This is a genomic window from Rhodanobacter lindaniclasticus, assembly GCF_004799035.1.
Taxonomy (GTDB): domain Bacteria; phylum Pseudomonadota; class Gammaproteobacteria; order Xanthomonadales; family Rhodanobacteraceae; genus Rhodanobacter; species Rhodanobacter lindaniclasticus.
In genome coordinates this window covers 112,771-213,915 of the sequence record NZ_MWIO01000030.1, presented here as the reverse complement: position 1 = coordinate 213,915, position 101,145 = coordinate 112,771, and the positions used below count along the sequence as shown (strand labels likewise).

Here is a 101,145-nt window from a genome sequence, read left to right as displayed (position 1 = left end):
CGACTCGGCGATGCCGGCGGCGGGCGAGGGGCGTGTGGCGGGCGGGGTGCCCGCGATCGCTTCCAGGGCGTGTTCACCAGCCATCAGCAGGCGATCGAGGCGGCTCAGGTGACGGATGCTCATGGTCTTCCAGGCGGCGGGCAGGGGCGGGACTTCTCAAGCCCGCCGGCGTTCATGCTATCATTGCCGACTCACAGCTCGCCGGCCGGTGGGCTTGCGCCCTGGATGACAGCTCCGCTATCATCTTGCGCCTTTGTTCCACCGAAGCATGCTTCCCATCATGGGTACCGCCTCCCGGCGGTCGACAGGTATTTGAAATGAAAACGTTCAGCGCCAATGCCGACAACGTCAAGCGCGACTGGTTCGTGGTCGATGCCACGGACAAGACGCTCGGTCGCCTGTCGACCGAGATCGCCCGTCGTCTGCGCGGCAAGCACAAGCCGGAATACACCCCGCATTGCGACACCGGCGATTATATCGTCGTGGTCAATGCCCAGAAGGTGCATGTCACCGGCGCCAAGCTGGACGACAAGATGTACCACCGCTTCACCGGCTACGTCGGCAACCTGAAGACCATGAGCCTGAAGGACCTGCTGGCGACCCACCCGGAGCGCGTGATCGAGATCGCCGTCAAGGGCATGCTGCCGAAGAACCCGCTGGGCCGCGAGATGTACCGCAAGCTCAAGGTGTACGGCGGCGCCGAACATCCGCATACCGCACAGCAGCCGCAGGCGCTGGAGATCTAAGGAAATGAGCATGACGACCCAGCAGAATTACGGCACTGGCCGCCGCAAGACCTCCGCCGCCCGCGTGTTCCTGCGCAAGGGCAGCGGCGCCATCGAAGTCAACGGCAAGTCGCTCGAGCAGTTCTTCGGCCGCGAGACCTCCTGCATGATCGTGCGCCAGCCGCTGGAACTGACCGAGAGCACCGGCAAGTTCGACATCAAGGTGACGGTCGCCGGTGGCGGCATCACCGGGCAGGCCGGCGCGATCCGCCTGGGCATTGCCCGCGCGCTGGTCGAGTACGACGAAAGCCTGAAGTCGCCGCTGCGCAAGGCCGGTTTCGTGACCCGCGATGCCCGCGAGGTCGAGCGCAAGAAGATCGGCCTGCACAAGGCCCGTCGTGCGACCCAGTTCTCCAAGCGCTAAACTGAGCTTTACAGCCCCGTCGCCAAGCGGTAAGGCACCTGACTCTGACTCAGGCATTCGGTGGTTCGAATCCATCCGGGGCTGCCAAATCCATCGAAAGGCCCGCCGCCAGGCGGGCTTTTTCGTGTGCGCGATTGGCTTGCCGCGTCGGTGGCGGATCGCGCGCCGGTCGGCGTATCGGACCTTTTCCGCGAAGCCACCTTGCGGGTGCAAATTCGCAGAAAATTACGTGATCTGGCGCGGCCTTACCCTTTTTTTCTGCACTGCAGCAGCGTAAAATTTCCGCTTTCCACGCGGTGAAACCTCGATGACGCCAGCTACTGACGATCCTGTCGGGCACGCCGACGTGCGCACGGTCGGCAGCACCGACGCACTGCCGATCGCCCCCGCCCTGGGACTGTCGCTGGATGCGGCGCGGATGCCGCGCAAGTCCACCCTGGTCACCCACCGCATCCTGCTGATCAGCGTGCTGGCGGTGATCCTGGGCGTGGCCTCGGCCTACGTGGCGCAGTTGTTGATGCTGCTGATCAACCTCATCACCGACTTGTGCTACTACGGCCGCATCTCCGACGTGATCGGGCCGGACGCGAGGCCGGGCTCGTTCGTGCTGTCGCCGGCCGGCACGTCCATCGGCGCCTGGGTGATCCTGATGCCGGCCATCGGCGGCCTGGCCGCCGGCATCATGGCGCGCTGGGGCTCGCGCGCGATCCAGGGCCACGGTATCCCCGAGGCGATGGAGCAGATCCTCACCAACGAATCGAACATCCCGGCGCGGATGACCTGGCTCAAGCCGGTATCCTCCGCCTTCGCCATCGGCACCGGCGGCCCGTTCGGCGCCGAAGGCCCGATCATCTCCACCGGTGGTGCGCTGGGTTCGCTGATCGGTCAGTTGCTGCGCGTCACCGCCAACGAACGCAAGGTGCTGCTGGCCGCCGGCGCGGCGGCGGGCATGGCGGCGGTGTTCGGCGCGCCGGTGGCCTCGCTGGTGCTGGCGGTGGAGCTCCTGCTGTTCGAGCTGCGCCCGCGTTCGCTGATCCCGGTGGCGCTGGCCACGGTGACCGCGGTGGGCGTGCGCTACGCCAGCTACGGCGCGGCGCCGGTATTCCCGATGCCCGACGTGCCCGAACCCGGCAGCCTGGCGCTGGCCGGTTTCGTGCTGATCGGCGGCGTGGTCGGCTACGCGTCGATCTGGGTGACCCGCGCGGTGTACGGCGTCGAGGACCTGTTCGAGAAACTGCCGATCCACTGGATGTGGTGGCCGTTGATCGGCGCGCTGGTGGCCGGCCTGGTGGGCTGGATCGACCCGCGCACGCTGGGCGTGGGTTACGACAACATCGACGCGCTGGTGCAGGGGCATTTCGGCCTCACCGTGCTGCTCGGTTTCGGCGCGCTGAAGTTCATCTCCTGGGTGATCTCGCTGGGCAGCGGCACCTCCGGCGGCACGCTGGCGCCGCTGTTCATGATCGGCGGTTCGCTCGGCGCGGCGCTGGCCATCGGCTTAAATTACGCGGCGCCGGGTTTCCACATCGACCTGCGCATCGCGGCGCTGGTGGGCATGGCGGCGATCTTCGCCGGTTCCTCGCGTGCGCTGCTCACCGCCGTGGTGTTCGCCTTCGAGACCACCCGCCAGCCGGCGGCGCTGCTGCCGCTGCTGGGCGGCTGCACGGCGGCCTACCTGATCTCGGCGCTGATCATGCGCAACACCATCATGACCGAGAAGATCGCCCGCCGCGGCGTGCGCGTGCCATCGGAATACGCCGCCGACTACCTGGAGCAGGTCAGCGTGGGCACGGCGTGCTCGCGCGAGGTGGCCACACTGCGCACCACGCAGGCGCTGGCCGAAGTACGCCGCTGGCTCAACGATGGCGAGCCGCATTCGCAGCACCAGGGCTTTCCGGTGGTCGATGAACGTGGTCGCGTGCAGGGCGTGCTGACCCGGCGCAGCCTGCTCGACCCGCAGTGGCATTACACGCTGACCCTGGGCGAGCTGATCACGCGTCCGCCGATCGCCGTCAACGAGAACCACTCGCTGCGCGAAGCGGCCGACCACATGGTGGCCGAGAGCGTGGGCCGGGTGGTGGTGGTGAGCAAGGACGACCCGCACAAGATGGTCGGCATCCTCACTCGAGGCGACATCCTGGCCGCGCACGGCAAGCGCCTGCGCGAGGCGCGCCATGCCGGGCGCCACATCAAGCTCGGCAAGTCACACAAGCCAAGCCCCGCCGCGTAGGGCGGGCACTGCCCGCCGCCAATAGCGGCGCGCAGTGGGGTGTCGCCCCGATCTACATCTCGCGGTCGCCGATCAGCACCACGTCGGCCGGGCGGCGTGCGAACAGGCCGACGGTGACGATGCCGGGCAACTGGTTCAGCTTTTCCTCCAGACCCACCGGGTCGGTGATCTGCCAGCCGTGCACGTCGATGATCCAGTTGCCGTTGTCGGTGACCACGCCGTCGCGCCACACCGGGTTGCCGCCCAGCTTGACGATCTCGCGGCCGATCAGGCTGCGAGCCATCGGGATCACCTCGATCGGCACCGGGAATCTGCCGAGCAGCTCGACCCGCTTGCTGGAGTCGATGATGCAGACGAATTTCTCGCTGGCCGCGGCGACGATCTTCTCGCGCGTGAGCGCCGCGCCGCCGCCCTTGATCAGCCGCTTGTGCCCGTCGCATTCGTCGGCGCCGTCGATGTAGATGGTCAGCGGTCCGGTCGCGTTGAGGTCGAGCACCGGAATGCCGAGCTTCTTCAATTGCGCGGTGGATTGCTCGGAGCTGGATACGGCGCCCTGGATGCGGTCCTTCAGATCGGCCAGCGCGTCGATGAAGTACGCCACGGTGGAGCCGGTGCCCACGCCGACGATGGCGCCATCCTCGACGTAGCGGATCGCGGCTTCGCCGGCCTGCTTCTTCTCGTTTGCGTTGCTCATGGCACCACCTGATCCGGAAAGGTCGCCATGATCGTCGATTTGTGCGCGTGCCGCCATTTCTGGCGCGGTCCGGGCAAGCCGATGGTCTCTCAAACGGCGTCCACGCATGCGCCACGGACCGTCCGACGTGGTCTCTAATGCACTGATGCGCCCTGCATCATTTCGTGCGGGTTCGTTTGCGCCGGCTGCGGTTGGAACGGTGCCGCCTGGCAAGCGCGCTGCTGATCGACGGCCTGCATCTGTTGCAGGGATTGCTGCATGGTCGGCGGCGGCTGGGTCAGGTCTGCCTGTGCCATCTCCCACGGGCGCGACGACGAGGCGAAGCTCATGGCTTTTCCGTCGATGTGGATGCGCTGCAGGTTGTCTGCCGTGATGCCGTGCGCATGGCAGGCAGCCGTAGCCTGCGCCAGCCTTGCCGCCGAGGTGCAGGACGGCATGGTGTCCGCCAGCGTGGCGTGAAGCGCGTGCTGCGGGTGAGCCGGGTCGCCGAGATGGCGCAAGACGTTGGCATTGTGCTGCGCCGGGGTGTCGTTGTGAGCTTCGGGGTTCAGCGCGCGCTCCGGATGCCGCAGGACGTCGTGGAGCCGGCCGGCCGCGTGTTCGGCCGCCTCGATGCCGCGCGTCACGATTTGCCGGGTGGTATCGACGGTGTGGCTGAGGTCTCCATACACATCGAGGACGTGGTCGGTGGCACGTGCGAGCGCAGACTCCTGGGTGTGCACCACCTGCGTGGCCGCCCGGGCGGTGAGCTGCGCGCCCGTCTCCACGGCGTGCCGCGCCGTCTCGAACTGACCGGCGACAAACTCGCTGCCGGCGCGGGCGGCGGTTCCGGCCAACTGGCTCGCTCCCGCGTAGCCGTCGGCCGTGGTGTGGGCGACGTGGCCGACGATTTCCGCGCCCATGGCCGCGCCCCCGACGGCCAGCGGCGCCACCGGCATGAATGCCGTCGCGTCGCGCGCGAGTTCATCGGCTTGCCGCTGCATGGTTTGCCCGGCGGCATGCAGGCGGTCCGCCACCTGCGCGGCGGCCTGTTGTGCCTGCGGGCCGCCGGCCAGCATGGCGTCGTGATACTAGGCCAATCCCTCCTCGATGCCGGCGACTGCACGGTTGTGTTCCACCGTCGCATGGATCGGCGCATCGACCAGGTGCGCGTGATATTCAGCCAGTTGGTCCTGCACGCGCGGTAGCAGGTTGGCCCAAGTGGCTTTCATCCCTGGTGCGAGCGCCGCGGCGAGCGCGGCGCGATCGGTGGCGACGTCGCCGCGGAAGCGATCGAAGGCTTCCCGGTGCGAGGCGTAACGTGCCTCGGCCTGGGCCAGGTCGCCGGCGCTCAGCGGGTCGGCGTGGTCCGGCGTGGGCAGGAAGTTGGCGTTGCCGTGGTCGCCCAGGCGCATCGCCAGCAGCGGATTGGGAGGCGGCGCTCCCGGCGCAGCGTCCAGGTAACGCCCGGCACGCAGGCTGGTGATGTCCTCTTCGGAGGCCAGCGTGATCGTGCGGCCATAATGCTGGCTGGCCGCGCTGACCACGTCGCCCGCCATCACGTAGTTGGTCATCGAGTCGCCACCCGCGGGGACGCCGTAACCCAGGTCCGCTGCGCCATAGGCGTTGAACGTCATCCCGCGCAGGCCGAACCGGAACGCTTCGATCTGGGCCAGCGCGCCGCCGAGGGAGTGGCCGGCAACGGTGACGTGATCACGCGAAATGCCCAAGGCCTGCGCCTTGTCCAGCACTTCCCCGGTAAACGCGCGTGCTGCGGCTTCCTGCGGGTTGACCTGGTCCTTCACCATGGTGAAATCGGTGGCGGCATCCTGGATCGTGGTGCGCGTGTGGTGCTTGATGTCCGGGTCGGTGCCGCGGTAGGCGATGATGATGTTGAACGGCTCAGCCGCCCCTATGTAGGCCGTGGCATGGAAGCCAGTCGCGGGGTCCGCCCTGTAGGCGAAAACTCTGTATTTCCGTCCACCGAAATGGACAAGCATGCCCTTGCCATCTACGTCGCTTTGAAGTCGATTCTTATACGAATCGCTGGCGGCGGCCGCTAACTCCTGAGCGGTCGGACTCATTGCACCGCTTCCCTGATCGCGACCGTGATTGGAAAGAACGCCTCGGTGTTTCGGATAACGGCTGGGTCGAGTATCGTTCCGTACCCTCCAATCTTGGAAGAGCGATCCAGAAACTCACTTTTCTTGAAGTACTCCGTTTCCGAGCCCTTTTGCAGTAGACCGTCCAGTGTGTCGCCAGAACCGAAGCTCATGCCGTGCACGACGAATACGCCCCCCACGCTGGTGGGATCCCAGTGGCACGTCCCCAAGCCGTAATAGTCCTCGTCCTGCAGGTAATCCCGGTAGAAATATCCCTTCCAGGTCTTCTCATCGACGCGGGTCATACCGATGTGCAGCCCAACCTCCCGCGGCATGATGTGCACCCCCAGGAACTTGTTTTCGGGCGTGCATGCGGGATTGACGACCTCGTAGGTCAGGTACCCCTTCACCGAATCCCACGGCCCCGGGGCTTCCGCGATGGCGATGATTTCGTAGCGCTGGACGGGGTGGGGATTCCTGTCGGGGTGGTCGGGGTCACCGTGGGACATGGGAGAACATCCTGTCGTCAGGGCCATGGCGAGGAACGAGGCGGCAACCAGCTGTCGGGGCGTCATCCGGCGAGTCTATGGGGCACGCGCGCGTGCCGGCAACGACGGTTGCACGCTTTTGGCGTTCCGTCGCGTCGCGCCGTCGTGTCGGAATCCGCCCACAGGTTTGTCGGTGCGCTCGAGGCATGGAACTGCCGCGGCCGAGTCGTTGGCCCTGCCGTACCAAAGGCGTGCGAAATCGCTTGGGAGGTTTGCTCCGCCGCGAGGGTCAGCGGCAATCGAAGGCCATCACTCCAGCGTGAGGATGTGCCGCCAGTGCGCCGCCTCCACCGGCATCACCGACAGCCGGTTGCCCTTGCGCAGCAGGGCCATGCCGTCCAGCGCGGGATCGCTCTTCAGCTCGTCCAGGCTGATCGTGCGCTTGAGCTTCTTCACGAACTTCACGTCGACCAGCATCCAGCGCGGATTGTCGCGCGAGCTGCCGGGGTCGAAGTACTTGCTTTTCGGGTCGAACTGGCTGGGGTCGGGGTAGGCGTCGGTGGCGACTTCCGCGATGCCGACGATGCCGGGCACGGCGCAGTTGGAGTGGTAGAAGAACACCTGGTCGCCGGGGCGCATGCCGTCGCGCATGAAGTTGCGCGCCTGGTAGTTGCGCACGCCGTCCCAGGCTTCGCGCTTCTTGCGCCTGAGATCGTCGATCGAGAAGGCGTCCGGTTCGGACTTCATCAGCCAGTGGTTCATGCGGCGTGCTCCGGCGTGTCGGGATGGTCGGGACCGGTGCGGCTGCAGTCGATCAGTTCGCGTTCGGTGGCGATGAAATCCAGCGGCACGTCCCAGTCCTGCTCGTCGACCTCGGGCAGTTCCTGGAACGCATAGGCGATGCCGACCAGCAGCGGTTCGGTGGGGCGCACCTGTTCGTTGAGGAAGGCGAAGCTGCGGTCGTAGTAGCCGCCGCCGTGACCGAGCCGGTTGCCGCGGCGGTCGAAGCCGAGCAGCGGCACCAGCACCAGGTCGAGCTGGAACGGTTCGAGCAGCTCGCCCGGCTGCGCCGGTTCGGGGATGCCGTAGCGGTTGGCCTCCACCGCGTCGCCCGGCGTCCAGGGGGCGAAGCGCAACTGTCGGCCCAGGCCGGTCACCGGCAACAGGAACTGCTGGCCGCGCGCGGCCAGCGGCGGGATCACCAGGTTCAGCGGCAGCTCGCCATGACTGGCCCAGTAGCCGGCCACACGATGGTCGGTGAAGTACTCGGGCAGTTGTTCCAGGCTGCGGCGCAGGCCCTGCGCGGCCGTGATGCGTTCGGTGGGGGGCAGTGCGCGGCGCTGTTCGGCCAGGCGTTGGCGAAGCTCGCGGCGTTGGGCGGGGGCGTCCACGTGTCGCTCGGCTCCGTCATGGGTGCGCCCTGTTCGTCATCCGGGCAATCCGGGTGACGAACAGGGCGGGAATCAAGTGGCGTAAACCGCAATGCCGCTGCCCACCAAACGACCTTGATCCACGATGGATCAGGTGGGAGGGCAACATGGCCTCGAGGCTTTCCGCACGCGGCGGACATGCACAACAGCCGATGTAGAGCCGACCCGGGGCCGTATTTAGGAACAAGGCAAATGTAAGAGTGTGCTGGCGAACACCGCAGAAAACGCCGAGGTCAATTCTAGGCGCTTGCCCGGAAATGTCCACCGTTCGGCGCGGCGCCGCGCACGCCGTTCAGGACTTGGCCGGGTCGCCTTCGAGCGCCGCGCTGAGCTTGTCGCGCAGGCTGGCCAGTCCGTCGCTGAGGCGCTGGTTCTGCCCCTCGTGCTGCTTGCGCAGGATGATGAACTCGTGCGCCACGCTGATCGCCGCGAGCACTGCCAGGCGTTCGAAACCCGGCGCCTTGGCGTGGGCGCGCAGCTCGCGCATCTTGCGGTCGAGGTAGCCGGCTGCTTCCAGCAGGCCTTCGCGTTCTTCCGGCGCGCAGGCGATCAGGAATTCGCGGTCGATGAGTCGCAGCGCGACCGGTTCAGTACTGGACATGGGTTCGGTCAACCGTTGCTCTCGAGCGATTTCAGCCGCTGGATCATCGCCTCGACGCGGCTGCGTGCCTGCTCGTTGCGTGCCAGCAGGCCGGCGCGTTCGCCGGAGAGTTGCTCCTGGCTCTGGCGCAGGCTGCGGTTCTCCTCGCTGAGCCGGCGCACGGTATCGAGCAGACGATCCATCTGCTGGCCCAGGGCGGCCAACTCTTGCTGGACAGGGTCAACATGGTCTGGCGTGCTCATGCCCGAAACTATAGCAGGACGCCGGCGGATTTCCGCCTCGTGGCGCACGCTGCCGGCAGCGTGCCGCGGCTGCATTAAACTGGGCTCATTTGCCGCAGGACAAGCGCCGTGACCGATACCGACGAGATGGACCACGATGAGCTGCAGGCACTGGTCGTGCGGCTGCGCCTGGGCACCAGCGCCAGCGAATTGCATGGCTCGCTGACCGGCTATCTGGCCGGCGGCGGCGCGGTGGGCGGCGATGCGCTGCTCGGCGTGCTGGAGCTGGATGGCGAGGCGACCGAACCCACCGTGGCGGATCGTGCCGAACTTGACGCGCTGGCGCGGCAGAGCCAGGCGGCGCTGGCCGACGCCGAGCTGGGCTTCGAGCCGCTGCTGCCGGCGGACGACCGTCCGCTGCACGAGCGCGCCGACGCCGTGGTGGAGTGGTGCCGCGGCTTTCTCGGCGGCTTCGGCCTGGCCGGCGCCGCCGTGCAGGCATCGCTGTCGGGTGAGGCGCAGGAGGTGCTGCGCGACCTCGGCACGATCGCCGGCTCCTCGTTCGATTTCGGCAACGAGAGCGAGGACGAAGACGCGCTGATCGAGGTGCACGAGTTCGTGCGCATGGCGGCGATGCTGCTGTTCGCCGAGTGCGGCGCGCGCGACGGTGGCGGGAACACCTTGCATTGAGTACGCCGGCGATCAACCTGGCGGGGCTGGCGATTGCGCCCGAGGAGTTTGCCCGCCGGCGTCGCCAACTGATGAAGATGGCCGGCCCCGACGCGGTGCTGCTGGTGGCCGCCGCGCCCGAGCGCATGCGCAACGCCGATGCGGCCTGGCCGTACCGGCAGAATTCGGATTTTCACTACCTCGCCGGCTTCCCCGAGCCCGATGCCGTGCTCGCGCTGCTGCCCGGCCGCGCGCATGGCGAGGCGGTGCTGTTCTGTCGCGAGCGCGACCCGGAGCACGAGCGCTGGCATGGCCCCAGCGTCGGTACCGAGCAGGCGGTGGCGGCCTGGGGCATGGACGATGCGTTCCCGATCGACGACATCGACGACATCCTGCCCGGCATGATCGAGGGCCGCGCGCGGGTGTACTGCCACTTCGGCCATGAGCCCGCGTTCGACGCGCAGCTGCTGGGCTGGATGCGCCGCCTGCGCCAGCTGCGCGGCGGCGGCGTGGTGCCGAAGGAGTTCGTCGCGCTGGGCCACCTGCTGCACGACCTGCGCCTGTTCAAGTCGCGCGCCGAACTGAAACTGATGCGCGCCTCGGCGGCGATCGCGGTGGAGGCGCAACTGGCCGCGCTACGGCTGGCGCGGCCGGGCCGACACGAGTACGAAGTGGAAGCCGAACTGCTGGGCACGATCCGCCGCCACGGCGCGGTGCCCGCCTTCGCGCCTACCGTGGCCGGCGGCGCCAACGCCTGCGTGATGCACTACCAGGGCAACCGCGCGCCGCTGCGCGATGGCGAGCTGCTGCTGATCGACGCCGGTGCGGAGCTTGATTGCTACGCTTCGGACATCAGCCGCACGTTTCCACCCAACGGTCGCTACAGCCGCGAACAGCGTGCGTTGTACGAGGTGGTGCTGGCCGCGCAGCTGGCGGCAATCGACCAGGTGCGGCCCGGCCTGCCGTTCGATGCCTCGCATGGAGCGGCGGTGCGGGTGCTGAGCGAAGGCCTGTGTGCGTTGGGCCTTCTCGACGGCGATGCCGACGCGGCGGTCGCCAGCGGCAGCTACCGACGTTTCTTCGCCGCCAAGACCGGCCACTGGCTGGGGCTGGACGTGCACGACGTGGGCGACTACCGCATCGACGGCGAATCGCGCCTGCTCGAACCGGGCATGGTGCTGACGGTGGAACCGGGCCTGTACGTGGCGCCGGACGACCGCTCGGTGGCCGAGCGCTGGCGGGGTATCGGCATCCGCATCGAGGACGACGTGGCGGTGACCCGCGAGGGTAACGAGGTGCTCTCCGCCGCGATGCCGAAAGAGGCCGAGGCGATCGAGGCGCTGCTGGCCGGGCGCTAGGGGCGTCCTGGCCCGTTCAGGGCATCCCCAGGTTCACGCGTCCGGCAGTTCGGCATCCTTGCGCCGGCGGTTCGCCTCGTCGGTGGCGTGCACCTCATACCACATCGCGTTGAGGATCGCGAAGGCGCAGGCCAGGCCCAGCCCGAGTATCCACGAGAAATACCACATCGCTCCGCCCTCCTTTCAATAACCGCCGTGCGCCTTGCGCACCTGCTCCAGCGTGACCCGTCCGCGCATCACCCGGTACACCCAGCCGGTGTAGAGGATCACCACCGGCAGCAGTACCAGGGTGACCACCAGCATCAGCTGCAGCGTGCCGCGGCTCGACGAGGCGTCCCACACGGTGAGGCTGGAGCGCGGATCGAGGCTGGACGGCAGCAGAAACGGAAACAGCGCGAAGCCGGCCGAGGCGATCGTGCCGCCGACCATCAGGCTGCTGGCGACGAAGCCGGCCACCCCGCGCCGGCCGGCCAGCACCTGCACGCCGACCGCCGCGGCCAGCGCCAGTGCCGGCGCGACCCAGAACCACGGGTATTGCAGGTAGCCGGCGAACCAGCTGCCGCCGAACGCGACCTGCTTGTACAGCGGATTGGAAACACCTGCGGTCGCCGCCGGGCCGGCGATCGCGTAGCCGGGAATGCCCCAGGCCAGCCATACGCCGGCCAGCACGTACAGCGCGGCGAAAGCCAGCGTGGTCCAGCGCGCGATCGCCACCGCGCGCTCGGCGATCGCGTGGTCGGCCTTCAGCGCGGCGAAGCACGCGCCGTGCGCCAGCAGCATGGCGAGCGAGACCAGCCCGCACAGCAGCGCGAACGGGTGCAGCAGGTCGAGCAGGCCGCCTTGCCAGCTCATGCGCAGGTCGTCGTCGAAGCGGAACGGCAGGCCGAGGAACAGGTTGCCGAACGCGACGCCGGCCAGCAGCATCACCGCCAGCCCGGAACCGGTCAGCACCCAGTCCCACAGCGAGGCCCAGCGCGGGTCGTGGACCTTGCCGCGGAAGTTGAAGCCGACCGGGCGCAGGATGAAGGCCAGCAGCACCAGCGCGATGGCGAAATACATGCCGGAAAACGACACCGCGTACAGCGTCGGCCACGCCGCGAAGGTGGCGCCGCCGGCGAGGATGAACCACACCTGGTTGCCTTCCCATGTCGGCTCGATGCCTTCCAGCAGCACCTGCCGCTCCTCGTTGTCGCGGCCGAGCACCTTCAGCAGGCCGGCGACGCCGAAGTCGAAGCCGTCCATGATCGCGAAGCCGATCAGCAGCGTGCCCAGCAGGGCCCACCAGATCACCCGCAGCGTGGCGTAGTCGAGCATGGCGGTCTCCTCAGGGCCGGTCGGAGGAAAGGGCGGCGGTCGCCGGCGGCCAGAGACCCAGCCCGTCCGGCCCCTTGCGCGCGAACTTCAGCATCAGCACCACGTCGACCACCGCCAGCGCGGTGTAGAACAGCAGGAAGCCGCCGAGTGAGGTGAGGACCTGGCCTGCACTCACCGTCGACACGCCCAGCGCGGTCGGCAGCACGCCCTCGATCGCCCACGGCTGGCGGCCGTACTCGGCCACGATCCAGCCCAGCTCGACGGCGATCCACGGCAGCGGCAGGCTCCACAGCGCCAGCCGCAGGTACCAGCGCTGGCTCTGCAGCGTGCGCTTGCTGGCCTTCCAGAACGAGAACGCGAACAGCGCGATGAAATAGAAACCGCAGGCGACCATGATGCGGAACGACCAGAACAGCACCGGCACGTTCGGGATGGTGCTGTCGGCGGCCTGCTGGATGTCCGCCGGCGTGGCCCGGCGCGGGTCGTCGACGTACTTCTTCAGCAGCAAGGCGTAGCCAAGGTCCTGGTCGTGCGCGGCCAGCGTGGCCTTGGCCTGGGCGTCGTCCTTGTCCTGGCGCAGCATCAGCATCGCGTCGTAGGCCTGGATGCCGTTGCCGATCCGCCCCTTCGCGTCATCCACCAGTTCGTTGATGCCCGGCATCGTCTGGTCGAGCGAACGGGTGCCGATCAGGCCCATCACCCACGGGATCTTCAGCGCGTAATGGGTGGTGCGCTGCTCCACGTCGGGCAGGCCGAACAGGGTGAACGGGGCCGGCGCCGGCTCGGTCTCCCACATCGCCTCGATCGAGGCCATCTTCATCTTCTGGTTCAGCGACACGCTGTAGCCGGACTCGTCGCCCAGCACCACCACCGACAGCGCCGCCGCCAGCCCGAAGCTGGCCGCCACCGTCATCGAGCGCTTGGCGAAATCCAGGTTGCGCCCGCGCAGCAGGTACCACGCGCTGATCGACAGCACGAACATCGCGCCCAGCACGTAGCCGGCGCTCACCGTGTGCACGAACTTGTCCTGCGCCACCGGGTTGAACAGCACCGCGGAGAACGAGGTCACCTCCATGCGCATCGTTTCGGGGTTGAATGCGGCGCCGACCGGGTTCTGCATCCACGCGTTCGCCACCAGGATCCACAGCGCCGACAGGCTGGTGCCCAGCGCCAGGAACCAGGTCACCAGCAGGTGCTTGATCCGCGAGATGCGCTCCCAGCCCATGAAGAACACGCCGACCAGGGTGGCTTCGAGGAAGAACGCCATCAGCCCCTCGATCGCCAGCGGCGCGCCGAAGATGTCGCCGACGTAGTGCGAGTAGTACGCCCAGTTCATGCCGAACTGGAACTCCATGGTCACCCCGGTGGCCACGCCCATCGCGAAATTGATGCCGAACAGCACGCCCCAGAACTGCACCATGCGCTTCCATACCTCGCGCCCGGTCATCACGTAGACGCTTTCCATGATGGCCAGGATCCACACCAGGCCCAGCGTCAGCGGCACGAACAGGAAGTGGTACAGCGCGGTCAGCGCGAACTGCAGGCGCGACAGCGTGACGACGTCGGTGTCGATCAGGATCATGGCTGGGCTTCCGGAGGCGCGGGGGCGGAAGGCGCCAGCCGCTGCGCGATCGCATCGGGACTGGCGTCGGGTTTCGGTTGCGGCGCGAGCACCACCCACCAGATCAGCGCGAGCGCCGCGATCTTCAGCACGACGATGCCGAACAACTCGAACGTCAGCCGCCGCAGCGGGCGCGGCGGCGTGTGCGGATCTTCAGGTGGAACGCTGGAAATCGCGGGACGGGACATGCGACGAATCCGTGCACTGCCTGCCGCGCAGCATACGCCGCACGGATGTTGTCGCGGTGTGGACGAATGTCGCAGCGGCGACTGCTCCGGTGCGTACGGTTCCCCGCAGCGAAAAGGCGCTCGCCCTCACTGCGGGGGCCGAAGGCCGTTTCGCCGCGGAAGGAGACAAATCAACCAGTGTGGGACTGGTTCGACTCAGGCCGAAGCGAACGCGTCGCGGGTGAGGTTTTCCGGGGCGCCGTCGGTGCACGCCACGTCGTCCTCGATGCGGATGCCGCCGTACTGCTTGAATGCCTCGACCTTGTTCCAGTCGATGTCCTTCGACACCGGCTTGCCGCGCAACTCGGCCAGCAGCATCTCGATGAAATACAGGCCGGGCTCGATCGTCACCACCATGCCCGGTTCCAGCGTGCGGGTCATGCGCAGGTACGGATGGCCGTCCGGGCGCGGCACGGTGTCGCCGCGGTCGTTCCTGGCGAAGCCGCCCACGTCGTGCACCTGCAGGCCGATCGAATGGCCCAGGCCGTGCGGGAAGAAGGCGCGGGTGACGCCGCTTTCGAGCGCCGATTCGGCCTCCATGCGAATGAAGCCGTGGTCCTTCAGCAGCGCGGCCAGTTGCCGGTGCGCGTGCAGGTGCAGCTCGGCGTAGGGGCGACCGCTGCGCACCATCGCGGCCTGGCTTTGCTGGTTCGCGTCCATCGCGTCGATCAGCGCCTGGAACTCGCCCGCGTCGGCGGCCGCATGGGTGCGCGTGATGTCGCTGGCGTAGCCCGAGGCGCTGGCGCCGGCGTCGATCAGCAGCGAGCGCGGGCGCGCGGGCGGCTGCCGGGTGAAATCCATGTAGTGCAGCACGGCGCCGTGCTCGTTCAGCGCCACGATGCTGGAGTAGGGCAGTTCGGCGTCGATCTGGCCGGCGGCCGCCAGGTAGGCCTGGTGGATGCCCAGCTCGCTGGCACCGGCACGGAACGCCTGCTCGGCCGCGCGATGCGCGCGCGTGCCGATGCGGCTGGCCGCGCGCATCAGTTCCAGTTCGTACGGTGTCTTGTACGCGCGGTGGTAGTGCAGGTAATCCAGCACCGCGGGCGGGTTGTTGAACTCGATGCCGGCGACGGCGGCGTTCGCTTCGCCGATGCTGGCGCAGCGACCTTGCGGCAGTTCGGCCACCGCTTCCTCAGCGCTGCGCACCACGACGATCTCGAAGCCGTCCACCCAGTAGCCGGCCGGCGCGTCCGGCACCACGTGCCAGTAGTCGCGTGGCTGCAGGAAGATCAGCTTCGGCTTGTGGCCCGGCGTGTACGCGATCCAGCTGCCGGGCGCGTTGGTCAACGGCAGCCAGTGCTTGAATGGCGGGCTGACCGCGTACGGGTAGTGGTTGTCGTCGAGAAACTTGACGCCGGGCATGCCGGCGGCGATCAGCAGGTGGTCAAAGCCGCCGCGGGCAAGCGCCTGCTCGGCGTGGTGTTGCACCGTGGCCAGATGCGCGGGGTAAAGCGTGGCGAGTCGATCATGCATGGAGAGCTCCCGGCAGACGCACGGGAAAGGCCCGGCGAATCAGCAAAGACGAATCGCCATGATGACGCCCGCCGGTCGGCAGTTCCAGTGGAGCTGATGCGGCCGACCGCGACTACGCCTGAGCCAGCCAGCTTTCCAGTCGCGCGGCGTCGATGTCGGTGATCGCGATGATCCGGTAGCCGGCCCAGATCTGCCCGGAGCTGGCGGCGTGCTCGTGCCACTGCTCCTGGATGCCCACCTCGATCGGCTGCGACTGCACCAGCGCGCGGCCGGTGGCGGGCAGGTCGATGCGCACCTGGTACAGCGCCTCGCTGCGTGGTGCGTGCGAGGTGATCAGCAGCATGCCGGTGCTGGACAGGTTGCCGAGGTGGCCGATCGGCTCGCCGCGGATCACGTCGGTGACGATCGCATTGCCGGGGGCACGCTTGCGCGGCGCGCGGCGCTGGTTGACGGGGACGTTGGGTGGATTCATCGGGGGCGAGCCTCCGCCGGTTTGCCGCCGCGCCCGCTTGCCGCCGCCTGGCGCAGGCTGCCGGTGAGGCCGCGCCACGCGCGATCGAGCAGGCTCTCCGGTTCGGCGGGCACTTCGCAGACGCGGCCGCGGGCGACTTCGTGGGCGAGCTGGGCCATGGTCATCTCCTCGCCGCGCTGGCCGCGCCGGCTGACCAGCAGGCAGCGCCCCGACATCGGCGAATACCAGGCCAGCTTGCGTCGCGCGATCTGCCCGCTGGCCGGGTCGACGAATTCGAACCAACTGCCGAACGGCAACTTGCGCAGATGCTGTTCGATGCGCAACTCGCGCGGATCGACCGCCGGAGGTTTGACCGCTGTCGGTTCTGCAGCTGCGGCTTTTGCCGGCGCCGGCTTGACGATCGGGCTGGCGACCGGCGGTTCATGACTGGCTTGCTGCTCGCCCAGGCGCTGGTGCTGCTTCAGGCGCAGCGCGAGATCCGTGGCGCTGGGCAGTTCGGTGGCCGGATCGGGCGTGCCGGCGCCGAGCAGGCGTTGCGCCACCTGCACCGATTCTTCCGCGTGCATGCCGATCTGCTGCAGCCCGCTTTCCACTTCCTGCTGCAGTTGCCGTGGGTCGGGCACCGGCAGACGGCCGAGCAACTGGTCGGTGATCGCCAGTTGCGCCTTGAACGCGGGGCTGTCCTCGCCATGGCGCAGCAGGGTCAGCGCCAGCACGTCGGACCAGGCGCGGTCGAGCAGGGCGCGCAGCAGGCCGCGTGGCGGCGACTGCGCGAAGCGGTCCGCCATCAGCTCGCCCGCGCGGTGGCGCGCCTGGTCCAGCCGCTCGCGACCCTGCGCCGCCTCGACGTGGCGCCGTTCGGCAGCCTGCGCCTTGCGCGTGAGCAACGCCAGGTGGTGTTCGATGTCCGCCAGCAGGGTGGTGTAGAGGCCGGCGCTGGGCGGCTCCTGGTTGGCGCGGCTGACCAGTTGTTCCAGCTTGCTGGCCAGCGGCCGGTTGCTCTCGTCGTCGCTGCCGTCCAGCCAGTCATTGGCGGCGGCGGCGACGGTGTCCAGCAGCCTGCGGGCGGGGTGGTCGCGCTGTTCGAAGAAGTCGTGGTCGGCCACCGCCACGCGCAACACCGGCAACTGCAGGTTGCCGAGCAGTCCGCGGGCGTTGCTGCCCTGCTGCAACTGCTGGCCGAGTTGCTCGAACAGCTCGGCGACCAGTTCCACCGTGTCGCCCTGTTCGCTGGTGAGCTGGGTGCGCGGCGCACCGGGCGGCTTGCCCAGGTTGAGCTGGGCCAGCAGTTCCTCGCGCAGGCGTGCGGCGCTGCGCAGTTCACGGCTGGCGTGGTCGGTCACCTTGGCCAGGTGCTGCTGCAGCGCGCCCAGCGCCGATTGCAGTTCCTCCTCGCTGGCGGCCGGCCCGGCGACCTCGCCGGTACCGGCATCCTGGCCGGACCGCCGCTGCGCCAGCAGGTCGCGCAGGGATTCCAGCACGTGGATCGAATCCTCGGGGGCGCCAGCGGCTTGCGGCTTGGCGGCTGCTTCCGCGGGGGCCACGGCGGCCTCGCTGGAGGCACCGACCTCGCCCGTTCCCTGGCGTTGGCGCTTGTTGACGTGACGCGGCGCCGGCACGCTGCGCAGTTGCGGCAGGATGCCGTCGGACTGCCAGCGCAGGTTGATGGTGGCGTACAGGGTGCCCAGCGCGGGCACCACGCTCCGGTCGAAGTGCTGCAGCAACAGCAACTGGTGCTTGAGTGGCAGCTCCAGGGCAGTGCTGGCCTGGTGGAATGCCTTGGCCAGCGCGTGCGGGCCCAGCGGCAGCGCGGCGCCCTCCAGCGGCGGCGCGCCGATCAGCACCGCCAGCCGATAGCCCAGTTCGTACAGCGCGCGACCGTGGCGCGCGTCGCCGCGTGCGCCGAGCTGGTCCAGCGCCATCGACATCTCCTGCACGCTGGGGTCGAGCAGCTCCAGGGTCTGCCACGGATTGGTGGCGACTTCTGCTTCCGCCTCGGTGGGCCGCCGTGCGCCGCGATCGAGCTCGTTGATCGCCTTGCCCATCTCCTCCATGAAGGACTGCACCAGGGCGTTCTGCCCCTGCAGCACCCGTTGCCGGCTGGCGAAGCACTCATGCTGTTCGTCGGAGCGGTGCGCGTGGTCGGCCAGCGCGAAAAGCTGCTTCTCGAATTCGGCGATGCAATGGCGCACGGGCTCGTACAGGCCCTCCACGCACAAGGTGTAGCCGGTTTCGATCAACTGCTGGGCACGCGCTGGCCACCGCCCCTGGTTGAATTGGGCCGTGCTGCGCGATGCCGACATGCGTCGCCGGTCTTCTCCGACGTCCATGCAAAACCTGTGATTTCCCCGGGTTGGCCAAGTCTATGCTGCTTGCGTGGCCTATGCCATCGCCTCGAACGCGTCAGCCCAGAAAGCTCGCAATAACGTCATTCAGGAAACGCTGGCCGGTGGCGCTGGTGCGCAGCAGCCGTGGATCGTCGAGCAACCAGCCGCGGGCGCGGGCCGTGGCCAGCGCCGGGGCGATGGTTTTCGGCGCCAGCCCGGTGCGGGCGGGGAAATCGGCCATCGGCACGCCGTCGATCAGGCGCAATGCGTTGAGCATGTACTCGAACGGCAGCTCGGCGGCGGCGACCACGTTGTGGCCGCCGAGCCGGCCGGCGCCGCCGGGTTCGGCCATGTAGGCACGCGGGCTGCGCGTCTTCCAGCGGCGATGGATACGGCCACTGATGGCATCGCTGAGCTTGCCGTGGGCGCCGGCGCCGATGCCGAGGTAGTCGCCGAACTGCCAGTAGTTGAGGTTGTGCACGCAGCGCCGGCCCGGCTGCGCGTAGGCGGAAATCTCGTACTGGCCGTAGCCGGCCTCGGCCAGGCGCGCCTCGCAGGCTTCCTGCATCGCCCAGGCGTGGTCGTCGTCGGGCAGCGGCGGCGGGTTGGCGGCGAACACCGTGTTCGGCTCCAGCGTGAGCTGGTAGTGCGAGATGTGGGTGGGCGCGAGCGCCACGGCGCTTTCCACGTCGGCCAGCGCACCGTCCAGTTCCTGCTTCGGCAGTGCGTACATCAGGTCGAGGTTGATGTTCGTGTAGCCGGCGTCCTGTGCCGATTTCACTGCCGTCTCGGCCTCGCTGGCCGAGTGGATGCGACCCAGCCGCCGCAGCTTGTCGTCGTCGAAGCTCTGCACGCCGAACGAGATGCGGTTGATGCCCGCGGCCAGATAGCCGTCGAAGCGGCCGTGCTCGACCGTGCCGGGATTGGTCTCCAGGGTGATCTCGGTGTCGTCGGCCAGCGGCAGCCGCTCGCGCACGCCGTCGAGCATGCGCGCGATCAGCTCCGGCGCGAACAGGCTGGGCGTGCCGCCGCCGAAGAACACGCTGATGACGGGCCGGCCTTCCAGCGCGGCGGCAAAATCCGCGCGGTCGGCATCGAGGTCGGCCAGCAGGTGGTCGATGTAGTCGGCATACGGCGGCGGCTCGCTGCGCAGGCCGTGCGAGTTGAAGTCGCAGTACGGGCACTTCTTCACGCACCACGGCATGTGCACGTACAGCGACAGCGGCGGGGCGATCAGGCTCATGCGCGGCGCTCGGCCAGCCTTGCGTGCAGTTGCGCCAGCGCCTGGCCGCGGTGGCTGATACGGTTCTTCAGCGCCGGCTCGAGTTCGGCGGCGCTGAGCGTCTGGCCGTGCGGCAGGAACAGCGGGTCGTAGCCGAAACCCTGCTCGCCGCGCGGCGCGTCGAGCACGCGGCCGTGCCAGCGGCCTTCGGCGATCAGCGGGGCGGGGTCGTCGGCGTGTTGCAGCAGCGCCAGCGCGCAGATGAAGAAGGCGTCACGCTGCGCCGCCGGCACGCCGTGCAGCGCGCGCAGCAACTTCGCGTTGTTCGCCGCGCTGTCGCCATGGCTGCCGGCATAGCGCGCCGAATACAGGCCGGGAGCGCCGCGCAGGTGCGCCACGCACAGGCCGGAGTCGTCGGCCAGTGCGGGCAGGCCGCTGGCGCGGGCGGCGTGGCGCGCCTTGAGCAGCGCGTTCTCGACGAAGCTCGCGCCGGTTTCCTCGGCGTCCGCGATGCCCAGACTCGATTGCGCAACCACCTCGAAGCCGCTGTCGGCGAGCAACGCGTTGAACTCCGCGAGCTTGCCGCGGTTGCTGCTGGCCAGTACCACCCGTTGCATCATCTGCCGATTCCCGATTCCCGGCTTATAGCGCCAGCGCCGCGCGCTGCGCCGCGACCAGTTCGCCGATACCCTGCTCGGCCAGCGCCAGCATCGTGTCCATCTCGCCGCGACGGAAGGCGTGGCCTTCGGCGGTGCCCTGCACCTCGATGAAGCCGCCGCCGTCGTTCATCACCACGTTCATGTCGGTGTCGCAGTCCGAATCCTCGGCGTAGTCGAGGTCGAGCACCGGCACGCCCTTGTAGATGCCCACCGAGACCGCGGCGACCGCGCCGACGATCGGGTTGCGCTTGAGGTTCTCGCGTTTCATCAGCAGGTTCACCGCGTCGACCAGGGCCACGTAGGCGCCGGTGATCGCCGCGGTGCGGGTGCCGCCGTCGGCCTGCAGCACGTCGCAGTCCAGCGTGATCACGCGCTCGCCCAGTGCCTGCCGGTTGACGCAGGCGCGCAGGCTGCGACCGATCAGCCGCTGGATTTCCATGGTGCGCCCGCCTTGGCCGCCGCGCGCCGCTTCGCGCTGGGTGCGGGTGTTGGTGGCGCGCGGCAGCATGCCGTATTCGGCGGTGACCCAGCCCTCGCCCTTGCCGCGCAGCCAGGCCGGCGCGCGGTCCTCGATGCTAGCGGTGCACAGCACGCGGGTGTCGCCGAAGCTGACCAGCACCGAGCCTTCGGCGTGGCGGGTGTAGTGGCGTTCGAGGGTGACGGTGCGCAGCTGGTCGCTGGCGCGGCCACTGGGGCGGCTGGGATTCATGACGAGTGGCCGGATTGGGCAAGGGGGACCGGAGAGTTTACCATTGCATCCTTTCCCCATCTGTCCGGAAGGCGCCGATGATCCGCAGCATGACGGCCTACGCCAGCGCCGAAACCACCGGCCCCGCGGGCACGCTCAGCTGCGAGCTGCGCACGGTCAACCATCGCTACCTGGAGTTGAGCCCGCGCTTGCCGGATGACTTGCGCGCGTTCGAATCGCAGCTGCGCGAGCGGGTGGCGGCGAAGTTGTCGCGCGGCAAGCTGGACCTCACCGTGCGTCGCGCGGGCGAGGGGCGCGGCGAGGCGTTGCAGGTGAACGGCGCGCTGCTCGCGCGGCTGTCCGAGCTGAACCTGGACATGGCCGCGCTGTTCCCCGGCCTGCAGGTGCAGTTCACCGAGCTGCTGCGCTTTCCCGGCGTGATGCAGCAGGCCGAGGTCGATCCCGAAGCGCAGCAAACCGCGCTGTTCGACGTACTCGACCGCGCGCTGGATGCACTCGCCGCCACCCGCGAACGCGAGGGTGAAAAGCTTGGCGCGATCCTGCACGAGCGGCTCGATGCGATCGAGCGCGTGGTCACCGAGGTGCGCGGCTGGATGCCCGAGATCCGCGCCGCGCTGCGCACCCGCCTGGAAACCCGCCTGGCCGACCTGAAGCAGCCGGTCGAGCCGGGTCGGCTGGAACAGGAGTTGGTGTTGCAGATCACCCGCACCGACGTCGACGAGGAACTCGATCGCCTCAGCACCCACATCGCCGAGACGCGCCGCGTGCTGGGCCTGGCCGAGCCGGTCGGGCGCCGGCTGGATTTCCTGATGCAGGAGTTCAACCGCGAAGCGAACACGCTGGGTTCCAAGTCGGTCGATGCGCGCAGCACCAACGCCGCGGTCGAGCTGAAGGTGCTGATCGAACAGATGCGCGAACAGGTGCAGAACATTGAATGAGCGCATCCGGCAAGCCCTGGCCCCTCACCCCAACCCTCTCCCCGGCGGGGAGAGGGGGCAAATGCGCTACGCGGCTGTATGAGTATTGAAGCAGGCACCCTGTTCGTGGTCGCCGCGCCCTCGGGCGCCGGCAAGTCCACCCTGGTCAACGCGCTGCTGGAGCGCGAGCCGGGGATCTCGCTGTCGATCTCGCACACCACGCGGCCGCCGCGGCCGGGCGAGACGTACGGGCGGCACTACTACTTCGTCGAGCGCGCCGAGTTCAAGCGGCAGATCGCCGAAGGCATCTTCCTGGAACATGCCGAGGTGCACGGCAACCTCTACGGCACCTCGCGCACCACGGTGCAGCAACTGCTGGGGCAGGGGCGCGACGTCCTGCTGGAGATCGACTGGCAGGGCGCGCAGCAGATCCGCGCGAGCAAACCCGACTGCGTCAGCGTGTTCATCCTGCCGCCGTCGCGGGCGGAACTCGAACGGCGCCTGCGCGGTCGTGGTTCGGACAGTGCCGAGGTGATCGAGCGCCGGTTGCACAATTCGCGCGGCGAGATCGCGCACGCGCACGAGTTCGATTTCATCCTGGTCAACGACGCCTTCGACGAAGCGTTGGCCGACCTGCAGGCGATCGTGCGCACTGTACGCCTGCGCAGCACCTTGCAATGGCAGCGGCACGAGGCCTTGATCGCCGAACTGCTTGCCCCGTAAGGACCGGTCTGCGAACCCACGCGAAGCCCGCGGGTGCGTGGCGTTGCCGGCGCGGTTCCATTACCTTGTTCTTTTCCGTGGTCGCCACCTTCATGACTCCATCCGCCCGCCCGCCATCCGATGACGCCGCCCTGGTGCGCATCCGCGGCCTGACCACGGTACTCAACGGCAAGACCATCTTCGACGCGCTGGATCTGGACATTCGGCGCGGGAAGATCACCTCGATCATGGGCCCCAGCGGCACCGGCAAGACCACCCTGCTCAAGCACATCACCGGGCAGATGCGCGCCGACGCCGGCAGCATCCATGTCGACGGGCACAATGTCGCCGAGCTGTCGCGCGAAGAGCTGTACAAGCTGCGCGAAGGCGTGGGCTACCTGTTCCAGAACTCCGCGTTGCTGACCGATTTCGACGTGTTCGAGAACGTGGCGTTCCCGCTGCGCCAGCACACCAAGCTGCCCGAGGTGCTGATCCGCAACCTGGTGCTGATGAAGCTGCAGGCGGTGGGCCTGCGCGGCGCGGCGCGGCTGATGCCGAACGAGCTGTCCGGCGGCATGGCGCGGCGGGTGGCGCTGGCGCGGGCGATCGTGTTCGACCCGCAGTTGATCCTGTACGACGAGCCATTCGTGGGGCTCGACCCGGTGGCGCTGAACCAGGTGCTGAAGCTGATCCAGACGCTGAACCAGACCTTGGGCATCACCAGCGTGCTGGTCTCGCACGAACTGCCCGCGGTGCAGCGCATCGCCCATCACGTGGCGCTGCTTTCCAACGGCAAGGTGGTGGCGCAGGGCGATCCGGCGACGATCGCCGACGACGGCTCGCCGTGGACACGGCAGTTCTTCGGCGGCGAGGCGGACGGCCCGATCCCGTTCCGCTATCCGGCCGGCGATTACGCCACCGAACTGGGCTTTGCCGGAGCGGCGAAATGAACGCACGTGCCCCGCAGTCCCGCAACGTGGTGACCCAGTCGCTGGCGCAGATCGGCGCTTGCGGCCTGTTCCTGCTGACGCTGCTGGCGGCGGTGCCGCGCAGCTTCCGCTACCTGCGCGAAACCACGCGCCAGCTGTGGTTCGTCGGCGCCATGAGCCTGACCATCATCATGGTCTGCGGCCTGTTCGTGGGCATGGTGCTGATGCTGCAGCTGTACCACGTGCTGTCGATCTTCGGCGGCACCTCGGCCAGCGGCATGGTGGTGGCGCTGTCGGTGTACCGCGAGCTGGGCCCGGTGGTCACCGCGCTGCTGTTCGCCGGTCGCGCCGGCACCGCGGTCACCGCCGAGATCGGCCTGATGCGCGCCACCGACCAGATCTCGGCGATGGAGATGATGGCGGTGGACCCGGTCGCTTACGTGGCCACGCCGCGTTTCCTGGCCGGGCTGATCGCGATGCCGCTGCTGTGCTGCGTGTTCTGCGCCATGGCCATCTTCGGCGGCCACCTGGTCGGCGTGACCTGGCTGGGCATCGACAACGGCACGTTCTGGTCGAACATGACCGCCCAGGTCGACGTGCACACCGACATCGTCAACGGCGTGCTGCTGAAGAGCCTGGCGTTCGGCGCGGTGGTGTCGCTGATCGCGGTGTTCCAGGGCTTCACCACGCCGCCGACCAGCGAGGGCGTGGCCTACGCCACCACCCGCACCGTGGTCGCCTCGTCGATCGCCATCCTCGCGCTGGACTTCGTCCTTACCGCGTTCCTGATGTGACTGCCATGACTTGTCGTTTTCCGAGGATTCTGCCGTGAGCCAACCGAGAAGTTCCTACGCCGTCGGCACCGGCCTGTTCATCGTGCTGGGCTTCGCCGCGCTGGCCTACCTGGCGACGCAGACCAGTTCGGTCGCCAACAACGTGCGCCAGGGCGACAGCTACGACGTCAGCGCGCAGTTCACCAACATCGGCCAGCTCAAGGAGCGCGCGCCGGTGAAGATCGCCGGTGTGCGCGTGGGCCAGGTGCAGTCGATCACGCTGGCGCCGGGGCGCGATGCAGCCGAAGTGAAGCTGTCCATCGACAAGCGCTACGACCACATCCCGCAGGATTCGGTGGCCACGATCTTCACCAGCGGCCTGCTCGGCGACCAGTACGTGGGCATCGACTACGGCAGCGCGAAACAGATGGTGGCCGCCGGCGGCACGCTGGCGCGGACCAAGTCGTCGCAGCCCCTGGAGGAGATGCTCGGCAAGTTCTTCGGCGCCGGCGGCGTGGTCGACAACATCGGCGGCAGCTACACGGTCAAGGCCGATTTCACCAACGTGGGCGCCTTGTCGGCGGGCGCGCCGGTGAAGATGGCCGGCGTGGTGATCGGCAGCGTGCAATCGGTGCGCGCCGACCCGACCAAGCTCAATGCCGAGGTCATCCTGGCGATCGACAAGCGCTACGACCAGATTCCCGACGATTCGGCCGCCGCGGTGTTCACCAGCGGTTTGATCGGCAGCCAGTATGTTGCGATCCAGCCGGGCGGCTCGCCCGATGTGCTCAAGAACGGCGACGAGATGATCCTGACCCAGTCCGCGATGCAGCTGGAGGATCTGATCGGCAAGTTCCTGGTCAATGGTTCGCCCAGTGACAAGAAGGACGCCGGCAGCGGCAAGCAGTAGAACCCCCATCGAATCCCCGTCGGCGGCCTCTGCCGCCGTCCATGCCCCAAGGAGTAATTTCATGCTGCGCAGACTGGCCCTTGCCACCGCCCTTGCGTTTGCCACCGTGGTCGGCGCCCCGGCGTTTGCCCAGGATGCCGCCGCGGCCGCCGCGCCGGCGGCCGTCCAGCAGGCCCCGGTGCAGATCGTGCAGAGCATCGCCGATCAGCTGGCCACCGCGATCGAGGGCCACCGCGACGAGCTCAAGCGCGACAAGGAAAAACTGATCGCCATCATCGACGACGTGTTCCTGCCGCACTTCGACATCGACTACGCCTCGATCCTGGTGCTCGGCCGGCATGCTCGCGAGGCCACCCCTGCACAGCGGGACCGCTTCGCCAAGGCGTTCTACAACTCGATCACCCATCGCTATGCCGAGGGCCTGCTCAACTACACCCGCGGCAAGGTCAAGGTGCTGCCGTTCAACGGCGACCTCAACGACAAGCGCACCGTGGTGCGCACCCAGGTGGTGCTGGATGACGGCAAGCTGGTGTCGATCGACTACGCATTCCGCAAGAGCCGCAGCGGCGACTGGAAGGCGTACGACGTGATCATCGAAGGCATCTCCTACGTGACCAATTACCGCAATCAGGTGGACGCCGAGATCCGCAAGGTCGGCATCGAGCAGTTGATCACCAACCTGGAAACCCAGGGCGAGAAGGCGCTGGAGACCATGGACAAGGACGGCAAGGACAGCCAGTGAACACGTCCACCGGTTTTCGCCTGGAGACCGTGACGCCATCCACCCTGGCGGTGCATGGCGTGCTGGATTTCGACACCGCCGCCGCGGCGCTGGCGGCGCTGCGCGCGGCACTCGATGACGGGGTGGCGGAGCTGGACCTGGCAGGTGTCAGCCACAGCGACAGTGCCGGCTTGGCCTGCGTGCTGGCCGCCGTCGCCGAGGCGAACGGGCACGGCCGAACGCTGCGGGTGGTCGGCATGCCGGCCGGCATGCGGGCGCTGGCCCAGGTCTGCGAGGTCGATACGCTGCTGGCGTGAGCCGGGCGCCGCGGCCGGGACTCAGTCCTGGCTACCCTGCTTGGCGTGGCCCTTTTCCCAGTCGTGCTGCTGCTCCAGCAGCTCGTCCGGGTCGAAGCCCGGCGTATCCAGTCCCTGCATCCGTTCGATCAGCGCTGCCGGCGGGTTGCCGTCGTAAAGCTTGTACAGGCGCTGTTGCCGGTAGGCGTCGCGGATGAACACGTACGGGTCGTAGGCCGATTGCAGGAAACTCTCCGCGTCGATCGCGCGCGAGCGCAGCGTGATCAGGTACATCGCCTGCGGCGCGTACTGCAGGCCGTTGTAGTGATGGTTGGCGGCGTACAGGCTCAACGGGTCGAAGAAATAGCTGTCCACCGGCATCCGCCACATGTCGCGCGCGGTGCTGGGACCGAACAGCGGCAGCATCAGGAAATCGCCTTCCGGCGCGCCCCAGCGCGCCAGCGTGATGCCGAAGTCGTTGTCCTCGATCGGCAGCCCCAACTGGCTGGCCGGGTCGAAGAAACCGCCGATGCCCAGGGTGAGATTGACCAGGAAACGGGCGGTGCTCTGCAGGGCCTGCTTGGGCCGCGCCTGCAACAAGTCGTTGGCGACCGTGACCGGTGTGCGGATGTTGGTGAAAAAGTCGCTGAACGAACGCCGCACCGGCGGATTGGTGACCTTGCGGTAGACCAGCGCCACCGGCCGTATGGCCACTTCGTCCACCGCGGTGTTGAACTGGTACGCCCCGCGATTGAACTTCTCCAGCGGGTCGTCGGTGCGCGGCTTGGCGATGGCGCAACCTGCCAGCAAGGCGAGTGCGGCCACGGTCAACCAGCGACTCATGGCGAGGGATCGAGGCAATAAGGGCATCGGGGGCTAGGGATTCGCGTCGGGGACAGTATAAGTGTACTGTCTGGTTTTATATCTTGCACGGCTTTCGGGTCGCTTTCGCGGATACGCCCGTCCGCGGCCAGCCCGCCATGATACGCGCCGGCCGCATTGCCAGCAAAGCGCCTGCTGGCTACACTGATCGACCGTATAAGTCACTATTCTCCGAAGGATTTCACATGGCACGCATTACCGTGGAGGACTGCCTCGAGGTGGTCGACAACCGTTTCGAGCTGGTTCTGATGGCGACCAAGCGCGCGCGACAGCTCGAGAAGGGTGCCGAACCGGCGGTCAACCCCGACCATGACAAGCCCACCGTGCTCGCGCTGCGCGAGATTGCCGCCCGTCGCATCGACCAGGCCACGATCGACCAGATCGACAAGGCCGAGCGCGAGCGTGCCGAACGCGAGGCGCTGGAATGGGCCGCCGCGGAAGTCGACGATGATCTCTCCAAGGGTGGCGACGACTGATGAGCGATGACTGCCGGCGCTGCCGCGATCATGCCTGCCAAGGCATGAGCATGCGCGCGCGCCCGGCAATCTCGGGGCACCTCGTTTCCGGGGTGGGCGCCTGACCCGGCGCCAGGCACCGATGCCGGCGACCGCTCCCCCGGCCCCGGTCGATCCGGCCGCCTGGCCACCCTATGTGCTGGCGCTGAAAGAGCGCATCGCCTACCTGCCTCCGGCGCAGGTCACCCAGGTGTTGCGTGCGTACGCCGTCGGCGCGCAGGCGCATGCCGGGCAGGAACGCAAGAGCGGCGAACCGTACATCACCCATCCGGTGGCGGTGGCCAGCATCCTGGCCGAGCTGGGGCTGGACGCCGAGACGATCATCGCGGCGATCCTGCACGACACGCTTGAGGACACCGAACTGAGCCGCGAGGCGCTGGCCGGCGAGTTCGGTGAAGTGGTGGCCGAGCTGGTGGACGGCGTCACCAAGCTGGACAAGATGCGCTTCGGCACGCGCCAGGAAGCCGATGCGGAAAGCTTCCGCAAGATGCTGCTGGCGATGGCGCGCGACATCCGCGTGATCCTGATCAAGCTGGCCGACCGGCTGCACAACATGCGCACGCTGGGCGCCAAGGATCAGGGCTCGCGCCGCCGCATCGCGCGCGAGACGCTGGAGATCTTCGCCCCGATCGCGCAGCGCCTGGGCATGAACAAGTTCAAGGCGGAGCTGCAGGACCTGGGCTTCCGCGCGCTGTACCCCGATCGCTACCGGGTCATCAGCGAGCGCATCCGCGCCGCGCTGGGCAATCGCCGCGAGGTGATGAGCAAGATCGAGGCCGCGCTCACCACGCAGCTGGCGTCCGAACACCTGAGCGCCCACGTGGTCGGCCGGATCAAGTCACCGTGGAGCATCTATTCGAAGATGCGCAACGAGCACAAGACGTTCGCGCAGTTGATGGACGTGTACGGTTTCCGCGTGGTGGTCGACAGCGCCACCAGTTGCTATGTCGCGCTGGGTGCGGTGCACGCGCTGTACAAGCCGGTGGACCGCCGCTTCAAGGATTTCATCGCGATCCCCAAGGCGAACGGCTACCAGTCGCTGCACACGGTGCTGCTCGGGCCGTTCGGCGCGCCGATCGAGGTGCAGATCCGCACCGCGGAAATGGATTCCGTGGCCGAACGCGGCGTGGCGGCGCACTGGGCCTACAAGACCGATTCGGGCCCGGCCAACAGTGCCCAGGTGCGCGCCCGCGAATGGCTGGCGTCGATGGTCGACAGCTCGGCGAACACGGTGTCCTCCTCGGAGTTCATCGAGAACGTCAAGATCGACCTGTTCCCCGACGAGGTCTATTTGTTCACCCCCCGCGGCGACATCCTCTCGCTGCCGCGCCATGCCACCGCGCTGGATTTCGCCTATGCGGTGCATACCGACGTGGGCGACCATGCAGTAGCCGCGCGCGTCGACAAGAAGCTCACCCCGCTGCGCAGCCGGCTCGAATCGGGCCAGTTGGTGGAAATCATCACCGCGCCCTCGGCGGCGCCCAATCCGGCGTGGCTGGAGGTGGTGGTCACCGGCAAGGCGCGCACCGCGATCCGCCAGTACCTGAAACACCTGCAGCACGAGGATGCCGTGGATTTCGGCCACCGCATGCTCGATCGCGCACTGGATGCGCTGGGCAGCAGTCTCGATGCGATCGCACCGACCACGCTGGACCGCTTCCTGAAGACCTCCAAGCTGAAGCGGCTGGAGGAGCTGCTGTCCGATATCGCGCTGGGCAACCGCATGCCCGACGTGGTCGCGCGCCAGTTGCTGGGCTCGCGCTGGAAGAAGGCCGCCGGCTCGAAGGCGGGCGTGGCGCTGGCGCAGGAGAAGATCCGCATCAGCGGCGGCGAGCGTGGCGTGCTCAGTTTCGCCAACTGCTGCCATCCGCTGCCGGGCGACGACATCATCGGCTACCTGTCTTCCGGCAAGGGCATCGTGGTGCACCGCGTGGAGTGCCCCAACGTGGCCGAGCTGCGCCGCTCGCCGGAACGCCTGGTGGCGATCGAGTGGGATCGCGACGTCAAGGGCGACTACCGCGCGCAGTTGCACATCGAGGTGATCAACCGGCCGGGCGTGCTTGCCACCGTGGCCGCGGCGATCGCCGCGGCCGATTCCAACATCGAGAACGTAGAGTACGTCGAACGCGACGCCTCGGCGGCCACGCTGCTGTTCTCGATGGAAGTGAAGAGCCGCAAGCACCTGGCCGACGTGATCCGCCGCGTGCGTCGCACCGGTGTGGTCAGCGCGGTGCGGCGGTATCCCCTGTAGGGCCGGTGAGGGGCTCCGACAGGAACGATGGTTGCTTTCCTCCGGCCCGGCGATAGTCTTGCCGGATCCCGACTCACGAATCCGAGAAGCATCCATGTCCCGCAGCATCATCGCCACCGAGCAGGCTCCCGCCGCCATCGGCCCGTATTCGCAGGCCGTGCGCGCCGGCAGCACCGTCTATTTCTCCGGCCAGATTCCGCTGGATCCGGCCACCGGCAACCTGGTCGACGGCGACATCAGCGCGCAGACGCGCCGCGTGTTCGACAACCTCGCCGCCGTGGCGCAGGCCGCCGGCGGCTCGCTGACGCAGATCGTGCGCGTGGGCATCTACGTCACCGACCTGGCCAACTTCGCCGCGGTCAACGCGGTGATGGCCGAATACTTCAAGCAGCCGTATCCGGCGCGCTCGACCATCGAGGTGTCCGCGTTGCCGAAGGCGGCGCAGGTGGAAGTCGACGCGATCATGGTGCTCGACTGATGCGCGCCGCGGCCGCGGCCGACAACGCGCGCCGGCACCGTCCTCGCGACTGACGGGAATGCTCGGTTAGGCTTGGGCCTCATGGCCACGCGCAACGCTCGTTCCGCTCCACCCACCATTGCCGACCCCGGCACCGCGCCGGTCACCACGCTGCCCGGTGTGGGGCCGGCACTGGCCGCGTCGCTGGGCAGGCTTGGCCTCACGCGGGTGCAGGATCTGTGGTTCCACCTGCCGTTGCGCTACGAGGACAAGACGCGCATCACCGCGATCGCGGACCTGCGCGCCGGCGAACGCGCACAGGTCGAAGGCGTGGTCGAGGCGGTCGAGCGCGGCTTCCGCTATCGGCCGCAACTGAAGGTGGCGATCGGCGACGCCAGCGCGCAGACCCTGTTGCTGCGCTTCTTCCATTTCAATCGCGCGCAGGCCGAACAACTGGTGCCGGGCACGCGGCTGCTCTGCTACGGCGAGGTGCGCCATGCCGCGCAGGGGCTGGAGATGGTGCACCCGAGCTACCAGCGTCTGGGCGGCGGCGAGGCCTCGGTGGTCGATGAGCAACTCAGCCCGGTGTACCCCACCACCGAAGGCCTGGGCCAGAAGCGCCTGGCTGCGGTGATCGGCAAGGCACTGGCCCTGCTGCCGCCGGCCGCGCAGCTGGAGCTGATCCCGCCGGCCTTGTGCAGTGCGCACGGCCTGACCTCGCTGCGCGACGCGCTGCTCTACGTGCACCGGCCACCGCCGGACGCGCACCTGGGCCAGTTGTTGCTGGGCCGGCACCCGGCCCAGCAGCGGCTGGCCTTCGAGGAATTGCTGACCCAGCACCTGAGCCTCAGGCGCCTGCGCGCCGTGGTACGGCAACGCCGCGCGCCGATGCTGGGTGCGCCGCGGCAGTTGCATCGGCGCCTGCTGCGCACCTTGCCGTTCCGCCTGACCGCCGCCCAGCAGCGCGTGAGCGAGGAAGTGGCGCACGACTTGGCACAGGCCCAACCGATGTTGCGCCTGGTGCAGGGCGATGTCGGCAGTGGCAAGACCGTGGTGGCGGCGCTGGCGGCGTTGGCGGCGGTGCAGGCGGGCTACCAGACCGCGCTGATGGCACCGACCGAATTGCTCGCCGAACAGCACCTGCGCAATTTCCGCCAGTGGCTGGAACCGCTCGGCATCGAGGTGGCGTGGCTGGCCGGCAAGGTCACCGGCAAGGCACGCCGGGAGGCGCTGGCCCGCGTGGCCGATGGCGCGGCGGTGGTGATCGGCACGCATGCGCTGATGCAGGAGGGCGTGGCGTTCGCGCGGCTGGGCCTGGTGATCGTCGACGAGCAGCATCGCTTTGGCGTGCAGCAGCGGCTGGCGCTGCACGAGAAGGGACACCAGGATCGCCTGGTGCCGCATCAGCTGGTGCTCACCGCCACGCCGATCCCGCGCACGCTGGCGATGAGCGCGTATGCCGATCTCGATGTCTCCTCGATCGACGAGCTGCCGCCCGGGCGCACGCCGGTGCAGACCATCGCGGTGTCCAACGCGCGGCGGGCCGAAGTGATCGAGCGCATCCGCGCGGCCTGCGCCGAAGGGCGACAGGTGTACTGGGTGTGCACCCTGATCGAGGAGTCCGAGCAGCTGCGCGCGCAGGCCGCCGAGGTTGCCCATGCCGAGCTGTCCGCGGCGCTCGCTGGCGCCGTGGTGGGCCTGATCCATGGCCGCATGAAGGCGAAGGACAAGCAGGCGGCGATGGACGCGTTCAAGGCCGGCGAGCTGGCCGTGCTGGTGGCCACCACGGTGATCGAGGTCGGCGTGGACGTGCCCAACGCCAGCCTGATGGTGATCGAGAACAGCGAGCGGCTCGGGCTGGCGCAGTTGCACCAGTTGCGCGGTCGCGTGGGCCGCGGCGCGGTGGCCTCCAACTGCGTGCTGCTGTATCAGCCGCCGCTGGGCCAGCTCGCGCGTGAGCGGCTGCAGGTCATGCGCGAGACCAGCGACGGCTTCCGCATCGCCGAGAAGGACCTCGAACTGCGCGGCCCCGGCGAGGTGCTGGGCACCCGCCAGACCGGGCAGCTGGCCTTCCGCATCGCCGACCTTGCCCGCGATGCCCATCTGCTGCCCGCGGTGCAGGCGGTCGGTGAACGGATGCTGGCGGAGTTCCCGGACCGGACTGGCCGGCTGATCGAACGCTGGATCGGCGGCGCCGCGCGGTTCGCGGACGCGTGAGCGGCGCTCGGGAGTCGATCCTCGCTGCCGCATCCCATAAACTGTGCGGCTGCACAGGAATCCCTCGCACATGACCAAGCCGCAACTCCTGATCGACACCGACCCCGGCGTCGACGACGCCCTCGCCATCCTGATGGCGGCCGCGCATGCCGACATCGCCGGCCTGAGCATTGCCGCCGGCAACGTGGGCCTGCACCACACCGTGCGTAACGCGCGCACCTTGGTCGACCTGCTCGGCCTAGGCACGCCGGTGTTCGCCGGTTGCGCCATGCCGCTGGTGCGTGCGCCGGAGGAAGATGCCGCGTTCGTGCACGGGCGCGACGGTTTCGGCGACATCGGCTTTGCCGAGCCTGCCGCCAAGGTCGCCGCCGAGTCCGCCGCGCTGGCGCTGCTGCGGCTGACCCGCGAGCGTCCCGGCGAGCTGACCCTGGTGGCGCTGGCGCCGCTGACCAATCTGGCGCTGGCATTGCGGCTCGATCCGGATCTGCCGCAGCGGGTCAAGCGACTGGTGGTCATGGGCGGCGCGGTGACCGGCCACGGCAATACCGGCAAGGTGCCGGCCGAGTTCAACATCGGGTTCGACCCCGAGGCAGCGCACGTCGTGTTCGAGGCGTTTCCCTCGTTCGACCTGGTGGATTGGGAGGCGACCCTGCGCCACGCCTTCGACAACGCGGAATTCGATCGCTGGCTGGCCGCCGGCGACCAGCATGCGGCGTTCTTCGCCAGGATCGCGTCCACCGCGCGCCGTTACAATGCCGAGCACGAGCGCGGCGGGTTGGTGGCGGCTGATGCATTGGCCATGGCGGTCGCGCTCGATCCGGCCATCGTCACCCGCAGCGAACGTCGCGCCGTGGCGGTGGAGCTGGACGGCCGCCTGACCCGCGGTGCCACCGTGGTCGACTGGGCGGCGCGGCTGGGGCGGCCGGCACAGGCGAACATCGTGCTGGAGGTCGACCACGTCCGCTTTGCCGCGATGGTGCGACGCGCGCTGGGTGTGCCCGGCTGAATCGCCGGCACCCTTGCACGTTCCAAGCGTTCCCCGTTACAATACCGCTCTTTTCACCACCGCATTCAGAGTCTGTCATGAAAGCCGATACCCATCCGAACTACGCCCCGGTGGTGTTCCAGGATCTGTCGTCCGACTTCGCGTTCCTGACCCGGTCGACCATGTCCAGCAAGGAAACCGTCAAGTGGGAAGACGGCAATGAGTACCCGCTGATCAAGGTGGATATCTCCAGCCATTCGCACCCGTTCTACACGGGCAAGCAGAAGACCCTGGACGTGGGTGGCCGCGTGGACAAGTTCCGCCGCCGCTACGCGGGTTCCGTCAAGGAATAATTCCTTTCGCCCCCGCACCCCCCGGGTTGCGGGCGGTTCGAGGCACGGGGCAGGCGCAGGCCTGCCCCGTGTTTTTTCGTGCCCGGCATTCGACCATGCGCCATCGAATGCCGGGACATCGTTGTGCGATAATGAGCGGTGGCCCGATGCCCGCAGTCGAGTGGAGCAAGTCGTTGCGGAGGTTGCTCCAGCCGGTTTCCGGCATCGGTTGCGTCGCGCGCTTTCCCCGGCTGCCGACATCCGCCCATTCCCTTGCCGCGCGATGACGCCCCCACCGTTGTCGCCGGCGACGAACCACATGCAAGGAGGTTTCCGTGTCCGACCCCAAGACCGTCAAGCTGGTCGATGAATCGAGTCACAAGAGCAGCGAACTGCCGCTGGTTTCCGGCACGCTCGGTGCCGCGTGCATCGACATCGGCACGCTGTACAAGGACACCGGCCATTTCACCTATGACCCGGGTTTCGGCAGCACCGCCAGCACCAAGAGCGCCATTACCTACATCGACGGCGACCAGGGCGTGCTGCTGTATCGCGGCTATCCGATCGAGCAGCTGGCGGAGCATTCGAGCTTCCTCGAGGTGGCCTACCTGCTGCTCAACGGCGAGCTGCCGAAGCCGACCGAGTTCGCCACCTTCGAGCACGACGTCGCGCACCACACGATGCTGCATGAGTCGCTGAAGAACTTCTTCCAGGGCTTCCACCACGACGCGCATCCGATGGCGATGCTGGCCGCCGCGGTGGCCTCGCTGTCGGCGTTCTACCACGACGACCTCAACGTCGACGACCCGGCCGACCGCAAGCTCGCCGCGATTCGCCTGATCGCCAAGATGCCGACCATCGCCGCCGCCTGCTATCGCTATTCGATCGGCTGGCCGATGCGCTACCCGCGCAACAACCTGGAGTACGTGGATCGCTTCCTGCACATGATGTTCGAGGTGCCGAGCGAGCCGCTGCAGATGAGCCCGGTCGCGGCCAAGGCGCTGGATCTCCTGTTCATCCTGCACGCCGACCACGAGCAGAACGCTTCCACCTCGACCGTGCGCCTGGTCGGCTCCACCGGCGCGAATCCCTACGCGTCGATCGCCGCCGGCATCACCGCGCTGTGGGGGCCCGCGCACGGCGGCGCCAACGAGGCGGTGCTCAAGCAGCTGCAGGAGATCGGCACGCCGGACAACGTCGAGTCGGCAGTGCTGCGCGCGAAGGACAAGAACGACAGCTTCCGCCTGATGGGCTTCGGCCATCGCGTGTACAAGAACTTCGACCCGCGCGCGAAGATCATCCGAGAGATGTGCCACAAGGTGCTGGCCGAGCTCGGCGTCAACGACCCGCTGCTGGACGTGGCGATGAAGCTGGAAGAGGCGGCGCTGAAGGACGAGTACTTCGTCGAGCGCAAGCTGTACCCGAACGTCGACTTCTACTCCGGCATCATCTACAAGGCGTTGGGCATCCCGACCGAAATGTTCACCGTGATGTTCGCCATCGCGCGCACTGCCGGCTGGATCGCACACTGGATCGAGCAGCACGAAACGCCCGGATCGCGCATCGGCCGCCCGCGTCAGGTCTATACCGGCGCCGACGTGCGCGATTACCTGCCGGCCGGCAAGCGCTGATTCACCGCTTCGGCTGACCGGCTTGCCACGCGAAACGCCCTGGCTCCGGCCGGGGCGTTCTGCATCTGGCGTCCGGTGGTTTCAGCGCAGCGCGGCGCGCAGACGCTGCTCGAAGCCGCCATCGGCATCGTTCTCGGCCAGCAGCATTTCCACCTGGGGCAGGGCGGCGCGGCGCATCGGCCGGTCGTCGGTGCGATCGAGCGGAGCCTGGCGCAATGCGTTGCGCGGCAGCACGGTGAGATCGAACGGCACCGTGTCGGCGGCGAACAGCAGCACCGGGTACTCGGGCTGTTCGTTGCGGCTGTAGCGCAGCCGCCGCACCTGCATCTCCAGCGGCACGCCGTGCTCGCGCAGGAAACGCACCACGTCTTCGGCATCGTCGCTGTACACGTGCAGGCAGACCGCTGAATGCATGTCGGCGGTGCCGTCGAGCACGGCGCCGACCAGGCGCGGTTCGAACGGGGCGAGGAAGGTCATCGCCTCGACCGCCGCCTCGCGTCGCTGGCGCAACAACTGCGGATGGCTGTCGCCGAGGAACAGGCGCTGGTGTTCGCGCAACGCCTGCTCGATCTCCAGGTTGCGCGGCAACGCCTGGCTGTCGACGATGCCCAGCCGCTCGGCGGCCTTGAGCTTGGCGTGATGGAAGTTGCGGATGCCGTGCTCGCTCATCAGGCGGGCCGCTTCCTGGGCCACGCGCAGGCGGTTGCGTTGCAACCGGTCATGCGCGTGGATGCGATGGTGTTCGCCTCGGGACATGACGCACTCCTCGACATTGGATGGCGGCGTCCGGGGACGGGCTCGTGCCCCGGCTCAGAAGATCTCGTAGGCGTGCTGTTTTTCCTGCTCCTTCTGCTGGGCGGCCTGGCTGCGCAGGCGGTCGACGTCTTCCACCTTGAACATCTCGTTCATGCCGTTGGGGTCGTCAGCCGCCGCGGGCAGGCCGCTGTCGCGGTCGATCCATACCGTACTGATTCCGGGCGGCATCGGCAACGTGCTGGGGGGCAGGCCCTTCAGCGCCGCGCCCATGTACTGCATCCACACCGGCAGCGCCGCCTTGGCGCCAAACTCGCCGCGGCCGAGCGAACTGTAGTCGTCGAAGCCCACCCACACGGCGGTGGACAACTCGCCGTCGAAGCCTACGAACCAGGCATCACGATGGTCATTGGTGGAGCCGGTCTTGCCGGCCAGGTCCGGGCGCTCCAGCGCGCGCGCGGCCGAGCCGGTGCCGCGCAGGATCACGTCTTTCATCAGCGAGGTGATCAGGTAGTCGTTGCGCGGGCCGATCACCCGCGGGGCGAGCACCGGCGCATGCTGAGCGCCGTCGTGGATGTCGGCCGGCAGCACCGCGTCGCCGACGCCGTCGACGCTCTCCGATTCGGCGGGCGCGGTCGTGCTGCCGGCGGTCGCCAGGCGGTTGGCCGGTGGCCGGGTCATGTCCGGCGGCGGCGGGCCGGGTGGGCGCGTGTCGAGCAGGCGCTCCTGGCAGTTGCGGCAGGCGCGGGCGGGGTTGGCCAGGTACACCGGCTTGCCGTCGCGATCGTCGATCTCGTGGATGAAGTACGGCGTAACCAGGTAACCGCCGTTGGCGAACACGGAGTAGCCGCGTGCCATGCCCATCGGCGAGACCGAGGCGGTGCCAAGCGCCATCGACAGGTTGGCGGGGATCGCATCCTGCGAGAAGCCGAAGCGGGTGGCGTACTCGCGCATATAGCCCACTCCGATGGCATCCAGCAGGCGCACCGAGACCAGGTTTTTCGACTGCACCAGCGCCTCGCGCAGGCGCATTGGCCCGGCGAACTTGCCGTCGTCGTTGGACGGCGTCCAGATGCCGTTGGGGCGCGAAGGGTCGGGCAGCGCCAGCGGCGCATCGTTGACGATCGAGGCCGGGGTGAAGCCGCGATCGAACGCGGCGGAATAGAGGTACGGCTTGAAGCTCGAGCCCGGCTGGCGCGCGGCCATCACGGCGCGGTTGAACTTGCTGCGGTTGAAGTTGAAGCCGCCCACCAGCGCTTCGATCGCACCGTCCTCCGGATTGAGCGAGACCAGCCCGCCCTGCACGGCGGGTATCTGCGCCAGCTGCCAGTTGCCCTTTTCATCGCGAGCCAGACGGACGATGTCGCCGCGCTTGAGCACGGTATCCACCCGAGCAGGCGTGGCGCCGACGCGGCTGTCGCTGATGTGCGGCCGCGCCCATTTCACCGCGTCGAGGTCGAGCCGGGCGCTCTCGTGGCTGGACAGGTACACGCTGGCATGGCCGGCGTCGCTGCCGGTGACCAGACCCGGCTGCATGCCCGAGACGCTGCCGTAACTGGCCAGCACCTGGTCGAAATCCGCCTCGCCGGCACCCTCGGGCAGTTCGTTGTGCGCTTCCGGCCCACGCCAGCCGTGGCGGTGGTCGTAGGCGACCAGGCCGGCGCGCAGGGAGTCCACCGCTTCCTGCTGGCGCAGGCTCTGCACCGTGGTGCGGACCACGTAGCCCTCGGTCAGCGCGTCATTGCCGAGGCGGTCGAGCACCTGGCGGCGCACCATCTCGGCGAGATAGGGTGCGTCGACCTCGATCGGCTGCTCGTGCGCAAAGGCGCGGTTCGGCTCGGCCACTGCCTGTTCGTACACCGCCTGGGTGATGTAGTTGTGCCGCCGCATCTCGCCGAGCACCCAGTTGCGCCGCGCCATCTCGCGCTTGGGGCTGTTGATCGGATTGACCGCCGAGGGCAGCTGGAAGGTGGAGGCGATTGCCGCGCACTCGGCCACGGTGAGCTGGTCCAGCGTCTTGCCGTAGTAGTACTCCGCCGCCGCCGCCACGCCGTAGGAGCGATGGCCGAGGAACATCTTGTTGAGGTAGAGCTCCAGGATCTGGTCCTTGGTCAGCTCGTGCTCGATGCGCAGCGCGATGAAGATCTCGGTGAGCTTGCGCGAATAGAGCTTCTCGGGGCTCAGGAAGAAATTGCGCGCCACCTGCTGGGTGATGGTGGAACCGCCGGGGCCCTTGTCGCCGCCGGTGATGATCACGTGCCAGCCGGCCCGGGCGATGCCGCGCCAGTCCACGCCGGGGTGGTGATAGAAGTCGGCATCCTCCGCCGACAGCACGGCGTGCTTGAGCCGGTCGGGCACCTCGGCGATGTCCACCGGGATGCGGCGGGTTTCGCCGAACGTCGCGATCAGCTTGCCGTCGGCGCTTAGCACGCGCAGCGGCACCTGCATGTGGTAGTCCTTGAGCACCGCCACCGAGGGCAGTCGGGGAGCTATCAACCAGTACGCCACGCCTGTCGCGAGCACTGCCAGAAGCAAACCGGAAAAGGCCAGGATCAGTGCCCAGCGCAACAAACGCTTGAAAATTCGCATGGTGTGGAGATAGCGAGACCTGAGTCAAAGCATGACAGAGTATAGATGTAGCAACATGCGCGTCAGGCAACCGGGCACAGGTCCGCAAAGCAAGGGGCGCGCCAGCGGAGCAAGCACCACAATTGTGGTGGACATCACGCCAATTACTTGAGAAAGTTCCTGTAGACCGTTGCCATTGCGTTAATTTTTAGATTTAATGCCACTGCGCATCCCGCCAGAACTCTGGACAGGGCGTCAGCGGCAAGGGGGACACACCGTGGGGCTCTTTACACCGAAGAAGCCGGCGCTGATCGGCGTCGACATCAGTTCGACTGCCGTCAAGCTGCTGCAGCTGAGTCAGGCGGGCGGGCGCTATCGCGTGGAGCACTACGCGGTGGAGCCACTCCCGCCCAATGCGGTGGTCGAGAAGAACATCGTCGAGGTCGAGGCGGTCGGCGATGCGATCCGTCGCGCCCTGGCGCGCTCGGGTTCCAAACTCAAGCACGCGGCCGCCGCGGTGGCCGGGTCGGCGGTGATCACCCGCATCATCCCGATGGCCAGCGAGCTTTCCGACGATGACCTCGAAGGCCAGATCCAGGTCGAGGCCAACCAGTACATCCCGTATCCGATCGACGAAGTCAGCCTCGATTTCGAGGTGATCGGCCCGGTACGCGACAACCCGGACATGAACAACGTGCTGCTGGCGGCGTCGCGTACCGAGAACGTCGACATGCGCGTGGCGGCGCTGGACCTGGGCGGCCTCACCGCCGGCGTCATCGATGTGGAGGCCTTCGCGATGGAGAATGCCTTCGCGATGGTCGCCGACCAGCTCAACGTCGGCCGCGACGCCCTGGTGGCGGTGGTCGACATCGGCGCCACCATGACCACGCTGTCGGTGCTGCGCAACCAGCGCACCATCTATTCGCGCGAACAGGTGTTCGGCGGCAAGCAGCTCACCGACGAGATCATGCGCCGCTTCGGGCTCTCCTATGAGGAAGCCGGCCGTGCCAAGCGCAAGGGCGGGCTGCCGGAATCCTACGAGACCGAGGCGCTGGAGCCGTTCAAGGAGTCGCTGATCCAGCAGATCAGCCGCCTGCTGCAGTTCTTCTTCGCCGGCAGCGAGTACAGCAAGGTTGACCAGGTAGTGCTGGCCGGCGGTTGTGCCTCGATCGAGGGTTTGGGCCCGATGCTGGAGGAGCAGCTCGGCGTGCCCTGCGTGGTCGCCAATCCTCTGGCCCGCATGTCGCTGTCGCCGCGGGTGCAGGCCCAGGCGCTGGCGCAGGATGCCCCGGCGCTGATGATTGCGGTCGGCCTCGCCCTGAGGAGTTTCGACTGATGGCACATGTGAACCTACTTCCGTGGCGCGCGGAACGGCGCAAGCAGCGCGAGCGCGAGTTTTACATGCAGCTGGGTGCCGCCTTCGTGGTTGCGGTGCTGCTGTTGCTGCTGTGGATCTTCTGGATGGACCAGCGCATCGACAACCAGAACGACCGCAACGCCTACCTGCAGACCGAGATCAAGCAGCTGGACGTGCGCATCGCCAAGATCAAGGACCTGGAAAAGGTGCGCGAGCACCTGCTGGCGCGCAAGCAGATCATCGAGCAGTTGCAGGCCGACCGCTCGCAGATGGTCCACCTGTTCGACGAGTTGGTGAAGACGATCCCGACCAGCGCGCGGTTGACCGCGCTCAAGCAGCACGGCCAGGCGATGTCGCTCGACGGCGTGGCGCAATCCAATGCCAGCGTCGCCGAGTACATGCGCAATATCGAGTCCTCGCCGTGGATGGGCCACGCGGACTTGCGCAAGACCGAAAACACCCATGATGCGACCCGCATGCCCTACCAGTTCGGCCTCGACGTGACGCTGAGCCGGCCGAAGACCGACGAGATCGACCCGGCCAAGGCGCCGGTGGAACCGGCTGTCGCCGCATCCACGGCCACGCCGGCGGTGCCCGCGGCACTGGGTGCAGCCGCCACGGCGGTTGCCGCGCCGCCGGCCAGCGCGACCTCCGCAGTGGCCAAGCCCACGCCGGAAGCCACGCCCACCCCTGCCGTTGCTGCCAAGGGAGGTACCGGGTCATGAGTTTCTTCAGCGATCTGCAGAACCTCGACCGGAACAACGTCGGCGGCTGGCCGCAGTCGGTCAAGATCTTCTTCACCGTCCTGGTGCTCGTGGTGGTCTTGCTGCTTGGCTGGTACTTCCACGTCAGCGACCAGCAGGACAGCCTCAACACGCTTGCCAACAAGGAGAACAGCCTCAAGCAGGAGTTCTCCACCAAGCAGGCCAAATCGGTCAACCTCGAAGCCCTCGAACAGCAGCTCAACGAGATGCAGGACATGCTGCGCCAGCTGCTGCGCCAGCTGCCCAGCAAGACCGAAATGCCCGAGCTGCTGACTGACATCTCGCAGACTGCGCAGGCGGCGGGTCTGGAGCCCGACCTGTTCCAGCCCGGCCCGGAAACACCGAAGGACTTCTACGCGGAGAAGCCGATCACCTTGAAGTTCACCGGGACCTATCACCAGTTCGGCACTTTCATCAGCGGCGTGGCATCGCTGCCGCGCGTGGTCATCCTCACCCTGCACGACGTCACGCTGACGCCGAAGGCGCCGACCAAGGCCGGCACCGCCGGCAGCGGCCAGCTGGTGCTGCAGGGCACGGTCAAGACCTACCGCTATCTCGATGACGACGAAAGCGCTGCCGCGGCAAACAAGGCGGGGGCGAAGAAATGATGAACAAGTCGATTGCCCGCAAGTCTGCCCTCGTGACGCGATTGTTCGTGACCCTGCTGGCCGCGCTGGTCCTGGCCGGCTGCACCCGCGGCATGTCCGATCTGCGCGCCTGGGTCGCGCAGGAGAAGGTCAAGAAGGGCGCGCCGATCCCGCCTCTGCCCGTGATCAAGACCTTCGAGACCTTCAAGTACGAAGATCAGGACAAGCGTGATCCGTTCAGCCCGAGCACGACCGAGCTGCAGAACAACACTTCCACCAGCGGGCCGCGTCCGGACGCCAACCGGGCCAAGGAGCCGCTGGAGATGTTCGCCCTCGACAGCCTCAAGATGGTCGGCACGGTCGGTGTCGGCTCGAAGATGGAGGTCCTGATCAAGGATCCGGGTGGTGTCATCCATCGTGTCCATGTGGGGGAATACATGGGACAGAACTACGGACATATCACCGCCATCAGCGAAGATCATGTCGATCTGGTCGAGTTGGTATCCAACGGCAATGGTGGCTGGATGGAACGTCCCGCCAGCGTCGCACTCGGCGAGCAATAGGTAGACAGGGGCAGATGCAATGACCAACCAATTCCAATCCGTGCGGGGCCGAGTCATGCGCCATGCGAGCCGTTACTTCCTGATGGGCCTGCTGATCGTCGGTGCCACCTGGGCCAGCGCCGCCATCGCGGCGACCACCACGCTGAAGAACATCAGCTATGACGCACTGCCAGGCGGCAGCGTCCAGCTGCACCTGAACTTCGGCGACGGCCCGGTGCCGGAGCCGAAGATCTTCACCACGGACAATCCGCCGCGCATCGCGGTCGACCTGCCCGATACCACCAATGCCGCTGGCCGGCACATGGACATCGGCAAGGGTTCGACCTCCGGCGTCTCGGCGGTAGCCGCCGGCGGGCGTACCCGCGTAGTGGTCGAGCTGATGCGTGCGTCGAGCTACCGCGCCAGCGTCGATGGCAACAGCCTGGTGTTGACGATCAACAACGGCACCGCCAATCAGTCGGTCACCACTGCTTCCACGATCGATCCGACCAAGCGGCTGCCGTCCTCTTCCGAAGGTCCGGCGATCTCCAACATCGACTTCCGGCGTGGCCCGAACGGTGAAGGCCGCGTGCTGGTCAGCTTCAGCGGCAGCGGCGCGCAGCCGGAAATGACCCACCAGGGCGACAAGGTGGTGGTCACCATCGACCACGCCAACCTGCCGGCCAACCTCGCGCAGCGCCTGGATACGCTGGACTTCGCCACCCCGGTGCAGTCGATCACCAGCCGCGTCGGCAACGGTGGCGGCGCGCGCATCGAGATCGACACCAAGGGCAATGTCGACACCTCGGCCTACCAGACCCCCGACCAGTACGTGGTCGAGGTGGCTCCGAGGAAGGCTCCTGCCAAGGACGAACGCCTGGCCAAGCTGGACACCCAGCCCAGCTACAACGGCAAGCGCGTCACCTTCAACTTCCAGGACATCCCGGTGCGCTCGGCGCTGCAGCTGATCGCCGACATCTCCGGGCTCAACCTGGTGGCTTCCGACAGCGTCGGTGGCAGCGTCACCCTGCGCCTGGTCAACGTGCCGTGGGATCAGGCGCTGGACGTGATTCTGCGCGCCAAGAGCCTGGACAAGCGCCGCAACGGCAACGTGGTGTGGGTCGCGCCGCAGGCTGAGCTGGCCAAGTACGAGCAGGACCTGGCCGACGCCAAGCTGAAGGCGCAGGACACCGCCGAGCTGGTCACCGACTACGTGCCGATCAGCTACGGCAAGGCTTCGGACATCGCCAAGCTGCTGACCACCGGCAGCATGCAGGGCGGTGGTGGTGGCGGCGGTGCCAACACCCAGCGTGGTTTTCTCTCGCCGCGCGGCAGCGTGTCGTTCGACCAGCGCACCAACACCCTGCTGCTCAATGACACTCCGGAGAAGATCAAGCAGTTGCGTGAACTGATCGCCGTACTGGACAAGCCGGTGCAGCAGGTGCTGATCGAATCGCGCATCGTGGTGGCCACCGACGACTTCACCCGCGAGCTGGGCGTGAAGTGGGGCGTGTCCGGCAACCAGACCAACAACAACAACATCATTACCACCGCACCGACCGGCGATGGCGCACTGAACTATGGCGTCGGGGTGCACAACAACATCGTCAACTACAACAACGCGATCGCCGACTGGGTGGCCAACGGCAGCCAGGGCGCCCAGCCGCATCCGGGCGCGGTGACCCTGCCGGGCGGCTTCAACGTCAACATGCCGGTTCAGGGTGGCAGCGCAATTGGTTTGGCCATTCTCGGCGCCAACTACGCGATCGACCTGGAGCTCTCCGCGGCGCAGTCCGAAGGCCGTGGCGAGGTGATCTCCAGCCCGCGCGTGATCACTGCCAACCAGCAGGAGGCCGTGATCCGCCAGGGCCAGGAAGTCGGCTACGTCACCTACCAGAACCAGGGCGCCGGCACCGGTGGCGCACCGACCGCCTCGGTGCAGTTCAAGGACGCCGTGCTGGAGCTGAAGGTCACACCGACGATCACCGCCGACAACCGCGTCTACCTGACGATCAACGTGAAGAAGGATGCGCTGGCCGGCTTCCTCAACACGCCGAACGGCCAGGTGCCGCAGATCGACACGCGCGAGGTGAACACCTCGGCGCTGGTCGACAACGGCCAGACCGTGGTGCTCGGCGGTATCTACGAGGTCAACAAGAACAATTCCATGAAAAAGGTGCCTGGTCTAGGCGATATCCCAGGCATCGGCGCACTGTTTCGCAGCACAACTCGCAGCACAACGAAAGCGGAATTGCTGATCTTCGTGACGCCGCGCATCCTCAGCGACACCTTGCAGTAAACCGCTACGTGGCAGCAACGAGAAGGGCGGCCTCGGCCGCCCTTTTTCGTGCGTGCCGGCCGTCGACGCACACCGCATTAAACTTCCCGAGCCAACGATGGTCTGAAGCACGCCGATGCATCACCCACCGCTACAGATGCCGCAGGCCTTGTCCCGTACCTGGAATCGCTCATGGATATGCCCGAAAACCCGCCTCTCAGCGCATTGCAGCAGTCGTTCGCCCGCCTGCGCGAGGAGCTGGGCGACTGCATCATCGGCCAGCCGAAGCTCATCGACTGCCTGCTGGTGGCGCTGCTGGCCGATGGCCACCTGCTGGTCGAAGGCGCGCCTGGCCTGGCCAAGACCACCGCGGTGAAGGCGCTGGCAGCGCGGATCGAGGCGGATTTCCACCGCGTGCAGTTCACGCCGGATTTGCTGCCCGCCGACCTCACCGGCACCGACGTGTTCCGGCCGCAGTCGGGCAGTTTCGAGTTCGAGCGCGGCCCGCTGTTCCACAACATCATCCTGGCCGACGAGATCAATCGTGCGCCAGCCAAGGTGCAGTCCGCGTTGCTGGAGGCGATGGCCGAGCAGCAGATCACCGTGGGGCGCAGCACCTGGCAACTGCCGGAGCTGTTCATGGTGATGGCCACGCAGAACCCGATCGAGCAGGAGGGCACCTTCAGCCTGCCGGAAGCCCAGCTCGATCGCTTCCTGATGCACGTGACGATCGGCTATCCCGATGGCGCCGCAGAGCTGGCGATCCTCAAGCTGGCGCGCGAGCAGGCCAGCCGGCGCGCACATCCGACGGCACCGCCGCACGCACTGCTCAGCCAGAGCGAAGTGTTCGCCGCGCGGGATGCAGCAATGGCCGTGCACATGGCGCCGGCGCTGGAAGAGTACCTGGCGCAGTTGGTGCTGGCCACGCGCGACGCCGGTCGCTATGGTGCCGAGTTGAAGCGCTGGATCGCCTGGGGCGGCAGCCCGCGCGCCACCATCGCGCTGGATCGCTGCGCGCGGGCGCAAGCCTGGCTGGCCGGGCGTGCCTATGTCTTGCCGGAGGATGTGCACGCGATCGTCCATGAAGTGCTGCGACACCGCGTGCTGCTCAGCTACGAAGCCCAGGCCGAAGGCGTCACCCCGGACCAGGTGATCGCGCGCCTGCTGGATCTCGTGCCGCTGCCATGAGGGGTTGGAGATCCTTCAACCTCTCAGTCCGGCCATGGAGGGCCGGGCGCGGATCGGGCACGCCAGTGCCTGATTCGCGTGAGCGAGTCCGGACACGCGCCGGACTCGCGATGGAAGAAGATCGCAGGAAGCGGTCTTCTGCACAGACTCCGATTACGGTGGCGTCGCAGCGCGAGGATGGCGACGGCATCAGCGAAGTGTCGCTGGCCGAACTGATCGCGCTGCGCGCGCGGGTCGGCTCCGCGCGCATGGCGCCGCTGAGCACGCGTGCGGCTCGCCACGGCCAGCAGTCGAGCCGTCTGTATGGTCGTGGCATGGATTACGCCGAGTCGCGGGTCTACCAGGCCGGCGATGACGTGCGCCGGCTCGACTGGCGGCTGACCGCGCGCAGCGGCAAGTTGCACACCAAGCTGTTCCAGGAGGATCGCGAGGGTTGTCTGCTGATCCTGCTCGACACGCATGCCAGCATGCATTTCGGTACGCGGGCGCGCTTCAAGTCGGTGCAGGCGGCGCGTGCGGCGGCGCTTGCTGCCTGGTTTGCCAGCCGTGCCGGCGAGCGCGTGGCGATGCTGGGCTTCGGCGGCGTCGACCAGTGGCTGACGCCGCAAGCCGGCGCCCACGGCGCACTCGCGGTGTGCGGTGCGCTGGCGCGATGGCATGCCGCCGGCCGCGCGCAGGCGCAGCAGCCACTGTCCGATGCGCTGGCGCGCGCGGCCCACGTGGCGCGGGGCGCGAGCCGGGTCTTGCTGATCAGCGACGGCTTCAGCTGCGATGCCGCCGCGCGCCAGCGCTTGATCGAACTGACCCGTCATGCCGGGGTGGCCGTACTGATCACCGCGGACGTGCTGGAACTGGAGCTGGCGCCGCCGGGGCGCTATCCGCTGGAACATGCGGGCGAGCGCCGCGAGGTACCGTTGCAATCGACGCGCCAGCTCACCGATTTCCGCCAGGTGCTGGGTGCCGGTCCCCGGCGGCTGGTCGAACTGGCGGGATCGCTGGGCCTGCGCCACGCCAGCATCGACACCGCCGCCGATCCCCTCGACGCAGTGGCGGATCTGATCGGCCGCAAGAGGTCGCCGCGATGAGCGGCGCACCGGCATCACCGGCGTCGGCCGCCAGCACGGCGGGGCCGGTACTGCGTGACATCCACCTGCCGGCCGAACCGTCGTGGTGGCCGCCGGCGCCGGGCTGGTGGCTGCTTGCCGCGTGCGTGCTGCTGGCGATGGCGGCGCTTGCCTGGGCCTGGCGTCGCCATCACCGTGCGCGCCGCTACCAGCGGCGAATCCTCGACGAGCTGGAGCGGCTGGTCCGGGCGCATCGCGAGGACGGCGATCGGGCCGCCATGCTGGGCGGTCTGCATCAACTTCTGCGACGGGTCGCCCGCCTGCACGATGCCGCGGCGGTGCGCATGCGCGGAGAGGCGTGGCGGGAGGTCCTGGCACGCGTGCCGGTGGATTCGGCGACGCTGGACCACCTGCAGCGACTGGACCAGCTCATCTACCAGCCGCCGCGCGGCGACGACGATGGCGAGCTGGTCGAGGCTGCGCGGCGCTGGCTGCATTTGGCCGTAAAGCCGTCTGCATGGAAGCCGCCCACCGCTTCGCCGGAGCGTGCCGATGCCTGAGTTTGCCTGGCCCTGGATCGCCTTGCTGCTGCCGCTGCCATGGTTGCTGCGCCGGTGGTGGCGCGCGGCCGCGCCGGGCATGGCGCTGCACTTGCCGCAGCCCGGAGTGAACCTGGGCACAGTGGCCGACCGGCGCGGCCATGGCGCGGTGCCCTGGCTGCTGGCGCTGGCCTGGCTGTGCCTGCTGGCCGCCGCCGCCCGGCCGCAGTGGCTGGGTCCGCCGCAGGCGCAGCAGCGCAGCGGGCGGGCGATGATGATGGCGGTGGATCTCTCCGGCAGCATGCGTACGCCGGACATGCAACTCGCCGGCCAGCCGGTCAGCCGCTTCGGCGCGGTGGAGGCGATCGCCAGTGACTTCATCAGCCGCCGCCGTGGCGACGAGATGGGCCTGATCCTGTTCGGCAGCCAGGCGTATCTGGTCACGCCGCTGACCTACGACCTGTCCGCGGTGCGCGCGCAGCTGCAGACCTCGGCGGTGGGTCTGGCCGGCGACCAGACGGCGATCGGCGACGCCATCGCCGTCGCGGTGAAGCGACTGGCGGGCCTGCCCGAGGCGGCCCGCGTGCTGGTGTTGCTCACCGACGGGGTGAACAACGCCGGCAGCATCGTCCCGCGCGAGGCCGCGCGCGCCGCCAAGGCAGCGGGCGTGCGCATCTACGCCATCGGCATCGGCGCCACCACGATGCAGGTGCCGGGCTTCTTCGGCCTGCAGGTAGTCAACCCTTCGGCCGATCTCGACGCCGACATGCTCAAGGCAATCACCGGCGAAACCGGCGGGCGCTTCTTCCGCGCCACCGACAGCGGCGAACTGGCCGATGCCTACCGCACCATCGATGCGCTGGAGCCGATGCCGCGGCAGGGACCGGCCCTGCGTCCGCGCCACGAACTGTTCCGCTGGCCGTTGCTGGCCGCACTGGCGTTGCTGATGCTGGCGATCGTGCCGACCCGGCTGGGCGTACGGGAGCCGGCGGCATGAACGAATTGCTGCAGCAATTCCATTTCCTGCGTCCATGGTGGCTGCTGGCGCTCGTCGGCTTGCCGCTGCTGGCGCTGCCGCGGTGGCGACGCGACGGCGGCGAGCTGGCCCTGGCGCGGCTGGTCGATCCGGCCCTGCTGCCGTCGCTGGTGCGCGGGCAGTCGCGCCACCGCCACCTGCCGCTGTGGCTGTTCGCGCTGGCCTGGCTGCTGGCCACGCTGGCGCTGGCCGGGCCGAGCTGGAACCGGGTCGAGCAGCCGCTCTACGTCGACCGGCCGGCGCAGGTGCTGGCGATCTCGCTGTCGCGGCACATGCTGGCGCGCGACGTGGCGCCGAGCCGGCTCGATCGCGTGCGACTCAAGGCGCACGAGCTGCTGGCCGCCAACCGCGCGGGACTGAACGCGTTGATCGGTTACGCCGGCGAGGCCTTCGTCGTCGCGCCGCTGACTTCCGACGCGCACAGTCTCGACGATCTGCTCGACGCGATGGCGCCGGACACCATGCCGGTGGACGGCAACGACGCGGCCGCGGCGATCGACCGGGGCGTGCGCCTGATCCAGCAGGCAAGCGCCGAGGGCGGCACGCTGGTACTGATCACCGACCAGGCCGACGCCGCCGCCGATGCGGCCGCGCGCAAGGCGCTCGCCGCCGGCGTGCGCGTCTCGGTGCTCGGCGTGGGCAGCGTCCACGGCGGACCGATTCCCTTGCCCGAGGGTGGTTTCCTGCACGACACACAGGATCACATGGTGCTCGCCGCGCGTGACGATGCCTCGCTCGACGCGCTGGCGCGGATGGGCGGCGGCGTCCACGTGACGATGCGTGCCGACCAGGGCGATGTCGACGCCCTCCACGCGCAGTTGCGCAGCGGTGCGGCCAGCCGCGCCGGCGGACAACGCGGCGCGCAGTGGCAGGACCGCGGCCCGTGGCTGCTGCTGCCGCTGTTGCTGGTGGTCGCCACGGCGTTTCGCCGCGGCTGGATCATGCTTCTGCTGCTGGCCAGCCTGCCGTTGCTGCCGCGTACGGCGCAGGCCGGTGCGTGGCAGAACTTGTGGCAGCGTCCGGATCAGCAGGCCGCGCAGGCGCTGCGCGACGGCCACCCCCGGCAGGCGCGGCAGCTCGCGCACGATCCCGCCTGGCGTGGCGTGGCGGCGTACCGTGCCGGCGACTACACCGGCGCCGCGGACGCGCTGCAGCGCGCACCCGGCAGCGATGCCGCCTACAACCGCGGCAATGCGTTGGCCAAGGCGCAACACTATCGACAGGCGATCGAGGCGTACGACGAAGCGCTGAAGCTCGATCCGGCCAACGTCGACGCCAAGGCCAATCGCCAGGCCGTGGAAGAATGGCTGAAACGGCAGTCGAAGCAGCAGAAGTCCTCGCCCGACGGTTCTGGCCAGAACAAGTCGGGTCAGGAACAATCGGGCGACGACAAGTCGGGCCAGGAAAAATCGGGGCAAAACAAGTCGGGTGAGGACAAGTCGGAGCAGGACCAATCCGGCAAGAGCCAGTCGTCTTCCGACGCAGGCAAACACGACAAGTCGTCGAGCGGGGCACAACAACCCAGCGGTACCGACGACCAACCCGGACCACGCAGCGCGCAGGAGCGTGCCGAACAGAAGGCACAGGCCGAGCAGGCGCAACGCGCGCTGAAAGAGCAGATGGACCAGGCGCTGGCGAACGGCGCGCCCGCGAAGTCGAAGCCGCCGGCCACGCACCAGCTCGGCACGCTGGGCCAGGATGATCCGCAGTCGAAGCTGCCGGCGGATCTGCGTCATGCCTTGCAGCGGGTACAGGACGATCCCGGTGGGCTGCTGCGGCGCAAGTTCGAACTGGAATATCGCGAGCGCCACGACGGTGCACAGGAGAACGGCCAGCCATGAGCCACGCGCGCATCATCATCTTCTGCCTGGCCGCGCTGCTGCTGGCGCCCGTCGCGCGCGCGGCCCAGGTTACCGCCACGCTGGATCGGGACAACGTGCAGCTGGGTGACACGGTAACCCTCAACATTCGCGTGGAGGGCGCCACTTCGTCGGTCGCCATGCCCGACCTGCACGCGCTGCAGCAGGATTTCAGCATCCTCGGCAGCTCCCGGAATCAGAGCCTGTCGGTGGAAAACGGCAAGGCCAGCTCCTCTCTCACCTTCGGCATCGCGTTGCGGCCCACGCATGCCGGCTCGCTGCAGATCCCCTCGCTGGAAGTGGCCGGCACGCGCACCGCGCCGCTGTCGCTGCAGGTCAGTGCGCAGGTCACCGCGGCAAGCGCTGCACCGAACCGCGACGTTTTCATGGAGGCGACGGTGGAGCCGCAGCGTGGCTATGTCGGCGAGCAGTTCAGCTACGTGGTGAAACTGTTCTATGCCGGCACGCTGAGCGGTGGTTCGATCGACGTGCCCGACATCCATGGTGCGAGCCTGCAACCGCTGGGCAAGGACATCGGCTACGACACCCAGCGCGGCGGCCGCATCTACCACGTGCTGGAACGGCGTTACGCACTGATCCCGCAGCAGGCGGGCCACATCGGGATTCCCCCCGCCAGCTTCCAGGGCAGCGCGGTCGATCCGTACGATCCCGGCAGCTTCTTCGGCGCCACCAACAACGTCTCGGCCAGCGCCGCACCGGTGGCGATCGACGTGCAGGCGGCGCCGGCGGACTGGGGCAACAAGGCGTGGTTGCCGGCGCGGGCGCTGAGCCTGACGATCGATGGCTGGCCGGACGCGCAACAGCAGGTGCGGGTGGGGCAGCCACTCAACCTCACCATGACGCTGCGCGCCACCGGCTTGTCCGATGATGCGCTGCCGAGCCTGAGCCTGCCGCCGCTGGATGGCGCCACGGTCTATCCCGACAAGCCGGTCAGCCGCAACCATGTCGCCGGGCAGTGGACCGTGGGCGAGCGCGAGCAGGCGTTCGCCATCGTGCCCGAGCGCGCCGGCACGCTGACCATTCCGGCGACCACGGTGACCTGGTGGAACGTGCTCACCGATCGCCAGGAAGTGGCGCAGGTGCCCGCGCGCCGCATCGAGGTACTGCCCGCGATCGGCGGCAGCGTGGCGACATCGTCCAGCGCGGCGCCCGTGGCTGCACCCGCGCCCGCCGCGAGCTCTTCCGCCGTCGCTGTGCCGGCATCGGTCGGGGCCGTGCCGTGGCGCGACATCGCGCTGGGCAGTCTCGCGCTGTGGCTGATCAGCGTGCTGGCCTGGTGGTGGCAGCATCGGCGTCGCGCGCGGCCGCCGGCTGCGCCCGCGCCGGCAGCCGCGCCGGCCAGCGCGCGCCAGGCGCGACAGGATTTCATGGACGCGGCACGCGGCAGCGATGCCGCGCGCCAGCTGCGTTGTTTGTTGGCGTGGGCGCGCGCCGAACGACCGGGCATCCAGCACCCGGGCGAGCTGGTCGCCGCGCTCGATGATGCCGCGCAGCGCGCGGCGATCGAGGCGCTGCAGCGTCGGCGCTTCGCCGTCGACGCGGCGACGGACGATGCCGGCCCGACATCGGCAGAGGCGTTCAAGCGCGGCTTCGCCTGGCGCGGTACCGGTGCGATCGACGACACGACCGGTGCGCTGCCGCCGCTGTATCCGTTCAAGCTGCGTTGAACGGGTCGCCGCCGTGCCGGGCCTCCTCCCATGCGCGACGAAAAACCTCGCCCGTGCCGGTGCTGAAGCAGCACACGGTGATGTCGACGCTGTCGTCGCAGGCGAGTTCGTCGCGCAGCGTGGCCAGCGCCACTGCGGCGGCCCGCGCCACCGGATAGCCGTACACGCCGCAGCTGATCGCGGGAAACGCGATCGTGCGCAGGCCGTGCTCGCGTAGCAGCCGCATGGCATTGACGTGGCAGCGCGCCAGCAATTGCGCTTCGCCGTCGGCACCGCCGTGCCAGACCGGGCCGACGGTGTGGATCACGTGCGCCGCCGGCAGTTCGAAACCCGGCGTGATGCGCGCCTCGCCGGTGGGGCAGCGCACGCCGGGGCGCACTTCGGGAATCGCCCGGCAAGCCTGCAGCAACGCCGGTCCGGCTGCGCGGTGGATGGCGCCGTCGACGCCGCCGCCGCCGAGCAGGCTGGGGTTGGCGGCGTTGACGATGGCATCCATGCGCAGCGTGGTGATGTCGGCAGTGATGATGTCCAGGGGCATGGCTTTGGGGGTGCTGGGCGGCTTATGCTGCGATCAGGTTCGGTAGCCGGGGCGGCGCATCATGGCGAGAACGGAAGACCTCTCTTTCGGTTATCTGCTCAACGACGTGACCTTGCTGTTCCGCAAGCATTTCGATCGGCGCGCGGTGAAGTTCGGGCTGACCCGCGTGCAGTGGCGGGCCACCAAGATGTTGTACCACCGCGAGGGCCTGCGCCAGACCGAGCTGGCCGAATCGCTGGAGATGGAACCGATCGCGGTGGGCCGGGTGATCGACCGGCTGCAGGCCGCCGGCTTCGTGGAACGCCGCGCCGACCCGCGCGATCGCCGCGCCTGGCGGCTCTACGTCACCGAGCGCGCGCGGGTGGTCATCGGCGACATGGAACTCATCGCGCGCGACCTGCGCAAGGACGCCACGATCGGCATCGAGTACGACGAGCTGGCCCACGCGCTGGCCGTGATCAACCGGATCAAGGAAAACCTGCAGGCGCTGGATGCGGCCGAGAACCCGCCGGATGCGCGCGATTGACCGCCCGGCGCTGTCATGTGCCATCGGTCGTGCATGAGTCGGCGGCATGGAGGCGCAAAATGGAACGTCGCAGACATCGGGTTTGCCGTGGGCCACGGCATGCCGGGTCGACACCTCTTCAATGCCATGGTCGCGCCGCATAGCGTTGCAAGCGCCGGCTGACCGGGCGCGTGGCCGGAGCGAGCATGCCGCAACCCAACCGGAAGAAACTGTTGCTGGTGGTCGCGCTGCTGCTGGCCGGGGGCGTGGCTGTCCGGCAGCTGTGGCGCTGGCACGATGCGGCGGCAGGGGTGCAGGCCGCGCCGGCGCAGCAGGCCGTGCCGGTCCGGGTGGCCATTGCGCAGCGCGGCGACATCGACCTCACGCTGAAGGTGATCGGCAGCGCGCAGGCATGGTCCACGGTCACCGTGCAATCGCGCGTCAGCGGCCAGTTGCAGGCCTTGTCGTTCAAGCCCGGCGGCCATGTCGCCAACGGCGACGCCATCATCCGCCTCGACCCCAGCCTGCTGCAGTCGCAGCTGGACGAGGCCAAGGGCAACCTCGCCCGCGACCAGGCGCAGTACGCCAACGCGCAGGCCCTGCTGAAACGTTACGGCCCGCTGCTCAAAGACGGCTATGTGGCCAAATCCGCCTACGATGCGGCGAAGGCGAATGCCGGCCTGTACGCGGCCGCGATGAAGGCCGATCAGGCGGCGGTCGAACTGGCGCGCACACAGTTGGACTACGCCACGATCCGCGCGCCGTTCGATGGCATCGCCGGCGCGCCGCTGGTGTATCCCGGCGCGCAGGTCAGCGCCAACAGCACCGACCTGGTGGTGCTCAACCAGGTGCAGCCGATCCACATCCGCTTCGCCGTGCCCGAAGCCGAACTGGCCGGGCTCAAGGCCGCGCATGCCCGCGGCGCGGTGCCGGTGACCGTGCGCGTGCCGGGCAAGGCCGCGCCGATGCAGGCCACGCTGGACTTCATCGACAACGCGGTGGACGCCAGCACCGGCACGATCCTGCTCAAGGCCCGCTATGCGAACGAGGACGACGAGCTCACGCCGGGCCAGTTCGTCGAGGTCACCCTGCCCACCGCGCGGCTGGCCGACGTGGTGAGCGTGCCGGCGGTGGCGCTGCAGAACTCGCCGCGCGGCAGCTTCGTGTTCGTGGTCGATGCGGATGGCGTGGTGCACCAGCGGATGGTCACGGTGGGCAGCGGCGCCAACGACCGCGTGGTCGTCAGCAAGGGCCTGGGCGGCGGTGAGCGCGTGGTCACCGACGGCCAGTTGCTGCTGGTCGACGGCGCGCGCGTGCGCGTGCTGAGCGACGGTTGAGCCGGCGATGAACCTGCCCGCCCTGTGCATCCGCCGGCCGGTGATGACCGTGCTGCTGATGGTCGCGCTGGTGGTGTTCGGCGTGGTGGCCTATCCGAAGCTGCCGGTGAACGAACTGCCGAACGTGGATTTCCCCACCATCTCGGTGCGCGCCAACCTGCCCGGCGCCTCGCCGGAGACGATGGCCACCGCGGTGGCCACGCCGCTGGAGAACGAGTTCTCCACCATCGCCGGCATCTCCACGATGACCTCCACCAGCGCGCTGGGTTCGACTTCGATCACGCTGACCTTCGGCCTGGACCGCAACATCGACGCCGCCGCGCAGGACGTGCAGGCGGCGATCTCGGCGGCGCAACGGCAGTTGCCCACGACCATGCCGACGCCGCCCACCTTCCGCAAGGTCAACCCGGCGGACAAGGCGATCCTGTACCTCACCCTCAGCTCGGACACCTTGCCCTTGTCGACGGTGAACGAGTACGGCGAGACGCGGCTGGCGCAGCGGCTGTCGATGGTCGAGGGCGTGGCCCAGGTGAACGTGTACGGCTCACAGAAATACGCGGTGCGGATCAGCGTGGATCCGAACAAGCTGGCCGCCAACGGCATCGGCATCGACACGCTGCAGAAGGCGATTGCCGACGCCAACGTCAACCTCGCCACCGGTTCGCTCAACGGCAGCCGGCAATTGCTGCAGGTGAGTTCGGACGGCCAGTTGCAGCGCGCCGCGCCGTACAACGACATCGTGGTGGCCTACCGCAACGGCGCGCCGATCCGGCTCTCCGCGCTCGGCCACGCCAGCGATGGCGTGCAGAACGACCAGGTCGCCAGTTGGTTCGATGGCAAACGCGCGATCGTGCTGGCGATCGACCGCCAGCCCGGCTCCAACACGGTGGCCACGGTGGACCGCATCCACGCGGTGCTGCCGGAGTTCCAGGCCAGCCTGCCGCCCTCGGTCAAGCTCGGCGTCTTGTACGATCGCTCCGAATCGATCCGCCATTCGGTCAACGACGTGCAATACACCCTGCTGCTGGCCGGCGTGCTGGTGATCCTGGTGATCTACCTGTTTCTCGGCAATGCCTCGGCCACGCTGATCCCGGCGCTGGCGCTGCCGGTGTCGGTGATCGGCACGTTCGGCGTGATGTACGCGCTGGGCTACAGCCTGGACAACCTCTCGCTGCTGGCGCTGACACTGGTGGTCGGCTTCGTGGTCGACGACGCGATCGTGATGCTGGAGAACATCGTGCGCCACGTCGAGCACGGCATGGATCCGTACGAGGCATCGCTGCTGGGTGCCGCGGAGATCGGCTTCACCATCTTCTCGATGACGATCTCGCTGGTGGCGGTGTTCCTGCCGGTGATGTTCATGGGCGGCATCGTCGGCCGGCTGTTCCACGAGTTCGCGGTGACCATCAGCACCGCGATCCTGATCTCCGGCTTCGTCTCGATCACGTTGACGCCGATGCTGTGCAGCCGCTTCATCAAGCATGGCGGGCACGCGGAGAAATCACGTGTGGTGCGCTGGTTCGACCAGGGCTTCAACCGCGTGCGCGACGGCTACAACCGTTCGCTGGCGTGGTCGGTGCAACGCCCGCGCGTGGTGCTCGGCGTGTTCTTCGCCAGCCTGCTGGCGACCGCGCTGCTGTTCGTGCTCGTCGACAAGGACTTCATCCCGGCCGGCGACACCGGCCAGCTGATCGTCAATGTCGAAGGGCCCGACGACATCTCGATCACCGCGATGAAGGCGCGCCAGCAGGAGCTGGCGGCGATCGTGGCGGAGGATCCGAACATCGACAGCTTCATGTCGTCGGTGGGCAGCGGCGGCTCGCGCGCCACCACCAACAACGGCACCATGTTCCTGCGCCTGAAACCGGCATCGGAACGGCCGCTTGGTCCCGAGCAGATCATCCAGGAGTTGCGGCAGAAGTTCGCCCGCATCCCCGGCATCCGCGCCTACATCCAGAACCCCCCGGCGATCCAGGTCGGCGGCCGGCAATCCAAGGCGCAATACCAGTACACCTTGCAGTCGGTCGACCTGGACACGCTGTACGCCGCCTCCGGCAAGGTGGAGCGCGCGTTCGGTGCCTTGCCCGGCTTCCAGGACGTCACCAGCGACCTGGACCTCAACGGCCCGGCGATCGCGGTGCAGGTCGACCGCGCCCGGCTGGCGCCGCTGGGCCTCACCATGCGCCAGGTGCAGAAGGCGCTGGGCGCGGCGTTCGGCGCGAACCAGGTCTCCACGATCTACGGCTCGGCCACGCAGTACTGGGTGATCCTGCAGGTTGCCTACGCGCTGCAGGACGATCCGGCGGTGCTGTCGCAGCTGTATGTCACCTCCGACAGCGGCGCGCTGGTGCCGCTCAGCGCGGTGGCCAGCTTCCAGCGCACGGCGCGCCCGCTCACGGTCAACCACCAGGGCCAGCTGCCCGCGGTGACGATTTCCTTCAACCTGGCGCCCGGGGTCAGCCTGAGTCAGGCGGTGAGCAGCATCGACGGCGCGATGGCGCAACTGCACCTGCCGGCGACGATCACCGGCAGCGTGCAGGGCACGGCGCAGGCGTTCCAGGACTCGATGCAGGGCATGGGCCTGCTGCTGGTGCTGGCGGTGTTCGTGATCTACCTGGTGCTGGGCATCCTGTACGAGAGCTTCATCCACCCGCTGACGATCCTCTCCGGCCTGCCGGCCGCCGGCGTCGGCGCGCTGCTGACGCTGATGCTCTTCCGCGCGCCGCTGGACCTGTTCTCCTTCGTCGGCATCGTGATGCTGATCGGCATCGTCAAGAAGAACGCGATCATGCTGATCGACTTCGCGCTGGAGCGGCAGCGCGTGGAAGGCATGGCGCCGGTGCAGGCGATCATCGAGGCCTGCCACGTGCGTTTCCGGCCGATCATGATGACCACCATGGCCGCCTTCGCCGGCACCTTGCCGATCGCGCTGGGCATCGGCGCCGGCGCCTCCGCCCGGCGGCCGCTGGGCCTGGCCGTGGTCGGCGGCCTGCTGGTCTCGCAGGTACTCACGCTGTACCTGACGCCGGTGATCTACCTGTACATGGATCGCCTGCAGCAGCGCTTCGGGCGCAAGCGCAAGGCATCGCAACTGGCCGCCGACTGAGGGACGGGCTCTCCCGCCGTCGCGGCGGGAGAGCGGGGCATCATTCGCCGGTGCTGTCCTCGGCGAACGCGCCGGGAGCCGAGCCGAAGTCGCCATCGGCCTGGGCGGCCATGTAGACCCATGTCGCGTAGACCGCCACGTTCTGCGCCAGGTCGGCCGGGTCGATCTTGTCCAGCGTGTCGTTGGCGGTGTGATGCCAGTCGAAGTAATGCGTGCCGTCCTGGGTCAGGCTCAGCGCGGCCATGCCGCGTGCATGCATCTGCGACAGGTCCGAGCCACCGCCGCCGGGACGCGTGGCGTCGTAGGCCACGCCCAGCGGCGCCAGCACGCCGGCGATCTGTTCGATCGCGCCGCGCGCCTCGGGCTTCACGCTGGCGCTCATGCGCCAGATCTTCCCCGCGCCGAAATCCGAGTCGGTGCCGAGCTGGAACTTCGCCACCTCGCTGGCATGTTTCTGCGCGTAGGCGCGCGAGCCCCACAGCCCCATCTCCTCGTTGGCGAAGGCGATCACGCGGATGGTGCGGTCGGGGCGTTGCGGCAGGTCGTGGATGAGCTTGGCCGCGGCCATGGTGATGGCGATGCCGGCGCCGTCGTCGATGGCGCCGGTGCCCGGGTCCCACGAATCGAGATGGCCGCCGATCGCCACCACCTGGTCCGGGTGCTTGCTGCCGGTGATCTCGCCGATCACGTTGGCGCCGGTGTATTCGCCGACGATGCCGCAATCCAGATCCATCCGCACTGTCACCGGCTTGCCGTAGGCGAGCACGCGATCGAGCTGGTCCGCATCGGGATTGGACAGCGCGGCGGCCGGAATCGTGCGCGCTTTCGGGTCGCGAAAGCCGGTAACGCCGGTGTGGGCGATGCGCTGGTGCATGTCGGTGCCGGCCGAGCGCAGCAGGTAGCCGGCCGCGCCCTTGGCCGCGGCGATCGGCGGCCCGGCAACGCGCACGGCCGAGCCCATGCCGTAGTCATGGCCGTCCTTCTGCCGGTGCATCTGGTAGTCGACGTAGACGATCTTTCCCTTGACGCTGGACGGATCGGCGGCCTTGAGCGCCTCCAGACTGTCGAACTTCACTACCTGCGCGCTGAGACCGCCTGCGGGCGTGCCCGGCGAGTAGCCCAGCGCGGTGAGCACCAGCGGCTGCGGGAACGGCGCCACGATGGCACCGCTCTCGCTGCGCCGCTGCCACAGCGGGAACGTCACCGGCTCGCTGTAGACCTTGTCAAAACCCAGCTCCCGGAACTTCGCCAGCGCCCATTCGCGGGCGCGCAGGTCGGCCGCGCTGCCGGCCAGCCGAGGGCCGACCTCGGTGGTGAGCGAGGTCACCACGGCCATGGCCGTGCCATCGTGCAGGGCCTGGTCGCGCAACTGTTCGGCCGTCTTTACGGCCGTAGCGGGAATCGTGGTGGCGGCGCTGGCGATGCCGCCGGCCAGCAGCAGGCCGGCAGCGAGCAAAGTGAGGGGGAGACGGCGCATCGGAGCACTCCGCGGATGAAACCCCGATTATGGCGTGGCGGCCGGGTCGTGCTTAGGCCAGAAGTCATGGGCGGCGGCAGCAGCCAGGGCCGCTACCGCCGGCGGGTCACGGCTGTCTGTTCTTCAGCAGGTCGCGGATCTCGGTGAGCAGGGCGACGTCGGCCGGCGGTGCAGCGGGCGCTTCCTCCTGCTTCTTCTGCAGGCGGTTCATCGCCTTGATCACCATGAAGATCGCGAACGCGATGATGATGAAGGTGATGATGGTGTTGATGAAAGTGCCGTAGCTGATCGCCACCTCGGCGATCTTGTGCGCCGGATCGCTGTCGTCGGCCGGCTTGATCACCCATTTCAGCTTGGAGAAGTCGATGCCGCCGGTGAGCCAGCCGATCGGCGGCATGATCACGTCGCTGACCAGCGAGCTGACGATCTTGCCGAACGCACCGCCGATGACGATACCGACGGCCATGTCCATCACGTTGCCGCGCATCGCGAACGCCTTGAATTCCTGCAGCATGCTCATGCGTTTCTCCCCGGGTTTTGCCATATGGCAAGGGGACTTTAGCGCAGCGTGGGGGCCTGGGACAGGCGGCGAGACGCGGTTTCAGATGATCCGCCCGGCGAGCTCGGCGACGCCGGCCAGCTCGGCGTGGAAGCGGTCGCCGCGCTGCAGCGCCGCCACGCCTGCCGGGGTGCCGGTGAAGATCAGGTCGCCAGGCTGCAGTTCGAACAGTTGCGACAGCGCGGCGATGATGTGCGGCACGTCGTGGATCATGTCGCCGAGGCTCGCCTGCTGGCGCAGCTCGCCGTTGACATGCAGGCGCAGCACGGTATCCGCATCCACGTGTGCCTGCGCCGCCGGGCGCAGCGCAGAGACCGGCGCCGAATGGTCGAACGCCTTGGCCACGTCCCATGGATGGCCCTTCGCCTTGGCCTGCGCCTGCAGGTCGCGGCGGGTCAGGTCCAGACCCACGCCGTAGCCCCACACCAGCGCGGCCGCGGCAGCTGGATCAAGCTCGCGCCCGCCCGCGCCCAGCGCCACCACCATCTCCACCTCGTGGTGCAGGTCGGCGGTCGCCGTGGGGTAGGGCACGTCGACGCCGTCGGCCACCACCGCGTCGACCGGCTTGCAGAAAAACATCGGCGCGGCCTTGTCCACCGTGGCGCCCATCTCGCGCGCGTGCTCGGCGTAATTGCGGCCGATGCAGAACACCCGGCGGATCGGAAAACGTGCCTCGCTGCCGATGATCGGCAGGCTGGGCTGGGTCGGTGGCGGGAGGACGTACGGCACGGGCGAGAGCCTCAATGGCGGAACCAGTTGACGTCGCCGATGATCGCACGGGAGGCGCGGCGGCGGTCAGGCGCCGGGAGCGTGGCGGTCGGCAGGGTCGCGGGATGGCGCCCATTGGTCATGTGCAAATCGCGATAATTGGTCATGGCCACGAACACGGCTGACGGGGTATGACGCGATTACCGTGCGCCGGCCAATCCGTCGTGCTTCGCGGCGACAGGTCGTGTTTCGGCAACGTTCCGGGGTGGGGCGGCAAATGATGGCTGATCACATTCGTGCAATCGCGCCAGCCGCGCCGGGCATCGCGGGCCCGATGCCCGCGCGGGCCCGCGTCGAGTCGATCGACGTGGCACGCGGCATCATCATGATCCTGATGGCGCTCGATCACGTGCACGATTTCTTCGGCGACCTGACCAGCCAGCCGACCAACCTCGACACCACCACGGCGGCACTGTTCTTCACCCGCTGGATCACCCATTTCTGCGCGCCGATGTTCTTCCTGCTGACCGGCGTCGGCGCCTGCCTGACGCGGCGCCGCCTGCACAAGGCCGAGCTGGCGCGCTTCCTGCTCTCGCGCGGCCTCTGGCTGATCTTTCTCGAACTGGTGGTGATGCGCTTCGCGCTCCAGTTCAACGTCGATTACCAGGTGACCATCATCACCGTGCTGTGGGCGCTGGGCTGGGCGATGATCGTGCTGGCGGCGTTGATCTGGCTACCGGCCTGGGCGATCGCCGGCATGGGCGTCGCCATGATCGTGGGGCACAACGCACTGGACGGCGTGGCACCGTTCACGTTCGATCGCCTGGCGCCGCTGTGGACGGTCCTGCACGTGCCCGGGCCGATTTTCGACAATGGCCGCTCGCTGGTGTTCGTTGCCTACGTGCTGGTTCCGTGGGTCGGCGTGACGGCGCTGGGCTACGTGCTGGGGCAGGTGTATCGCATGGATGCGGCAGGGCGGCGTGCGTGGTTGGGGTGGCTCGGCGTCGGCCTCTGCGTTGCCTTTGTCGTGGTACGGCTGGCCAATGTCTATGGCGATCCGCGGCCATGGTCAACGCAGACATCGGTGCTGTGGACGGTGATGTCTTTTATCGACACCAACAAGTACCCGCCCTCGCTGCTGTTCCTGCTGATGACGCTGGGGCCGGCCTTGCTGTTGCTGCGCGCGTTCGACCGTGGAGTGCCCGGGTGGTTGCGGCCGGCGCTGGTCATCGGCAAGGTGCCGCTGTTCTTCTACGTGTTGCACTTCTTCCTGATCCACCTGCTCGCGGTGGCGGCAAGCTGGTGGCGGTATGGCCGGGTGAGCGAGATGTTCGAGTCACCGGATCTCGCCCACTTCCCGTTTTCCCAGCCGTCGGGATGGGGCGCCAGCGTGCCGGTGCTGTACCTGATCTGGCTGGCGGTGCTCGTGCTGATGTTTCCGCTGTGCCGCTGGTATGCGGGCGTGAAGCGGCGGCGCACGGATTGGTGGCTCAGCTACCTTTGACGTCCCGCTTGGCCGTGACCGTCTGGCGCGCCGGCACCGGTCAGGCGGTTTCGCGGCGCCGGGCGTCGATGGTATCCAGGCATGCGCCGAACAGGCGCATCGCTTCGCGCAGCTCGGCCTCGGGCAGGCCGCAATAGCCAAGGATGAGGCCGGGAACCTCGGGTCTCCGGTGGTAGCACGGCGCTACCGGATAGAGCCCAAGCCCGCGTTCCTGCGCGCACTGGATCAGTTCGTCGAGTTGGGTGTAGTCGTAATCGGGCAACCACGCCACCACGTGCATGCCCGCCTGCGAGTCGTTTACCCGCACGCGCGTGCCGGCATGTTGGCGCATGCCTTCCAGCATCACCTCGCGGCGTCGCTTCAGCGTCTTGCCGACCTTGTGCAGGTGCCGCTCGAACGCTCCGCTTTCCATGAAGTGAGCCAGCGCCGCCTGTTCGACCGCCAGGCCGCCCATGTCGCTCAGGTATCGGGCCTTCGTGAAGTACTCGCGCAGCACGGCGGGCAGCACCATGTAGCCCAGTCGGAGGGAACCAAACAACACCTTGGAGAACGTGCCCACGTAGATCACGCGATCGCCCTTGTCCAGCGAGCGCAATGTGGACAGCGGTTGGGAGTCGTAGCGGAATTCGCTGTCGTAGTCGTCCTCCATGATCCAGCAGCGGTTCGCTTCCGCGTAGCGCAGCAGTTCGAGCCGTCGCGGCAGCGACATGACCGGGCCGGACGGGAACTGGTGCGAAGGCGTCACGAGGATCAGCCGAGGTGGCACGTCGGGCAACTCGGCACAAACCAGTCCTTCGTCGTCTGTCCGGACGGCTTGCAGCTCCGCCCCGTGCGCGGCAAAGGCGCGCCAGGCGGCGAAATAGTGCGGCTCCTCCATCACCATGGGGTCGCCCTCGTTCAGCAGGACGCGCGCCGCCAATGCATAGGCCTGCTGCGTTCCGTTGACGATCAGGATGTCGTCGGGATCCGCCCGCACGCCGCGCCGGCTAATGAGGTATTTGCTGACCTGCTCGCGCAAGGCCGGCGAGCCTCTGGAGACAGTGCGTTCGAGCGAGGTATAACTCGCCGCGCGGGCGAGTTCCCGGCCCCAAGCGTTGTTCAGCGGGGGAGTGAGCAGTGTCTCGCCGAACTGCAGCTCATAGCGCAAACCCTGATGCGCGCGGTAAGTCGTCTGGGCGGAATGCCGCAGCGAGCGCTCGGCATAGCGCGACGGCGGCGCGATGCGCGTGGTCTTCGGCGGGCCCGACCTGGGCGTGAGTTGCAGTTCGCTGACATAGCTGCCCGAGCCGACTCGACTCTGCAGGTAGCCCTCTGCGCGCAGCTGGTCATAGGCGGAGAGCACCGTGATGCGCGACATCCCCAGTTCCTGCGCCAGTGCCCGCGAAGGCGGCAGCCGCGTGCCGCCGCTGAGGCTGCCGTCGAGGATGGCGGCTTTGAATGCCCGGGTCAGTTGCTGATAGGCGGCACCTTCGCCATCGAGTTCGAGAAACATCGGATTCTCCGGATTGGCCATGCAGCGTGGCCGCGAAGTGGTCATGTTGGAAATGATTCGGGACGCCTATCGTGCGCCCTTCGCTTTGCCTCTGTGAAGGCGTTCGAATGTGAACGTCCTGTCGCTGTTGCGCGATCAATGCCGGCACCGACGGCGCCGCATTTCGTCAACGGATCCCTTTACTCCTGCGCCGCGGCTGCATCACCTCTCCGGTTCTGCAATTTGGACCCGCGGCGTTTTTTCTGTTTCCAGCCGTTGGAACAAGATCCCCAAGGGCCCAAGCTGACGTTCGCCGCTTCCTGCAGCGACGTACTCAAACACAGCCGCCTTTCCCGACGACACCGTGCTCGACTTGTTGCGCAGTCCGTTCTTCAGTACCGACTGCAAGAGCAAGGTCAACGGCTCGATCAGCTGGACGCTGAGTGAACAGTGGAGCACGGCGGTCTACTTCAACCACTACGGGCGCTCCCCCAACACCTTGGGGGCTACCGACAACAACTACACGGACGAGGGAACGGACAAGTTGCCGGCGTGGATCCTGTACAACGCCAGCGTCACCTACACGCCGACGGTCCCTGCCGGTCAACAAACTGTTCAACAAGATACTGCCACTGGATTGCAACCATGCCGGCGCCATCGGCGCGCCGTACATCGAGACCAAGTACAAGTCGACGCGAGCTGATCAACCGTCTTGCTGCGGAACGCATTGACTCCGCCTTGGCGGACTCATTGCGTTGCCTCTTTCTGTCTGTTGGGGGGTTGCCGTCGACGCCTTGCAGGCAGCCCCCGGCGGGCAATTGGTCGTAGGCCGACAGTACGGTGATGCGCGACATGCCCGGCTTCTGTGCCAGTGCTCGCGTGGGCGGCAGCCGTGAGCCCGCGTTGAGACTGCCGTCGAGGATTGCTGCCTTGAACGCGCAGGCCAGCTGTGGGAAACCGGCCAGCCGCTGTCGAGCTAAATAAACATGCATTAGTCCCGGATTGGCTATACGAAATATTCATGAATTGGTTATATGGCTTGCGTGGTCGGATGCAGATCACACGAAGACTAATTGCCGGCATGTCCTGTCCCCAGTGCCGAGAGTCACGCCTGTGGAATCATCCGCCTGGTGCGATCTATTGGTTATGTGAAAAAAGCCGTAATTGGTCATGTAAGAAATCTGTTCACCCGTTTATCGTGCGTTCCGACCGGCGGTTTCGTGGGGGTGGTCGAACGCGGAAATTCCCGCTCCGTGGCACCACCTGAGCTTTTGGTGCTGGTGTGGTTGAGGTTCGTTGAACCATGGGTGCCGCCGGTTCCACGCGCGCGGCAGGGTCCGCGCATGCGTCGGGGTCGTGTCGGCGGCATGCGAAGTGCGGCCATTGACCAGAGCGGGAGGTAGCCAGTTTTCATTCGTGACTTTCGGCAATGAACGTGCAATGCCGGCAGTGCAATGGCAGTTCGGACCGCTCAGGCAGGTAAACGCAGGACGTACGCAGACCACGCGCGATTTCTTGTTGTTTATAACTATTGGAGAGTTTTATGAAAATCGGGGTAAACAAGCTTTCTTCCGCCGTCAGCCTGGCGCTTTCGCTGGGTGCGGTCATGGCTCTGGGCGCCTCGGGTATGGCGTTTGCACAGGACACGAAACCGGCCGGCCAGGCCCAGCCGGCCAACACCAAGACGCTGCAGACCGTCGTGGTCACCGGTTCGCGTATCCGCAGTGCGGATATCGAAACCGCGCAGCCGATCATCGTGATGGACCGCACCCAGATCGCGCACCAGGGCTTCAACTCGGTGGCGGATATCCTGCAGAACCTGCCCCAGGCAGGTACCCCGCCGATCAGCCGCTCCTCCGTGCTGGCTTCCGGCGAGGCCGTCGGCGGCTACTACATCGACATGCGCAGCCTCGGTGCCAACCGCACCCTGATCCTGCTCAACGGCAAACGGCTGGGCACCATCACCAGTGGCCTGCAGGATCTGTCGCAGATTCCGGTTGCCGCCATCGACCGCATCGAGGTGCTGAAGGACGGCGCCTCGGCGATTTACGGCTCCGACGCGATCGCCGGCGTGGTCAACATCATCACCCGCAAGAACTTCGACGGTGCCGAAGCCAGCGCCTATCTGGGCCAGTACAGCCAGGGCGACGGCGACAAGCAGACCTACAGCATGACCATGGGCGCCCACAGCGACAAGGGCTCCATCACCTTTAGCGCCGAGTATTCGAAGGAAGATCCGGTCTGGGCCAAGGATCGTGATTTCAGCCGGTATCCCGACACCACGCGCCACCCGCAGGACGGCTGGACCGTCGTGTCGCAGTACGGCAATTTCTTCATGCCAGACAGTTATTGCACGCCGAGTCCCCGCTACGGTACCTGTGCATTGAACCCGGGCGGCGACCCGGCCAACCCGGCCGACTGGCACACCACGTCGGGTCCTGACACCACCCCTGATCACAGCAACGCCAACGAGGAGATGATGCTGACCACTGGTATCGAGCGCCACTCGTTGTTCGTCAGCGGCGACTACAACATCACCGACAACATCAAGTTCTCGTCGGACTTCCTGTACAACAAGCGCGAGACCACGCAGCAGGTCGCCGGCTACCCGTTCCAGCCGGCGTTCTACCTGCCGTTCACGCCGCCGGACGGCCGGGGCGTGATCGGCCTTTCGCCGGGAAGCTACTTCAACCCGACCGGCGAAGAGATCGACTTCTACCGCCGTGGCTGGGAAGTGCCCCGCGTCACGCAGATGGATCTGGCGACGTACCGCTTCTCCGGCACCCTGGAAGGCAGCTTCGACATCGGCGAGCACAGCTGGAACTGGGATATCGGCGGCTTCGTCAACGACAACGAGACGCTCCAGACCGGCCATGGCGACTTCAGCCTGACTTCCCTGACGGGTGCACTCGGTCCGTCATTCCTGGATCCATCCACCGGCCTGGTCACCTGCGGCACCGGCCCGGACAATGCCCTGCCTTACGGCAGCGCCCCGGGCTCGTGCGTCCCTTGGAACCCGTTCATCCCCGCGGGCCAGGGTGGCAAGAACTCGCTGTCCGATCCGACCCTGCAAGCCTATCTGTTCCCGTACTCCCACGACGTCGGCAAAACTCGCACGGTGGACTACAGCGCCAACCTCACCGGTTCGGTGCTCACCCTGCCGGCCGGCGACCTGAGCGTGGCGGCGGGTTTCGAGTATCGCCACGAGTCCGGCTCGTTCGTGCCGGATGCGCTCAAGCAGTCCGCCTTGAGCACCGACCTGTCGTCCGGCCCCACCGGCGGCGAGTACAACGTCAAGGAGTACTACGTCGAGGTCGAGGCGCCGCTGCTGAAGGACGTGCCGTTCGCGAAGAGCCTGACCGCCAACGTGGCCAGCCGCTACTCGGACTACAGCTCGTTCGGTACCACCACCAACAACAAGTACAGCCTGGCGTGGAAGCCGTTCGATGACCTGTTGATCCGCGGTACCTACGCGCAGGGCTTCCGCGCGCCGACCATCTTTGACCTGTTCGGCGGCATCGGTGGCACGTTTGACTCTTACAACGATCCGTGCGACACGGCGAATGGCGCGGCGGCAACCAACCCGGCCGTGGCGCAGCGTTGCGCCAGCGGCTTCGGTGGTCAGCCGGGCACGCCGGCGGGCTTCGTCCAGCTCGGCCAGGGCAATGCGCCGTGCACGACGTTTCCCTGCCAATCCGGTGTGCAGACCTTCGCCGGAGCCAATCCGAACCTCAAGCCTGAAACCTCGATCAGCCGCACGTTGGGCGCGGTCTACAGTCCGAGCTGGTTGCAGGGTCTCGACCTGAGCCTGGACATGTACCGCATCCGCGTCAATAACGCGATCACCCCCGACACGATGTCCGCCATGCTCAGCGACTGCTACGTGCTCGGCGCCGCCTCGCGTTGCAACAGCTCGCTGTTCCAGCGCAACCCGACGACGGGCGTGGTGACCTACGCGCTGCGCGGTAGCCGCAACGCCGGCTGGGTCGACACGAAGGGCTACGACTTCGGCGTCAACTATCGTCTGCCCGAGTTCTCGTTCGGCAAGTTCGCGGTGCACTGGAACTCCACCTACACCGATTACCTTGATCTGAAGGCCGACGATGAGCCGACCACGGTCGTGCAGCACCTGACCAGCTTCTTCGGGACCAACCCCGAGAGCAACTTCCGCGTCCGCTCCAATCTGGGAGTCGACTGGAGCCTGGGTGACTTCAGTGCGAGCTGGACGACGCGTTACTACTCGGGCATGAAGGAACCCTGTTCGCAAGACAACGTGCCGGGTGGTGGTCCGGAATGCAACCTGCCGGACTACGTCTCGCCGTCCACTGGAGCGATCCGCCTGCACAGCGTGGGTGCCAACACCTTCCACGACGTGCAGTTCCGCTGGAATGCGCCATGGAACGCCACCGTGTCGGTCGGTGCGAACAACGTGTTCGGCCACGTGGGTCCGGTCATGTACTCGGCACCGAGCTCGCAGTACTCATACTACGGCGGCTTCGACATCGGTCGCTTCTACTACCTGCGCTACAACCAGAAGTTCTGAGCGCGACCTGAACCCAGGGTTGGTCTCGGCCGGGATCCCCACAAGGGATCCCGGCTTCTCTTTTGGCGTCTCGCCACGCCATGCGGGCTTCCTGGCCGAGTTGCATGTATCGGAGGTCCGGATGCCGCACGGCGCTGTGGATCGCTGCTTAGCCATGCGCGCGTCCAGCGATAGGGTGGCGCCGACGCCAGGTTCGTGCCGCATGCGCCTTCCGGTTGTGCGGCACGCCGGACAGTTTGCTGTCGAGTTCGGCGTGCGCGGGATACGGCATTGGTCGCGGTCTTCGGCTTCTATTGGTCATGTACGAGGCCCGCCGATCCAGCATACCTTTCCATTTGTCATCAGGGAGTCGCCTCATGCGTCGCCACCTCGCCTCATCTCTCGTCTTCGCCAGCCTGAGCCTGCCCCTGCTCGCGCTGCACGCCGCAGCCGCGCCCAACGTGCTGCGCGATCAACTGGTCGCCATCACCCAATCCTGGGTGGATGCCATTCCGACCGGACGCAAGGACGTGTGGGAGCGCACCCTCACTGACGACGCTGTGCTGGTCGACGAGTTTGGCCACACCCTGCACAAGCACGAGGCGGTGGCTTCGCTTTCCCCGTTCCCGGCGGATATCTCCGGCAGCATCGAGTTGCGTCATCCGGTGCTGCACGCCTCCGGCGACACTGCCTTGCTGAATGTCGAGCAGTATGAGCGGGAGAGTTTCTTCGGGCAGCACTTCGTGGTGCGCTACCAGACCCTGATCACCTTCGTGAAACAGCAAGGGCAGTGGCGCATCGCCGGAAGCGCCGACGTGACCATTCCGACAGCGCCGCCCAAGCTGCAGGTCGCCGGATTGCAGCCGGCAGATTACGTCGGCAGTTACCGCTACGCTCCCACGCATGCCTGGACCTTCAGCGTGCGCGACCACGTGCTTGGCTACGTGACCGGTGCCGGGCGGCCGTTCAAGGCGGTCGAACCGATAGCCCGCGATGTATTCATGGGCACCGACGACGAGCGCAACCTGCTGATCTTCCGTCGCGATGCCGCGGGGCACGTCACCGGCTTGATCGAGCGACGCAAGTTCAATGATCTGCGGTTGCGGCGCGACGCCGGTTAGCTGCTGGCAGGGGCGGCGACGGTGATGGTGGTCACCGCGGACGCCGGTGTCGTCGCACTCGACGACCGCCGTCGCCCATCAGCGGGCACGTGACGCGCGCGTTCTCCGCGAACCGCTGCACCCAGGGTCCATTTCCTTTTTGACAGCACCAACTGACGAGGTGAACGAGATGAAAGGCGCCCGACTGATGCTACTGCTCGCGCTGGGCTCCTCGTTGCTGCACGCGACGGAGGTACCGGTCCGCCACCGGCAACTTCCCGCCGATCTCGCCGCGGCCGTGGCCGCTTACGACCGCGCGCAGGTCAGCGGCGACGGCCAGGCGCTCGCCCGGCTGCTTGCCGACGACTACGTGCTGATGAACAGCCGTCTGCAGGTGGAGGACAAGGCCGAGTTCATCCGCGACTGCACCGCGCCCGACTGGAAGCTGCAGCCGTTCGTGGTCGAGCAGGAGGTTGTGCGGCACTGGCGCCATGGCGCCGTACTCGGCGGGGTGGCCACGCTGCAGGGCATGAGCGACGGCGCGCCGTTCAAGGTGCGCCTGCGCTTTGCCGACATCTGGCGCGAGCGCGACGGCCGCTGGCAGGTGGTCTATAGCCAGGCATCCCGCGTACCTCCGCCTTGACATGCGCGTTCATGCCAAGCGGAAGTCACCTGTCGATCATGAACGGATTGGTCCTGTCGAAAACCAGGGAATTGGTCCTATGCCGCGGCAGATCGTCGTCGTATTTTCGAAGCGCAGTCGTCACGAATGCGACGCTTCAACCACGCGATGGTGACCCCATGCAGAGCGCCTACCACCTCCTGGACCGCCCCATCCTTGCTGGAACAGGTTCCAGCCCCGAGCATTCGCGCGCCGCCGCGCAATCCGTGCTGGTGCCGATGCTGTGGCTGATCGCGGGCGGCTGCGCGGCGGCCACCGTGGATACCGCGGTGGCCATGGCGTGGTGGGGGCCGAAGGGCATTGCTCCTGAACACATCCTGCAGGGATTCGCTTCCTGGTTCATCGGGCCCCGGGCCTTTGCCGGAGGCCTGGTCACGGCGCTGGCCGGAGCCCTGATTTATGCACAAATGATGTGCGCCCTCGTGGTGGTGTATTACGTCTGCGCGCGGCGCTCCGCGTCGTTGTGGGAGCGACCGCTGCTTTGCGGTGGCGTGTATGGGGCGCTGGCCTATTTCGCGATATTCCAGGTGATGGTTCCGGCGTTGACCGGAGCGCATCCGAAGACCCTCGACATGGTGTGGATCGCAACCTGCCTCGCCGTCTACATCACGGTGGTCGGCAGCTTTTGCGCGCTCTTCTCGCGCGCCGCTGGCGCCGCCAGGCGCTGAAAAGCCCCGGCCTGTCCGGCGTCGTGCCGACGTGAGCTTGATGAAAGGGGTGCCAGCGGCGCCCGTGGATCGCACGCGGCAAATCAGCGTGCGGCGCCCGCCAGCCGCCGCGCGAAGAAAGACACGATCAGGCCGAACAGCAGCATCGCCAGCACGTTCTCCAGCAGCGACGCGACGGTGAACTGCGGATTCATCGCCGCCGACAGCGGCACCACCACGAACTCCATCACCACGAAAACCGCCACGCCATAGGCCAGGCCGGCGACGATCCAGCGCTCGCGCAACCCGGTCATGCGTCGTGCCGCCATCACGAAGATCGCCGCGATCAGCAGCGACATCGCCCACTGCAGCACGAGGCCCAGCAAGGAGACGGGAAGGCCGCCGCGAAATGCCGCTGGCCCAAGCACGCCACTGGCGATCGCGCGCAGGATGATCAGCGGGTTGATCCGATTGATCAGCGACGCGGCGCCGATGTCGATGGTGCCGGCGAGCAGGCCGCCGCACAGGATGGAGGACAGTACGGACGACCGCAGTGCGCGCATGCGTGCTCCATATCGCGGCAGCATGTCGCGAACCGACATCCGCCAGTGGAAGTTGGACGGCCACATTGCACGGTGGTTGCGCCGAGCCCAAGGGTCTCTCGGGTCGGCACCGACGATAGGTAGTTCGCTTGGCGCTTTCCATAGCCATTTGCATGGAGTTCGGCAGGGCCAATGCCGGGTGTGCGGCGCCGCCGGAAATCCGGATGTCGGCTCGGCGAGAGCCGCGTTCAGCCGGCAGGCGGCGAACGCTATCAAGGGACGCCAGATCGCGGTGGGCTCGCGCCGGCAAAATCGGCTCAGCAAGCGTCCCCTGCCGCCGGGACGGGGCGAAGCAGCAGCACCGCCCGGAGGCCTCCCCGCGCCGCATTCTCGAGAACGAGGGTGCCGCCCTGTCCCTCCGCCAACGCCGTCACGATGGCCAAGCCCAGCCCGGCGCCGCCAGTGCGACGGTTGCGTGACGGCTCAAGGCGTTCGAATGGCTTGACCAGGCGCGCAATGGCTTCGGGTGGCACGCCAGGACCCTCGTCTTCGACGACTATCTCGACCGCTTCGCTTCGCCGCGCCGTCCCGATGTGCGCGGCAGCGCCGTAGCGCAGTGCGTTGTCGATGAGATTGGCGAGCATGCGTCGCAGTACCAATGGACTGCAACGGATCGGCAGCGGTGCGAGGCACGACGTGTTCCAGTCCACCCGGTCGCCGAGCTCCCGGCGCATGGTCACGAACGCGAGAACCTCCTCGTTGGCGTCGACCACCCGCTGTTGGTCGGCGGGCACCGTGGTGACCTGGCGCGCGAACAACAAAGTGTCGTCCAGTAGCAGGCCCATCTCCTCCAGGTCGCGGATGGCACGTTCCTGCTGATCGGGGTCCCGGATGAAATTCGCCCGCAAGCGCAGGCGCGTCAGATAGGTCCGGAGATCGTGGGCGATCGCCGCGAGCATGTGCGTGCGCTCCTGCAGAAGCTCGCGAATGGTGCGCTTCATGTCGTTGAAGGCGACCGCGAGCATTTTCATTTCGGAGGCGCCATGGGTGGGCAGGTCCGCCATGTCGATGTCGGTGGCCAGGCGCTTCGCCGCGCGTGCCAGGCGATGGGCAGGAACGACCATCTGTTGTATGCAGAAAAGCAGGATCAGCACCAGGATCGCGCCGATGGCACTCCCCACGAACGCCCAGCGCGCCATCAGGCGGTGCAGAAGCACGGGCTCCCGTTCGATCACCACCACACCGCCGGAATCGAGCCGAACCAGCAGCCTTACCGCAGCCGGTGCGCCCAGCCGATCTTGGCTCAGCGAGGCAAGGGCGGAACCCTCCCGGGCCTGGACCTGGAACGGGCGACCGCCAAGTTCCGCGGCATATTCTCCGTAAAGTTTCTCGAGGTAAGGCGCGTTCCCGCCGACCCTGTGCGGTCCATCGTCGGCAAACGCCGGCTGCAGGTGGACGGCAAGCGAACCGCCATTCAGCGCCGTCAGCAGCTTGGCCTGCTGGGACGGGGATGCTGCCTCCAGCGCGTCGGCGATCGCGGCGGCCTGCCTCGGGGAAATCAGGCGGAATACCACCGGACGGCCGTCATTCCACAGTGTCGCGGCGACGACCACCACCTGCAGCGCCACGAACCCGAGCAGGAGCGCCAGGCCAATGCGAACCAGCAGGCTGCCCAGGATGCGCTGCACGTCAGGCCCGCTCGTGCCGGACGATCGGGGAAAACAGATAACCGCCCCCGCGCACGGTCTTGACCATCGAGGATGAGCCGGAGCCGTCATCCAGCCTGCGTCGCAGGCGACTGAGCTGGACGTCGATGGTCCGGTCGAATGGCATGGCGCTGCGGCCCCGCGTCCAATCCAGCAACTGATCGCGGCTCAGGACACGCTGCGGATGCTGCAGCATGGCGACGAGCAGATCGAACTCGCCGCCGGTGAGCTCCACCAGGCGCCCGTTCGAATCGTGAAGCGCGCGCGAGCCGACATCCAGACGCCATCCGGCAAAGGTATAGACCTCCGCGGTCCCGCTGGCCGATGCCCGCGGGAGTTCGCGCGTTCGCCGCAGGATGGCCCGTACCCGGGCAAGCAGCTCGCGCGGATTGAACGGCTTGGGCAGGTAATCATCCGCGCCTACCTCGAGCCCGATGATGCGGTCGAGGTCGTCCCCCTTGGCGGTGACCATGAGTACGGGGATGTTCGCCGGCCCGCCGCGGAGGCGACGGCAGATCGACAGTCCGTCTTCCCCGGCCAGCATAAGGTCGAGCACGACCAGATCCACCCGGTGCCGCGCGAGGGCGTCGCCGAGTTCCCCGGCGCCTTCGCAGAGGAACACCTCGAAGCCTTCGTCCGACAGCAGGCCGCCGACCAGCGATCTGATCTCGGGGTCGTCTTCCACGACCGCGACATGTGCGGCTTGATCCATGGCACGCCTTTCGACAGGGAAGCGGCAGCAGTCTAGACCGCCACGTGGGCATAAAGATTCCGCTGCAACATTTTGTTGCACTTCGCTACCGGCCGGTCACGCAGGCCTCGCACAGGCATCGCAAATTGACGTCGCACGATGTCCGTGCATGACCTCACAGGAGTCGTTCCATGAACAAATACATCGTTGTATCCGCGCTCGCGGCCGCTGCACTGGGCCTGTTGGCGAGTCCGCCCGTCGAAGCCGCCGGGCACGGGCGCACGCTCTCCGTCCGGGGCAGTCATGGTCGGGGTTTCGTTGCCCAACGCGACGTCTCGCGCAGCGCGGGCATGGCCACCGCGAGTCGCGGCGTGCAAACCAGCGGCGGACGCGGGTTCACGACCACCAGGAACACCAGCCATGGCAACGGCAGCCTGACCAACCAGGTCACCAGAACTTACGACAACGGCAAGACCGCCTCGCGCACCGGTTCCGTTACCCGCAACGGCAACGGGTCGGTCAGCCTGTCGCGCAGCCATACCGGTATCGCCGGGAACACCCAGTCGGGGTGGAGCACGATCTACCGCACCGACGACAGCATCGGTCGCACCCGCGGCTTCACGACATCGGGCGGCAGATCGGCGGTCGAATCGGGGAATGTCGCCTTCGGCAACGGCAGCATGACCGTCAGCAAGTCGATCACGACCGGGGCCGGTGCATCCGCGACCCGTTCGACCACATATACGCGCAGCCACTGAACCTGTCGCGCCCATCGGTGCGGGCCATCCGTGCCATCCCGCGCACCATCCATCGGCGCACCGGAATGTCCGGTCGCCGGGTCGGAGTTTTGCATCCCATTACGGAGTCATCATGAAAATCATCCATCCCGCAGTCCGCATCCTTGTTCCCGCCGTCATGCTTGCCACGCTGTCGCTCAGCGCGTGTGCGGGAATGGGTGGCGATCGCTCGCAGCGGATAGCCGAAAAGGCCCAGCAGCGGTTTGCCGCCGCCGATCTCGATCACGACGGGAGCCTCGGCCGCGCGGAGGCGAGCCAGGGAATGCCGCGCCTGGCCCAGCATTTCGACGAGATCGACACCGATCATGATGACCGGCTTTCCAAGGCGGAAATTGTCGTTTACCTCAAGCAGCGCCGCGCATCGCGCTGACCGGTGCAGTGCCAGCTTCCATAACCGCCGCTCCCCTCGCAAAAACCGAGCCGACATGTCATGAAAATCAATCGCTCCATGCCCCGCAACGTGCTGATTCCGGTGCTCAACTACCCTGACGTTCGCCTTGCGGTCGCGTGGCTGTGCAAGGCCTTCGGCTTTCGGGAGCGATTGCGCATCGGCGACCATCGCGTCCAGCTCCATGCCGCAGGGGAAGGGCTTGTGGTGATGCGGGGGGCTCCGCCGGTCGATCGCTCGGGACATGCGGTGATGATCCGCGTCGAAGACATCGAGTCGCACCATCGCCGCTCGCGGGACGCCGGTGCGCGCATCGTGAGTCCTCCCACCACCTACCCCTATGGGGAGTGCCAGTACACCGCCGTCGACCCCTGCGGGCACGTGTGGACATTCTCCGAAACGATCGCCGACAGCGACCCGGCGACGTGGGGCGGGATCTTGCTCGAGGACGATGCGGGTGTGGTTTGACCGCAGCGGAAACAAGGGGCGGACGCGTAGCAGGACCCGTCGCCGCGGCCACTATCGTCCCGAGCCGTCTACGCGGATGGGGCAGATCGGCGTATTCGTGTTCGGCTCCTGCCTCATGCTCACCATTTCCGTGTGCATCGGAATCGCCCTGCACGCGGGAGAGAAGGCCCTCGACGTGATGTCCGCGCCCGTACAGGCGCCACGCGCGCCCGCCGCGCGAAAAAATGTCCGGCAACGGGTTCATGCCGAGCTGGAATACGCATTGGGCCAGGGCGCTGCCGGCGTGACGGCGATCGTCATGCGCGATGGTCGTCAGTTGTTGCGGATGGATGTGGGCGACATCGCTCCGGATGCACAGATGCCCGTCGCATCAGCCTCGAAATGGATGACGGCGGCGCTGGTGATGTCCGTGGTCGACGAGGGCAGGCTGTCGCTCGATGCGCCGATCTCGCACTATCTGCCCGCGTTCACCGGGCCAGCCGCGACAACGACCTTGCGCGAACTGCTGGCCCAGACCTCGGGCGAGGGCAGTCTGCTGGACATGGTCGACATCAGGCAGGACCCTCGTCTCACCCTCGCGGAGTCGGCCACGCAGATCGCGCAGCGGCCGCTGCACGATCCCCCGGGAGCGGTGTTCCGCTACGGTGGCCCGGGCTTCCAGGTCGCCGGCGCAGCCGTCGAGGCGGTGACGCACAAGCGCTGGGCCGAGTTGTTCGATGAACGCATCGCGCGCCCCCTCGGCATGACGCACACGTACTGGGAGCACCTTCCGTCTCATGGCGTGCCCCGGGGTCAGACGTCCAACCCGTTGCTGCAAGGCGGCGTGGTGACGACAGCGGGCGATTACATGCGTTTCCTGACCATGCTGGCGAACCACGGCAGTGTCGACGGTCGTCGCATCCTGTCGGCGCACGCCGTCGATGTGATGGAAACCGCGCAGACCATCGGCAAGCCCAAGGCCTGGTTGCCGCGCGGAGCGAGAGGCCGCCCGAAGGAATATGCCCTCGGGAATTGGTGCGAGGCCTGGACGGCCCGGCACGCCTGCACGCTGGTGTCCAGCCCCGGTGCGCTGGGTACGTTTCCGTGGTTGGATCGCCAGCACGGGTTGTACGGCATCTTCTTCACGCGCGAACGTCTGACTCGGGTAAGCGAGAGCTTCATCAAGGCACGCGCGGCCATCATCGAGGCTTATGCGTCCGGGCCATAGGCGCGAGGCACGAAACATCGAGAGACCCGCAACAGGTCCGAGGGCTCCACGGCGGGCACGCGGCCGAGTGCCGTCAACCGGTCGCTTTGAGCAGGTGCAGTTCGATCATTCGCTGCAGCAGATCGCGTTCTGTCGGCGCAGGAGCGCGAGCGATGCGCAGCTCGGTGGCCATCAACTTCGCGGCTGTCCTGTCTTCGCGGTGCCGCCTGACCCACACCCGCACGGTGTCCTGGGGGAGATGAAGTTGCTCCGCCACGTCCCTGATCGGCTGGCGGTACTTCACCACTTGGCGTATGGCTTCGCGGCGCAGTTCCGGTGAGTGATATCGCTTGCGCATTCTGTTGCCGGTCGACGATGAAGTGGAATCGCGGAACAGGCGGCTCAATGGGCTTGCCCGTTGCATCACGCCATCCCTGCCCGCGATCAGGTTAGATACCCCACTCGCCGTTTCCCAGAGCCATTTTGACCGGGTCAAGTAGTACCAATTGCCTGCCGGCAGTCCTCTCCCGAGCCGCATACGGCGAGCTCCATCGACCGTTGCAGCGCACGCCGTCGTGCACTGGTCATGGCCGGGAGGAGCGGATTGGCCCTGTACGCGCGTCCTCGCACGGCATTATGTTGCACGCGGGTCCGCTCTGGTCGCTTCAGATGAACCCCGGCTTCAAACGGATAACCACGCTAAAGGTCGACGCCGTGCTTGAGATAATCGCCATCGCGGCCGCTTTTATGGCAGCCGCCATTCTGATTCTCGCCGCAACCCGAACCGGAGAGCTGCGCGTGGAGCGCTCGCGGATGATTCGCGCATCGCCCAGAACGATTTTCGACCTGATCGACGATCTGAAGGCATGGGAGGCATGGACACCCTACGATTCCGCCCCCGACATGCAGAAAACCTACAGTAGCCCCGCCCGTGGCCAGGGCGCGACGTATTCGTGGATGGGCAACCGGCAAGCGAAACGGGGCAGCATCACCATCATCCGCTCCATTCCCTATTCCCGGATCACCCTCGATCTGAAAATGGCCAGGCCATTCCCGGCATGCGGCAAGGCGCTTTTCAGCCTGATCCCCCAGCCGAGCGGTACGCAGGTAATCTGGGCGCTCGACGACAGAACTCCATATGCCGGCAGGGTGATGGGGCTGTTCGTGAACCTGGACAGGAAAGTGGGCGATGACTTGGAGCTCGGCTTGACCAGGTTGAAACATGTCGCCGAGACCACGTACCAGCCGGGAATGAACATCATCGAGTCGCATATCCGGGCCTGCATTGAATGAACCGCTCGCACACCCACAGCCGCTTTCTGTCCAAGGCGAGCCGTGTTGCGCGGCGCGACGATACTTCGCCATCGCCAAGAGGTCGCTCGCAGTCCGGCGGGGCGGCACCCATTGAATTTCCGGGTGAAGTGGATGGGTCGCGGAGAAGGACCAGGAGCAAATCAGTGATCGGAACAATCGATTCGCATCGTTGGTGGCATGGGCTTGTGTGGCTTGTGGGCACCCTCGGATACGCCCATGCTGCATGGGCGGATCCGCAGGTGGCCTCGAACGTGGCCGCCGACTCCGTCACGACCCTTCGCTGTGATCAGCAAAGGCCTGTCGGCGAGGGAGTCAGGATAGCGAGCACGACGTTGGCGGGTGTGCCGGCCATTCTGCGGGTGCCACCACGTGTGAGCAGGCCGCCGATTGTCCTGTGGCATGGCTTTGGACCGCCGGCGACCGAACAGGCGTTGATGACGGCCTTGCCACTGGATGACGTTCCGGCGGTGAAGGTGTATCTGGGCTTGCCCTTGTTCGGCCGGCGTGCGCCTCCGGAGGGAAATCGCGAGCTCGCACGTCTGCAGTCCGAGGACTTCGCGATGCTGCTGTTCAAGCCGGCCGTCGCAGGTGCTGCGGACGAGTTGCCGCGGGTGGTCGAGGCGCTGCGGCAGCGCGGTTGTCTGGCACCGGGGCAACCCATCGACCTCATGGGATTTTCCGCAGGCGGTGCCGCCGCATTGATCGCACTGATCAACGGCAAGGTCGCGGTAAAGGCGGCGGCCATCGTCAACGCGTCGACGGGGTTGGGTGTCTCGGTTCATGCGTTGGAGCGAATGACAGGGCGGCCTTATGCCTGGACATCCGCATCGCGCGCACTGGCCGAACGTACCGATGCCGTGCGCCACGCCGGGGAGATCGGGCGCGGCAGGCCGCCTGTGGCGTTGCTGATCGTCCAGGGACAGGGCGACAACGTGTTGAGTCCGGCCACTGCGACGACCTTGCGCGATGCTTTGCAGCCCTACTACGTGAGGAACGGCAACGAAAAGAGACTTTCGCTCATGCTCGTGCCAGGCATGCCGCATGACTGGATGGTGGATGGGCAGGCGGCCGGAAAGGTTGGCCGCGCCATAAGCTATTGGTTTGAACAGCATGGATGACATCCAGCTCGCGTTTCATCCCGCCGACAAACCTGGCCACGGCGTGCCTCGCCGCCCATGGCCGGTACGGAGATGGAAACCCGCAGGCTGCCCGGAACGAGGTTTCCATGTTCAGCGCACGCCGTGGGCGCCGGCCGATGCCATGAGGATGGCCCGGCCCTTGCCGCCAGTCGGGCGGCCACGCGAGAGCTTCGTGTGCTCGAACGTCCTGCAGACGGGCGAAGGTACGATTGCTTGCGCAGGCGCGGACAATGGAGAGTTGATGCATGTCGCTGCATGACGGGATCGTGGAGTTGCTCTTCATCATCGTGCCGGCGCTCGTCATCGGCTGGGTGCATCGCACGCCCGCAGCCAGGCGGCGGGACTGATGTACGCCGCGCACTTTGCGGCGGGACTCGCACTGAAAGGCCGCGCCCCACGCGTGCCGATGATGGCTTTCCTGATTGGCGCCTTCGTACTCGATATCCTCTGGATCGTGTTCGACGTGCTGGATGTGGATCGCCTGCCCCTGAACGATTGGTCGCATTCGCTGCTGATGGCGATAGTGTGGTCAAGCGTCTTTGCGGCGTTTTTCAGGCGGTTCGGCTCTCGTGCATTCGTTGCGGTCTGGCTGACCGTGTTCTCGCACTTCGTCCTCGACCTGCTCGTGCAGGGGGCGACGCTCCTCCCAGGGGCATCCGGCAGATTGATCATCGCCGCGCCTGTCGTCGAGCACGCCAGGATTCTTCAGGTCGGCCTGTGCGGTATGCTTCTCGGCGTGTATCTCCACGACGCCAGCCGAGCATCCGTGCCAGCGTGGCGGGCGCTTCTGGTCTCGTCGATCGTGCTGGCGCTGAACCTGCGTTGAGAGAAAAAGGCCAGGTTTGCTTTCCGACGTGCGGAAACGGATCCAACCCTGTTTGCCTCACTTTGAGGAAAAAAATCGCCTCAAGCACTATGGCATCCGAACCGGGAAAGTCTGTTGTGCCGGTCCACGAAATATTGCCGGTCCGAAAACAGATATCCCCATGCGTTCTCGTCGGCCCGGTCTACGCTTGCCGTGGCCCACGTGCCGCATGGCGCTTCACTGCAGGAACAATAGATGCGCAACCTGAGAACGCTTGCCCAATGGTTGGTTCTTGCCCCCCTGCTGATTGCCGGGCTTGCGACCTTTGCACGCGGCACGGACAAACTGGGCGGCTCGGCGTCGGAAGGCAGCGGCGCCAGTCATGCTGCCACTTCGATCCGACACCGATGGCAATCGGCGCCGGAGCGTTTTGACGAACTCCAGGCAGCCATGCGGGTCGCCCGGAAACAGGGTAACTGGCACTCGTACCTCATCGAGGCCGGACAACTGAAGCAGTTTCTCAACGCAGCTCCCGATTCACTGCTCGAGTTGGCTCGTGCGCAGGTCCATGTGGGCAACCAGCGAGCTGCCCTCGACGAACTCGCAACCTACGTCCGGATGGGACAGGCTTCCGCGGCGATGGAAAACCTGCATGAATTTGACCGCCTGCGCCAGGCCCCGGCCTTCAAGTCCGTCCGCGCGAACCTCCTTGAAAACCGTCGGCCCCTCGCACAATCCTCTTTGGCATTCCAACTCGCGGATCCCCGGCTGCTGCCCGAAGATATCGACTACGACGAACCAGGCAAACGGTTTTTCATCACGAGCATCCTCGGGGACAAGATCGTCTCGACCACGGGTGACCGTCACCTGGTGGAATTCGCACGGTCGCCGGATCATTGGCCGATGATGGCCCTCAAGATAGATTCGGGCCGGCATCTGCTGTGGGCAACGGAAGTTGCCATGCAAGGCTTCGCCGCGGTCAATCCATCGGATCGGGGAAGGTCGGCGATTCTGTGCTACGACCTGCAAACCGGGAAGCTGCTTCGCCGCGTCGAAGGCCGCGTCCGAGCAGTCTGGGCGACATGGCGTTGACGAAAGAGGGCGATGTCATCGTCTCCGATGGCGATGGCGGCGGGATCTATCGCTTGCCCTTCAACGGTGAGCACCTGAAGCGCATCGACAACGGCGACTTCATGTCCCCCCAGACCGTCGCTGTGGCGGCGGATGGCGTCCACGTTTATGTGCCGGACTACGTGCGTGGCATCGGAGTACTGGACATCGCCACGAAGCAGGTGCGCTGGCTCTCGATGCGCGGGCGATTTGCGCTAAATGGCGCGGACGGCCTGTACCTGGCCGGCAACCGGCTGATCGTCGTCCAGAATGGGCTGTCGCCTCAGCGAATAGCCGTCTTCACCCTCGATGCTTCGGGCATGGGTATTGTTGCAGAAAGAATCGTCGAACGGTCGACGAAGTCTCTGGGAACGCCAACCCATGGTGTCGTCGTCGGCAGCGATTTCTATTACATCGCGAACTCCGGATGGGATGCCCTGGACGAACGTGGCCGGCTCAAGCCCGGTACGACCATGTCCGACCCCACCGTGAGACGCGTGAGTCTGCAGTCTCCGATCCGGTCCTCACGCCCCGCAAAACTGCATGCAGTGATATCCAGCGGGGACTCCACCGGAAAGAACAGAATCGAAAGGTCATCGGCCAGGCGTGCCGGGCCGCAGGGAAATGACCCCTGTGTCCCTTGTTTGGCCCAGATCAGCAGGCCGTGATTGCGATCGTGCCAATGCTGATCGTGACGGGACCCCTTGGCTCCATGTCAAGCGCGGGTCCCGCCGAACGTGTCATTCAGCTTGTCAATGACCCGGGCGTGTACCGTCCCTGCGACGGTATTGCAGTGCCGGAATGACAGCTGTCATGGGCGGCAGTTGATGGTTTGGTCTGGTTCGCGGGCTTGCTGGCCCGGATCATCGAATGCATCTGACCGGGGACAACGAGTGGACAACGCCGAACTGTTGAAGGAACTGCGCATCGGGCGACATCAGCGCGAGGAACACGGGGGCGCCGGTGCGCGCTGGCCGTGGATCGCCGCGGCGGTGGTGGTCGTGCTGCTGGTCGGCGCCGCCGGCTGGTTCTGGCTTGGCCAGCGCGCGCTGCCGGTGCAGGTGGCGCAGGCGGTTCCGATCAGCGCGGACAGCGAGGCGGGCGCGGTGCTGCAGGCCACCGGTTATGTCACCGCGCGGCGGCAGGCCACGGTGTCGGCGCAGATCACCGGCACGCTTACGGCGGTGTTGATCGAGGAGGGCGACCACGTGGCCAGGGGCCAGGTGCTGGCGCGGCTGGACGACAGTGCATGGAAGGCCGGGCTGGCGACGGCGCGGGCACAGGCCGCGGCAGCACAGGCGCTGGTGGCGCAGTACCAGGCGCAGTTGCGGCAGAACCGGCAGGACCAGCAGCGCCTGCATACACTCGCCGCACGCGGCTTGGTGTCGAAGCAGGCCGCCGAACAGGCGCGCACCCTGGTCGACAGCACGCGCGCCCAGCTCGCCGCGCAGCAGAAGCAGGCGGCTGCCGCGGCGGCGCAGGCGGTGCAGGCGCAGGTCAATTTCGACTACACCGTGGTACGCGCGCCGTTTGCCGGCGTGGTCACCACCAAGGACGCGCAGGTCGGTGAAATCATCTCACCGCTGTCCGCCGGCGGCGGTTTCACCCGCACCGGCGTGGGCACGATCGTGGACATGGATTCGCTGGAAGTCGACGTCGACGTCAACGAGGCGTACATCGGGCGCGTGAAGCCGGACATGCCGGCCGAGGCGGTGCTCGACGCCTATCCCGACTGGAAGATTCCCGCCCACGTCATCGCCATCGTGCCCACCGCCGACCGCGGCAAGGCGACCATCAAGGTGCGCGTGGCGCTGGAGAAGAAGGACGCGCGGATCGTGCCGGACATGGGTGTGCGGGTGTCGTTCCTGGAACAGGCGCCGAAAGCCGCGGACCGGGCACCGCCGCAGGGCGTGCTGGTGCCGGCCACCGCGATCGTGCCGCGCGACGGCCACAGCGTGGTGTTCGTGCTCGACGGCGAACGCGTGCGCCAACACACGGTGACGCCCGCCACACAAACCTACGGCGATCTGCGCCTGTTGCCGGCCGGGGTGAAAGCCGGCGACAGCGTCGTGATATCGCCACCGGCCGACTTGCACGATGGCACCCGCATCGAGAGAACCCCGTAGGAGCGCACCCTGTGCGCGATGCATTCCATGACGTAACGAAGAGCTATCGCGCACAGGGTGCGCTCCTACACAGACATTCATCAGGAGAACTGCCATGGGCACGCTGATCGAAATCAGGGACCTTGCCAAGACCTACGAGCGCGGCAAGCAGAAAGTCGAAGTGCTGCACCACGTCAACCTGGACATCGCCGAAGGCGATTTCCTGGCGCTGATGGGGCCGTCCGGTTCGGGCAAGACCACCTTGCTCAACCTGATCGGCGGGCTGGACGCACCGAGCGCGGGCAGCATCGGCGTGGGCGGCCAGCGCATCGACCAGCTTGGCGCCGGCGCGCTGGCCAGGTGGCGCGCATCCAACGTCGGTTTCATCTTCCAGTTCTACAACCTGATGCCGATGCTGTCGGCGCAGCGCAATGTGGAGCTGCCGCTGCTGCTGACCAAACTCTCCGCGGCGCAGCGCAGGAAGAACGCGTCCATCGCGCTGCAACTGGTCGGCCTGGCCGACCGCGCCAGCCACAAGCCGGGCGAGCTCTCCGGCGGCCAGCAGCAACGTGTGGCGATCGCCCGCGCGATCGTCTCGGACCCTACCCTGCTGGTGTGCGACGAACCGACCGGCGACCTGGACCGCCAGTCAGCCGAGGACGTGCTCGGCCTGCTGCAGCAGCTCAACCGCGAGCACGGCAAGACCATCGTGATGGTCACCCACGATCCGAAGGCGGCCGAATACGCCACGCACACGCTGCATCTGGACAAGGGCACCCTGGTCGAGCAGGCGACGGCGTGAGGAGGTCATCATGAAATACCTTCACTTGATCTGGGCCGCACTGTTCCGGCGCAAGACGCGTACCTTGCTCACCCTGGTCTCGATCATCGCGGCGTTCCTGCTGTTCGGGCTGCTCAATTCGGTGCGCCTGGCGTTCTCCGCCGGGGACAGCGTGGACGGCGCCGGGCGGCTGATCGTCAACTCGCGCATGTCGATGCAGAACCCGTTGCCGGAGAGCCTGGGCGCGCGCATCGCCACCGTGCCGGGGGTGACTGCGGTGGCTTCGTCGAACTGGTTCGGCGGCGTCTACCAGGACCCGCGCAACCAGGTCGTCAGTTTTGCGGTGAGCCAGAACTACATCGACCTGTACCCGGAAATCGTGCTGCCGGCGGATCAGCGCGCCGCGTGGGAGCGCACCCGTACCGGGGCCATCGTCGGCGCCGCGCTGGCCAAGAAGTACGGCTGGAAGGTCGGCGACAAGATTCCGCTGCAATCGACCATCTTTCCGTCGAAGGCTTCCGGCAACAACACCTGGACGTTCGACATCACCGGCATATTCCACGCCAAGAGCGAGCAGGATGCGGGCCGCGAACAGCTGTTGCTGTTCCACTGGAAGTACTTCGACGAGAACAACGCCTTCGGTGCCGGCACCGTGCACTGGTACGTGGTCAAGGTGGCCGACCCGGCGCATGCGGATGCGGTGGCCACCACGATCGACGCGATCTCGGCCAACTCCGATCACGAAACCAAGGCACAGACCGAGCAGGCGTTCCAGGCCTCGTTCATCAAGCAGCTGGTGAATATCGGCCTGATCGTGGTGTCGATCATGGGCGCGGTGTTCTTCACCCTGCTGCTGCTGACCGGCAACACCATGATGCAGGCGGTGCGCGAACGCACCTCAGAATTGGCGGTGCTCAAGACGATCGGTTTCTCCAGCCGCAGCGTGCAGGTAATGGTGCTGGCCGAGAGCGTGCTGTTGCTGCTGCTGGGCGGATTGATCGGGCTGGCGGTGGTGTCGCTGATCGTGCCGGGCATCGGCGCGGCCAGCGGCGGCATGATCCCGGTGCACGGCGTCAGCGCCTCGACCTGGGTGATCGGCATCGCGCTGATGCTGGCGATCGGTGTGATCGTCGGCTGGATCCCCGCCTGGCGTGCGATGCGCCTCAACATCGTCGACGCGCTCAGCGGTCGCTGACAGGAGTTCGCCATGAAGAAGTTTCTGTTCAACCTGGGCCTGGTCCTGCTGGTGATCCTGGCGCTGTTGGTGTGGATCCGGTTGCCGTGGATCGGAGTCGTCGCGCTCGCGCTGCTGTTCGCGCTGTGGCTGGCGCTGTCGCGCAGCGGACGGCAGGCCGCGTCGGTGACCGTGGTGGGCGTCAGCACGATCCGCCAGCGCGCGGGTTCCTCCTCGGTGATCGTGATCGGCATCGCCGGCGTGGTGGCGGTGCTGGTGGCGCTGCTGGCGATGGGCGAGGGATTGACCGCGACGCTGGCCAGCGGCGGGCGCAGCGATACCGCCATCGTATTGCGCGGCGGCGCCGCGGCGGAGTCGGCCTCGGTGCTGTTGCGTGACGACGTGCTGGCGGTCGAGCAGGCGCCCGGCGTCGCCCGCGACGCCGCGGGCAAGCCGGCGATGTCGGCCGAGCTGGTGGTCGCCGCCAGCCTCAAGCAGAAGGGCTCGAACGAAGATGCCAACGCACAGCTGCGCGGCGTCGACGCGGAAGCCTGGGCGTTGCGTCCCGACCTGAAGATCGTGCAGGGACGCAAGTTCAAGCCCGGCCTGCGCGAGCTGGTCGTGGGCCAGGGTGCGGCGCGGCAGTTTGCCGGCCTGGCGGTGGGCGACGAGGTGAAGCTGGGCACCGAGTCGTGGACGGTGGTCGGCGTGTTCGCCTCCGGCGACGCCTACGACTCGGAGTTGTGGGCCGACCGCCAGAGCGTGGCCTCGGCCTACCGCCGCGGCAACAGCGCCGAATCGGTGCTGGTCAAGCTCACCGGCACGGCTGCGTTCGACGGCTTCAAGGCCGCGCTGATGTCCGATCCCAAGTTGAAGGTCGAGACCAGCACCACGGCCGACTATTTCGCGCGGCAATCCGCCGGCCTGGCCAGGACCATCCGCGTCGTCGGCCTGACCGTGGGCGTGATCATGGCGATCGGCGCGATCTTCGGCGCGCTCAACTGCATGTTCGCCGCCGTCGCCTCGCGCGCCCGCGAGATCGCCACCCTGCGCGCGATCGGTTTCCGCGGCGTGCCGGTGGTGGTGTCGGTGATGCTGGAAACGATGCTGCTGGCGCTCGCCGGCGGCGTGCTGGGCGCATTGATCGTGTGGCTGGTGTTCAACGGCTACACCACCTCGACGCTCAACGGCCTGACCCAGGTGGTGTTCGACTTCAAGGTCTCGCCGGCGTTGATGTGGAGCGGGCTGAAATGGGCGCTGGCGATCGGCTTCATCGGCGGCCTGTTTCCCGCCGTGCGCGCCGCACGTTTGCCGGTGACCACCGCGCTGCGCGAACTCTGACGCAGACGCTGTAGGAGCGCACCTTGTGCGCGATGCTCTCCGTCACGTAACGAAAAGCATCGCACACAAGGTGCGCTCCTACAGGCACGTCGCGCCGTAGGGCGGGCACGGCCCGCCGCTCTTCGTCGCCGCGATGATGGCGGGCAATGCCCGCCCTACATTCCGCGCGGGGAAGCTCCGGATCGCCAGCTTTTCCGAATCCCGAATCCCGGCTCTCAAGGCATCACCGGCGGCACGTAATCCAGCGTCATGCCCAGCAGCCACAGCATGCCCAGCACCAGCGGCACGTGCACCACCAGTTGCACGAAGGTGTAGCCGACCACGTCGCGCGCCTTGAGCCCCAGCACGCCGAGCAGCGGCAGCATCCAGAACGGGTTGATCAGGTTCGGCAGCGCCTCGGCCGCGTTGTACACCTGCACCGCCCAGCCCAGGTGCACGTGCAGGTCGTTCGCCGCCTGCATCACGTAGGGCGCCTCGACCAGCCACTTGCCGCCGCCGGAGGGCACGAAGAAGCCCAGGATCGCCGAGTACGCGCCCATCACCGCAGGGAAGCTTTCCTGGCCGGCGATGTGCACGAACAGGTTCGACAAGCGGTGCGCCAGAGTGGAACCATCGGCGCCGGGCACGTGGGTGAGCAGGGCGGCGATGCCGCCGTATAGCGGAAACTGGATCAGCACGCCGGCGGTGCTCGGTACGGCGCGATGCACCGCGTCGAGGAAACTGCGCGGACGCCAGTGCAGCAGGATGCCCAGGGTCAGGAACAGGAAGTTGTAGGTGTTGAGGTTGGCGATCGCGGTCACCGCCGGCTTGGTGGCGAACTCGTGGCCCAGCCAGCCCAACCCCAGCAGGCCGATCGCCAGCGCCAGCAGCGGGCTGTATTCCAGCCACTCGCCCGGGCGCGTGCGCGGCGGCAACGCGGGCGTGGAGCTTTCGCCGATGTCGAAATCCTTCGAGGTGCGCGCATTTGCGTCCGACGGCGCGGTGAACCAGCACACCAGCAGCGACACCACGATCAGCACCGCGGTCAGCACGATCGACTGCCACAGGAAAATGGTCTGGCTGAAGGGCAGCACGCCGGTGATCGCCAGCAGGCCCGGCGGCATGCTGGCGGGGTTGGCCTGCAACTGTGCCGCCGACGAGGACAACCCCATCGCCCAGATCGCGCCGAGGCCGAGATACGCCGCCGCACCCGCGGCGCGGTAATCCATGTGCAGGTCCGTGCGTCGCGCCAGCGCACGCACCAGCAATCCGCCGAACACCAGCGAGAAACCCCAGGACAGCAGCGACGCCAGCATGCTGACCAGCGCGATGTACACGATCGCGCCGCGGCCGCTGCGCGGCGCGCGCGCCAGCACGTCGATGAAGCGCGCCACCACCGGCGCGGTGGCCAGCACGTAGCCGCCGATCACCACGAAGGCCATCTGCATGGTGAACGGGATCAGGCTCCAGAAGCCGTCGCCGAACGCGTTGACGGTGGCCACCGGCGTGGCACCGAACGCGAACGCGGCCAGCGCCACCAGCACCACGCCCAACGCCGCGAACACCCACGCATCGGGAAACCAGCGCTCCGCCCACGCCGCGCTGCGCAGGGCAACGCGCGCCATCCAGCCGTCTTGCGATGCGTTCATGCCGTTCTCCGCCGGTGATCCGCACCATCCTCGCGCCGCGGCAGCCATGCAGGCAAGCCGACCAAGGTCGAGAGCGCCACCGGTACGGGCCCGTTTGCGGGCGATGCTTTGAAAGCCGGGATGGGGGATTCGCAAAAGCAGGAGCATCGCCCGCGAGCGGGCTCCTACGGCTTCTTGTTTCCCTTGACCTTCGCCAGCGTGATCACCGCCACGCCGGCCAGGATGATCGCCATGCCGGCCAGGTCGAACGGCCCCACGTGCTCGCCGGCCAGCAGCACGCCGAACAGCACGGCCACCGGCGGGTTGACGTAGGCGTAGCTGGTGGCCAGCGCCGGGCGCGCGTGCTTGAGGACGTACAGATAGGCGCTGAACGCGATGATCGAACCGAACACCGCCAGGTAGATCAGTGCCGCCGTGGCGCGGATGGTCGGGTGTGCGGGCAGGTGCTCGCCGCCGGCGAAGCCCACGACGAGCAACGCGACGCTGGCGCACAACATCTGCGCGGCGGTGTTCATCGGGCCGGGCGGCATGGACTGGCGGCGGCTCCACGCCGAGCCGAACGCCCATGCCGCTGCGGCCAGCAGCAGGGCGGCCGCGCCGAGCGACGAGCCGGCCAGGCTGCTGCCCAGGTTGAGCACGATCACGCCGGCGAAGCCGATGGCCAGGCCGATCGACTCGCGCCGGTGCGGCCACTCGCCGTACATGCCGGAAAACAGCGCCGCGAACAGCGGCATGCTGGCCACTGCCACCGCGGCGATGCCTGAGCTCACCCGCTCTTCGGCGAAGCACACCAGGCCGTTGCCCATGCCGAGCAGCAGCAGGCCGGTGATCGCCGCGTTGCGCCATTGCAAGGATGTCGGCGGCGCCATCCCGCGCCAGCGCAGGAAGCCGTACAGCGCGATGCCGGCGCCGAGGAAGCGCACGCCGGCGAGCAGGAACGGCGGGTAGCTCTCCAGCGCGAAACGGATGCCCAGATAGGTCGAACCCCAGATCACGTACAGCGCGAACAGCGCCAGCGGGATCAGGACGCGGGGATCAGTCAGGCGGCGCGGCGCGTCGACCGCGAGGGAGACAGAGGTATCGGACATGGGGAAGAATCGGATGGGGAAGCCGCATTATCCCCGTGTCGCGGGCGCGCGCCTCAATGGGTGACGGGACGCCCCTGGTGGATCACGCGGAACTCGCCCTCCAGCACCGCCGGCTGGGCTTTTGCCGCGCCCGGGTTCGGCGCGCCCGCAGGCGTCGTCGCCGGAGCCTGCGCCTGCTTCCACTGGCGGATCGCCAGCACGATCACGCCGCCGATCAGCAACACGCCGGCCACCACCAGGCCGAACACCAGCAGCACGCCGATCACGGCCAGCCCCAGCAGCAACGACAGGAAGCGCGCCAGCGGGTGGCGTGGACGGCGCATGGAATGCAGGTAGAGACGCATGTGTTAAAAACTCGTGTGTTAAAATCAACGACTTACGTTATCACGATGGGGCCTCGCGAACCGTGAGGCAAGTGCCGATGGATACAGTGAACCAGACCGGGTCGTCGCAGGCGCATGCCGTGTGTGCGCTGGAGCAGGTGCCCGATGGTGGCGCCACCGCGGTGGACGCGATGCTGGCCGGTGGCGAGGAGAGCCTGATCCTGCTGCGCCGGGGCCGGCAGGTCAGCGGCTACCTCAACATCTGTCCGCACGCCGGCAACCGGCTCGACTACGCGCCGGGCAAGTTCCTGCTGAAGAACGACAGCCTGATCTGCGCGGTGCACGGCGCGGTGTTCAACCAGGCCGACGGCCTGTGCACCGGCGGGCCCTGCCGCGGCCAGTCGCTGCATGCGGTCCCGCTGCGCGTGATCGACGGCATCGTCTGCATCGATCCCGCGGCGCTGCCCTGAAGTTCGCCGAATCCCGAGTCCCGGCAACTCACCGGAACAACAGGTTCACCGCGACCAGGGTCACCACCAGCACCGTCAAGGTCAGCGGCAGGCCGACGCGCAGGAAATCCTTGCCCTTGTAGCCGCCGGGACCGGTGATCATCATCAGCGCCGGATGGCCGGAGCTGAGCAGGAAGGTGTTGGACGAGGAGACCGCGATGATCAGCGCATAGGCGGACGGATTGCCGCCGGTGGCCACGGCCACGCTGATCGCGATCGGCACCATCATCACGGTGGCGCCCACGTTGGACATCACCTGCGAGAACAGCAGGGTCAGCACCGCCAGGCTGAGCTGCAACACCCACGGCGACGCGCTGCCGAGATGCTCCAGCACCACCTGCGCCAGCCACGCGGCGGTGCCGGTGGCATCCATCGACCAACCCAGGGGAATCAGGCAGGCGGTGACGAAGATGGTCTTCCAGTTGATCGCCTTGTATGCCTCGTCCATGTTCAGCACGCCGGACAGCAGCATGCCGATCGCACCGGTCATCATCGCGATCGACAGGTCGAGATTGGTGAACAAGGCCAGGCACTTGGCCAGCAGGAAGAAGCCCACCGCCTGCCAGATCTTGCCGGGGCGTTGCTCCTCCTTCGGGATGTCGGTGACCACGACCAGGTCCTTGTCCTCGGCCGCCAGCGCCAGGTCGCGCCAGTTGCTGTGCAGCACCACGGTGTCGCCGGCGCGCAGGCTGACCCCGCGCACGTCGTCGCGAAACACCTGGTCGCCGCGGTTCACCGCCAGCACCGAGATGCCGAAGCGCTTGCGCAGGCGCAGCTCCGCCACGGTGTGCTTGATGAAGCGCGACACCGGCGGGATCACCACTTCGGAAATGCCAGCACGCGTCGGGTTGAACAACTCGCCCAGCTGACGCATGCGGGTGGACAGCCGGCACAGCTGGTTGTTGGCGAACTGGTTGAGCTGGTCGCGCGGGCCGAGCACGCCGAGCACCGAACCGACCCAGATCACGTGATCGGCCGGCGGCGCCATGCGCGCCTCGTTGCCGCTCTTGATCGCCAGGATCAGCGGCGCCTGGTGCAACGATTCGGCCTCGCCGATGCTCATGCCCACCAGCGGGCTCTCCGCCGTGACGGTGAGCTCGGCGGTCTCGCCGCCGATGCCGTAGGTCTCGGCGAAATAGCTCTCGGTGCGCCCCGGCGTTACCTTCAGCCGCTCGTCCTCGTGCCCAGGCAGCAGCTTGCGGCCGAAGAAATAGAAATAAGCCACGCCGACCATGGCCAGCGCCAGGCCCACGGGAGTGACGCTGAACAGGCCGAACTTCGGGATCGTGTGCGCACCCGCCGGCAGGTTGAGATTGGCGCTGGCGATCAGGTCGTTCAGCACGATCAGGGGCGAGTTCGCGATCAGCGTGGTGTTGGTCGCGGTGAGGATGCAGAACGCCATCGGCAACAGCAGCCGCGACAGCGGCACGCCGGTGCGCGCCGCCAGCCGGCTCGATACCGGGATCATGATCGCCGCCAGCGCCTGGCTGGGGATCACCGCGCTGAACAGACTGGCGACCAGGTTGATCACCACACCCAGGCGCGATTCCGCGCCGCGTGCCATGCGCATCACGAAGTTCGCGGTGAGGTTGAGCACGCCGGCGCGATCGAGCCCCTCGCCCATGATCATGATCGCGATGATCGCGATCACCGCGTTGCCGGCGAAGCCGTCGAAAACCTTGTCGGCGGGGAGCAGCCCGATGAGGCCGATGGCCACCACCACCAGCAGCGCCACCATGTCGGCGCGGATCCACTCCAGCACCAGCATCAGCATGGTGAAGCCCACCAGGCCGAGCACCAGGATCATTTCCGGGGTGAGCGAGAGTGCCACTAGCTGACGCCCCGGCAGTGCAGCCGGCGTTCGTGGGTACGGCGGGGCAGTGGAAGCTTCACGCTGCGGTCGATTCGTCCCTGGCTGGTAGGCGACGAGTATAAGCGGGCTCGGTGAATCGAGGGCGAAAGGCGGGCCTCACCCCGACCCTCCCCTGCGAGCAGGGGAGGGGACAAAGGCGCGGCAGGGGGCACTGCGCGACGGCGTAGGCGTACCAGTTTTTGCTCCTCCCCCTGCTTGCAGGGGGAGGTTGGGAGGGGGTTACGCTCTTTGTCCCGACTCCAGCGAAGGATTCGCCATGCAGCGCAAATGGATTCGCGCCCGCGCACTGCGCAACCACGGCACTGACGCCGAACGCCGCTTGTGGCGTGGCCTGCGCCACGAGCAACTGGGCGGCCACAAATTCCGTCGGCAATATCCGCTGGCCGGCTACATCGTGGATTTCGTCTGCATTCCGGCGCGGCTGGTGGTCGAGCTGGATGGCGGGCAGCATCTCGATGCGCTGGCGTACGACGAGCGACGTACCGAGACGTTGCGGCGCGAAGGGTATCGGGTGCTGCGTTTCTGGAACGATGATGTGTTGCTGCGCACTGATGACGTGGTGGCGGAGATTTTTCGGGTGCTGGGGTGGGGTCACGCTTTTCGGTACAGCAGATCCCGCACCCCGTGCCCCAGCTTCAGGCCGCGCCGTTCGAAGTGCGTCTCGATGCGCCACTCGGGTTTGTCGGCGTATGCGCCGGGAGCGATGGCGTTGCGCCAGCCGGGGGCGGCTTCCATCACCTCCAGCATGTGCTCGGCGTAGGGCTGCCAGTCGGTGGCCAGGTGCAGCAGGCCGTCGGGAGCCATGCGCGAGGCGAGCAGGGCGACGAACTCGGGCTGGACCAGGCGGCGCTTGTGGTGGCGTTTCTTGTGCCACGGGTCGGGAAACCAGATGCGCACCTCGGACAGTGCGGAGACGGCGATTTCGTGTTCCAGCACTTCGACCGCGTCGTGCTTGTAGATGCGCACGTTGCCGGCGTCCCGCGCGGCCAGCGCGTTCATCAGGCGGCCGACGCCGGGGCCGTGCACTTCCACGCCCAGGTAATCGCGCGCCGGGTCGTGCTCGCTGGCCCAGGCCAGCGCCTCGCCGTTGCCGAAGCCGATTTCCAGCACGCGTGGCGCGCTGCGGCCGAAGCTGGCGTCGAGGTCGCGCGGCGTGCCGGTGTAGTCCAGGCCGTAGCGCGACCACAAGGTGTCGAACGCGCGTTGCTGCGCCGGCGTCATGCGCCCCTCGCGCAACACGAAGCTGCGGATGCGGCGCAGGTGCGCCGGCAAGTTGTCGGTATCGTCAGCCGTCATGCGAGGGTCCGGGCAACCAGGGGGCCGACGGCGTGGGGTCGCCGGCGGAGCCGGGCGAGGGCGCGTGCCCGTCGCGGGCGGCAGACTTTAGCAGGTCGGCCTGGCGGCGGGTCGCCGGCGGCCTTCCGTGGCCGCCGCGAGCGGTATCGGGTCAGCTCACTGCTCGCGCTGCTGGCGATGGTCGACCTGCCGCCCGCGCTGCACTTCGGCGCGCACCGGCGGGGCCACGCGCTGGGGCGGCGTGGCGCGCGGCGTCGGCGCACGCGGCTGGGTCATCGGTCGTGGCGCCTGGCGCTGGATCGGTTGCGGCCGTGGCGCCTCGCGCACCGCGGTGGGGCGGGCGATTTCGCGTGGCGGCTGGCGCATGATGTTCGGGCGGCTTGTTGCCGGGCGCTCGACGCGGGGCTCGGTGCGCACGCGCGGCGGATCGGCCACGGGCCTGGAGACGCCTGCGGGGCGTTCCCGCACGGCCGGCTCGCCGGCGTCGGCGCGGCGGATCGGCGCCACGCGCGGCAGCGACGGTTCGCTGCGCGCCGCCGGGCTGATGTAGCTGACTCCGGGCCGCGGCATCGCGGCCGGGGTGTCGCGCCGGCGATCCTGCGGATGGGCGTAGCGTGCCGAACGCAGTTCCTCGCGTGGCGCGGGCGCGGCCGACGTTACCCGGCCAGGCACTGGCAGCGTTGCGGCCGTGGCGCCGGCGCTGCGCGCGGGCGGGCGGCTCGGCTCGGTGACGTTCCGCGCGGACAGCTCGGCGCGGCGTGGATTCAGCACGCGCACGTTCGATCCTGTCCGCGCAGTGCCCGGTCGAACGGCGAGGTCGGCGGCCACCACGGGTGGCGCGCGGCGCGCGACCACCGTGCGCTGGAAGCCACCGGTGGGCAGCTGGCGCACGTGCGCGCTGCGCTGGTTGACCGCGTTGCGCGGCAGCGGGCGGATCATGTCCACGCCGCGCGGCGCCACCCTGGTCGATGCCAGCCGGGCCGGGTCGAGCTTGACCAGGTGGCGTTGCACACCGGCGCCGGCGGCGAATTCGCGCGACGACATCGCCGTGATGCCGCGCGGTGCGTAGCGGTTGGCATAGTGCTCGTCGAACGGCCGGTTGTTGCGGTAACGGTCGTAATGGCGGGCGACGCGATCGTCGACGGCCACGCGGGTGATGTGCCGGGTCACGCGGATGTTGTTGACGTTGACGCGGCGGTAGTAGTCGCGGTTGCAGCGGTACCACGGGTTGTAGACCTCGCCCGGGCCGAGCGGGAACCAGCCGACCGGGCCACTGCCGATGCCCACCGAGAAGCCGCCGCCGCCGACGAAGGCGACCAGCGCCGGCGCGTAGATCGGTCGGGCGTAGCGCGGCCCGGGGACCCAGCCCCAGCCGCGGTGGGTGTGCGCCCAGCGGCCGTAGTGGTACGGCGCGTAGCCCCACGGCATGGCGTCGATCCAGGTCCAGCCCCACGGCGCGATGTAGGCCCAGTGGCCGTCGCGATACGGCGCCCAGCCCACGGCGACGTTGCTCGGGTACCACACGGCGCCGTAGTCGCTGTCGTCCTGCCATTCGCCGTACTGGTCCAGGTCCTGGTAGCCGACCACGTCGGGCGAGACGTACTGGCCGCTGCGCGATTGCGCGTAGCGCTGGTCGCGCTGGTCCACCCAGGCGTCGAAATCGTCGCCGCCGTCGATGTCGCTGATCGCGATGGTGGCCAGATCGGAGTCGACGAAGCGGTAGCTGCGCCCGGCGAACACGTCGCGCTGCGCATCGTTCTCGCCGTATACGGTGGCCTTGCCGTCGAACACGGTGACGCGGGTCTCGTTGCCGTCGATGTCCACGCGCACGCGGCCGGGCTGGTCGATCACCAGCGCCACGGTGGGCGTGTCGATCTCGTAGCTCTGGCCCTGCTCGAGCTGGCGCACGCTGAGGCTCAGCGTGCCCTGGGTCAGTTCGATCTGGGCCAGTTGGTCGTCCAGGTCGAGCACGCCCATGTCGGTGCGCTGGTCGAGCCGCAGGGTGGCGCCGCCCAGTTCGAGTTCGGCGCGGCTATCGTCTCCGCTGGAAAGCTTGTCGCCGGTGGTCAGCGGGCGGTTGACGCTGGCGTCGCTCCAGTCGCGGGCGCTGGCCGGCAGCAGGCCGAGCTCGCCGCTGGACCACGACAGCCGGGCCACCCGGCTGGGCGGCGCGTAGTCGTCGTCGCCGGCGGCCTGCGCGTGGGCGACACCGCCGGCGGCCAGCAGCACGGCCAGCGCCGCGGCGTGCCACGAGCGCGAAACGAACAGTTTGGTCAAGATCCGCATGGCGGTCTCCCCTGGGGACGGTGGGTGCGGCAGTGGCACGGGTCGATTATGCGCATGGGGCGGGTTATCCATGCCTTATCCAACGCACGGCGGCCGGAACGGTTCACCTGCGGGCCATCTCCGGTTAAGCCGCCATTGGGTCGCGCGGCCAGTTCCCAGCGCGCGCCACCCGGGTTACCATGCGCGGACCCGCCGCGGGTGTAGCTCAATGGTAGAGCTGTAGCTTCCCAAGCTACTGACGAGGGTTCGATTCCCTTCACCCGCTCCACTGCATCAATCTGCGGACTTCCGCAGAAGTCCAAGAGAGTCTACAAGTCGTTGCCTCACAAGGACTTTTCCTCTCTTTGATGTTCTGCCGTAGTCCACTGCGATCCGCCTACAGCCGGGACTTTTAAGTCCACAAACAAGTCCATTTTTGCGGGCGCGGCTGATTCCGGATTGTTGATGGAGGGGCGAGGTCGACGTGACCAGCATCTGGTTCCTGACTCATGTTCAGGAGCAAGAGCATGGCACTCTCAGACCTGGCCGTTCGACAGGCCAAGGCAACAGGCAAGGCATACACCCTCCCTGACTTGGATGGCCTCTCCCTGGCCGTCACCGCTGCAGGGGGCAGGACTTGGCACTTCCGCTACTACTGGGCGGGCAAGCAGAAGCGGATGTCGCTCGGCACCTACCCGGAGGTGACGCTTCGCGAGGCCCGCAGCCTGCGCGACGAAGCGCGCGCCCTGCTGGCCAAAGGCACCAATCCTCGCGTACACCGCAAGCAGAAACGCACTGCTGTCCGGCTCGCCGACGAAAACACCTTCGAGGCGGTGTATCGCAAGTGGCTCAAGCATCGCGGGCTCAGCCTCAAGGAAGGCCGGCAGACGACCCTCTCGATACTTCCGCGCATCTTCGACAAGGATGTGCTGCCCACCTTGGGCAAACGGTCGATCTATGAGATCAAGCGTCCCGACCTCTTGGAGGTGATCGCCAAGATCGAGAAGCGCAGGGCGCTCTCCGTCGCCGAGAAAGTCAGGACGTGGTTCAACCAACTGTTCCGCTACGCGCTGGTGATCGTGCCGGGCCTGGAGCAGAACCCTGCCTCCGATCTCGATGTGGTGGCGCTGCCGCTGCCACCCGTCAACCACAACCCGTTCCTGCGCATGGCCGAGCTGCCGAAGCTGTTGCAGAGGCTGCGCAGCTATCGCGGCAGGCGGCAGACCCAGCTCGGGCTGCGGCTATTGCTGCTGACCGGCGTGCGAACCGGCGAGCTGCGACAGGCGACGCCGGATCAATTCGATCTGGACCGCGGGCTGTGGATCATCCCGCCCGACGTCGTGAAGCAACTCCAGTTGGATATGCGCAAGAAGCGCCAGCAGCCAAAGGACATCCCGCCCTACATCGTGCCGCTGTCGATTCAGGCCATGGAGATCGTCCGGCACCTGCTGGATGAGTTCAAGCCGGCCCAGCGCCACCTGTTCCGACACGACAGCGACTTGAAGAAGCGCATCAGCGAGAACACGCTCAATGGTGCGCTCAAACGCATGGGCTATCAGGAACGCCTGACCGGACACGGTATCCGCGGCACGATGTCCACTGCGCTCAACGAGATCGGCTACCCGAAGGTCTGGGTGGATGCACAGCTCTCGCATGTCGATCCCAACAAGGTCAGCGCGACCTACAACCATGCCGAGTACGTGGAGCAGCGTCGCCGCATGATGCAGGACTGGGCCGATCGGCTCGACCTCTTCGAGCAGAACCAGGTCGAGGCGGCCAGCATGCCGCTCACCGTGCATCTGGAAGGCGTTCCCGCGTTCCCGAATGAGCAAACCGCAAGCGCACCCTCCACGCCGGTTGCCGCTTCGCCAATCCTGCTCGTGACGAAGCCCGGCGACGCCATGCCGTTGGTTTCTGCCGCCGCACATCGGCTGCCGGCGGTTCCGCCCCCTCGATCGGCCGCGCCGCTGGTGCCTTCGGACATTCAGCGCGAGAGGATGGAGCTGTTCGATGTCTTCGAGGCGCCGCACAACCTTCCCGTCGCTGCGTTTGCGAAGATGGCGGGCAAGTCCCGCAGGTGGATCAGCTACGAGATCAAGGCGGGCAACTTGCTGGCGTTGAACGTGGGCAACCGCGGCCAGCGGGTGCCGGACTGGCACCTCGACCCACTCAAGCACGAGCTGATCCAGTCCGTCCTCAAGCTGACCAGGGGTGCCGACCCTTGGCAGATCTACCATGCACTGCTGCAGCCGCGCTCGATGCTGCGGGGGCGTTCGGCACTGGAGGGCGTGACGGCCAGCAATCTCGACAAGCTCGTCATGGCAGTGAGCACAGCCGTGAAGGAAAGCGAATGGACCCCGCCGCGAGTCGGGGTCGCCTAGCAGCAGGAATGCGGGATCGTGGCGAAACCCCGATCCCCGCGCGTCTGTCAGGACACCAGGCGCGCGCGGCGGGCGAATCTTGCCTGGGTGTCCGACAAGGAAGCATCGCGGCGGAGCAGGTAAGCCATCACGATCGTTGGTGCGCCGGCCAGCGGCCGCACGGCGATGCCTCGGCGTAGGTAGCTCGCCAGTCTCGCGGCAGGCGCAATGGCGATCCCGTACCCGGCGGCAACCAGCGTCATCGCCACATCGAATGTCTCCACCGTTTGCTCTCGCTCTTGCAGCGCGTTCTCGAACACACGCTGCACGGTCATGCGCCATGGTTCATCGGTCGTGGACTGCGCGCAGATCAAGGGCTGCTTGAGCACTTCCTGGCACGGCACTTCACGGTAGGCCAGCAGGTGGGAGCGCTTGGCCACGGCGACCGCCAGCGTGTCATGCCACAGCGGTTCGCATACCCAGCCAGGCCACTGCCGGGCAACCGCAGACAAGGCGAAGTCGAAGCCGTCGTCCGGCAGCTCCGCGCCTCGACCGGGATCTGTCCAGCCGGCCAGGACGGCATGAGTCTCCGGCTCTTCGGCACGCTGCAGGGCGAGCACGTCGGCGAGCTGGGGAGGCACCCATTCGCCGAGGACGGCCATGCGAATTTCGGCGGTGATGTCACTCGATTCCACGTCCAGCTCCCCCCAGGCGGTGAACTCGTGGCAACTGATCTCGAATCCGTTGAATGAGTTAAGTTTAACGTGGTTTAAATCGTGACCGTGTTCGACGCTCTTGGCAATGCCAAAGCGTTCGATCCAAAGGGGCCGCCCCACCGGCACCACTACCTACGAAGCGGAACCAGCCATCGCGTTTGGGGCTGCCGTGCGGGAAGAAAGAACCAACCAGGGTATCGCTCAGGAAACGCTGGCCCACATGGCCGGCATCGAACGGTCGCACATGGGCAAGATCGAGCGCGGCGAGCATGTCCCCACGCTCCCTCTCATCCTCAAGATCGCCCGTGCGCTGAAATGCAGTTCCGCCCACTTGATGACTCTGACCGAAGCCAAGCTGGCAGAGTCGGCCCCATCCGCAGATTGAAGCCGGCCCGCACAGCGGTCGCATGCCTACGCCTGATCGTCGTCCTTGCCCCCAAGGGCTGAATCATCGCGCTTTGCGGCCTCGTTGAGGAGCCGCAGGTATGGGTTGTCTGGCGGCGTCTCCTGGAACAGCGCATCCGGGCTGACGAGCAGGTAGCCGTGCAGCCGGCGCGACTTGCGCGGCCCCGTGACTTCGCAGGTCCAGATGTTCAGCCCGCTCGGCTGCTTGCGGTGCTGTCCCAGCTTCTCGAAGCGCTTCTGTACCCACTGCCACCCCTCCAGCTTCTCCTGCTTGGCCAGCGCGGCGACTTGAAGGTACTCCTGCGCGTAGCGCTGGAACACGCCGGGGCTGACGAGGTAGGTCGTACCGGCGACGGTATGCACCAGGGCCTTGGCGTCGTTGATGATGAGCTTGCGCGTCTGGATGCTCTGGCGCAGCCAGGCCATGAAGTGCGCCCCGGAGGGCTCCGCGCGATCCTGGGAAGGCGCGAGGCTCATTCCTGGCGTGGGCACGGTCGAAGGGGCCGGCTCGGCCTCGGCAACAGGGCAAGTCGGGGTCTCCGATGCTGTGGGTGGAGCGGTGTCGCCCAGCAGATCGAGCAGCGCGGCCACGCCGGTGTCTGTGGCTATGGATGCGATCGGCGCCGTGCTCGCGGGTGCAGCTTCGGTGCCTTCCACGCGCGGCCCATCGGCCACCGCCGGCGCTAGCGGCGGCGGCTCCGCCTGTTCCTCTTCGACCTGCACACGGCCTGCGAACGGCGCCGGCCGGTCGGCGGCATCCCAGATCATGGCCGGCGAGAGTTTCAGGAACGTGAAGGCGTGCGACCAGCCGGCGTCGCTGGTGACGGTAGCCTTCCAGATCGCCTTGCCATCCGGCGTCGGTTGCACGATGCCGTGATCCTGCAGCACGTTGAACACCGCCGTATTGCTCGCCGGGATGCCGTCGATGCCCTGCGACAGCAGATGTGCGCGCAGCTTGTCGGAGACGGTCTTGCTCACCAGCCACAGAGCGTCTTGGGTCAGCCAACCGTCCGCCGGACCGGCCTGGTTCAACTTGAATTCTTCCTTGAGCAGGTAGCGCAAGCCGTCGAGCAATTTGCGTTGCAGCGCATGCTTGGGCGCCGCCAGCGCCTTGCTGGGATCGCCGCCGAGTTCCTGGGCGACCGATGCCTGGTCGGCCTGCACGACCAGTTCGCCGAGCGTGCCAGCGTGCTCGTACTGGCCGGCCAGCACGTACAGCAGCGCGGCCCAGACGTCGGGATAGCCGCTGAGCCAGTCGAAGATGTCCCGATCGAGAAGGCGCACGTAGAGCAGCCCGGTGGCGGCGCTGTGCAGGCGGTACTCGCGCTCCTTTCGGTAACGGAAGCGGTAGGGCTTTCGCAGCGGGCCGTGCCAGGGATGCCAGACGCTGCCGTCGGCATGCTCGACGTGCAGATCGACCGCAATCTTGCCGATGTCGTGCAGCAAGGCCGCGTAGGCCGTGCCTGCGGTCCAGGCTTCGGCCTGGGCCGCCTGTGCCTCCGGCGTGACGCCCGCAGGCAGCAGGTATGACTGCCGCAGCTTCAGCGCATAGGCGACGATCTCCAGGCCGTGGTCCAGCATGCCGCCCGGATAGGCGTGGTGGTGGTTCTCGGAGGCCGGGAACTGCTGGACCAACTCGGCGTAGCGCTCCAGTGGGGCGAGGTAGAGCGTGGCGAACTGTCGGCGCGAGAGCGATGTGCGCTGCCAGATGTGTTCCAGCAGTTTCTGTCGACGCGGCGTCGCCAGCAGCGATGCGGCCGACTCCGGCCGCATCGACCCTTTTGGAGTTTCGATGGCGGATGTGGGCGGTGTGCCGGCGGTGGGTGGCACCCGTTTGCGCTGGAACAGCGAGAGCATGACGAACCTCGGATGAGGGGCTGCTCAGGGGTGCCTTTTGGCCTTTTCGGGTAGGGCCTTTCCCCTTGGCTCCGTTCCCTTGCCCCTTCCCAGCCCTTGCGGCCTTTTCGGAAGCCTTTGGGTATAGGGGCAGCGCGTGTCGCGTGCCGCAATCAATGCGGCATGGGGCAACCCCGGCAAGCCGGGAATACTTCTGCCTCCGCTTCAGATCTGGCCCAGGCCGGCATCGAGCGCAGCGGCTTGCGCGGCGAAGTCCTTGGGGCGCTTCTTGCGAAAGGTCTCCAGGTTGTTGAGCTTCCAGCGCAGTGCCGGCAGTTGCGCGGCGTGCTGGCATTGCACCAGCGACCAGTCCGGTTCTGCGCGTACCAGACCGCTCAGGAACCGCCTGTGCGCCTTCGTCAGCCGTTGCTGCAACTCGCGTCGCAACTGCGCGCGAGCGTCCAGCAGCGTATCCAAGGGGCAGTCCACTTCGGCCATACCGACAAAGGCCCGTTCGTACTCGCCGGCGATGTCCTTGTCGTTGCCGAACAGCACTTCGTGGGGCGGCCGGTTGTGGCCCGCCAGATAGATCACGAAGCACTCGACCATGCCGTCGCTGATGTCGCCCGATTCGTAGAGCTGCCACACGTCGAACAGGTCGCGGGGGTGCTGCCGATCCAGCGCGGCCACCAGCTTGCTGGCGTACAGCTCGTCCGGTGCCAGAACCGGCAGCTCGAACTCGACGCCGAACAAATCGCTGGTCTTGGCGCTCAGCGGCCGCCGCTCGACGGGCAGCACGCTGCCTCGGAACACGACGTTGACCTCGATCTTCACCTGGCTGGCGTCGTTCTCGACGATCAGCTTGGTGTCTCCCAGGTCCTTGGCGCGAACCAGGCGTGTCTGCACGCCCAGTGGCGCAACGCGCGTGGCGATGGCGGCCAGCTCCTGGTTGATGGCTTGCAGCGCTTCGTCGCGCGGCGTCTGCCACGGGAGGTACACCACGTCGATGTCCACCGACAGGCGCGGCATGTCCCGCACGAAGAGGTTGATGGCCGTGCCGCCCTTCATGGCGAAGATGTCGTTGGCGAACACGTCGGGCGCGACGGCCAGCAGCAGGCGAACGGTGTCCGCGTAGGTCTTATCCATGAGGTCTCAGGCTCAGCAAGGTGCCGTCATCGAGCCGGCTCATCCAGCGCGTGTTGCTGCCGGTGCGAACCGGGTACTGCTCCAGCAGGGCATCCACATCCACGAGGCTGGTCTCGCGCGCCCAGGTCAGGAACAGGCGCACGGCCTTCACGCTGGCGCAGCAGGACAGCAGTTGCCCGAGCAAGTCCTTGCGGGGGGAACGCAGTCCATCGAAGAGGTTGCGGGCCTCTTCGAGGCTCTGCTTGACGCCGGCTTCGTACAGCAGCTCCAGCACGGCACGCTCGGGGGCTGCCACCCGCAGATCCTCGGGC

95 protein-coding genes, 2 tRNA genes, 1 other RNA gene and 2 pseudogenes (1 of these 100 only partly in view) are annotated in these 101,145 nt (G+C 67.4%); 58 read left to right on the top strand and 42 right to left on the bottom strand.

The genetic code is table 11. The features are described 5' to 3' along the window. The first annotated feature begins 317 nt into the window (after positions 1–317). The 4 genes from rplM (at position 318) to B1991_RS11660 (ending at position 3,379) form a co-directional block, all read left to right on the top strand. Positions 318–746 carry a 50S ribosomal protein L13 gene (gene rplM / locus B1991_RS11675; protein ID WP_136258848.1) on the top strand — a complete coding sequence of 143 codons (429 nt, stop codon included), beginning with the start codon at positions 318–320 and terminating at the stop codon, positions 744–746. Positions 747–756: 10 nt separating this feature from the next. Continuing rightward, positions 757–1,149, top strand: a complete 393-nt coding sequence (gene rpsI / locus B1991_RS11670) for a 30S ribosomal protein S9 (protein ID WP_136258847.1) — start codon at positions 757–759, stop codon at positions 1,147–1,149. 12 nt (positions 1,150–1,161) lie between these two features. Then, positions 1,162–1,236, top strand: a tRNA-Gln gene (locus B1991_RS11665). A gap of 220 nt (positions 1,237–1,456) precedes the next feature. After that, complete coding sequence (locus B1991_RS11660) at positions 1,457–3,379, top strand: chloride channel protein (protein ID WP_136258846.1); 1,923 nt, start codon at positions 1,457–1,459, stop codon at positions 3,377–3,379. Positions 3,380–3,431: 52 nt separating this feature from the next. On the opposite strand, the gene rpiA is transcribed toward B1991_RS11660, so the two are convergent. From rpiA to B1991_RS11615, 9 genes are all read right to left on the bottom strand, one after another. Continuing rightward, positions 3,432–4,073, bottom strand: a complete 642-nt coding sequence (gene rpiA, locus B1991_RS11655; protein ID WP_136258845.1) for a ribose-5-phosphate isomerase RpiA — start codon at positions 4,071–4,073, stop codon at positions 3,432–3,434. Between the two features lie 134 nt (positions 4,074–4,207). Continuing rightward, positions 4,208–5,131 (bottom strand): hypothetical protein, encoded by a 924-nt coding sequence (locus tag B1991_RS11650; protein ID WP_136258844.1) that lies wholly within the window; start codon positions 5,129–5,131, stop codon positions 4,208–4,210. Positions 5,132–5,143: 12 nt separating this feature from the next. Continuing rightward, positions 5,144–6,052: a Tle-like phospholipase domain-containing protein gene (locus tag B1991_RS18860; protein WP_246031147.1), complete on the bottom strand. Its 909-nt coding sequence runs from the start codon at positions 6,050–6,052 to the stop codon at positions 5,144–5,146. Between the two features lie 80 nt (positions 6,053–6,132). Then, positions 6,133–6,663, bottom strand: a complete 531-nt coding sequence (locus B1991_RS11640; protein ID WP_136258842.1) for a hypothetical protein — start codon at positions 6,661–6,663, stop codon at positions 6,133–6,135. Positions 6,664–6,951: 288 nt separating this feature from the next. Continuing rightward, positions 6,952–7,404: an EVE domain-containing protein gene (locus tag B1991_RS11635; protein ID WP_136258841.1), complete on the bottom strand. Its 453-nt coding sequence runs from the start codon at positions 7,402–7,404 to the stop codon at positions 6,952–6,954. Further along, positions 7,401–8,033, bottom strand: a complete 633-nt coding sequence (locus B1991_RS11630; RefSeq protein ID WP_136258840.1) for a 5-formyltetrahydrofolate cyclo-ligase — start codon at positions 8,031–8,033, stop codon at positions 7,401–7,403. Before B1991_RS11630 ends, B1991_RS11635 begins: the two co-directional genes overlap by 4 nt. Before the next feature lie 79 nt (positions 8,034–8,112). Continuing rightward, a non-coding RNA gene (ssrS, locus tag B1991_RS11625) (6S RNA) lies at positions 8,113–8,299 on the bottom strand. 65 nt (positions 8,300–8,364) lie between these two features. After that, complete coding sequence (locus tag B1991_RS11620) at positions 8,365–8,673, bottom strand: cell division protein ZapA (RefSeq protein WP_136258839.1); 309 nt, start codon at positions 8,671–8,673, stop codon at positions 8,365–8,367. Between the two features lie 8 nt (positions 8,674–8,681). Further along, positions 8,682–8,915: a TIGR02449 family protein gene (locus B1991_RS11615; protein ID WP_136258838.1), complete on the bottom strand. Its 234-nt coding sequence runs from the start codon at positions 8,913–8,915 to the stop codon at positions 8,682–8,684. A gap of 108 nt (positions 8,916–9,023) precedes the next feature. Here B1991_RS11615 and B1991_RS11610 point away from each other — a divergent pair, with 108 nt between their 5' ends. Both B1991_RS11610 and B1991_RS11605 read left to right on the top strand, forming a co-directional pair. After that, complete coding sequence (locus B1991_RS11610; RefSeq protein WP_246031146.1) at positions 9,024–9,584, top strand: UPF0149 family protein; 561 nt, start codon at positions 9,024–9,026, stop codon at positions 9,582–9,584. Further along, positions 9,581–10,921, top strand: a complete 1,341-nt coding sequence (locus tag B1991_RS11605) for an aminopeptidase P N-terminal domain-containing protein (RefSeq protein WP_281280542.1) — start codon at positions 9,581–9,583, stop codon at positions 10,919–10,921. Before B1991_RS11610 ends, B1991_RS11605 begins: the two co-directional genes overlap by 4 nt. A 33-nt stretch (positions 10,922–10,954) precedes the next feature. Here the strand turns inward: B1991_RS11605 and cydX are convergent, their stop codons facing one another. The 10 genes from cydX to rph all read right to left on the bottom strand — a co-directional run bounded on the left by cydX (position 10,955) and on the right by rph (position 20,945). Beyond that, on the bottom strand, positions 10,955–11,089 hold the full coding sequence (gene cydX / locus B1991_RS11600) for a cytochrome bd-I oxidase subunit CydX (protein WP_136258837.1): 135 nt from the start codon (positions 11,087–11,089) through the stop codon (positions 10,955–10,957). A 15-nt stretch (positions 11,090–11,104) separates the two neighbouring features. Beyond that, the gene (gene cydB / locus B1991_RS11595; protein WP_136258836.1) at positions 11,105–12,235 is read right to left on the bottom strand and encodes a cytochrome d ubiquinol oxidase subunit II; all 1,131 of its coding nucleotides are present in this window, start codon (positions 12,233–12,235) and stop codon (positions 11,105–11,107) included. A gap of 10 nt (positions 12,236–12,245) precedes the next feature. After that, positions 12,246–13,817 (bottom strand): cytochrome ubiquinol oxidase subunit I, encoded by a 1,572-nt coding sequence (locus B1991_RS11590; protein ID WP_136258835.1) that lies wholly within the window; start codon positions 13,815–13,817, stop codon positions 12,246–12,248. Continuing rightward, positions 13,814–14,044, bottom strand: a complete 231-nt coding sequence (cydP, locus tag B1991_RS11585) for a cytochrome oxidase putative small subunit CydP (protein WP_136258834.1) — start codon at positions 14,042–14,044, stop codon at positions 13,814–13,816. Before cydP ends, B1991_RS11590 begins: the two co-directional genes overlap by 4 nt. Before the next feature lie 195 nt (positions 14,045–14,239). Then, positions 14,240–15,556, bottom strand: coding sequence for a Xaa-Pro dipeptidase (gene pepQ / locus B1991_RS11580; RefSeq protein ID WP_136258833.1), 1,317 nt, complete (start codon positions 15,554–15,556; stop codon positions 14,240–14,242). A 112-nt stretch (positions 15,557–15,668) separates the two neighbouring features. Continuing rightward, positions 15,669–16,028 carry a PilZ domain-containing protein gene (locus tag B1991_RS11575; protein ID WP_136258832.1) on the bottom strand — a complete coding sequence of 120 codons (360 nt, stop codon included), beginning with the start codon at positions 16,026–16,028 and terminating at the stop codon, positions 15,669–15,671. Beyond that, positions 16,025–18,358, bottom strand: a complete 2,334-nt coding sequence (locus B1991_RS11570; RefSeq protein ID WP_136258831.1) for a DUF1631 family protein — start codon at positions 18,356–18,358, stop codon at positions 16,025–16,027. Before B1991_RS11570 ends, B1991_RS11575 begins: the two co-directional genes overlap by 4 nt. Positions 18,359–18,431: 73 nt before the next feature. Next, on the bottom strand, positions 18,432–19,598 hold the full coding sequence (hemW, locus tag B1991_RS11565) for a radical SAM family heme chaperone HemW (protein ID WP_136258830.1): 1,167 nt from the start codon (positions 19,596–19,598) through the stop codon (positions 18,432–18,434). Beyond that, positions 19,595–20,194, bottom strand: coding sequence for an RdgB/HAM1 family non-canonical purine NTP pyrophosphatase (rdgB, locus tag B1991_RS11560; protein ID WP_136258860.1), 600 nt, complete (start codon positions 20,192–20,194; stop codon positions 19,595–19,597). Before rdgB ends, hemW begins: the two co-directional genes overlap by 4 nt. A 25-nt stretch (positions 20,195–20,219) precedes the next feature. Next, a complete protein-coding gene (gene rph, locus B1991_RS11555) occupies positions 20,220–20,945 on the bottom strand; it encodes a ribonuclease PH (protein WP_136258829.1) in 726 nt (241 codons plus the stop codon). Positions 20,946–21,022: 77 nt separating this feature from the next. On the opposite strand from rph, the gene B1991_RS11550 reads away from it, so the two are divergent. The 7 genes from B1991_RS11550 (at position 21,023) to B1991_RS11520 (ending at position 26,214) form a co-directional block, all read left to right on the top strand. Beyond that, a complete protein-coding gene (locus tag B1991_RS11550; RefSeq protein WP_136258828.1) occupies positions 21,023–21,883 on the top strand; it encodes a YicC/YloC family endoribonuclease in 861 nt (286 codons plus the stop codon). A gap of 78 nt (positions 21,884–21,961) precedes the next feature. Beyond that, a complete protein-coding gene (gene gmk / locus B1991_RS11545; protein ID WP_136258827.1) occupies positions 21,962–22,585 on the top strand; it encodes a guanylate kinase in 624 nt (207 codons plus the stop codon). 92 nt (positions 22,586–22,677) lie between these two features. Next, positions 22,678–23,514, top strand: a complete 837-nt coding sequence (locus B1991_RS11540; protein WP_136258826.1) for an ABC transporter ATP-binding protein — start codon at positions 22,678–22,680, stop codon at positions 23,512–23,514. Beyond that, positions 23,511–24,287 carry a lipid asymmetry maintenance ABC transporter permease subunit MlaE gene (mlaE, locus tag B1991_RS11535; protein ID WP_136258825.1) on the top strand — a complete coding sequence of 259 codons (777 nt, stop codon included), beginning with the start codon at positions 23,511–23,513 and terminating at the stop codon, positions 24,285–24,287. Before B1991_RS11540 ends, mlaE begins: the two co-directional genes overlap by 4 nt. A gap of 34 nt (positions 24,288–24,321) precedes the next feature. Continuing rightward, positions 24,322–25,176 carry an outer membrane lipid asymmetry maintenance protein MlaD gene (gene mlaD, locus B1991_RS11530; protein WP_136258824.1) on the top strand — a complete coding sequence of 285 codons (855 nt, stop codon included), beginning with the start codon at positions 24,322–24,324 and terminating at the stop codon, positions 25,174–25,176. Between the two features lie 61 nt (positions 25,177–25,237). Then, the gene (locus tag B1991_RS11525; protein ID WP_136258823.1) at positions 25,238–25,918 is read left to right on the top strand and encodes an MlaC/ttg2D family ABC transporter substrate-binding protein; all 681 of its coding nucleotides are present in this window, start codon (positions 25,238–25,240) and stop codon (positions 25,916–25,918) included. Then, positions 25,915–26,214: an STAS domain-containing protein gene (locus B1991_RS11520; RefSeq protein WP_136258822.1), complete on the top strand. Its 300-nt coding sequence runs from the start codon at positions 25,915–25,917 to the stop codon at positions 26,212–26,214. The genes B1991_RS11525 and B1991_RS11520 overlap by 4 nt, the downstream gene beginning before the upstream one ends. A 21-nt stretch (positions 26,215–26,235) precedes the next feature. On the opposite strand, the gene B1991_RS11515 is transcribed toward B1991_RS11520, so the two are convergent. After that, positions 26,236–27,036: an MlaA family lipoprotein gene (locus B1991_RS11515; protein WP_136258821.1), complete on the bottom strand. Its 801-nt coding sequence runs from the start codon at positions 27,034–27,036 to the stop codon at positions 26,236–26,238. A 224-nt stretch (positions 27,037–27,260) separates the two neighbouring features. On the opposite strand from B1991_RS11515, the gene rpoZ reads away from it, so the two are divergent. The 7 genes from rpoZ (at position 27,261) to B1991_RS11480 (ending at position 35,463) form a co-directional block, all read left to right on the top strand. Continuing rightward, positions 27,261–27,551: a DNA-directed RNA polymerase subunit omega gene (rpoZ, locus tag B1991_RS11510; protein ID WP_007509529.1), complete on the top strand. Its 291-nt coding sequence runs from the start codon at positions 27,261–27,263 to the stop codon at positions 27,549–27,551. Positions 27,552–27,672: 121 nt separating this feature from the next. Beyond that, entirely contained in the window at positions 27,673–29,841 is a 2,169-nt protein-coding gene (locus B1991_RS11505; protein WP_136258820.1) for a RelA/SpoT family protein, read from the top strand. A 94-nt stretch (positions 29,842–29,935) separates the two neighbouring features. Beyond that, positions 29,936–30,319, top strand: coding sequence for a RidA family protein (locus B1991_RS11500; protein WP_136258819.1), 384 nt, complete (start codon positions 29,936–29,938; stop codon positions 30,317–30,319). Positions 30,320–30,400: 81 nt separating this feature from the next. Further along, a complete protein-coding gene (recG, locus tag B1991_RS11495; RefSeq protein ID WP_136258818.1) occupies positions 30,401–32,515 on the top strand; it encodes an ATP-dependent DNA helicase RecG in 2,115 nt (704 codons plus the stop codon). A 70-nt stretch (positions 32,516–32,585) separates the two neighbouring features. Then, the gene (locus tag B1991_RS11490; RefSeq protein ID WP_136258817.1) at positions 32,586–33,521 is read left to right on the top strand and encodes a nucleoside hydrolase; all 936 of its coding nucleotides are present in this window, start codon (positions 32,586–32,588) and stop codon (positions 33,519–33,521) included. Between the two features lie 77 nt (positions 33,522–33,598). Continuing rightward, entirely contained in the window at positions 33,599–33,853 is a 255-nt protein-coding gene (locus B1991_RS11485; RefSeq protein WP_136258816.1) for a type B 50S ribosomal protein L31, read from the top strand. A gap of 314 nt (positions 33,854–34,167) precedes the next feature. Continuing rightward, positions 34,168–35,463, top strand: a complete 1,296-nt coding sequence (locus tag B1991_RS11480; RefSeq protein WP_136258815.1) for a citrate synthase — start codon at positions 34,168–34,170, stop codon at positions 35,461–35,463. Positions 35,464–35,544: 81 nt separating this feature from the next. Here the strand turns inward: B1991_RS11480 and B1991_RS11475 are convergent, their stop codons facing one another. Both B1991_RS11475 and B1991_RS11470 read right to left on the bottom strand, forming a co-directional pair. Further along, positions 35,545–36,219 (bottom strand): hypothetical protein, encoded by a 675-nt coding sequence (locus tag B1991_RS11475; RefSeq protein WP_136258814.1) that lies wholly within the window; start codon positions 36,217–36,219, stop codon positions 35,545–35,547. Positions 36,220–36,273: 54 nt separating this feature from the next. Beyond that, positions 36,274–38,805, bottom strand: coding sequence for a penicillin-binding protein 1A (locus B1991_RS11470; RefSeq protein ID WP_136258813.1), 2,532 nt, complete (start codon positions 38,803–38,805; stop codon positions 36,274–36,276). Between the two features lie 256 nt (positions 38,806–39,061). Between B1991_RS11470 and B1991_RS11465 the strand changes: the two genes are divergently transcribed. The 11 genes from B1991_RS11465 (at position 39,062) to B1991_RS11415 (ending at position 51,686) form a co-directional block, all read left to right on the top strand. Continuing rightward, complete coding sequence (locus B1991_RS11465; RefSeq protein ID WP_136258812.1) at positions 39,062–40,120, top strand: pilus assembly protein PilM; 1,059 nt, start codon at positions 39,062–39,064, stop codon at positions 40,118–40,120. Then, the gene (locus B1991_RS11460) at positions 40,120–40,866 is read left to right on the top strand and encodes a PilN domain-containing protein (RefSeq protein ID WP_136258811.1); all 747 of its coding nucleotides are present in this window, start codon (positions 40,120–40,122) and stop codon (positions 40,864–40,866) included. Before B1991_RS11465 ends, B1991_RS11460 begins: the two co-directional genes overlap by 1 nt. After that, positions 40,863–41,513 carry a type IV pilus inner membrane component PilO gene (locus B1991_RS11455; RefSeq protein ID WP_136258810.1) on the top strand — a complete coding sequence of 217 codons (651 nt, stop codon included), beginning with the start codon at positions 40,863–40,865 and terminating at the stop codon, positions 41,511–41,513. The genes B1991_RS11460 and B1991_RS11455 overlap by 4 nt, the downstream gene beginning before the upstream one ends. After that, a complete protein-coding gene (locus B1991_RS11450) occupies positions 41,513–42,055 on the top strand; it encodes a pilus assembly protein PilP (RefSeq protein WP_425466677.1) in 543 nt (180 codons plus the stop codon). The genes B1991_RS11455 and B1991_RS11450 overlap by 1 nt, the downstream gene beginning before the upstream one ends. 55 nt (positions 42,056–42,110) lie before the next feature. Beyond that, a complete protein-coding gene (locus B1991_RS11445) occupies positions 42,111–44,333 on the top strand; it encodes a type IV pilus secretin PilQ (RefSeq protein ID WP_136258808.1) in 2,223 nt (740 codons plus the stop codon). 171 nt (positions 44,334–44,504) lie between these two features. Next, positions 44,505–45,500: an AAA family ATPase gene (locus B1991_RS11440; protein ID WP_136258807.1), complete on the top strand. Its 996-nt coding sequence runs from the start codon at positions 44,505–44,507 to the stop codon at positions 45,498–45,500. A 158-nt stretch (positions 45,501–45,658) separates the two neighbouring features. Next, the gene (locus tag B1991_RS11435; RefSeq protein WP_246031144.1) at positions 45,659–46,585 is read left to right on the top strand and encodes a DUF58 domain-containing protein; all 927 of its coding nucleotides are present in this window, start codon (positions 45,659–45,661) and stop codon (positions 46,583–46,585) included. Beyond that, the gene (locus B1991_RS11430) at positions 46,582–47,124 is read left to right on the top strand and encodes a DUF4381 domain-containing protein (RefSeq protein WP_136258805.1); all 543 of its coding nucleotides are present in this window, start codon (positions 46,582–46,584) and stop codon (positions 47,122–47,124) included. Before B1991_RS11435 ends, B1991_RS11430 begins: the two co-directional genes overlap by 4 nt. Beyond that, positions 47,117–48,100: a VWA domain-containing protein gene (locus B1991_RS11425; protein WP_136258804.1), complete on the top strand. Its 984-nt coding sequence runs from the start codon at positions 47,117–47,119 to the stop codon at positions 48,098–48,100. Before B1991_RS11430 ends, B1991_RS11425 begins: the two co-directional genes overlap by 8 nt. Then, positions 48,097–49,980 (top strand): tetratricopeptide repeat protein, encoded by a 1,884-nt coding sequence (locus tag B1991_RS11420; RefSeq protein ID WP_136258803.1) that lies wholly within the window; start codon positions 48,097–48,099, stop codon positions 49,978–49,980. Before B1991_RS11425 ends, B1991_RS11420 begins: the two co-directional genes overlap by 4 nt. Beyond that, positions 49,977–51,686, top strand: coding sequence for a BatD family protein (locus B1991_RS11415; RefSeq protein ID WP_136258802.1), 1,710 nt, complete (start codon positions 49,977–49,979; stop codon positions 51,684–51,686). The genes B1991_RS11420 and B1991_RS11415 overlap by 4 nt, the downstream gene beginning before the upstream one ends. On the opposite strand, the gene B1991_RS11410 is transcribed toward B1991_RS11415, so the two are convergent. Continuing rightward, on the bottom strand, positions 51,673–52,224 hold the full coding sequence (locus tag B1991_RS11410) for an O-acetyl-ADP-ribose deacetylase (protein ID WP_136258801.1): 552 nt from the start codon (positions 52,222–52,224) through the stop codon (positions 51,673–51,675). The two genes, B1991_RS11415 and B1991_RS11410, sit on opposite strands and share 14 nt — an antisense overlap. A 61-nt stretch (positions 52,225–52,285) precedes the next feature. Between B1991_RS11410 and B1991_RS11405 the strand changes: the two genes are divergently transcribed. From B1991_RS11405 to B1991_RS11395, 3 genes are all read left to right on the top strand, one after another. Continuing rightward, a complete protein-coding gene (locus B1991_RS11405) occupies positions 52,286–52,750 on the top strand; it encodes a MarR family winged helix-turn-helix transcriptional regulator (RefSeq protein ID WP_136258800.1) in 465 nt (154 codons plus the stop codon). Between the two features lie 185 nt (positions 52,751–52,935). Continuing rightward, the gene (locus B1991_RS11400; protein ID WP_136258799.1) at positions 52,936–54,066 is read left to right on the top strand and encodes an efflux RND transporter periplasmic adaptor subunit; all 1,131 of its coding nucleotides are present in this window, start codon (positions 52,936–52,938) and stop codon (positions 54,064–54,066) included. Between the two features lie 7 nt (positions 54,067–54,073). After that, positions 54,074–57,172: an efflux RND transporter permease subunit gene (locus tag B1991_RS11395; protein ID WP_136258798.1), complete on the top strand. Its 3,099-nt coding sequence runs from the start codon at positions 54,074–54,076 to the stop codon at positions 57,170–57,172. 40 nt (positions 57,173–57,212) lie between these two features. Here the strand turns inward: B1991_RS11395 and B1991_RS11390 are convergent, their stop codons facing one another. The 3 genes from B1991_RS11390 to B1991_RS11380 all read right to left on the bottom strand — a co-directional run bounded on the left by B1991_RS11390 (position 57,213) and on the right by B1991_RS11380 (position 59,937). Then, complete coding sequence (locus B1991_RS11390) at positions 57,213–58,649, bottom strand: M20/M25/M40 family metallo-hydrolase (RefSeq protein WP_136258797.1); 1,437 nt, start codon at positions 58,647–58,649, stop codon at positions 57,213–57,215. A gap of 106 nt (positions 58,650–58,755) precedes the next feature. Continuing rightward, positions 58,756–59,169, bottom strand: a complete 414-nt coding sequence (gene mscL, locus B1991_RS11385; RefSeq protein WP_136258796.1) for a large-conductance mechanosensitive channel protein MscL — start codon at positions 59,167–59,169, stop codon at positions 58,756–58,758. Between the two features lie 81 nt (positions 59,170–59,250). Next, entirely contained in the window at positions 59,251–59,937 is a 687-nt protein-coding gene (locus B1991_RS11380) for a fumarylacetoacetate hydrolase family protein (RefSeq protein ID WP_136258795.1), read from the bottom strand. Between the two features lie 259 nt (positions 59,938–60,196). On the opposite strand from B1991_RS11380, the gene B1991_RS11375 reads away from it, so the two are divergent. Next, positions 60,197–61,420 carry an acetyltransferase domain-containing protein gene (locus B1991_RS11375; protein WP_246031143.1) on the top strand — a complete coding sequence of 408 codons (1,224 nt, stop codon included), beginning with the start codon at positions 60,197–60,199 and terminating at the stop codon, positions 61,418–61,420. Between the two features lie 40 nt (positions 61,421–61,460). Here B1991_RS11375 and pdxR read toward each other — a convergent pair whose 3' ends face one another. After that, positions 61,461–62,912: a MocR-like pyridoxine biosynthesis transcription factor PdxR gene (gene pdxR / locus B1991_RS11370; RefSeq protein ID WP_136258794.1), complete on the bottom strand. Its 1,452-nt coding sequence runs from the start codon at positions 62,910–62,912 to the stop codon at positions 61,461–61,463. Between the two features lie 343 nt (positions 62,913–63,255). Between pdxR and B1991_RS19010 the strand changes: the two genes are divergently transcribed. Further along, the gene (locus tag B1991_RS19010; protein ID WP_246031149.1) at positions 63,256–63,594 is read left to right on the top strand and encodes a hypothetical protein; all 339 of its coding nucleotides are present in this window, start codon (positions 63,256–63,258) and stop codon (positions 63,592–63,594) included. A 91-nt stretch (positions 63,595–63,685) separates the two neighbouring features. Here B1991_RS19010 and B1991_RS19005 read toward each other — a convergent pair. Then, positions 63,686–63,883 (bottom strand): annotated as a pseudogene (locus B1991_RS19005) (GntR family transcriptional regulator); the annotation flags it as partial. Positions 63,884–64,497: 614 nt separating this feature from the next. Here B1991_RS19005 and B1991_RS11360 point away from each other — a divergent pair. The 4 genes from B1991_RS11360 (at position 64,498) to B1991_RS11345 (ending at position 69,863) form a co-directional block, all read left to right on the top strand. Next, a complete protein-coding gene (locus B1991_RS11360; protein ID WP_136258858.1) occupies positions 64,498–67,434 on the top strand; it encodes a TonB-dependent receptor plug domain-containing protein in 2,937 nt (978 codons plus the stop codon). A 356-nt stretch (positions 67,435–67,790) separates the two neighbouring features. Continuing rightward, positions 67,791–68,534: a YybH family protein gene (locus B1991_RS11355; protein WP_168709629.1), complete on the top strand. Its 744-nt coding sequence runs from the start codon at positions 67,791–67,793 to the stop codon at positions 68,532–68,534. Positions 68,535–68,703: 169 nt separating this feature from the next. After that, positions 68,704–69,156: a nuclear transport factor 2 family protein gene (locus B1991_RS11350; protein ID WP_136258791.1), complete on the top strand. Its 453-nt coding sequence runs from the start codon at positions 68,704–68,706 to the stop codon at positions 69,154–69,156. A 158-nt stretch (positions 69,157–69,314) separates the two neighbouring features. Next, positions 69,315–69,863: a hypothetical protein gene (locus B1991_RS11345; RefSeq protein ID WP_136258790.1), complete on the top strand. Its 549-nt coding sequence runs from the start codon at positions 69,315–69,317 to the stop codon at positions 69,861–69,863. A gap of 83 nt (positions 69,864–69,946) precedes the next feature. On the opposite strand, the gene B1991_RS11340 is transcribed toward B1991_RS11345, so the two are convergent. The 3 genes from B1991_RS11340 to B1991_RS11330 all read right to left on the bottom strand — a co-directional run bounded on the left by B1991_RS11340 (position 69,947) and on the right by B1991_RS11330 (position 72,802). After that, a complete protein-coding gene (locus tag B1991_RS11340; RefSeq protein ID WP_136258789.1) occupies positions 69,947–70,405 on the bottom strand; it encodes a hypothetical protein in 459 nt (152 codons plus the stop codon). 296 nt (positions 70,406–70,701) lie between these two features. Then, positions 70,702–72,072, bottom strand: a complete 1,371-nt coding sequence (locus tag B1991_RS11335; protein WP_168709628.1) for an ATP-binding protein — start codon at positions 72,070–72,072, stop codon at positions 70,702–70,704. A 1-nt stretch (position 72,073) separates the two neighbouring features. Continuing rightward, positions 72,074–72,802: a response regulator gene (locus B1991_RS11330; protein WP_136258787.1), complete on the bottom strand. Its 729-nt coding sequence runs from the start codon at positions 72,800–72,802 to the stop codon at positions 72,074–72,076. A 170-nt stretch (positions 72,803–72,972) separates the two neighbouring features. Between B1991_RS11330 and B1991_RS11325 the strand changes: the two genes are divergently transcribed. The 4 genes from B1991_RS11325 (at position 72,973) to B1991_RS11310 (ending at position 75,641) form a co-directional block, all read left to right on the top strand. Continuing rightward, entirely contained in the window at positions 72,973–73,539 is a 567-nt protein-coding gene (locus B1991_RS11325; RefSeq protein ID WP_136258786.1) for a hypothetical protein, read from the top strand. 112 nt (positions 73,540–73,651) lie between these two features. Beyond that, positions 73,652–73,948, top strand: a complete 297-nt coding sequence (locus B1991_RS11320; protein WP_136258785.1) for an EF-hand domain-containing protein — start codon at positions 73,652–73,654, stop codon at positions 73,946–73,948. Positions 73,949–74,008: 60 nt separating this feature from the next. Further along, the gene (locus B1991_RS11315) at positions 74,009–74,434 is read left to right on the top strand and encodes a VOC family protein (RefSeq protein WP_136258784.1); all 426 of its coding nucleotides are present in this window, start codon (positions 74,009–74,011) and stop codon (positions 74,432–74,434) included. A gap of 115 nt (positions 74,435–74,549) precedes the next feature. Beyond that, positions 74,550–75,641 (top strand): serine hydrolase domain-containing protein, encoded by a 1,092-nt coding sequence (locus B1991_RS11310; RefSeq protein ID WP_168709627.1) that lies wholly within the window; start codon positions 74,550–74,552, stop codon positions 75,639–75,641. 73 nt (positions 75,642–75,714) lie between these two features. On the opposite strand, the gene B1991_RS11305 is transcribed toward B1991_RS11310, so the two are convergent. Further along, entirely contained in the window at positions 75,715–76,026 is a 312-nt protein-coding gene (locus tag B1991_RS11305) for a transposase (protein ID WP_168709626.1), read from the bottom strand. A gap of 263 nt (positions 76,027–76,289) precedes the next feature. On the opposite strand from B1991_RS11305, the gene B1991_RS11300 reads away from it, so the two are divergent. The 9 genes from B1991_RS11300 to B1991_RS11260 all read left to right on the top strand — a co-directional run bounded on the left by B1991_RS11300 (position 76,290) and on the right by B1991_RS11260 (position 85,389). After that, entirely contained in the window at positions 76,290–76,913 is a 624-nt protein-coding gene (locus B1991_RS11300) for an SRPBCC family protein (RefSeq protein ID WP_168709625.1), read from the top strand. Between the two features lie 260 nt (positions 76,914–77,173). Next, a complete protein-coding gene (locus tag B1991_RS11295) occupies positions 77,174–78,052 on the top strand; it encodes an alpha/beta hydrolase family protein (RefSeq protein WP_168709624.1) in 879 nt (292 codons plus the stop codon). Between the two features lie 367 nt (positions 78,053–78,419). Continuing rightward, the gene (locus B1991_RS11290; protein ID WP_136258779.1) at positions 78,420–78,899 is read left to right on the top strand and encodes a hypothetical protein; all 480 of its coding nucleotides are present in this window, start codon (positions 78,420–78,422) and stop codon (positions 78,897–78,899) included. A gap of 234 nt (positions 78,900–79,133) precedes the next feature. Then, positions 79,134–79,970 (top strand): hypothetical protein, encoded by an 837-nt coding sequence (locus B1991_RS11285; protein WP_136258778.1) that lies wholly within the window; start codon positions 79,134–79,136, stop codon positions 79,968–79,970. Next, positions 79,961–80,656, top strand: coding sequence for a lactonase family protein (locus B1991_RS11280; RefSeq protein WP_136258777.1), 696 nt, complete (start codon positions 79,961–79,963; stop codon positions 80,654–80,656). Before B1991_RS11285 ends, B1991_RS11280 begins: the two co-directional genes overlap by 10 nt. A 225-nt stretch (positions 80,657–80,881) precedes the next feature. Beyond that, on the top strand, positions 80,882–82,114 hold the full coding sequence (locus B1991_RS11275; protein WP_246031141.1) for an efflux RND transporter periplasmic adaptor subunit: 1,233 nt from the start codon (positions 80,882–80,884) through the stop codon (positions 82,112–82,114). A 94-nt stretch (positions 82,115–82,208) separates the two neighbouring features. Beyond that, a complete protein-coding gene (locus B1991_RS11270) occupies positions 82,209–82,895 on the top strand; it encodes an ABC transporter ATP-binding protein (protein ID WP_136258775.1) in 687 nt (228 codons plus the stop codon). Between the two features lie 10 nt (positions 82,896–82,905). Further along, entirely contained in the window at positions 82,906–84,069 is a 1,164-nt protein-coding gene (locus tag B1991_RS11265; RefSeq protein WP_136258774.1) for an ABC transporter permease, read from the top strand. Between the two features lie 12 nt (positions 84,070–84,081). Beyond that, the gene (locus tag B1991_RS11260) at positions 84,082–85,389 is read left to right on the top strand and encodes an ABC transporter permease (RefSeq protein WP_136258773.1); all 1,308 of its coding nucleotides are present in this window, start codon (positions 84,082–84,084) and stop codon (positions 85,387–85,389) included. A 215-nt stretch (positions 85,390–85,604) separates the two neighbouring features. On the opposite strand, the gene B1991_RS11255 is transcribed toward B1991_RS11260, so the two are convergent. The 3 genes from B1991_RS11255 to B1991_RS11245 form a co-directional block, all read right to left on the bottom strand. Continuing rightward, positions 85,605–86,993: a short-chain fatty acid transporter gene (locus B1991_RS11255; protein ID WP_136258857.1), complete on the bottom strand. Its 1,389-nt coding sequence runs from the start codon at positions 86,991–86,993 to the stop codon at positions 85,605–85,607. Between the two features lie 188 nt (positions 86,994–87,181). Continuing rightward, the gene (gene yedA, locus B1991_RS11250) at positions 87,182–88,105 is read right to left on the bottom strand and encodes a drug/metabolite exporter YedA (RefSeq protein ID WP_136258772.1); all 924 of its coding nucleotides are present in this window, start codon (positions 88,103–88,105) and stop codon (positions 87,182–87,184) included. A gap of 53 nt (positions 88,106–88,158) precedes the next feature. Continuing rightward, positions 88,159–88,449 carry a hypothetical protein gene (locus tag B1991_RS11245; protein WP_136258771.1) on the bottom strand — a complete coding sequence of 97 codons (291 nt, stop codon included), beginning with the start codon at positions 88,447–88,449 and terminating at the stop codon, positions 88,159–88,161. 77 nt (positions 88,450–88,526) lie between these two features. On the opposite strand from B1991_RS11245, the gene B1991_RS11240 reads away from it, so the two are divergent. After that, on the top strand, positions 88,527–88,898 hold the full coding sequence (locus B1991_RS11240; protein WP_136258770.1) for a Rieske (2Fe-2S) protein: 372 nt from the start codon (positions 88,527–88,529) through the stop codon (positions 88,896–88,898). 28 nt (positions 88,899–88,926) lie between these two features. Here the strand turns inward: B1991_RS11240 and B1991_RS11235 are convergent, their stop codons facing one another. Continuing rightward, entirely contained in the window at positions 88,927–90,744 is a 1,818-nt protein-coding gene (locus tag B1991_RS11235) for an SLC13 family permease (RefSeq protein WP_136258856.1), read from the bottom strand. Positions 90,745–91,066: 322 nt separating this feature from the next. Between B1991_RS11235 and B1991_RS11230 the strand changes: the two are divergent. Continuing rightward, positions 91,067–91,393: pseudogene (locus tag B1991_RS11230) on the top strand (endonuclease domain-containing protein); the annotation flags it as partial. A gap of 8 nt (positions 91,394–91,401) precedes the next feature. Here B1991_RS11230 and trmB read toward each other — a convergent pair. Beyond that, the gene (gene trmB, locus B1991_RS11225) at positions 91,402–92,106 is read right to left on the bottom strand and encodes a tRNA (guanosine(46)-N7)-methyltransferase TrmB (protein ID WP_136258769.1); all 705 of its coding nucleotides are present in this window, start codon (positions 92,104–92,106) and stop codon (positions 91,402–91,404) included. A gap of 156 nt (positions 92,107–92,262) precedes the next feature. After that, complete coding sequence (locus B1991_RS11220; protein ID WP_136258768.1) at positions 92,263–94,392, bottom strand: DUF6600 domain-containing protein; 2,130 nt, start codon at positions 94,390–94,392, stop codon at positions 92,263–92,265. 194 nt (positions 94,393–94,586) lie between these two features. Here B1991_RS11220 and B1991_RS11215 point away from each other — a divergent pair. Together B1991_RS11215 and B1991_RS11210 are read left to right on the top strand one after the other, a co-directional pair. After that, positions 94,587–94,660 (top strand) — tRNA-Gly (locus B1991_RS11215). A gap of 238 nt (positions 94,661–94,898) precedes the next feature. Then, entirely contained in the window at positions 94,899–96,752 is a 1,854-nt protein-coding gene (locus B1991_RS11210) for a tyrosine-type recombinase/integrase (protein WP_023657702.1), read from the top strand. Positions 96,753–96,799: 47 nt separating this feature from the next. Here the strand turns inward: B1991_RS11210 and B1991_RS11205 are convergent, their stop codons facing one another. Continuing rightward, complete coding sequence (locus B1991_RS11205) at positions 96,800–97,426, bottom strand: LysR substrate-binding domain-containing protein (RefSeq protein WP_033895044.1); 627 nt, start codon at positions 97,424–97,426, stop codon at positions 96,800–96,802. A gap of 106 nt (positions 97,427–97,532) precedes the next feature. On the opposite strand from B1991_RS11205, the gene B1991_RS11200 reads away from it, so the two are divergent. Then, positions 97,533–97,832, top strand: coding sequence for a helix-turn-helix domain-containing protein (locus B1991_RS11200; protein WP_003282197.1), 300 nt, complete (start codon positions 97,533–97,535; stop codon positions 97,830–97,832). Positions 97,833–97,858: 26 nt separating this feature from the next. Here B1991_RS11200 and mobH read toward each other — a convergent pair whose 3' ends face one another. From mobH to B1991_RS11185, 3 genes are all read right to left on the bottom strand, one after another. Beyond that, positions 97,859–99,709: a MobH family relaxase gene (gene mobH / locus B1991_RS11195; protein WP_136258767.1), complete on the bottom strand. Its 1,851-nt coding sequence runs from the start codon at positions 99,707–99,709 to the stop codon at positions 97,859–97,861. A gap of 204 nt (positions 99,710–99,913) precedes the next feature. After that, positions 99,914–100,834, bottom strand: coding sequence for a nucleotidyl transferase AbiEii/AbiGii toxin family protein (locus B1991_RS11190; protein ID WP_011829993.1), 921 nt, complete (start codon positions 100,832–100,834; stop codon positions 99,914–99,916). Continuing rightward, on the bottom strand, positions 100,827–101,145 hold the end of the coding sequence (locus B1991_RS11185; protein ID WP_136258766.1) for a type IV toxin-antitoxin system AbiEi family antitoxin domain-containing protein. It continues 440 nt past the right edge of the window; the window shows 319 of its 759 coding nt (coding positions 441–759); its start codon lies beyond the right edge, outside the window; the stop codon is at positions 100,827–100,829. The genes B1991_RS11190 and B1991_RS11185 overlap by 8 nt, the downstream gene beginning before the upstream one ends.

Bases quoted from the DNA above. Each gene is read 5' to 3' on its own strand.
- rplM (WP_136258848.1), top strand. From the start codon at position 318: ATGAAAACGTTCAGCGCCAATGCCGACAACGTCAAGCGCGACTGGTTC.
- rpsI (WP_136258847.1), top strand. From the start codon at position 757: ATGACGACCCAGCAGAATTACGGCACTGGCCGCCGCAAGACCTCCGCC.
- B1991_RS11660 (WP_136258846.1), top strand. From the start codon at position 1,457: ATGACGCCAGCTACTGACGATCCTGTCGGGCACGCCGACGTGCGCACG.
- rpiA (WP_136258845.1), bottom strand. From the start codon at position 4,073: ATGAGCAACGCAAACGAGAAGAAGCAGGCCGGCGAAGCCGCGATCCGC.
- B1991_RS11650 (WP_136258844.1), bottom strand. From the start codon at position 5,131: ATGCTGGCCGGCGGCCCGCAGGCACAACAGGCCGCCGCGCAGGTGGCG.
- B1991_RS18860 (WP_246031147.1), bottom strand. From the start codon at position 6,052: ATGCTTGTCCATTTCGGTGGACGGAAATACAGAGTTTTCGCCTACAGG.
- B1991_RS11640 (WP_136258842.1), bottom strand. From the start codon at position 6,663: ATGTCCCACGGTGACCCCGACCACCCCGACAGGAATCCCCACCCCGTC.
- B1991_RS11635 (WP_136258841.1), bottom strand. From the start codon at position 7,404: ATGAACCACTGGCTGATGAAGTCCGAACCGGACGCCTTCTCGATCGAC.
- B1991_RS11620 (WP_136258839.1), bottom strand. From the start codon at position 8,673: ATGTCCAGTACTGAACCGGTCGCGCTGCGACTCATCGACCGCGAATTC.
- B1991_RS11615 (WP_136258838.1), bottom strand. From the start codon at position 8,915: ATGAGCACGCCAGACCATGTTGACCCTGTCCAGCAAGAGTTGGCCGCC.
- cydX (WP_136258837.1), bottom strand. From the start codon at position 11,089: ATGTGGTATTTCTCGTGGATACTCGGGCTGGGCCTGGCCTGCGCCTTC.
- cydB (WP_136258836.1), bottom strand. From the start codon at position 12,235: ATGCTCGACTACGCCACGCTGCGGGTGATCTGGTGGGCCCTGCTGGGC.
- B1991_RS11590 (WP_136258835.1), bottom strand. From the start codon at position 13,817: ATGATCCTGATCGACACCGACGTCGTCACGCTGTCGCGCCTGCAGTTC.
- cydP (WP_136258834.1), bottom strand. From the start codon at position 14,044: ATGTCCCGTCCCGCGATTTCCAGCGTTCCACCTGAAGATCCGCACACG.
- pepQ (WP_136258833.1), bottom strand. From the start codon at position 15,556: ATGCATGATCGACTCGCCACGCTTTACCCCGCGCATCTGGCCACGGTG.
- B1991_RS11575 (WP_136258832.1), bottom strand. From the start codon at position 16,028: ATGAATCCACCCAACGTCCCCGTCAACCAGCGCCGCGCGCCGCGCAAG.
- B1991_RS11570 (WP_136258831.1), bottom strand. From the start codon at position 18,358: ATGGACGTCGGAGAAGACCGGCGACGCATGTCGGCATCGCGCAGCACG.
- hemW (WP_136258830.1), bottom strand. From the start codon at position 19,598: ATGAGCCTGATCGCCCCGCCGCTGTCGCTGTACGTGCACATGCCGTGG.
- rdgB (WP_136258860.1), bottom strand. From the start codon at position 20,194: ATGCAACGGGTGGTACTGGCCAGCAGCAACCGCGGCAAGCTCGCGGAG.
- rph (WP_136258829.1), bottom strand. From the start codon at position 20,945: ATGAATCCCAGCCGCCCCAGTGGCCGCGCCAGCGACCAGCTGCGCACC.
- B1991_RS11550 (WP_136258828.1), top strand. From the start codon at position 21,023: ATGATCCGCAGCATGACGGCCTACGCCAGCGCCGAAACCACCGGCCCC.
- gmk (WP_136258827.1), top strand. From the start codon at position 21,962: ATGAGTATTGAAGCAGGCACCCTGTTCGTGGTCGCCGCGCCCTCGGGC.
- B1991_RS11540 (WP_136258826.1), top strand. From the start codon at position 22,678: ATGACTCCATCCGCCCGCCCGCCATCCGATGACGCCGCCCTGGTGCGC.
- mlaE (WP_136258825.1), top strand. From the start codon at position 23,511: ATGAACGCACGTGCCCCGCAGTCCCGCAACGTGGTGACCCAGTCGCTG.
- B1991_RS11525 (WP_136258823.1), top strand. From the start codon at position 25,238: ATGCTGCGCAGACTGGCCCTTGCCACCGCCCTTGCGTTTGCCACCGTG.
- B1991_RS11515 (WP_136258821.1), bottom strand. From the start codon at position 27,036: ATGAGTCGCTGGTTGACCGTGGCCGCACTCGCCTTGCTGGCAGGTTGC.
- rpoZ (WP_007509529.1), top strand. From the start codon at position 27,261: ATGGCACGCATTACCGTGGAGGACTGCCTCGAGGTGGTCGACAACCGT.
- B1991_RS11505 (WP_136258820.1), top strand. From the start codon at position 27,673: ATGCCGGCGACCGCTCCCCCGGCCCCGGTCGATCCGGCCGCCTGGCCA.
- B1991_RS11500 (WP_136258819.1), top strand. From the start codon at position 29,936: ATGTCCCGCAGCATCATCGCCACCGAGCAGGCTCCCGCCGCCATCGGC.
- recG (WP_136258818.1), top strand. From the start codon at position 30,401: ATGGCCACGCGCAACGCTCGTTCCGCTCCACCCACCATTGCCGACCCC.
- B1991_RS11490 (WP_136258817.1), top strand. From the start codon at position 32,586: ATGACCAAGCCGCAACTCCTGATCGACACCGACCCCGGCGTCGACGAC.
- B1991_RS11485 (WP_136258816.1), top strand. From the start codon at position 33,599: ATGAAAGCCGATACCCATCCGAACTACGCCCCGGTGGTGTTCCAGGAT.
- B1991_RS11475 (WP_136258814.1), bottom strand. From the start codon at position 36,219: ATGTCCCGAGGCGAACACCATCGCATCCACGCGCATGACCGGTTGCAA.
- B1991_RS11470 (WP_136258813.1), bottom strand. From the start codon at position 38,805: ATGCGAATTTTCAAGCGTTTGTTGCGCTGGGCACTGATCCTGGCCTTT.
- B1991_RS11460 (WP_136258811.1), top strand. From the start codon at position 40,120: ATGGCACATGTGAACCTACTTCCGTGGCGCGCGGAACGGCGCAAGCAG.
- B1991_RS11455 (WP_136258810.1), top strand. From the start codon at position 40,863: ATGAGTTTCTTCAGCGATCTGCAGAACCTCGACCGGAACAACGTCGGC.
- B1991_RS11450 (WP_425466677.1), top strand. From the start codon at position 41,513: ATGAACAAGTCGATTGCCCGCAAGTCTGCCCTCGTGACGCGATTGTTC.
- B1991_RS11445 (WP_136258808.1), top strand. From the start codon at position 42,111: ATGCGCCATGCGAGCCGTTACTTCCTGATGGGCCTGCTGATCGTCGGT.
- B1991_RS11440 (WP_136258807.1), top strand. From the start codon at position 44,505: ATGGATATGCCCGAAAACCCGCCTCTCAGCGCATTGCAGCAGTCGTTC.
- B1991_RS11430 (WP_136258805.1), top strand. From the start codon at position 46,582: ATGAGCGGCGCACCGGCATCACCGGCGTCGGCCGCCAGCACGGCGGGG.
- B1991_RS11425 (WP_136258804.1), top strand. From the start codon at position 47,117: ATGCCTGAGTTTGCCTGGCCCTGGATCGCCTTGCTGCTGCCGCTGCCA.
- B1991_RS11420 (WP_136258803.1), top strand. From the start codon at position 48,097: ATGAACGAATTGCTGCAGCAATTCCATTTCCTGCGTCCATGGTGGCTG.
- B1991_RS11415 (WP_136258802.1), top strand. From the start codon at position 49,977: ATGAGCCACGCGCGCATCATCATCTTCTGCCTGGCCGCGCTGCTGCTG.
- B1991_RS11410 (WP_136258801.1), bottom strand. From the start codon at position 52,224: ATGCCCCTGGACATCATCACTGCCGACATCACCACGCTGCGCATGGAT.
- B1991_RS11405 (WP_136258800.1), top strand. From the start codon at position 52,286: ATGGCGAGAACGGAAGACCTCTCTTTCGGTTATCTGCTCAACGACGTG.
- B1991_RS11400 (WP_136258799.1), top strand. From the start codon at position 52,936: ATGCCGCAACCCAACCGGAAGAAACTGTTGCTGGTGGTCGCGCTGCTG.
- B1991_RS11395 (WP_136258798.1), top strand. From the start codon at position 54,074: ATGAACCTGCCCGCCCTGTGCATCCGCCGGCCGGTGATGACCGTGCTG.
- B1991_RS11390 (WP_136258797.1), bottom strand. From the start codon at position 58,649: ATGCGCCGTCTCCCCCTCACTTTGCTCGCTGCCGGCCTGCTGCTGGCC.
- mscL (WP_136258796.1), bottom strand. From the start codon at position 59,169: ATGAGCATGCTGCAGGAATTCAAGGCGTTCGCGATGCGCGGCAACGTG.
- B1991_RS11375 (WP_246031143.1), top strand. From the start codon at position 60,197: ATGGCTGATCACATTCGTGCAATCGCGCCAGCCGCGCCGGGCATCGCG.
- pdxR (WP_136258794.1), bottom strand. From the start codon at position 62,912: ATGTTTCTCGAACTCGATGGCGAAGGTGCCGCCTATCAGCAACTGACC.
- B1991_RS11360 (WP_136258858.1), top strand. From the start codon at position 64,498: ATGGCTCTGGGCGCCTCGGGTATGGCGTTTGCACAGGACACGAAACCG.
- B1991_RS11355 (WP_168709629.1), top strand. From the start codon at position 67,791: ATGCGTCGCCACCTCGCCTCATCTCTCGTCTTCGCCAGCCTGAGCCTG.
- B1991_RS11350 (WP_136258791.1), top strand. From the start codon at position 68,704: ATGAAAGGCGCCCGACTGATGCTACTGCTCGCGCTGGGCTCCTCGTTG.
- B1991_RS11345 (WP_136258790.1), top strand. From the start codon at position 69,315: ATGCAGAGCGCCTACCACCTCCTGGACCGCCCCATCCTTGCTGGAACA.
- B1991_RS11340 (WP_136258789.1), bottom strand. From the start codon at position 70,405: ATGCGCGCACTGCGGTCGTCCGTACTGTCCTCCATCCTGTGCGGCGGC.
- B1991_RS11330 (WP_136258787.1), bottom strand. From the start codon at position 72,802: ATGGATCAAGCCGCACATGTCGCGGTCGTGGAAGACGACCCCGAGATC.
- B1991_RS11325 (WP_136258786.1), top strand. From the start codon at position 72,973: ATGAACAAATACATCGTTGTATCCGCGCTCGCGGCCGCTGCACTGGGC.
- B1991_RS11320 (WP_136258785.1), top strand. From the start codon at position 73,652: ATGAAAATCATCCATCCCGCAGTCCGCATCCTTGTTCCCGCCGTCATG.
- B1991_RS11315 (WP_136258784.1), top strand. From the start codon at position 74,009: ATGAAAATCAATCGCTCCATGCCCCGCAACGTGCTGATTCCGGTGCTC.
- B1991_RS11310 (WP_168709627.1), top strand. From the start codon at position 74,550: ATGCTCACCATTTCCGTGTGCATCGGAATCGCCCTGCACGCGGGAGAG.
- B1991_RS11300 (WP_168709625.1), top strand. From the start codon at position 76,290: ATGAACCCCGGCTTCAAACGGATAACCACGCTAAAGGTCGACGCCGTG.
- B1991_RS11290 (WP_136258779.1), top strand. From the start codon at position 78,420: ATGTACGCCGCGCACTTTGCGGCGGGACTCGCACTGAAAGGCCGCGCC.
- B1991_RS11285 (WP_136258778.1), top strand. From the start codon at position 79,134: ATGCGCAACCTGAGAACGCTTGCCCAATGGTTGGTTCTTGCCCCCCTG.
- B1991_RS11280 (WP_136258777.1), top strand. From the start codon at position 79,961: ATGGCGTTGACGAAAGAGGGCGATGTCATCGTCTCCGATGGCGATGGC.
- B1991_RS11270 (WP_136258775.1), top strand. From the start codon at position 82,209: ATGGGCACGCTGATCGAAATCAGGGACCTTGCCAAGACCTACGAGCGC.
- B1991_RS11265 (WP_136258774.1), top strand. From the start codon at position 82,906: ATGAAATACCTTCACTTGATCTGGGCCGCACTGTTCCGGCGCAAGACG.
- B1991_RS11260 (WP_136258773.1), top strand. From the start codon at position 84,082: ATGAAGAAGTTTCTGTTCAACCTGGGCCTGGTCCTGCTGGTGATCCTG.
- B1991_RS11255 (WP_136258857.1), bottom strand. From the start codon at position 86,993: ATGGCGCGCGTTGCCCTGCGCAGCGCGGCGTGGGCGGAGCGCTGGTTT.
- yedA (WP_136258772.1), bottom strand. From the start codon at position 88,105: ATGTCCGATACCTCTGTCTCCCTCGCGGTCGACGCGCCGCGCCGCCTG.
- B1991_RS11245 (WP_136258771.1), bottom strand. From the start codon at position 88,449: ATGCGTCTCTACCTGCATTCCATGCGCCGTCCACGCCACCCGCTGGCG.
- B1991_RS11240 (WP_136258770.1), top strand. From the start codon at position 88,527: ATGGATACAGTGAACCAGACCGGGTCGTCGCAGGCGCATGCCGTGTGT.
- B1991_RS11235 (WP_136258856.1), bottom strand. From the start codon at position 90,744: ATGATCCTGGTGCTCGGCCTGGTGGGCTTCACCATGCTGATGCTGGTG.
- trmB (WP_136258769.1), bottom strand. From the start codon at position 92,106: ATGACGGCTGACGATACCGACAACTTGCCGGCGCACCTGCGCCGCATC.
- B1991_RS11220 (WP_136258768.1), bottom strand. From the start codon at position 94,392: ATGCGGATCTTGACCAAACTGTTCGTTTCGCGCTCGTGGCACGCCGCG.
- B1991_RS11210 (WP_023657702.1), top strand. From the start codon at position 94,899: ATGGCACTCTCAGACCTGGCCGTTCGACAGGCCAAGGCAACAGGCAAG.
- B1991_RS11200 (WP_003282197.1), top strand. From the start codon at position 97,533: ATGCCAAAGCGTTCGATCCAAAGGGGCCGCCCCACCGGCACCACTACC.
- mobH (WP_136258767.1), bottom strand. From the start codon at position 99,709: ATGCTCTCGCTGTTCCAGCGCAAACGGGTGCCACCCACCGCCGGCACA.
- B1991_RS11190 (WP_011829993.1), bottom strand. From the start codon at position 100,834: ATGGATAAGACCTACGCGGACACCGTTCGCCTGCTGCTGGCCGTCGCG.